At 71.8% G+C, this 115,343-nt stretch carries 95 protein-coding genes, 2 tRNA genes, 1 pseudogene and 1 riboswitch (2 of these 99 running past the window's edge); of the genes and pseudogenes, 55 read left to right on the top strand and 43 right to left on the bottom strand.

All coding sequences use genetic code 11. The features are described 5' to 3' along the window. The 3 genes from ACZ4IF_RS31990 to ACZ4IF_RS32000 form a co-directional block, all read left to right on the top strand. Positions 1–571, top strand: the 3' portion of a protein-coding gene (locus ACZ4IF_RS31990; protein ID WP_467569108.1) for an outer membrane protein assembly factor BamB family protein. It extends 1,223 nt beyond the left edge of the window; only the last 571 of its 1,794 coding nucleotides appear in the window; the start codon falls outside the window, past its left edge; it ends in the stop codon at positions 569–571. Positions 572–641: 70 nt separating this feature from the next. Further along, on the top strand, positions 642–2,480 hold the full coding sequence (locus ACZ4IF_RS31995) for an outer membrane protein assembly factor BamB family protein (protein ID WP_467569111.1): 1,839 nt from the start codon (positions 642–644) through the stop codon (positions 2,478–2,480). Between the two features lie 227 nt (positions 2,481–2,707). Continuing rightward, positions 2,708–3,409, top strand: a complete 702-nt coding sequence (locus ACZ4IF_RS32000) for a helix-turn-helix transcriptional regulator (RefSeq protein WP_467569114.1) — start codon at positions 2,708–2,710, stop codon at positions 3,407–3,409. Positions 3,410–3,419: 10 nt separating this feature from the next. Here the strand turns inward: ACZ4IF_RS32000 and ACZ4IF_RS32005 are convergent, their stop codons facing one another. From ACZ4IF_RS32005 to ACZ4IF_RS32015, 3 genes are all read right to left on the bottom strand, one after another. After that, positions 3,420–4,331, bottom strand: a complete 912-nt coding sequence (locus ACZ4IF_RS32005) for an NAD(P)-dependent oxidoreductase (RefSeq protein WP_467569117.1) — start codon at positions 4,329–4,331, stop codon at positions 3,420–3,422. 92 nt (positions 4,332–4,423) lie between these two features. Next, positions 4,424–4,753, bottom strand: coding sequence for a hypothetical protein (locus tag ACZ4IF_RS32010; protein ID WP_467569119.1), 330 nt, complete (start codon positions 4,751–4,753; stop codon positions 4,424–4,426). Positions 4,754–4,774: 21 nt separating this feature from the next. After that, positions 4,775–6,466, bottom strand: coding sequence for a sodium:solute symporter family protein (locus ACZ4IF_RS32015; protein ID WP_467569122.1), 1,692 nt, complete (start codon positions 6,464–6,466; stop codon positions 4,775–4,777). A gap of 177 nt (positions 6,467–6,643) precedes the next feature. Here ACZ4IF_RS32015 and galT point away from each other — a divergent pair, with 177 nt between their 5' ends. The 3 genes from galT to galK are packed head-to-tail and all read left to right on the top strand — an operon-like array spanning position 6,644 to position 9,816. After that, a complete protein-coding gene (galT, locus tag ACZ4IF_RS32020) occupies positions 6,644–7,708 on the top strand; it encodes a galactose-1-phosphate uridylyltransferase (RefSeq protein ID WP_467569125.1) in 1,065 nt (354 codons plus the stop codon). Then, a complete protein-coding gene (gene galE / locus ACZ4IF_RS32025; protein ID WP_467569127.1) occupies positions 7,705–8,673 on the top strand; it encodes a UDP-glucose 4-epimerase GalE in 969 nt (322 codons plus the stop codon). Before galT ends, galE begins: the two co-directional genes overlap by 4 nt. Continuing rightward, a complete protein-coding gene (gene galK, locus ACZ4IF_RS32030) occupies positions 8,674–9,816 on the top strand; it encodes a galactokinase (RefSeq protein ID WP_359496449.1) in 1,143 nt (380 codons plus the stop codon). A gap of 56 nt (positions 9,817–9,872) precedes the next feature. Here the strand turns inward: galK and ACZ4IF_RS32035 are convergent, their stop codons facing one another. After that, positions 9,873–10,328: a GNAT family N-acetyltransferase gene (locus ACZ4IF_RS32035; RefSeq protein ID WP_359496451.1), complete on the bottom strand. Its 456-nt coding sequence runs from the start codon at positions 10,326–10,328 to the stop codon at positions 9,873–9,875. 255 nt (positions 10,329–10,583) lie between these two features. Between ACZ4IF_RS32035 and ACZ4IF_RS32040 the strand changes: the two genes are divergently transcribed. Then, on the top strand, positions 10,584–11,351 hold the full coding sequence (locus ACZ4IF_RS32040; RefSeq protein WP_028804901.1) for a LuxR C-terminal-related transcriptional regulator: 768 nt from the start codon (positions 10,584–10,586) through the stop codon (positions 11,349–11,351). Here the strand turns inward: ACZ4IF_RS32040 and tamR are convergent. Continuing rightward, positions 11,310–11,807, bottom strand: coding sequence for a MarR family transcriptional regulator TamR (gene tamR, locus ACZ4IF_RS32045; protein ID WP_359496454.1), 498 nt, complete (start codon positions 11,805–11,807; stop codon positions 11,310–11,312). The two genes, ACZ4IF_RS32040 and tamR, sit on opposite strands and share 42 nt — an antisense overlap. 209 nt (positions 11,808–12,016) lie before the next feature. Here tamR and ACZ4IF_RS32050 point away from each other — a divergent pair, with 209 nt between their 5' ends. Further along, positions 12,017–12,835, top strand: coding sequence for a trans-aconitate 2-methyltransferase (locus ACZ4IF_RS32050; RefSeq protein WP_467569136.1), 819 nt, complete (start codon positions 12,017–12,019; stop codon positions 12,833–12,835). After that, the gene (locus ACZ4IF_RS32055) at positions 12,835–13,194 is read left to right on the top strand and encodes a VOC family protein (RefSeq protein WP_467569138.1); all 360 of its coding nucleotides are present in this window, start codon (positions 12,835–12,837) and stop codon (positions 13,192–13,194) included. Before ACZ4IF_RS32050 ends, ACZ4IF_RS32055 begins: the two co-directional genes overlap by 1 nt. 36 nt (positions 13,195–13,230) lie before the next feature. On the opposite strand, the gene ACZ4IF_RS32060 is transcribed toward ACZ4IF_RS32055, so the two are convergent. Both ACZ4IF_RS32060 and ACZ4IF_RS32065 read right to left on the bottom strand, forming a co-directional pair. Next, positions 13,231–13,908: a TetR/AcrR family transcriptional regulator gene (locus tag ACZ4IF_RS32060; RefSeq protein WP_028804905.1), complete on the bottom strand. Its 678-nt coding sequence runs from the start codon at positions 13,906–13,908 to the stop codon at positions 13,231–13,233. Beyond that, positions 13,905–14,912, bottom strand: a complete 1,008-nt coding sequence (locus ACZ4IF_RS32065; RefSeq protein ID WP_359496461.1) for an acyl-CoA desaturase — start codon at positions 14,910–14,912, stop codon at positions 13,905–13,907. Before ACZ4IF_RS32065 ends, ACZ4IF_RS32060 begins: the two co-directional genes overlap by 4 nt. A 339-nt stretch (positions 14,913–15,251) precedes the next feature. Between ACZ4IF_RS32065 and ppc the strand changes: the two genes are divergently transcribed. Beyond that, the gene (gene ppc, locus ACZ4IF_RS32070; RefSeq protein WP_467569141.1) at positions 15,252–17,984 is read left to right on the top strand and encodes a phosphoenolpyruvate carboxylase; all 2,733 of its coding nucleotides are present in this window, start codon (positions 15,252–15,254) and stop codon (positions 17,982–17,984) included. Between the two features lie 87 nt (positions 17,985–18,071). Here the strand turns inward: ppc and ACZ4IF_RS32075 are convergent, their stop codons facing one another. Next, positions 18,072–18,557: a hypothetical protein gene (locus ACZ4IF_RS32075; protein ID WP_467569144.1), complete on the bottom strand. Its 486-nt coding sequence runs from the start codon at positions 18,555–18,557 to the stop codon at positions 18,072–18,074. A gap of 132 nt (positions 18,558–18,689) precedes the next feature. Here ACZ4IF_RS32075 and ACZ4IF_RS32080 point away from each other — a divergent pair, with 132 nt between their 5' ends. Together ACZ4IF_RS32080 and ACZ4IF_RS32085 are read left to right on the top strand one after the other, a co-directional pair. Further along, entirely contained in the window at positions 18,690–19,916 is a 1,227-nt protein-coding gene (locus ACZ4IF_RS32080; RefSeq protein ID WP_467569147.1) for a lipase family protein, read from the top strand. Then, complete coding sequence (locus ACZ4IF_RS32085) at positions 19,913–24,385, top strand: hypothetical protein (RefSeq protein ID WP_467569150.1); 4,473 nt, start codon at positions 19,913–19,915, stop codon at positions 24,383–24,385. Before ACZ4IF_RS32080 ends, ACZ4IF_RS32085 begins: the two co-directional genes overlap by 4 nt. Before the next feature lie 33 nt (positions 24,386–24,418). Here ACZ4IF_RS32085 and pth read toward each other — a convergent pair whose 3' ends face one another. The 5 genes from pth to ACZ4IF_RS32110 form a co-directional block, all read right to left on the bottom strand. Beyond that, positions 24,419–25,030, bottom strand: coding sequence for an aminoacyl-tRNA hydrolase (pth, locus tag ACZ4IF_RS32090; protein ID WP_467569152.1), 612 nt, complete (start codon positions 25,028–25,030; stop codon positions 24,419–24,421). A 72-nt stretch (positions 25,031–25,102) separates the two neighbouring features. Next, positions 25,103–25,693, bottom strand: a complete 591-nt coding sequence (locus ACZ4IF_RS32095; protein ID WP_467569155.1) for a 50S ribosomal protein L25/general stress protein Ctc — start codon at positions 25,691–25,693, stop codon at positions 25,103–25,105. A gap of 217 nt (positions 25,694–25,910) precedes the next feature. Beyond that, positions 25,911–26,885 carry a ribose-phosphate diphosphokinase gene (locus tag ACZ4IF_RS32100; protein ID WP_345649643.1) on the bottom strand — a complete coding sequence of 325 codons (975 nt, stop codon included), beginning with the start codon at positions 26,883–26,885 and terminating at the stop codon, positions 25,911–25,913. Between the two features lie 122 nt (positions 26,886–27,007). Then, positions 27,008–28,456 (bottom strand): bifunctional UDP-N-acetylglucosamine diphosphorylase/glucosamine-1-phosphate N-acetyltransferase GlmU, encoded by a 1,449-nt coding sequence (glmU, locus tag ACZ4IF_RS32105; protein ID WP_467569158.1) that lies wholly within the window; start codon positions 28,454–28,456, stop codon positions 27,008–27,010. A 138-nt stretch (positions 28,457–28,594) separates the two neighbouring features. Then, positions 28,595–28,665: transfer RNA gene (locus ACZ4IF_RS32110), tRNA-Gln, on the bottom strand. 439 nt (positions 28,666–29,104) lie between these two features. Between ACZ4IF_RS32110 and ACZ4IF_RS32115 the strand changes: the two genes are divergently transcribed. Next, the gene (locus tag ACZ4IF_RS32115; RefSeq protein WP_467569161.1) at positions 29,105–30,433 is read left to right on the top strand and encodes a sensor histidine kinase; all 1,329 of its coding nucleotides are present in this window, start codon (positions 29,105–29,107) and stop codon (positions 30,431–30,433) included. 611 nt (positions 30,434–31,044) lie between these two features. Here ACZ4IF_RS32115 and ACZ4IF_RS32120 read toward each other — a convergent pair. Beyond that, on the bottom strand, positions 31,045–31,536 hold the full coding sequence (locus tag ACZ4IF_RS32120) for an SUKH-3 domain-containing protein (protein WP_028805926.1): 492 nt from the start codon (positions 31,534–31,536) through the stop codon (positions 31,045–31,047). 67 nt (positions 31,537–31,603) lie between these two features. Continuing rightward, positions 31,604–32,107, bottom strand: a complete 504-nt coding sequence (locus ACZ4IF_RS32125; RefSeq protein WP_467569163.1) for a YwqJ-related putative deaminase — start codon at positions 32,105–32,107, stop codon at positions 31,604–31,606. A 229-nt stretch (positions 32,108–32,336) separates the two neighbouring features. On the opposite strand from ACZ4IF_RS32125, the gene ACZ4IF_RS32130 reads away from it, so the two are divergent. The 3 genes from ACZ4IF_RS32130 to ACZ4IF_RS32140 all read left to right on the top strand — a co-directional run bounded on the left by ACZ4IF_RS32130 (position 32,337) and on the right by ACZ4IF_RS32140 (position 37,240). Then, complete coding sequence (locus ACZ4IF_RS32130; RefSeq protein ID WP_467569166.1) at positions 32,337–33,332, top strand: SMI1/KNR4 family protein; 996 nt, start codon at positions 32,337–32,339, stop codon at positions 33,330–33,332. Positions 33,333–33,339: 7 nt separating this feature from the next. Further along, positions 33,340–36,051: an SUKH-4 family immunity protein gene (locus tag ACZ4IF_RS32135; RefSeq protein ID WP_467569169.1), complete on the top strand. Its 2,712-nt coding sequence runs from the start codon at positions 33,340–33,342 to the stop codon at positions 36,049–36,051. Between the two features lie 301 nt (positions 36,052–36,352). After that, a complete protein-coding gene (locus ACZ4IF_RS32140; protein WP_467569172.1) occupies positions 36,353–37,240 on the top strand; it encodes a cellulose-binding protein in 888 nt (295 codons plus the stop codon). A 108-nt stretch (positions 37,241–37,348) separates the two neighbouring features. On the opposite strand, the gene ACZ4IF_RS32145 is transcribed toward ACZ4IF_RS32140, so the two are convergent. The 3 genes from ACZ4IF_RS32145 to ACZ4IF_RS32155 form a co-directional block, all read right to left on the bottom strand. Next, on the bottom strand, positions 37,349–38,983 hold the full coding sequence (locus ACZ4IF_RS32145; RefSeq protein WP_467569175.1) for a sodium/solute symporter: 1,635 nt from the start codon (positions 38,981–38,983) through the stop codon (positions 37,349–37,351). Further along, the gene (locus ACZ4IF_RS32150) at positions 38,980–39,561 is read right to left on the bottom strand and encodes a DUF485 domain-containing protein (protein ID WP_467569178.1); all 582 of its coding nucleotides are present in this window, start codon (positions 39,559–39,561) and stop codon (positions 38,980–38,982) included. Before ACZ4IF_RS32150 ends, ACZ4IF_RS32145 begins: the two co-directional genes overlap by 4 nt. Before the next feature lie 426 nt (positions 39,562–39,987). Continuing rightward, the gene (locus ACZ4IF_RS32155; RefSeq protein WP_467569387.1) at positions 39,988–41,499 is read right to left on the bottom strand and encodes an MFS transporter; all 1,512 of its coding nucleotides are present in this window, start codon (positions 41,497–41,499) and stop codon (positions 39,988–39,990) included. Between the two features lie 436 nt (positions 41,500–41,935). Between ACZ4IF_RS32155 and ACZ4IF_RS32160 the strand changes: the two genes are divergently transcribed. From ACZ4IF_RS32160 to mfd, 3 genes are all read left to right on the top strand, one after another. Further along, positions 41,936–42,724 (top strand): ABC transporter ATP-binding protein, encoded by a 789-nt coding sequence (locus ACZ4IF_RS32160; RefSeq protein WP_095934847.1) that lies wholly within the window; start codon positions 41,936–41,938, stop codon positions 42,722–42,724. Next, positions 42,721–45,288, top strand: a complete 2,568-nt coding sequence (locus ACZ4IF_RS32165; protein WP_467569182.1) for an ABC transporter permease — start codon at positions 42,721–42,723, stop codon at positions 45,286–45,288. Before ACZ4IF_RS32160 ends, ACZ4IF_RS32165 begins: the two co-directional genes overlap by 4 nt. A gap of 802 nt (positions 45,289–46,090) precedes the next feature. After that, positions 46,091–49,621, top strand: a complete 3,531-nt coding sequence (gene mfd / locus ACZ4IF_RS32170) for a transcription-repair coupling factor (RefSeq protein ID WP_467569185.1) — start codon at positions 46,091–46,093, stop codon at positions 49,619–49,621. Between the two features lie 224 nt (positions 49,622–49,845). On the opposite strand, the gene ACZ4IF_RS32175 is transcribed toward mfd, so the two are convergent. Then, on the bottom strand, positions 49,846–50,421 hold the full coding sequence (locus tag ACZ4IF_RS32175) for a TetR/AcrR family transcriptional regulator (RefSeq protein WP_467569390.1): 576 nt from the start codon (positions 50,419–50,421) through the stop codon (positions 49,846–49,848). 305 nt (positions 50,422–50,726) lie between these two features. On the opposite strand from ACZ4IF_RS32175, the gene ACZ4IF_RS32180 reads away from it, so the two are divergent. Then, on the top strand, positions 50,727–51,662 hold the full coding sequence (locus tag ACZ4IF_RS32180) for an SCO6745 family protein (RefSeq protein ID WP_467569187.1): 936 nt from the start codon (positions 50,727–50,729) through the stop codon (positions 51,660–51,662). Between the two features lie 260 nt (positions 51,663–51,922). On the opposite strand, the gene ACZ4IF_RS32185 is transcribed toward ACZ4IF_RS32180, so the two are convergent. Next, entirely contained in the window at positions 51,923–52,102 is a 180-nt protein-coding gene (locus ACZ4IF_RS32185; RefSeq protein ID WP_095934843.1) for an Rv0909 family putative TA system antitoxin, read from the bottom strand. A gap of 160 nt (positions 52,103–52,262) precedes the next feature. Here ACZ4IF_RS32185 and ACZ4IF_RS32190 point away from each other — a divergent pair, with 160 nt between their 5' ends. Together ACZ4IF_RS32190 and ACZ4IF_RS32195 are read left to right on the top strand one after the other, a co-directional pair. After that, positions 52,263–52,988 carry an HNH endonuclease family protein gene (locus ACZ4IF_RS32190; RefSeq protein WP_467569190.1) on the top strand — a complete coding sequence of 242 codons (726 nt, stop codon included), beginning with the start codon at positions 52,263–52,265 and terminating at the stop codon, positions 52,986–52,988. 187 nt (positions 52,989–53,175) lie between these two features. Next, on the top strand, positions 53,176–53,919 hold the full coding sequence (locus ACZ4IF_RS32195; RefSeq protein ID WP_467569192.1) for an N-acetyltransferase: 744 nt from the start codon (positions 53,176–53,178) through the stop codon (positions 53,917–53,919). Between the two features lie 30 nt (positions 53,920–53,949). On the opposite strand, the gene ACZ4IF_RS32200 is transcribed toward ACZ4IF_RS32195, so the two are convergent. After that, positions 53,950–54,699: a LolA-like protein gene (locus tag ACZ4IF_RS32200; protein WP_467569194.1), complete on the bottom strand. Its 750-nt coding sequence runs from the start codon at positions 54,697–54,699 to the stop codon at positions 53,950–53,952. Between the two features lie 69 nt (positions 54,700–54,768). Further along, positions 54,769–55,479, bottom strand: coding sequence for a hypothetical protein (locus tag ACZ4IF_RS32205; RefSeq protein ID WP_467569197.1), 711 nt, complete (start codon positions 55,477–55,479; stop codon positions 54,769–54,771). A gap of 302 nt (positions 55,480–55,781) precedes the next feature. Here ACZ4IF_RS32205 and ACZ4IF_RS32210 point away from each other — a divergent pair, with 302 nt between their 5' ends. From ACZ4IF_RS32210 to ACZ4IF_RS32235, 6 genes and pseudogenes are all read left to right on the top strand, one after another. Then, the gene (locus tag ACZ4IF_RS32210) at positions 55,782–57,812 is read left to right on the top strand and encodes an N-6 DNA methylase (RefSeq protein ID WP_467569200.1); all 2,031 of its coding nucleotides are present in this window, start codon (positions 55,782–55,784) and stop codon (positions 57,810–57,812) included. 394 nt (positions 57,813–58,206) lie between these two features. After that, complete coding sequence (locus ACZ4IF_RS32215) at positions 58,207–58,824, top strand: hypothetical protein (protein WP_467569202.1); 618 nt, start codon at positions 58,207–58,209, stop codon at positions 58,822–58,824. A 38-nt stretch (positions 58,825–58,862) separates the two neighbouring features. Then, positions 58,863–60,350, top strand: a complete 1,488-nt coding sequence (locus tag ACZ4IF_RS32220; protein WP_359496571.1) for a serine/threonine-protein kinase — start codon at positions 58,863–58,865, stop codon at positions 60,348–60,350. Positions 60,351–60,389: 39 nt separating this feature from the next. After that, positions 60,390–60,473 (top strand): annotated as a pseudogene (locus ACZ4IF_RS32225) (glycoside hydrolase domain-containing protein); the annotation flags it as partial. 156 nt (positions 60,474–60,629) lie between these two features. Continuing rightward, a complete protein-coding gene (locus ACZ4IF_RS32230; RefSeq protein WP_467569205.1) occupies positions 60,630–61,289 on the top strand; it encodes a SurA N-terminal domain-containing protein in 660 nt (219 codons plus the stop codon). Between the two features lie 202 nt (positions 61,290–61,491). Then, positions 61,492–62,553 (top strand): nucleoside triphosphate pyrophosphohydrolase, encoded by a 1,062-nt coding sequence (locus tag ACZ4IF_RS32235; protein ID WP_467569208.1) that lies wholly within the window; start codon positions 61,492–61,494, stop codon positions 62,551–62,553. 312 nt (positions 62,554–62,865) lie between these two features. Here the strand turns inward: ACZ4IF_RS32235 and ACZ4IF_RS32240 are convergent, their stop codons facing one another. Then, positions 62,866–64,071, bottom strand: a complete 1,206-nt coding sequence (locus ACZ4IF_RS32240; protein WP_467569211.1) for a globin domain-containing protein — start codon at positions 64,069–64,071, stop codon at positions 62,866–62,868. A 314-nt stretch (positions 64,072–64,385) separates the two neighbouring features. Between ACZ4IF_RS32240 and ACZ4IF_RS32245 the strand changes: the two genes are divergently transcribed. The 9 genes from ACZ4IF_RS32245 to ACZ4IF_RS32285 all read left to right on the top strand — a co-directional run bounded on the left by ACZ4IF_RS32245 (position 64,386) and on the right by ACZ4IF_RS32285 (position 75,370). Then, a complete protein-coding gene (locus ACZ4IF_RS32245) occupies positions 64,386–65,657 on the top strand; it encodes a cytochrome P450 family protein (protein WP_467569214.1) in 1,272 nt (423 codons plus the stop codon). Positions 65,658–65,841: 184 nt separating this feature from the next. After that, entirely contained in the window at positions 65,842–66,816 is a 975-nt protein-coding gene (locus ACZ4IF_RS32250; RefSeq protein ID WP_467569217.1) for a transglycosylase family protein, read from the top strand. Between the two features lie 183 nt (positions 66,817–66,999). Continuing rightward, positions 67,000–67,163, top strand: a riboswitch (cyclic di-AMP (ydaO/yuaA leader). Positions 67,164–67,166: 3 nt separating this feature from the next. Then, complete coding sequence (locus tag ACZ4IF_RS32255; protein WP_467569220.1) at positions 67,167–67,832, top strand: transglycosylase family protein; 666 nt, start codon at positions 67,167–67,169, stop codon at positions 67,830–67,832. A 497-nt stretch (positions 67,833–68,329) separates the two neighbouring features. Continuing rightward, a complete protein-coding gene (eno, locus tag ACZ4IF_RS32260; RefSeq protein ID WP_028803896.1) occupies positions 68,330–69,616 on the top strand; it encodes a phosphopyruvate hydratase in 1,287 nt (428 codons plus the stop codon). Between the two features lie 117 nt (positions 69,617–69,733). Further along, positions 69,734–70,210: an FtsB family cell division protein gene (locus ACZ4IF_RS32265; RefSeq protein ID WP_467569224.1), complete on the top strand. Its 477-nt coding sequence runs from the start codon at positions 69,734–69,736 to the stop codon at positions 70,208–70,210. Between the two features lie 29 nt (positions 70,211–70,239). Further along, a complete protein-coding gene (locus tag ACZ4IF_RS32270) occupies positions 70,240–70,770 on the top strand; it encodes a DUF501 domain-containing protein (RefSeq protein WP_095934827.1) in 531 nt (176 codons plus the stop codon). 174 nt (positions 70,771–70,944) lie between these two features. Beyond that, entirely contained in the window at positions 70,945–71,901 is a 957-nt protein-coding gene (locus ACZ4IF_RS32275; RefSeq protein ID WP_359496535.1) for a Ppx/GppA phosphatase family protein, read from the top strand. Between the two features lie 519 nt (positions 71,902–72,420). Continuing rightward, positions 72,421–73,812 carry an NAD(P)/FAD-dependent oxidoreductase gene (locus tag ACZ4IF_RS32280; RefSeq protein ID WP_467569229.1) on the top strand — a complete coding sequence of 464 codons (1,392 nt, stop codon included), beginning with the start codon at positions 72,421–72,423 and terminating at the stop codon, positions 73,810–73,812. Between the two features lie 268 nt (positions 73,813–74,080). After that, entirely contained in the window at positions 74,081–75,370 is a 1,290-nt protein-coding gene (locus ACZ4IF_RS32285) for a class I SAM-dependent methyltransferase (protein WP_467569232.1), read from the top strand. A gap of 72 nt (positions 75,371–75,442) precedes the next feature. Here ACZ4IF_RS32285 and ACZ4IF_RS32290 read toward each other — a convergent pair whose 3' ends face one another. Both ACZ4IF_RS32290 and ACZ4IF_RS32295 read right to left on the bottom strand, forming a co-directional pair. Further along, a complete protein-coding gene (locus ACZ4IF_RS32290) occupies positions 75,443–77,971 on the bottom strand; it encodes an ABC transporter permease (RefSeq protein WP_467569235.1) in 2,529 nt (842 codons plus the stop codon). A gap of 60 nt (positions 77,972–78,031) precedes the next feature. Continuing rightward, positions 78,032–78,802 carry an ABC transporter ATP-binding protein gene (locus tag ACZ4IF_RS32295; RefSeq protein ID WP_467569238.1) on the bottom strand — a complete coding sequence of 257 codons (771 nt, stop codon included), beginning with the start codon at positions 78,800–78,802 and terminating at the stop codon, positions 78,032–78,034. A gap of 387 nt (positions 78,803–79,189) precedes the next feature. On the opposite strand from ACZ4IF_RS32295, the gene ACZ4IF_RS32300 reads away from it, so the two are divergent. The 3 genes from ACZ4IF_RS32300 to ACZ4IF_RS32310 all read left to right on the top strand — a co-directional run bounded on the left by ACZ4IF_RS32300 (position 79,190) and on the right by ACZ4IF_RS32310 (position 81,829). Continuing rightward, positions 79,190–79,272 (top strand) — tRNA-Leu (locus ACZ4IF_RS32300). Positions 79,273–79,447: 175 nt separating this feature from the next. Beyond that, the gene (locus ACZ4IF_RS32305; protein WP_467569241.1) at positions 79,448–80,623 is read left to right on the top strand and encodes a 4-hydroxybenzoate 3-monooxygenase; all 1,176 of its coding nucleotides are present in this window, start codon (positions 79,448–79,450) and stop codon (positions 80,621–80,623) included. Positions 80,624–80,947: 324 nt separating this feature from the next. Beyond that, entirely contained in the window at positions 80,948–81,829 is an 882-nt protein-coding gene (locus ACZ4IF_RS32310) for a Bax inhibitor-1/YccA family protein (RefSeq protein WP_028803888.1), read from the top strand. A gap of 159 nt (positions 81,830–81,988) precedes the next feature. On the opposite strand, the gene ACZ4IF_RS32315 is transcribed toward ACZ4IF_RS32310, so the two are convergent. After that, positions 81,989–82,219 (bottom strand): DUF4287 domain-containing protein, encoded by a 231-nt coding sequence (locus ACZ4IF_RS32315; protein ID WP_359496549.1) that lies wholly within the window; start codon positions 82,217–82,219, stop codon positions 81,989–81,991. 104 nt (positions 82,220–82,323) lie between these two features. Between ACZ4IF_RS32315 and ACZ4IF_RS32320 the strand changes: the two genes are divergently transcribed. Further along, positions 82,324–82,635, top strand: coding sequence for a hypothetical protein (locus tag ACZ4IF_RS32320; RefSeq protein WP_345658272.1), 312 nt, complete (start codon positions 82,324–82,326; stop codon positions 82,633–82,635). A 50-nt stretch (positions 82,636–82,685) separates the two neighbouring features. On the opposite strand, the gene ACZ4IF_RS32325 is transcribed toward ACZ4IF_RS32320, so the two are convergent. From ACZ4IF_RS32325 to ACZ4IF_RS32335, 3 genes are all read right to left on the bottom strand, one after another. Next, positions 82,686–83,483 (bottom strand): hypothetical protein, encoded by a 798-nt coding sequence (locus ACZ4IF_RS32325; RefSeq protein ID WP_467569248.1) that lies wholly within the window; start codon positions 83,481–83,483, stop codon positions 82,686–82,688. 319 nt (positions 83,484–83,802) lie between these two features. Beyond that, a complete protein-coding gene (locus ACZ4IF_RS32330; RefSeq protein ID WP_467569251.1) occupies positions 83,803–85,023 on the bottom strand; it encodes an acetyl-CoA C-acetyltransferase in 1,221 nt (406 codons plus the stop codon). A 523-nt stretch (positions 85,024–85,546) separates the two neighbouring features. Continuing rightward, entirely contained in the window at positions 85,547–86,575 is a 1,029-nt protein-coding gene (locus ACZ4IF_RS32335; RefSeq protein WP_359496557.1) for an SGNH/GDSL hydrolase family protein, read from the bottom strand. A gap of 143 nt (positions 86,576–86,718) precedes the next feature. Here ACZ4IF_RS32335 and ACZ4IF_RS32340 point away from each other — a divergent pair, with 143 nt between their 5' ends. Next, positions 86,719–88,113 carry a cystathionine beta-synthase gene (locus ACZ4IF_RS32340; RefSeq protein WP_028803882.1) on the top strand — a complete coding sequence of 465 codons (1,395 nt, stop codon included), beginning with the start codon at positions 86,719–86,721 and terminating at the stop codon, positions 88,111–88,113. A gap of 447 nt (positions 88,114–88,560) precedes the next feature. On the opposite strand, the gene ACZ4IF_RS32345 is transcribed toward ACZ4IF_RS32340, so the two are convergent. From ACZ4IF_RS32345 to ACZ4IF_RS32375, 7 genes are all read right to left on the bottom strand, one after another. Further along, on the bottom strand, positions 88,561–88,995 hold the full coding sequence (locus tag ACZ4IF_RS32345) for a hypothetical protein (RefSeq protein WP_359496559.1): 435 nt from the start codon (positions 88,993–88,995) through the stop codon (positions 88,561–88,563). Positions 88,996–89,129: 134 nt separating this feature from the next. Beyond that, positions 89,130–89,795, bottom strand: coding sequence for a carbonic anhydrase (locus ACZ4IF_RS32350; protein ID WP_467569255.1), 666 nt, complete (start codon positions 89,793–89,795; stop codon positions 89,130–89,132). Positions 89,796–89,897: 102 nt separating this feature from the next. Then, positions 89,898–91,319 (bottom strand): purine-cytosine permease family protein, encoded by a 1,422-nt coding sequence (locus tag ACZ4IF_RS32355; protein ID WP_467569257.1) that lies wholly within the window; start codon positions 91,317–91,319, stop codon positions 89,898–89,900. Further along, positions 91,319–92,257, bottom strand: coding sequence for an ABC transporter substrate-binding protein (locus ACZ4IF_RS32360; RefSeq protein ID WP_467569260.1), 939 nt, complete (start codon positions 92,255–92,257; stop codon positions 91,319–91,321). Before ACZ4IF_RS32360 ends, ACZ4IF_RS32355 begins: the two co-directional genes overlap by 1 nt. A gap of 13 nt (positions 92,258–92,270) precedes the next feature. Continuing rightward, complete coding sequence (locus ACZ4IF_RS32365) at positions 92,271–92,933, bottom strand: ABC transporter permease (RefSeq protein ID WP_095934813.1); 663 nt, start codon at positions 92,931–92,933, stop codon at positions 92,271–92,273. Next, complete coding sequence (locus ACZ4IF_RS32370) at positions 92,933–93,574, bottom strand: ABC transporter permease (protein WP_359501270.1); 642 nt, start codon at positions 93,572–93,574, stop codon at positions 92,933–92,935. Before ACZ4IF_RS32370 ends, ACZ4IF_RS32365 begins: the two co-directional genes overlap by 1 nt. Then, positions 93,571–94,629 carry an ABC transporter ATP-binding protein gene (locus ACZ4IF_RS32375; protein WP_467569394.1) on the bottom strand — a complete coding sequence of 353 codons (1,059 nt, stop codon included), beginning with the start codon at positions 94,627–94,629 and terminating at the stop codon, positions 93,571–93,573. Before ACZ4IF_RS32375 ends, ACZ4IF_RS32370 begins: the two co-directional genes overlap by 4 nt. Before the next feature lie 142 nt (positions 94,630–94,771). Here ACZ4IF_RS32375 and ACZ4IF_RS32380 point away from each other — a divergent pair, with 142 nt between their 5' ends. From ACZ4IF_RS32380 to ACZ4IF_RS32390, 3 genes are all read left to right on the top strand, one after another. Continuing rightward, on the top strand, positions 94,772–96,292 hold the full coding sequence (locus tag ACZ4IF_RS32380; protein WP_467569262.1) for an aromatic amino acid ammonia-lyase: 1,521 nt from the start codon (positions 94,772–94,774) through the stop codon (positions 96,290–96,292). After that, complete coding sequence (locus ACZ4IF_RS32385) at positions 96,289–97,260, top strand: MurR/RpiR family transcriptional regulator (RefSeq protein WP_467569265.1); 972 nt, start codon at positions 96,289–96,291, stop codon at positions 97,258–97,260. The genes ACZ4IF_RS32380 and ACZ4IF_RS32385 overlap by 4 nt, the downstream gene beginning before the upstream one ends. A gap of 97 nt (positions 97,261–97,357) precedes the next feature. Next, positions 97,358–97,927 (top strand): hypothetical protein, encoded by a 570-nt coding sequence (locus ACZ4IF_RS32390; protein WP_467569267.1) that lies wholly within the window; start codon positions 97,358–97,360, stop codon positions 97,925–97,927. A 65-nt stretch (positions 97,928–97,992) separates the two neighbouring features. Here the strand turns inward: ACZ4IF_RS32390 and ACZ4IF_RS32395 are convergent, their stop codons facing one another. From ACZ4IF_RS32395 to ACZ4IF_RS32415, 5 genes are all read right to left on the bottom strand, one after another. After that, positions 97,993–98,367 (bottom strand): roadblock/LC7 domain-containing protein, encoded by a 375-nt coding sequence (locus tag ACZ4IF_RS32395; protein WP_095934808.1) that lies wholly within the window; start codon positions 98,365–98,367, stop codon positions 97,993–97,995. A gap of 16 nt (positions 98,368–98,383) precedes the next feature. Next, positions 98,384–98,899: a roadblock/LC7 domain-containing protein gene (locus ACZ4IF_RS32400; RefSeq protein WP_345658285.1), complete on the bottom strand. Its 516-nt coding sequence runs from the start codon at positions 98,897–98,899 to the stop codon at positions 98,384–98,386. 64 nt (positions 98,900–98,963) lie between these two features. Continuing rightward, the gene (locus tag ACZ4IF_RS32405; RefSeq protein ID WP_467569270.1) at positions 98,964–99,782 is read right to left on the bottom strand and encodes a transcriptional regulator; all 819 of its coding nucleotides are present in this window, start codon (positions 99,780–99,782) and stop codon (positions 98,964–98,966) included. Next, complete coding sequence (locus ACZ4IF_RS32410) at positions 99,779–100,177, bottom strand: hypothetical protein (protein WP_028803869.1); 399 nt, start codon at positions 100,175–100,177, stop codon at positions 99,779–99,781. Before ACZ4IF_RS32410 ends, ACZ4IF_RS32405 begins: the two co-directional genes overlap by 4 nt. A 226-nt stretch (positions 100,178–100,403) precedes the next feature. After that, a complete protein-coding gene (locus ACZ4IF_RS32415; protein ID WP_467569273.1) occupies positions 100,404–101,927 on the bottom strand; it encodes a type III PLP-dependent enzyme domain-containing protein in 1,524 nt (507 codons plus the stop codon). Between the two features lie 145 nt (positions 101,928–102,072). Here ACZ4IF_RS32415 and hutU point away from each other — a divergent pair, with 145 nt between their 5' ends. Genes hutU through hutI form a run of 4 tightly spaced genes read left to right on the top strand, consistent with a single transcriptional unit; the run spans position 102,073 to position 107,493 of the window. Beyond that, positions 102,073–103,737, top strand: coding sequence for a urocanate hydratase (gene hutU, locus ACZ4IF_RS32420; RefSeq protein ID WP_467569275.1), 1,665 nt, complete (start codon positions 102,073–102,075; stop codon positions 103,735–103,737). Next, complete coding sequence (locus ACZ4IF_RS32425) at positions 103,734–104,951, top strand: allantoate amidohydrolase (RefSeq protein WP_467569276.1); 1,218 nt, start codon at positions 103,734–103,736, stop codon at positions 104,949–104,951. Before hutU ends, ACZ4IF_RS32425 begins: the two co-directional genes overlap by 4 nt. Further along, complete coding sequence (locus tag ACZ4IF_RS32430) at positions 104,942–106,282, top strand: formimidoylglutamate deiminase (protein ID WP_467569397.1); 1,341 nt, start codon at positions 104,942–104,944, stop codon at positions 106,280–106,282. Before ACZ4IF_RS32425 ends, ACZ4IF_RS32430 begins: the two co-directional genes overlap by 10 nt. Next, entirely contained in the window at positions 106,282–107,493 is a 1,212-nt protein-coding gene (hutI, locus tag ACZ4IF_RS32435; RefSeq protein WP_467569277.1) for an imidazolonepropionase, read from the top strand. The genes ACZ4IF_RS32430 and hutI overlap by 1 nt, the downstream gene beginning before the upstream one ends. Here the strand turns inward: hutI and ACZ4IF_RS32440 are convergent. Continuing rightward, a complete protein-coding gene (locus ACZ4IF_RS32440) occupies positions 107,486–109,057 on the bottom strand; it encodes a ricin-type beta-trefoil lectin domain protein (RefSeq protein WP_467569279.1) in 1,572 nt (523 codons plus the stop codon). The genes hutI and ACZ4IF_RS32440 overlap by 8 nt on opposite strands. A 312-nt stretch (positions 109,058–109,369) precedes the next feature. Continuing rightward, a complete protein-coding gene (locus ACZ4IF_RS32445; protein WP_037765928.1) occupies positions 109,370–110,308 on the bottom strand; it encodes an RNA polymerase sigma factor SigF in 939 nt (312 codons plus the stop codon). A gap of 250 nt (positions 110,309–110,558) precedes the next feature. Between ACZ4IF_RS32445 and ACZ4IF_RS32450 the strand changes: the two genes are divergently transcribed. From ACZ4IF_RS32450 to ACZ4IF_RS32475, 6 genes are all read left to right on the top strand, one after another. Next, positions 110,559–110,927 carry an STAS domain-containing protein gene (locus ACZ4IF_RS32450; RefSeq protein ID WP_345658297.1) on the top strand — a complete coding sequence of 123 codons (369 nt, stop codon included), beginning with the start codon at positions 110,559–110,561 and terminating at the stop codon, positions 110,925–110,927. 296 nt (positions 110,928–111,223) lie between these two features. Further along, positions 111,224–111,769 (top strand): ATP-binding protein, encoded by a 546-nt coding sequence (locus ACZ4IF_RS32455; RefSeq protein ID WP_467569282.1) that lies wholly within the window; start codon positions 111,224–111,226, stop codon positions 111,767–111,769. Positions 111,770–112,087: 318 nt separating this feature from the next. Then, the gene (locus ACZ4IF_RS32460; RefSeq protein ID WP_467569284.1) at positions 112,088–112,792 is read left to right on the top strand and encodes an LPXTG cell wall anchor domain-containing protein; all 705 of its coding nucleotides are present in this window, start codon (positions 112,088–112,090) and stop codon (positions 112,790–112,792) included. Between the two features lie 34 nt (positions 112,793–112,826). After that, entirely contained in the window at positions 112,827–113,810 is a 984-nt protein-coding gene (locus ACZ4IF_RS32465; protein WP_467569286.1) for a hypothetical protein, read from the top strand. Between the two features lie 14 nt (positions 113,811–113,824). Then, positions 113,825–114,979 carry a hypothetical protein gene (locus tag ACZ4IF_RS32470; protein ID WP_467569400.1) on the top strand — a complete coding sequence of 385 codons (1,155 nt, stop codon included), beginning with the start codon at positions 113,825–113,827 and terminating at the stop codon, positions 114,977–114,979. 62 nt (positions 114,980–115,041) lie between these two features. Next, positions 115,042–115,343, top strand: partial view of a hypothetical protein gene (locus ACZ4IF_RS32475; protein ID WP_467569402.1) — the start only. 997 nt of this gene lie beyond the right edge of the window; the window shows 302 of its 1,299 coding nt (coding positions 1–302); it begins with the start codon at positions 115,042–115,044; the stop codon falls past the right edge of the window.

A 115,343-nucleotide genomic window follows, 5' to 3' on the forward strand; every position in this document is an offset into this window, starting at 1 on the left:
CGCCTACTCCGTCGCCCCCGTCGTCCTCTACATGACCAACGACGACAAGAAGCGGGTCAACGTCACCGCGCTGAAGAACAACGGCGGCCTGCGCTCGCAGCTGGAGAGCAAGGACTCCTTCGCTCCCGAGTGCGGATACGCCGTCCTCGACCGCGATCTGACGGGCTGCTTCGGCACCGCCGCCGACGCCAACACCCTCTACCTGCCCACCGAGGCGAAGACCGGCGCCAACGAGGTCGTCGCGTTCAGCCTGGAGACCGGCAAGGAGAAGTGGCGCGTCAAGTCCCCGGTGGACGAGACGATGCTGCCCATGAGGATGGAGGGCACCAACCTCATCGCGTACGTCGAGCCGTCGTACGACGGCGGCGGAAAGATCGTCTCGATCCCCACGACCGGGACCGGCCACCGGCCCACCACGCTGCTGCAGAACCCGCAGGGCACCGCGGACATCGAGAACGGCTTCTTCTCGAAGGCGGTCGACTACGTCGACGGGCGCTTCTACATCTCCACCACCCGGCTGACGGGCCAGGACGACGCGAAGGAGAAGTTGATGCTGGCGTACGGCAAGTGAGCCGCTCACCGCTCCCACCCGTCCGGGCCCACCACTCCTTCGTCCCCTTCGCATCCGAGGTACACACGTCATGAGCCAGCCGCCGCCCCCGCCGCCGAACCAGCCCCCTTCGAACGAGCCCCCGCAGGGCGGTTTCGGCGCGCCCCAGGACCCGCCCCCCGGCGGTTTCGGGGCACCTCAGGACCCGCCCCCCGGCGGCTTCGGCGCCCCGACGCCCCCGCCACCCGCGCAGGGCCCCGGCTACGGCTACCCGCAGACGCCCCCGCCGCCGCAGACGGCTCCGCCGGCCGCGCCGCAGCAGCCGTACGGCTATCCGCAGACGCCGCCCCCGGCGCAGCCCGGGTACGGCTACCCCGGACAGCAGCCGCAGTACGGCGCCCCGGGCCAGCAGGCCCCGTACGGCTACCCGCAGCCGCAGACCATGCCGATGCAGCCGCAGGCCCCGCAGGGCGGTGGCGGTGGCCGGAAGGTCAACAGCCAGCTGGTCATCATCGTGGCGGCCGTGGTCGCGGTCGCGCTGATCGTCGGCGGCGGTGTCTGGTACGCGTCGCTCTCCGGCAAGGACGACAAGAACACCGCGAGCACGTCCGGCGGCGGCAAGGGCGGCAAGGGCGACGGCACGTCCGGCGGTTCCACCGGCGGCAAGGAGAAGGTCCCCTCCGACACCAGCGCCGAGCTGCTGTTCCAGGTGCCCGCGCCCGCCGTCAAGAACGACAGCAGCGTCACCACCGTCGGCTCCTGGCTCACCGACAAGGTGTACGTCAAGACCGGCAACGCCGAGGTCGACGGCTACGACCCCAAGAGCGGCGCCAAGGTGTGGACGGTCAAGCTGCCCGGCCCGGTGTGCCAGGCCGGCCGCCACGCCACCGAGGCCAACCGCACGGCGATCGTCTACGAGCCCGCCATGCCGACCAAGGAGGACCCGTCGCACGGCTGCAGCCAGCTCGCCGCCCTCGACCTCGACGCCGGCAAGAAGCTGTGGACCAAGACGCTCAAGTCCGGTGACCAGCTGGTCAACATCGACAACGTCACGGTGAGCGGGAACACGGTCGCCGCGGGCAGCACCAGCGGCGGCGGCGCCTTCGACATCTCCACCGGCAAGGTGCTGTGGGCGCCCAAGCCGACCGACAGCTGCTACGACGCCGGCTACGGCGGTGGCGAGAAGCTGGTCGCGGTCCGCAAGTGCGGCGAGTACGGCAGCACCCGCCAGCTGCACATCCAGACCATCGACCCGAAGTCCGGGAAGGTGCTCTCGGAGTACAAGATGTCGCCCGGCATCGAGTACGCGAGCGTCGTCTCCACCGACCCGCTGGTCGTCGCCGCCGACGTCGGCGACTCCGCCGGGGACGGCAGCGGCATCTCGGACTTCTTCTCCATCGACAACAAGACCGGCAAGCTGCGCACGAAGATCTCCGCACCGGGCAAGACGTACGCGGCACGCTGCGACGGCATCAGCCGGATCGAGTACTGCTCCGGCCTCGCTGTCGGCAACGACAAGCTCTACATTCCGACCGAGGAACACGACGGCACCGGGGAGTACAGCCGCACCAACGAGATCGTCGCCTTCGACCTCTCCACCGGCAAGCAGACCGGCCAGCGCGGTGACGCCGGTGACGGCTACACCATCACCCCGCTGCGCATGGACGGCACCGACCTCCTCGCCTACAAGCGTCCGCCGTACGACAAGGGCGGGCAGGTCGTCTCCTTCGACGGAACCTCCTTCAAGGAGACCAAGCTCCTGGAGAACCCGGCGAGCGAATCGGTCCGCGACGCGGAGTCCAGCATGCTCCCGGAGTACGCCGAGTTCATCTACCGCGACGGCCGCCTGTACATGTCGCAGGTCTACGCCCACAAGCCGTCCTCCGCGGACGACAAGGAGTTCCTGGTGGTCGCCTTCGGCGCGCAGTAGCCGAGCCGGTCCCCGTCGTGCGGCCCCGTCCCTGCTCAGGGGCGGGGCCGCACGCGTACCCCTCATCACTCCCGAATGGGAGAGATTTCGATATTCCGGGGCACATCTCTCCGGTAGGGGAAGCGCAACGTCGAACAAGCGTGTAGCTTCCGGGGGATGGAGAGCCGGGGGGCTCCTAATCCACGGGGAACCAGTGGGGATGCTTGGGGGGACTGGGGGGTTGCCTGATGGGAGTGCGGCTCATGGTGGTCGACGACCACCGATTGCTCGCCGAGGCGTTGGCCTCGGCCTTGAAGCTGCGCGGGCACCGGGTGCTCGCCGCGGCGGCGCCGGCCGCGGGGGCGGCGGAGCTGGTGATCACACGGGCACCCGAGGTGTGCCTGCTCGGCACGGCCGCACCGGCCGAGCCGGGGATCTTCGACCCGGTGGTGAAGATCAAGCGGGAACGGCCGCAGGTGGCCGTCCTCGTCCTGGGCCCGGTGCCGAACCCGCGGGGCATCGCCGCCGCGTTCGCCGCCGGCGCGTCGGGCTACGTACGCCACGACGAACGCATAGAGGGCGTCGAGCGCGCGATCATGAAGGCGCGGGCGGGTGAGGCGGCCGTGGCCCCGCAACTGCTCCAGGGCGCCTTCAGCGAACTGCTCAACCCGGCCGCCCAGCCCGACGACGAGGGGCAGCGGCTGCTCCAGATGCTCACTCCGCGTGAGGTGGAGGTGCTCGTGCGGGTCGCGGACGGCGAGGACACCCGGCTCATCGCGGCCGGGATGGGCATAGCCCCGTCGACGGCCCGCACCCATGTGCAGCGGGTGCTGATGAAGCTGGGTGTGGGATCGCGCCTGGAGGCGGCGGCGCTGGCCGCCCGCACCGGTCTGCTGGACCGGGCGGGGCCGGTGCCGGCCCCGCCCGGCGGGGCGGAGGAGCCCCTGTGAGATCCGGGGGCTAGGGCCGCCGCTCGTCGAAGCTGGCGAAGTAGGCGGCGGCCATGTCCTCGTCGGCGTGGCCCTGGGCGGCGGCGCGGCCGAAGCGCTCCGCGGCCGCGGCGGCCACGTCGAGGCGGACGCCGTTGTGCTCTCCGGCCCGGACGATCAGACGGGCGTCCTTCTCGGCGGTGGCGACCGCGAAGCTCGCCGGCGTCAGCCGGTCCTCCAGGACCAGGTCGGCCTTGGCGCGCAGATAGACCATGTCGAGCGGGCCACCGGCGATCAGGTCGAAGAAGCCGTGCGGGTCCACGCCCAGGCCCTGCGCCAGGGCGAGGACCTCGCCGCTGGCGGCGGTGGCCGCGAGGACCCAGCTGTTGGCGACGAGCTTGAGGCGCGTCGCGCTGCCGGCGGCGCCGTCCTCGCCGGTCCACACGGTGCGTGAGCCGACGGCGTCGAAGACCGGCGTCACGGTGTCGCGGCTCCCGGCGGGGCCGGCCGCCAGTACGGTCAGCTGCCCCGCCTCGGCGGGCTGACGGGTCCCGAGGACCGGCGCGTCGAAGAAGACCAGTCCGTGCTCGCGGGCGAAGCCGGCCAGCTCGGGGACGGACTCGATGCCCGCGGTCGTCGACTGCACCCAGGCGGCTCCGGGGCGCAGGCCGGGCGCCGCCTGCCGCATGACGTCGAGGGCGGCGGCACCGTCGTACAGCACGGTGAGGACGACCTCGGCGTCGCGGACCGCCTCGGCGGGAGTGTCGGCGACGTGGATGCCGTCGGCGGCCAGCGGCTCGGCCTTGTCGCGGCTGCGGTTCCAGGCCCGGACGGTGTGTCCGGCTCGTGCGAGGCTGCGGGCCATCGCGGCTCCCATGATCCCGGTGCCGAGGACGCTCACGGTGAGCTTCACGGGCCGGTCGGTGGCGTTCGGCGTGGTCATGAGGGGTGCGCTCCTTCTCGGTGGACGGGGCAGGGGTGCCTACAGCGGTACGGGGCCGGAGTCCCGAAGAACTCCAGCCCCGTACCCGGACGCTACTCGCTGTCCTGCTCCTCGGGCAGGACGTGGGGTGTCGGCGGCGGCGTCGGACGCAGCTTCAGCCAGACGAGGAAGAACACGCCGAGGAGCAGCATGCCCAGGCCGGTCCACAGGTTGATGTTGACGCCCTGGGCCTTCTCGATGGCGGCGTCGGAGTCGGTGAGGCCGGTGATCCCGACGATGAGGCCGTAGAGCACGAACAGGAGTCCGATGATGCGGCGCAGGTCGAAGATGCGGGCGGCGGTGGCGGACTTGCCCTCCAGCTCGGTGACTTCCCGCTGGACGTCCTTCTCGGAGAACCCGGGGTGTCCGGAATGCTCGGTCATGGTTTCTCAATCCTCCCGCGATCAGAACGAGAACGGGATGTAGCAGGCTGCCGCGATGATCACTGCGCCCCAGCCCAGCAGGGCCGGCTTGCGGTACCAGGCGTCGTCCCCGGGGGCGGGCGGTTCCTCCATGCCGGGGGAGCGAGTGCCGTAGACCAGGCCCTGGAGCTCCTCCTCCGGCTTCGGGGCGGTGAACAGCGACACGACGACCATGACGACCGCACCGGCGACGAAGCCCGCGATCGCGGAGACGAAGTTGGCGCCCTGGTCGGTGGGGATGTCGATGATGCCGCGCTTGTAGAGGACGAAGTAGTTCACCATCGCGGTCACGGTGCCGGCGAGCAGGCCCCAGAAGCCGGACTTGGTGGAGGCGCGCTTCCAGAACATGCCGACGATGAAGACGACGAACATCGGCACGTTGAAGAAGGAGAAGAGCGTCTGGAGGTAGCTCATGATGTTCGAGAACGACGACGCCAGGAACGCCGTGCCGACCGAGGCGGCCACGCCGATCGCGGTGATGAGGCGGCCGAAGCGCACGTAGTACTCGTCCTCGCGGCCCCGGACCACGTACTTCGCCCAGATGTCGTTGGTGAACACCGTGTTGAAGGACGAGACGTTGGCGGCCATGCCGGCCATGAAGGCGGCGAGCAGACCGGTCACCGCGATGCCGAGCACGCCGTTGGGCAGCAGCTCCTGCATCAGGTAGGGGATGGCGTCGTTGTACTGGAGGTCGGAGCCGGGGGTGCCGATCTTGGGCACGAGGACGGCGGCGACCAGGCCCGGGATCATCACCAGGAAGACGATGAAGATCTTCGGGAACGCGGCGATCAGCGGGGTGCGCTGTGCGGCGGAGAGGTTCTTCGCGGACAGGGCACGCTGCACCTCGGCGAAGTTGGTGGTCCAGTAGCCGAAGGACAGGACGAAGCCGAGGCCGAGCACGATGGTCAGCCAGTTGGCGCCGAGCGGGTTGGCGCTGCCGATGCCGGTGCCGCCCCAGGCGGTGACGAAGTCGTGGCCGTGGGTCTTGGAGAGGGAGTCGGTCAGGCCGTCCCAGCCGCCGACCTTCTTCAGGCCGAGCACGACGATCGGGATGAGGGCCGCCAGGATCACGAAGAACTGGAGCACTTCGTTGTAGATCGCCGAGGACAGGCCGCCGAGCGTGATGTAGGCGAGCACGAAGAAGCCGGCGACCAGGATGGCCACCCACTGCGGCCAGCCGAGGAGTGCCTCGACGACGATCGCGAGGGCGTAGAGGTTCACACCGGCGATCAGGATGGCCGCGAAGGCGAACAGGATCGAACTCAGCAGGTGGGCCGACTTGTCGAAGCGGAGCAGCAGCATCTCCGGGACGGAGCGGACCTTGCTGCCGTAGTAGAAGGGCATCATCACCAGGCCGAGGAAGACCATGGCGGGGATGGCGCCGATCCAGTACCAGTGGACGGTGTAGGCGCCGTACTGGGCGCTGTTCGCGGCCATGCCGAGGATCTCGGTGGCGGCCAGGTTGGCCGAGATGAAGGCCAGGCCGGTGATCCAGGCGGGCAGTGACCGGCCCGACAGGAAGAAGTCCAGGGTCGTCTTCACCGAGCGGCGGGCGGCGAAGCCGATGCCGAGAACCACGGCGAAGTAGATCGCCATGATCGCGTAATCGAGCCCGTTGGTGGGGAGCCGTAGCCCCGCCGCCAGTTCTGTGGGGGTATGTGTGGGGGTTTGCATGCGTACTCGCTTCGTCGCGCGAACTGAACCTGAGCGGAACCTACGCCTCCGTGTTCAGTAATTGAACACTTCTGATGATGGTCTTTGTTTGATTGTGATGTTGACGGCTGTGGTGACTTGTGTTTTGGTATGTTGGGTTCTGTTTGAAGGTTCGGCGGCTCGACTGGGGAGTCCGAAGTGAAGAAGACCTCGACCCGACTGGCCGACGGTCGTGAGCTCATCTACTACGACCTGCGTGACGACACCGTGCGCGACGCGGTCGACCGGCGTCCTCTGGAGCGCACCGTCACGACCTCCGAGATCCGCCGCGACCCGCTGCTCGGCGACAGCGTCGCCGTCGCCTCGCACCGCCAGGGCCGCACCTACCACCCGCCGGCCGACGAATGCCCCCTGTGCCCCTCCCAGGGCGAGCGGCTGAGCGAGATCCCGGACTCCTCGTACGACGTCGTGGTCTTCGAGAACCGTTTCCCCTCCCTGGCCGGCGACTCCGGACGCTGCGAGGTCGTCTGCTTCACCTCCGACCACGACGCCTCGTTCGCCGATCTGACCGAGGAGCAGGCGGGGCTCGTCCTGGAGGCGTGGACGGACCGCACGGCCGAGCTGTCCCATCTCTCCTCCGTCGAACAGGTCTTCTGCTTCGAGAACCGCGGTGCCGAGATCGGCGTCACCCTCGGTCACCCGCACGGGCAGATCTACGGCTACCCCTTCACCACCCCGCGTACCGCCCTGATGCTGCGCTCGCTCGCCGCGCACAAGGAGGCGACCGGCGGCGAGAACCTCTTCGACGAGGTCGTCGCGCGTGAGCTCGCCGACGGCTCCCGGGTCGTCCTGTCGAGCGACCACTGGGTCGCCTTCGTGCCGTACGCGGCGCACTGGCCCTACGAGGTCCACCTGTATCCGCGCCGTCGCGTGCCCGACCTGCTCGGCCTCGACGCCGACGCGCGCAAAGAATTCCCCCAGGTCTATCTGGAACTCTTGAGGCGCTTCGACCGGATCTTCGGTGAAGGTGAGCCCCCGACGCCGTACATCGCCGCATGGCACCAGGCGCCGTTCGGCCCGCTGGAGGAGTTCGACGGCGTCAACCGGGACGACTTCGCGCTCCACCTCGAGCTTTTCACCATCCGCCGCACTTCCGGCAAGCTGAAGTTCCTCGCGGGTTCCGAATCCGGCATGAGCGTGTTCATCAACGACGTGCCGCCGGAGACCGCGGCCCAGCGACTGCGAGAGGTAGCGAGTTCATGAGTGGGAAGTACCTGGTCACCGGCGGCGCGGGCTATGTGGGCAGCGTGGTCGCGCAGCACCTGGTCGAGGCCGGGCACGAGGTCACCGTCCTCGACAACCTCTCGACCGGGTTCCGCGAGGGCGTGCCCGCCGGGGCCGCCTTCGTCGAGGGCGACATCCGCGACGCCGCCAAGTGGCTGGACTCCTCGTACGACGCCGTGCTGCACTTCGCCGCCTTCTCACAGGTCGGCGAGTCCGTCGTGAAGCCCGAGAAGTACTGGGACAACAACGTCGGCGGCACGATGGCGCTGCTCGCGGCGATGCGTGAGGCGGGCGTCCGCAAGCTGGTCTTCTCGTCCACCGCCGCCACCTACGGCGAGCCGGAGCGGACCCCGATCGTCGAGACGGCCCCCACGCGGCCGACCAACCCGTACGGCGCGTCGAAGCTCGCCGTCGACCACATGATCACCGGCGAGGCGGCGGCGCACGGACTCGGCGCGGTCTCCCTGCGCTACTTCAACGTGGCGGGCGCCTACGGCTCCTGCGGCGAGCGGCACGACCCCGAGTCGCACCTCATCCCGCTCGTCCTCCAGGTCGCCCAGGGCCGCCGCGACGCCATCTCGGTCTACGGCGACGACTACCCGACGCCGGACGGCACCTGCATCCGCGACTACATCCATGTCGCCGACCTCGCCGAGGCCCATCTGCTGGCGGTCGCCGCCGCCACCCCCGGCGAGCATCTGATCTGCAACCTCGGCAACGGCAACGGCTTCTCCGTCCGCGAGGTCATCGAGACGGTGCGCCAGGTCACCGGCCACCCCGTTCCCGAGGTCGTGGCGCCGCGCCGAGGCGGCGACCCGGCGGTGCTGGTGGCGTCGGCCGAGGCCGCCCGGGAGCACCTCGGCTGGAATCCGTCCCGCGCGGATCTCGCGGGGATCGTCGCGGACGCGTGGGAGTTCGCACAGAACAGGTCGAAGGAGCAGTAGGTGGGGGTTCGCGAGGGCTTCGAAGAGCTGTACGGCGCCGCACCCGAGGGTGTCTGGGCAGCGCCCGGCAGGGTCAACCTGATCGGCGAGTACACGGACTTCAACGAGGGGTTCGTCATGCCGCTCGCGCTGCCGCACACGGCCGTGGCGGCCGTGTCGCGGCGCGCGGACCGGGTGCTGCGGCTGCACTCCGCGGACATCGAGGGGCCGGTCGTCGAGCTGGACATCGACGCGCTGGTCCCGCTGTCCGACACGGGCTGGGCCGCGTATCCGGCCGGTGTGGTGTGGGCGCTCGGTCAGGCGGGGCACGCGGTCGGCGGTGCCGATCTGCATCTCGCCTCGACCGTGCCCACCGGGGCGGGCCTCTCCTCGTCCGCGGCGCTGGAGGTCGTGACGGCGCTCGCCCTCAACGACCTGTACGAACTCGGTCTCACCGGACCGGAGTTGGCGCGTCTCGCGCAGCGGGCCGAGAACGACTTCGTGGGCGTGCCCTGCGGGATCATGGACCAGACGGCGTCGGCCTGCTGCACCGAGGGGCACGCCCTGCACCTCGACTGCCGGGACCTGTCGATCCGCCAGGTCCCGTTCGACCTGGCCGCCCAGGGGCTCGAACTGCTGGTCGTCGACTCCCGGGTGAAGCACGCCCTGGGCGACGGGGCGTACGCCGAGCGGCGTGAAGGGTGCGAGGAGGGCGCGCGGCAACTGGGTGTCTCCCATCTGCGGGACGTGCCGTACACCGGCCTCGACGCGGCGCTGGCGCGGCTGTCGGACGAGCGGGTCCGCCGCTACGTCCGGCACGTCGTGTCCGACGACCACCGGGTGGAGCAGGTCATCGCCCTGCTGGACGCGGGTGACGTCCGGGCGATCGGGCCGGTCCTCACCGAAGGCCACGTCTCCCTGCGGGACGACCTGCGGATCTCCTGCCCGGAGCTGGACCTCGTGGTGGCGACGGCCAACGCGGCCGGGGCGCTGGGCGCCCGCATGACGGGAGGCGGCTTCGGCGGGTCGGCGGTCGTCCTGGTGGAGTCGGCCGACGTGGACACGGTCACCAAGGCGGTGGCCGAGGCCTTCGCCGCCGCGGGGTACACCGCCCCGCGTGTCTTCCCGGCGGTCCCGTCCGCGGGGGCGCGCCGCCTGGTCTGAGCGAGGACGCCGGGCGGGCCGCGCGAGGCGGTCCGCCCGGCCGGAACCCCCTGCCGTCAGGCCAGTTGCTTGGTCAGGGTGTACTCCGTGACGCCCGGCGGATAGTCCGGGATGACGCAGACCACGTCGTAGCCGTGGCGACGGTAGAAGCCGGGGGCCTGGAAGTCCCAGGTCTCCAGGCGGGCGGCGCGGCAGCCGCGTTCGTCGCCGGCCAGCCGCTCGGCCTCGGCGAGCAGGCGCGAGCCGAGTCCGGCGCCGCGGTGCCGGTCGTCGACCCACAGGTATGTCACGTGCAGCCATGTCGTCCAGGTGTGGCCGACGAGTCCGCCGGCGAGTGCGCCGTCGGCGTCCAAGGCCCAGACATGGAGCGGAACTTCCCGTTCACCAGGGGTTCCGCGCAGGGCGCGGAGGACGGGAGACGCCCGTGTGTTGGTGTCGAGCAGACGTCGGCGGAGCAGATCCCGCCGGTCTTTGTCGTCTCCTGTCTCGATACGAAACATAAGGCTCACCATAAACGCGCTGGCCAACCAGTTCTGCGATTTACCTTCCGCTCCGGGCCCTTCGCCTTACCCTGATGAACAGCGCCGGTGGGGGCCGGTGCTGATCAGGGGGCGAGACAGTCGGGTACGACGCCCGAAGTGGGGGTAGCACTTCCAGCACGGCGGCGGCCGTGCGGCTGAGGCACCCTGCTTTCCGGACCGGAAGCGGTCCGGGATCACTTCGGGCGCCGTACCCGCACCGGTCGTCCCCCGACAGTGGGGGTTTCAGTGGTTCGCATCCGAGTACTGGTCGTCGACGACCATCGCATCTTCGCCGAGTCGCTCGCTGCCGCACTCGCGGCCGAGCCCGACGTCGACGTGTCCGCAGCGGGCAGCGGCCCCGCCGCGCTGCGCTGCCTGGAACGCGCGGCGGCGGAGGGACGCCGGTTCGACGTGCTGCTCGTCGACGCGGACCTGGGCGGCAATCTGCCCGGGATGCGTCCGGCGGTTCAGGTCCAGGAGAGCAACGAGGACGGCATCGTCGACGGCATCTCGCTCGTGGCCGGCGTGCGGTCCGGGCAGCCGAGCGTCCGCACCGTCGTACTGGCGGAGAAGGACGATCCGCGCCGCGCCGCGCTCGCGCTCCAGGCGGGCGCCTCGGGGTGGGTCGCCAAGGACTGCTCCCTGTCGCGTCTGCTCACCGTCATCCGCGGAGTACTGCGCGACGAGACGCACCTGCCGCCCGCCCTGCTCACGGGCGTGCTGCGGGAGTTGACCGCGGCGCGCAAGCACCGGACGGAGAGCGAGCGGCTCGTCGAGTCGCTCACGCCCCGGGAGCGGGAGGTGCTGCGCTGCATGGTGGCCGGTCTGGGGCGCAAGGCCGTGGCCGAGCGGCTGTTCCTGTCGCCGCACACCGTCCGGACGCACATGCAGAACGTCCTGGGCAAGCTGGGCGTGCACTCGACGCTGGCCGCCGTGGCACTCGCCCGCCGAGCCGGCGTCGGGCCCGTCGACCTAGCCGGGGATGTTGTCGAACGGGGCGGTCAACTGGCGTAGCAGTCCCGCCAGTTCGCCGCGCTGGTTCCTGCTGAGCTCCGCCAGGATCGCGCGCTCCTGCTCCAGCAGGCCCGCCAGCGCCTGGTCCGCCCGGTCGCGGCCCTCGTCCGTCAGGCGTACCAGCACGCCCCTGCGGTCGCTCGGGTCGGGGAGGCGCTCCACCAGGCCCTTCTTCGTCAGCCGGTCGATGCGGTTGGTCATCGTGCCCGAGGTGACGAGGGTCTGGGTGAGCAGCTGTCCGGGGGAGAGCTGATAGGGCGATCCGGCGCGCCTGAGCGCGGTCAGGACGTCGAACTCCCAGGGCTCCAGGCTGTGCTCGGAGAACGCCAGGCGGCGTGCGCGGTCCAGGTGCCGGGCCAGTCTGCTCACCCGGCTGAGTACTTCCAGCGGCTCCACGTCGAGGTCCGGGCGCTCCCGGCGCCACGCTGCGACCAGCCGATCGACCTCGTCCTCCATGACGATCAGTGTAATGGTTGTGTCGACATGAAGTCTCTTGATGTGGAGTCTCTTGACGTCGAGATATCTTGGGTGTGAGGGTGGAGGCAGGCGGCCGGGCGTCCCGCGGTGCCGCACGGCCCCGCGGCCGCGGCGATCGGGGGTCCGCCGCGGGCCCGGCCGCCGGGTCCGGCCGCCGTTCTTGCGACCGTCGTTCCGAGGAGGCCCTCATGACTGCCGGCACCACCCCCACCTGGGACCCCAGCCAGTACCTGCGTCACGCCGAGCACCGCGCGCGGCCCTTCGCCGACCTCCTCGCCCGGATCCCGGCCCTCCCGCACGAACCGGCCCGCATCGCCGACCTCGGCTGCGGTCCCGGCAACGTCACCGTCCAGCTCGCCGAACGCTGGCCGGACGCGCACATCACCGGCTACGACAACTCCCCGGAGATGCTCGCCAGGACGAAGGAGCACGCGGGCGCCACGACCGGCGGCGGCCTGCTCGACTTCGCCCACGCGGATCTCACCGACTGGGCGCCGACGCAGACGTACGACCTGATCGTCTCGAACGCGGCGCTCCAGTGGGTGCCGGGCCACCTCGACGCGTTCTCCGGCTGGCTCGACGCCCTCGCCCCCGGAGGCGTCCTCGCCTTCCAGGTCCCGAACAACCTCGACGCGCCCCTGCACGCCCTGCTGCGGGAACTCGCCGGCACCGCCCGCTGGAAGGAGCACCTCGGCGGCCTCCTGCGCCCCGACGACTCCGTCCACGATCCGCTCGTCTACCTGGACCGGCTGGCCCGCCTCGGCTGCGCGGTGGACGTCTGGGAGACGACGTACATGCAGCAGCTGGCGGGCGAGGACCCGGTCCTGGACTGGGCGAAGGGCACCGCCCTGCGCCCCGTGCTCACCGCCCTCGCCGACGAACCCGAGGCGCGGGAGGCCTTCGTCGCCGAGTACCGGGAGCTGCTCCGCGACGCCTACCCGGCCGAGCCCTACGGCACGGTCCTGCCCTTCCGCCGCCTGTTCGCCGTCGCCCGGACGGCCCGCTGATGCTCGCCGCCGTCGACCACGTCCAGCTCGCCGCCCCGCCCGGCTCGGAGGACCGGCTGCGCGCGTACTACGTCGGTGTCCTCGGGATGACCGAGGTGCCCAAGCCGCCCGTCCTCGCCGCCCGCGGCGGCTGCTGGTTCGTGGCCGGGCCGGTGCAACTGCACCTCGGCATCGAGGACGGCTTCCGGCCCGCCCGCAAGGCCCACCCCGGACTCCGGGTCACCGGCATCACGGCGTACGCCGCGCGCCTGGAAGCCCTGGGAGCGGTCGTGACCTGGGACGACGACCTCCCCGGCCATCGGCGTTTCTACTCCGAGGACCCCGTCGGCAACCGTCTGGAGTTCCTCGAACCCCGCTGAGCGGGACCGGGGCGGGGGCCGCCGGCCCCTTCCCCTCTAGGACTTGCGGTGCCCGATCAGGCGGGGCTTCGGCTCCAGGCCGTCCAGACCGTGCCAGGCGAGGTTGACCAGATGCGCCGCGACCTCCGCCTTGCGGGGCTTGCGGACGTCCAGCCACCACTGGCCGGTCAGGGCGACCATGCCGACCAGCGCCTGCGCGTACAGCGGCGCGAGCTTCGGGTCGAAACCGCGGCTCTTGAACTCCCGGCCCAGGATGTCCTCCACCTGGGTGGCGATGTCCGAGATCAGGGACGCGAACGAGCCCGTCGACTGCGGGATCGGGGAGTCACGGACGAGGATGCGGAAGCCGTCCGTGTACTCCTCGATGTAGTCCAGCAGGGCGAAGGCGGCCTGCTCGCACAGCTCCCGCGGATGCCCGGCGGTCAGGGAACCGGTCACCATGTCCAGCAGCCGCCGCATCTCGCGGTCCACGACGACCGCGTACAGGCCCTCCTTGCCGCCGAAGTGCTCGTACACCACCGGCTTGGAGACGCCGGCCTTGGCCGCGATCTCCTCCACCGACGTGCCCTCGAAACCCTTGGCCGCGAACAGGGTGCGGCCGATCTCCAGCAGCTGCTGACGGCGCTCGGCACCGGTCATGCGGGTGCGGCGCGCACGCCGCGGCTTGTCGTTGCTGCTCGGAGTGCTGGAGTCGGTCGCCACGCCGTCAATCATGCCGCGTCGGCGGTTTCCGTCTTGCGCCGGGAGCCCGTCCCGTCCGTATTCCGGCGGGAATCGATACGGGAGCGTGACGGCCAGCGCACGTCGTACGCCCAGCCGAGCTGCTCGAACCAGCGGATGATCCGCGCCGAGGAGTCCAGCTGCCAGCGCTCGACGCCGTGCCGCGCGGACGTCGGGTCCGCGTGGTGGAGGTTGTGCCACGACTCGCCGCAGGAGAGCACGGCCAGCCACCACACGTTGCCCGAACGGTCACGCGACTTGAACGGGCGCTTGCCCACCGCGTGACAGATCGAGTTGATCGACCAGGTCACGTGGTGCAGCAGCGCCACCCGCACCAGCGAGCCCCAGAAGAAGCCCGTGAAGGCGCCCCACCACGACATCGTCACCAGACCGCCGATCAGCGCCGGCAGGGCCAGCGAGAGCGCCGTCCAGAAGACGAACTGCCGGGAGATCGCACGGATCGCCGGGTCCTTGATCAGATCCGGCGCGTACTTCTCCTGCGGGGTCTGCTCCTCGTCGAACATCCAGGCGATGTGGGCCCACCACAGGCCCTTCATCAGGGCCGGCACCGTCTCCCCGAAACGCCACGGCGAATGCGGGTCTCCCTCCGCGTCGGAGAACTTGTGGTGCTTGCGGTGGTCGGCGACCCAGCGCACCAGAGGCCCCTCGACCGCCAGTGAACCCATGATCGCCAGAGCGATCCTCAGGGGCCGCTTCGCCTTGAAGGAACCGTGCGTGAAGTAGCGGTGGAAGCCGATCGTGATGCCGTGGCAGCCGAGGTAGTAGAAGAACACCAGCAGACCGAGGTCCAGCCAGCTCACCCCCCAGCCCCAGGCCAGGGGCACCGCCGCGAGCAGCGCGAGGAACGGGACGGTGATGAAGAGAAGAAGCGTGATCTGTTCGAGTGACCGCTTCTGCTCGCCGCCCAGGGTGGCGGACGGGAGCGGGGAGTCGTTCGCCTCCGGGGCGTCGTCGATCACATCGGAGCTCGTGGTCATGGGCGTCCCCTGTGGGGTTCGAGGGTGAGGAGAAGAGCCGGGTCCGGCATCCGAGAGTCCCCCCGCCGTCTGACGGGATTTCCTACGGTTGCGTAACCTACGGCGTCGTAAGTATGGCAGCGCGTAGCCCGGCGGCAAGAGCCCGTGAGCCTGCGCGTCCGTATGGACACCTATCCTTGGAGTCGGTCGGACAGCGCGGTCCGTTCTGTCTTATTCCCGGATGCCACGTCCCTAAGCGGCACCCGCCGCGCGGTCGCCACCCGGGTTCCCTCCCAGACGAGCTTCGAACGAGATTCCCCACTCTTCAGACGAGCTTCAACACTGCAAGGAGCCGCACCTGTGAGCAGTGCCGACGACCAGACCACGACGACCAGCAGCGAGCTGCGCGCCGACATCCGCCGACTGGGTGACCTCCTCGGTGAGACGCTCGTCCGCCAGGAAGGCCCCGAGCTGCTGGAGCTGGTCGAAAAGGTCCGCCGACTGACCCGCGAGGACGGTGAGGCCGCCGCCGAGCTGCTGCGCGGCACCGAACTGGAGACCGCGGCCAAGCTGGTCCGCGCCTTCTCGACCTACTTCCACCTCGCCAACGTCACCGAGCAGGTCCACCGCGGGCGCGAGCTGGGTGCCAGGCGGGCCGCCGAGGGCGGCCTCCTCGCCCGCACGGCCGACCGGCTCAAGGACGCCGACCCCGAGCACCTGAGGCAGACCGTCAAGAACCTCAACGTGCGACCGGTCTTCACCGCCCACCCCACCGAGGCGGCACGCCGCTCCGTCCTGAACAAGCTGCGCCGCATCGCGGCCCTCCTGGAAACCCCGGTCATCGAGTCCGACCGCCGCCGTTACGACATCCGGCTGGCCGAGAACATCGACCTGGTGTGGCAGACCGACGAGCTGCGCGTGGTCCGCCCGGAACCCGCCGACGAGGCACGCAACGCGATCTACTACCTCGACGAGCTCCACGCGGGCGCCGTCGGCGACGTCCTGGAGGACCTCACCTCCGAGCTGGAGCGCGTCGGCGTCGTCCTCCCGGACGACACCCGGCCCCTCACCTTCGGCACCTGGATCGGCGGCGACCGCGACGGCAACCCGAACGTCACCCCCGCCGTCACCTGGGACGTCCTGATCCTCCAGCACGAGCACGGCATCAACGACGCCCTCGACCTCATCGACGAGCTGCGCGGCTTCCTGTCGAACTCGATCCGCTACACCGGCGCCACCGAGGAGCTCCTGGACTCCCTGCGGGCCGACCTCGAACTCCTCCCGGAGATCAGCCCCCGCTACAAGCGCCTCAACGCCGAGGAGCCCTACCGCCTCAAGGCCACCTGCATCCGGCAGAAGCTGGAGAACACCAAGCAGCGCCTCGCCAAGGGCACCGCGCACGAGCCGGGCCGCGACTACCTCGGCACCGCCGAGCTGCTGCGCGACCTCACGCTCATCCAGACCTCGCTGCGCGAGCACCGCGGCGGCCTGTTCGCCGACGGCCGGATGAACCGCACCATCCGCACCCTGGCCGCCTTTGGCCTCCAGCTCGCCACCATGGATGTGCGCGAGCACGCGGACGCCCACCACCACGCGCTCGGCCAGCTCTTCGACCGCCTCGGCGAGGAGTCCTGGCGCTACGCCGACATGCCGCGCGACTACCGCGCCAAGCTCCTCGCCAAGGAGCTCAGGTCCCGGCGCCCGCTCGCCCCGACCCCCGCGCCGCTCGACGCCGCCGGGCAGAAGACCCTCGGCGTCTTCGAGACGGTCAAGAAGGCCCTGGAGATCTTCGGCCCCGAGGTCATCGAGTCGTACATCATCTCGATGTGCCAGGGTGCCGACGACGTGTTCGCCGCCGCCGTCCTCGCCCGCGAGGCCGGACTGCTCGACCTGCACGCCGGCTGGGCGAAGATCGGCATCGTGCCGCTGCTGGAGACCACCGACGAGCTCAAGGCCGCCGACACCATCCTGGAGGACATGCTCTCCGACCCGTCCTACCGCCGTCTGGTGGCGCTGCGCGGGGACGTCCAGGAGGTCATGCTCGGCTACTCCGACTCCTCGAAGTTCGGCGGCATCACCACCTCGCAGTGGGAGATCCACCGTGCCCAGCGCCGACTGCGCGACGTCGCCCACCGCTACGGCGTACGGCTCCGGCTCTTCCACGGCCGCGGCGGCACCGTCGGCCGCGGCGGCGGCCCCTCGCACGACGCGATCCTCGCGCAGCCCTGGGGCACCCTGGAGGGCGAGATCAAGGTGACCGAGCAGGGCGAGGTCATCTCCGACAAGTACCTCGTGCCCTCGCTGGCCCGCGAGAACCTGGAACTCACGGTGGCCGCCACTCTCCAGGCGTCCGCCCTGCACACCGCGCCGCGCCAGTCCGACGAGGCGCTCGCCCGCTGGGACGCGGCGATGGACGTCGTCTCCGACGCCGCCCACTCCGCCTACCGCAGGCTTGTCGAGGACCCCGACCTGCCGACGTACTTCCTCGCCTCCACGCCGGTCGACCAGCTCGCCGACCTGCACCTGGGCTCGCGGCCCTCCCGCCGCCCCGGCTCGGGCGTCTCGCTCGACGGACTGCGCGCCATCCCGTGGGTCTTCGGCTGGACCCAGTCCCGGCAGATCGTGCCCGGTTGGTTCGGTGTGGGCTCCGGCCTCAAGGCACTGCGCGAAGCGGGCCTGGACACCGTGCTCGACGAGATGCACGAGCAGTGGCACTTCTTCCGCAACTTCCTCTCCAACGTCGAGATGACGCTGGCCAAGACGGACCTGCGGATCGCCCGTCACTACGTCGACACCCTCGTCCCGGACGAGCTCAAGCACGTGTTCGCCACCATCGAGGCGGAGCACGACCTGACGGTGCGCGAGGTGCTGCGGGTCACCGGCGGTGAGAAGCTGCTCGACACCAATCCGGTGCTCCAGCAGACCTTCTCCATCCGCGACGCCTACCTCGACCCGATCTCCTACCTCCAGGTCGCGCTGCTCAAGCGGCAGCGCGACGAGGCGGCGGCCGGCGCCGAGCCCGACCCGCTGCTGTCGCGGGCGCTGCTGCTCACCGTCAACGGTGTGGCGGCGGGGCTGCGCAACACCGGCTGACCGCACCTGTGCACGAAGGGCGTCCCCACGCGCGCGTGGGGACGCCCTTCGGCGTTCACCGGACCAGGACCGGGGACGGCCCCGCGTTCACAGGAGGAGGAAGGTGACCGTCAGCAGGGCGACGCCCGTGCCCGCCATCGCCCACGCCGCACGCGTCAGGCGCAGACCGCCCGCGACCACGACCGAGGCGAGCAGCAGCGCACCCGCGAGCGGCACCCAGGAGTAGAGGAGCCCGGCGGGGCCGCTGCGGACGACGTCGTCGCTGCCCGGCTTCACGGTGACCGTGTACGTCCGGCCCTTCTTCACCGCGACCGACTGGTCGATCGTCACGCGCGCGCGAGCCCTCGAACCCGTCGAGACCGGCGTGTACGGCCCCGAACAGCGCCCGTCCGAGCACGTCCTCACGATCATCGTGCCCTGCTCCCGGCCCTTGCCGAGCATCACGTGCTGAGCGGTGCCCCAGGAGGCCCACACGCCCGCGACGAGGATCAGCCCGGCGACCGCACCCATCGCCGCGAGCCGCCCGAACCGCAGCGCCGCGTACGCGCTCTGACTGGAGGTGACGGCAGGCATGGCGGCGATCCTTGGCCATGGGGTCACCGGAAGTCAATGTTGGTCCGAGCGGGAACTCCGGAGCCATCCGATAACTTCCTTAAAATGAACGGAAGATGGCGGTGAAGGCATGAGGGGCTTCGGGGGAGAGCGATGAGCGCGTTGCTGTTCATTCACGGTACGGGCGTACGGCAGCCGGCGTACGGAGAGACGCTGACACTGCTGCGCGACCGGCTCGGAGCCATCGTCCCGGACGCCCCGGTGTACGACTGCTACTGGGGCGAGGCGTTCGGAGTGCCGCCGAACGTGGGGGCCGCGGTGCTGCCCGGCGCTCCCGTACCCGCGCCCGAACCGGAACCGGTCGTGGTGGAGGAACTTGCCGAGGACGACCGGGACGCCGTGACCTGGGGTGTGCTCTACGAGGACCCGCTGGTGCCGCTCCGCCGCCGGAAAGGTGACGACGGCGGTCTCGACGACGCCGGGGGCCTGATGTTCGGCGACCGCTCGGGCCGGCGGGTCGAGGACCGCGCTCGTGCGCTCGCCGCCGACCCCCCGGCCCCGCTGCAGCGGCTCCTCCACATCGCCGGCGCCCGCGAGGAGTTCAAGGCCGCCCTGACCGCCGTCCTCGACAGCCCCGAGGGTCGCGACGCCCTCACGCACGGGCTGGGCCCGGACCAGCTGCCGCAGGCGGTCGCCACCGCGGCCGTGGCCCAGCTCGCCGGCAGTGCCCAGCGGCGCGGCGCACCCCTGCTGTGGACCACCAAGGAGCGCGACGAGGCCGTCCTGATCATCACCGGCGAACTCGGGGGCCAGACCCGCGGCCTCGGCCTCTACCTGGTCCTCGGCCACGGCTACCTCGCCCACAAACTCGGCGTGATGCGCGCCGTCGACAAGCGCCGCGCCTGGCTGATGACCCGCGCCCACCCCACCGCCGGCGACATCCTCAAGTACCTCGCACGCGGCCACGGCCTGCGCACCCTCATCAAGGACCGCGTCACCGAGATCGCCCGCACCCACGGCCCCGTGGTGCTGCTTGCGCACAGCCTCGGTGGCATCGCCGCCGTGGACCTGCTTGCCCAGGAGGAGCTGCCCGGCGTACGCCATCTGGTCACCGTCGGATCGCAGGCCGCGCACCTGCACGAGATCGGCGCGCTGCCCGGCCTGGAACCCGGCAGCCCGCTGCCCGAGCACTTCCCCGCCTGGACCAATGTGTACGACCGCCGTGACCTGCTCGGCTTCACCGCCGAACCCGTGTTCCCCGGGCGCGTCGAGGACGTCGAGCTGTCCAGCGGAGAGCCCTTCCCGGCCGCGCACAGCGGCTACTTCCCCAACCCGGAGGTCCACCGGCTGCTCGCGGGCATCCTGCAGAGCGGCACATGAGCACGCAGCCGCCCCAGCTCGATCCGGAACGGACCTTCGCGCTGCTCGTCGCCGTGGAGAAGTACACCCACGGGAAGATCACCGATCTCGACGGTCCCGCCCAGGACGCCCTCGGCCACGCCCAGTGGCTGCTCGACAACGGCGTACCCGCGCGGAACATCCGGCTGTGCGTCTCCGCGATGCCCCACAACGACACCGACGTCCGCACCAGGGCCCACGCCATGGGGATCCCCGTCCTGCCGGCCACCCACGACACGGTGTGGACGATCATCGACAAGGAGCTGCCCGAACGCCACGACGACCTGCTGTGGTTCGCCTGGAGCGGGCACGGAGCGCTCGATCCGCGCAGCGACGAACACCACCTGTTCTACGCCGACGCCGCGCCCAACCGGGAGTACACGCTCAACCTGGACAACCTCCAAAAGGCGCTCCAGCACAGCACCCGCTTCCAGAAGACCGGACGCAAGGCGCTTTTCGTCGACGCCTGCCGGGGCTTCATGGCCACGGTCGGAGGCTATGCCGGCAGTCGCCTCTCCCTGCCCGCACCCGGTGAGGGAGCCCGCTCACCGCTGCTGAACATGTACGCGGTCCAGGACGGTGACCTCGCCTACAGCGACCCGGACGGCGGGGCCTTCACCCGTGCCCTGCTCAAGGAGCTCGGCACAGTCTCCACGACGGCCACGGCCTGGCCACCCGACCTCACCCGGCTGATCGAACCGGTCCGCGACGGCACCGCCGACCTCGCCGGCCGGCAGACCCCCCGTATCGACGCCCGCGACTGGCACGGCACGCCCTACCGATGGGACGCGCCCACCCCGCGCGCCCCCGGACTCCTCGACCACCGCCAGGCCCTCTGCAGACTCGGCCCCAAGGGCACCTACCTCGACGGCGACACGCTTCCCTACGTCACCCCCGGTGACCCCGACGACCGCGCCCGCCCCGACAACCTGCTGGCCCGGCTCGCCGACCCGCCGACCACGTCCGGATACGGCGGGCCCCTGCGCGGTGTCCTGCTCACCGCCCCCGCGGGCGCCGGAAAGACCCGTACCTGCCTGGAAGTCGCCCGGCTCGCCCACGAGAAGAAGTGGCAGGTGCTGCACCTCGAACAGGACGCGGGACTGTCCGCCGCCGACCTGCTCGCCGAGGTCCAGGAAGAGATCAAAGCGCGACCCGACCGGCCCCTCCTGCTGATCTTCGACTACCTCGACCAGCACCAGGGCCTCGACCTCAATGCTCTCGTCCGCGACCTGTACACGGAGGACCAAGGCGGCGGACGCATCGCCTGCCTGGCCTCGGTGCGCCCCGGCGCCCTGCGAGACGTCCGCAAACGCGGCTCCCGGGACCTCTTCGCGGAGATCGGCCTCTCCCAGGAAGAGTCCTACCGTGAGGCCGTCGCCGCGCAGATCTTCGCGAAGGCCGCACCCCGCGCCCTCAAAGCCTGGGGTTATCCGAAGATGGCCGAGATCTGCGGAGAACGACCCGTCTTCGCGCTGCTGCACGCCCTCGCCGTGGAACAACAACTCGTCGACACCGACGGACCACCGGCCGCCCCACCCCGTCCCCGCGATCTCGTGAACTGGCTCGACCGACGCACGCCCGAGGGCCTCGGCTCCCAGCCCGACGGAACCCCGGACCGCACCGCCCTGCTCGCGGCCACCGTCGCCGCCCTCGTCTGCGCCCAGGAGCGGGAGGCCGTCGAAGCGGCCGTCGACCGGTTCCTGGACGCCCACGCCCGGGAACACGACGATGACGGCGAGACCGTCGTCAACCACCTCGAAGCGCTCGGCTGGCTCGTGCCCACCAAGGCCGACGGCCCCGACACCATGGACACCGTCCATGACATCGTCACCGACGCCTTCCTCCAGCAGAGCTGTCTGAAGGACGACGTATCCGTCCACTCCGCCACCCTGCGCAAACTGTTCGCCGCACTCCTCGGCGATCTGCGCTCGTTCCGCCGGGCCGCCGGACACCTCACCCGCTGGGCCGCCGATCTGGAGGAGCAGGCGCAGGAGCGGCTCGCGGCGTCCTGCTCCCGCTGGCTGCGCGAGCACGCGGAGGCCTTCGTGGCCATGCTGCTCAGCGGCCCCGAACACGGCATGCGGCTGCTCGTGGCGATGATCTCCACCACGCCCTGGCGGCAGGGGATCACCGAGAACTGGGACGCCGTCATCGCCCCCTGGACGCGAGACGTCCCGCAGCCCGCCCTGACCCGGGTCTTCCTCGCCAACGCCATCCGCAACTGCGACGACCAGCTGCCCGCCCCCCTCACGGCCGCCGCCCTGACCTGGCTGGACGAGAACGCGACAGCCGACCTCGACGCCGTCCACCTGATCAACAACCTGGCCCGCTCGGTGGCCGACGAGGACCGTGACCAGCTCGAGGCCCGCACCCGCGACTGGCTCCAGAAGTACGGGACCGCCCCCGAAGCCCGCATCCGCGTCGAAGCCCTGCTCCAGTGCGACGACCACCGCGCGGGCATGGCCGAAGAGATCACCCGCACCGCCATCGCACTGGCCGAGCGGCTCCCCCGCGACCTCGGCACCGAACGCCTGCTGATCCCCCTCCTGCGCTCCCACCACGTGGCCGAGGACGACTGGCGCCGTATCTCCACCACCACACAGCAGTGGCTCAAGGAGCACCAGACCCGCGAACGCGCCGCGTTCGTCCTCTCCGGGGCGCTGCGCCAACGCGAGATCCCCGCCTCCGGCGCCGAGTACATCGCCCGGCTCGGCTTCGGCTGGCTCGTCGTCCACAGCCCCAAACAACTCGCCAACTACGTACTCGCCGCCCTCGTCGGCCGCCGTGACCTCGCCAACGTCAAGCTGGTCAGGAAAGCCGCCGAATCCGCCCACACCTGGCTGCTCGAGCACGGCACACAACCGGCGGCCTCCTTCGTCCTCGCCCGGCTGCTCCACCGCGCCGGCACCGACACCGACCCGTACGACCCGGGAAAGACCGTCGACCGCGCCCTGAAGTGGCTCGACACCAACGTCGAGAGCAAACAGGCCGACTTCGTCCTGCGAGAACTCCTCTTCTGCCGGCACATCGCGACCGACGACCTGGACCCGCAGACCGTCGCCGACACCGCCTTCGAACACGCCCTGCGCTGGCTGAAGAAACACGGCACCACCGCGGACAACACCCTGCTCCTCAGCCGCCTGCTCGGCCGCGGCGCGGACATGACGCCGGATCAGCGCGTTCGGGGGGCGGCCATCGCGCTCGACCGGATGACCACGCCGGATCACGCCGGCCCCGGCGTACCCCGCCGCCCCGGCGGCACGGGCGTACCGCGCGAACCCGGCGACATCTCTACCGTGCGTGAACGCGGCGAGACCTATGTACTGCGCGAACTCCTGGAGCTGGAGGAACTCCCACCCGAGCAGCGGGATCCCATCATGGCGCGGGCGGAAGCCTGGATCCGCGCCCACGACACGGAGTGCGCCGACCTCTGCGAAACGACCTGCAACTCCTCCTTCGTCCTCGCCCCGTACGTGCACCGCTCCCGCGTCAGCGAGGCGCCGACCGCCCTGCGCTTCGGCGTCGGCCGCGCCCTGACCTGGTTGGAGACCTTCGGGCTCACCGACGGTGCCAGCTACGTGCTGCGTGTCCTGCTGCGCGTCCGGGACACCGCCACCGACGATCTGGAAGCCCCCGAGGTGGCGCGCCTCACCTTCCAGTACGCGCTGGACTGGCTGGCAGGGCCCCGCAACCCCGACGTGAGCATCCGTGTCCTCAATGGCCTGATACCGCGCACCGACGAGATGACGGACGAACAGACGGCGCATATCGGCGGTCTCCTGCTCGACCGACTCGAAGGGCAGCGCCGGTCGGGCCCCAGCGACCAGAACCACCTTCTGGAGTACACCCTCACCCTGCCGCCACTGCCCCCGTCGACGGAGGAACGCCTCATCCAGTACGCGATGGACTGGCTCGGACCCGACGGACAGAAGGCGGACCTGGCCGAGTCCTTCGTCCTCAACCGGCTCCTGCACCGGCTCAGGGCGACCGAAACCCCGCACGACCCCGCGATCCGGCGGGCACTGCGATGGCTCAGGGACTTCGGCCGCACGGCGGACGCCAGCTTCGTCCTGCGCCAACTGCTCAAGCTGCGGAACCTCCCCCAGAAGTACGCCGAACCCGCCATCGAGTACGGCGAGGACTGGATGAGGGAGAAGCACCGCACGACCCAGGACGCATCCTTCGTCATCGCCCCGCTGCTCTTCCAGAAACAGCGGCACAGCGCACCGGACCGGGGCACGGTCCAGCAGGCACTCGACTGGCTGGAGCAGCACGGGGACGGCGAAGAGACCTGGCGCGTCATCAGGCGCCTTGCCGAATATGCGCCGTCAGCACCCCATCACGCGGTACTCCACGACTACGCCGAGCGATGGATCGTGGCCTACCCCGAGGCCCTCGACGAGCACGCGTACCTCACCGAGGCGCTCCAGGCCACGGGCGTCACGAGCTGACGGACGTCACGGGAGCCGTGAAGAGGACGCGCGTCACGAGTTGTACGTCGACTGCGCCCGCTCCAGACCCTCGATCACCAGGCACTCCACGGCGTCCGCCGCGCGGTCCACGAAGTAGTCGAGCTCCTTGCGCTCCGCCGACGCGAAGTCCTTCAGTACGAAGTCCGCGACCTGCATACGGCCCGGCGGCCGGCCGATCCCGAACCGCACCCGGTGATAGTCCGGTCCCATCGCCTTCGTCATCGACTTCAGCCCGTTGTGGCCGTTGTCGCCGCCGCCCAGCTTGAGGCGCAGGACGCCGTAGTCGATGTCCAGCTCGTCGTGCACGGCGACGATGTTCGCCACCGGCACCTTGTAGAAGTCCCGCAGCGCGTTCACCGGGCCGCCGGACAGGTTCATGTACGACATCGGCTTGGCGAGGATCACCCGGCGGTTCGCCGGACCGGGCGGGCCGATGCGCCCCTCGATCACCTGTGCCTGCGCCTTCCCGGCCCGCTTGAACTTTCCGCCGATCCGCTCCGCCAGCAGGTCGGCGACCATGAAGCCCACGTTGTGCCGGTTCATGGCGTAGTCGGGCCCGGGGTTGCCGAGGCCCACGATCAGCCAGGGGGCGTTGGCGTCGGTCGTCACGTCCGTGTCTCCCATGTGTCCTTGATACGCGCCAGCCGCCGCTCCTGGTGGAAGCGGCGGCTGACACAGATGAAGATTCCGGGGAGATCAGGCCTCGGCGGCCTCTTCGCCCTCGCCCTCGCCCTCGGTGGGCTCCTCGGCCTGGGCGGCCAGGACCTGCAGGACGACCGCGTCCTCGTCGATCGCCAGCGTGGTGCCCTTCGGCAGGGTGATGTCCTTGGCCAGGACGGAGGCACCGGCCTCCAGGCCCTCGACGGAGACCGTGACCGACTCCGGGATGTGGGTGGCCTCGGCCTCGACCGGCAGGGTGTTCAGCACGTGCTCGAGCAGGTTGCCGCCCGCGGCCAGCTCGCCCTCGGCGTGGACCGGGATCTCGACGGTGACCTTCTCGCCGCGCTTCACGAGCAGCAGGTCGACGTGCTCGAGGAAGCCCTTGATGGCGTCGCGCTGGACGGCCTTCGGGATCGCGAGCTCGTTCTTGCCCTCGATGTCCAGGGACAGCAGGACGTTCGGGGTGCGCAGCGCGAGCAGCAGCTCGTGGCCCGGCAGCGTCACGTGGATGGGGTCGGTGCCGTGACCGTAGACGACGGCGGGAACCTTGTTCTCGCGGCGGACGCGGCGGGCGGCGCCCTTGCCGAACTCGGTACGGGTCTCGGCGGTGAGCTTGACCTCGGACATCTTCACTCCTCGTAGATCTCGGGGATGGGGTCACCCGGCCAAACCATCGGCCTGCTACGAAGAGCGCGTCGATAACGGACCGCCGTGTCCGCGTCCGAACGCGGAACGGCCTCCCTCGCCGAGCAACTGTGACAGCTTACGCGGCGGGGAGGCCGTTTCCGAAATCGATCTGGTCGGACCGGGGCCGGCCCGGTCCGTCGACCGGTGCGGGCGAGGCCTACTGCTCCTCGAACAGGCTCGTCACCGAGCCGTCCTCGAACACCTCACGCACCGCGTTCGCGATCGTCGGCGCGATCGAGAGGACCGTGATCTTGTCGAGCTCCAGCTCGCCCGGGGTGGGCAGGGTGTCCGTGAAGACGAACTCGCTGACCTTGGAGTTCTTCAGGCGGTCGGCCGCCGGACCGGACAGCACGCCGTGCGTGGCCGTCACGATGACGTCCTCGGCGCCGTGCGCGAACAGCGCGTCCGCGGCGGCGCAGATGGTGCCGCCGGTGTCGATCATGTCGTCGACCAGGACGCAGACGCGGCCCTTCACGTCACCGACGACCTCGTGCACGGTGACCTGGTTCGCGACGTCCTTGTCACGGCGCTTGTGCACGATCGCCAGCGGCGCGTCCAGACGGTCGCACCAGCGGTCGGCGACCCGCACCCGGCCGGCGTCCGGCGAGACGACCGTGAGCTTGGACCGGTCGACCTTGGCGCCCACGTAGTCCGCGAGGATCGGCAGCGCGAACAGGTGGTCCACCGGGCCGTCGAAGAAGCCCTGGATCTGGTCGGTGTGCAGGTCGACCGTGAGGATGCGGTCCGCGCCCGCCGTCTTCATCAGGTCCGCGATCAGACGCGCCGAGATGGGTTCACGTCCACGGTGCTTCTTGTCCTGGCGCGCGTAACCGTAGAACGGCACGATCACGGTGATGCTCCGCGCGGAGGCCCGCTTCAGAGCGTCGATCATGATCAGCTGTTCCATGATCCACTTGTTGATCGGAGCCGTGTGGCTCTGCATCAGGAAGCAGTCGGCGCCGCGGGCGGACTCCTGGTAGCGGATGTAGATCTCGCCGTTCGCGAAGTCGAAGGCCTTCGTCGGGACGACCCCGACACCCAGCTGGTGGGCGACCTCCTCGGCAAGCTCGGGGTGGGCGCGGCCGGAGAAGAACATCATCTTCTTCTCGCCGGTCGTCTTGATCCCGGTCACAGCACTGTCTCCTCAGAGGTGTCTCAGCTGGGTGATGAGAGGTGGTCTCAGCTGGGGATGCGGGTGCACGGTGCGGATGTGCACTTATCACGGTACGCCGTGTCAGACGTGCCTGTTTCCGGTCAGGCTTCGCCGTCCTGCTCCCGGGAGGCCGCCTCGGCCGCCTTCGCGGCCGCGCTTCCCGGACGCTTGCGGGCCACCCAACCCTCGATATTCCGCTGCTGGCCGCGGGCCACGGCCAGTGAACCGGGCGGCACGTCCTTCGTGATCACCGAGCCCGCCGCGGTGTACGCGCCGTCCCCGACCGTGACGGGAGCCACAAACATGTTGTCCGAACCGGTGCGGCAGTGCGAGCCCACCGTCGTGTGGTGTTTGTCCTTTCCGTCATAGTTCACGAAGACGCTGGCGGCGCCGATGTTCGAGTACTCGCCGATCGTCGCGTCTCCCACGTACGACAGGTGCGGCACCTTGGTGCCCTCGCCGATCGAGGAGTTCTTCGTCTCGACGTACGTGCCCACCTTGGCCTTCGGGCCCAGGCGCGTGCCCGGCCGGAGGTAGGCGAACGGACCGACCGAGGCCTGCGGGCCGACCTCCGCGCCGTTCGCCACCGTGGTGTCGACGCGTGCTCCCGCGCCCACCGTGGTGTCCGTCAGGCGGGAGTTGGGGCCGACCTCGGCGCCCTCGCCCAGGTGGGTCGCGCCCTGGAGCTGCGTGCCCGGGTGCACGATCGCGTCCTGCTCGAACGTGACCGTGACGTCCACCCACGTCGTCGCCGGGTCGACGACCGTCACCCCGGCGAGCATCGCCTCGGTGAGCAGCCGGTCGTTGAGGATCCGGCGCGCCTCGGCCAGCTGTACGCGGTTGTTGATGCCGGCGATCTCCCGGTGGTCGCCGGCCACGGACGCCCCCACGCGGTGCCCCGCCTCGCGCAGGATCCCGAGGACGTCGGTCAGGTACTCCTCGCCCTGGCTGTTGTCCGTGCGCACCTTGCCGAGCGCGTCCGCGAGGAGCTGGCCGTCGAACGCGAACACCCCGGAGTTGATCTCGCGGATCGCCCGCTGCGACTCGCTCGCGTCCTTGTGCTCCACGATCGCGGTGACCGCGCCGCTCGCGCCGTCCCGCACGATGCGGCCGTAGCCGGTGGCGTCCGGGACCTCCGCGGTCAGCACGGTGACCGCGTTGCCGTCGGCGCTGTGGGTGGCGGCGAGCTCGCGCAGCGTCCGGCCGCTCAGCAGCGGGGTGTCGCCGCAGACCACGACGACGGTGCCGTCCACCTGGCCGCCCAGCTCCTCCAGGCCCATCCGCACGGCGTGCCCGGTGCCGTTCTGCTCGGCCTGCACCGCCGTCCGTACGCCGGAGTCGGTCCCGGCGAGGTGCTCGGTGACCTTCTCGCGCGCGTGGCCCACCACGACGACCAGATTCTCGGGCTCCAACTCGCGGGCCGCGGCGAGCACATGACCCACCAGGGAACGGCCGCACAGTTCGTGCAGGACCTTGGGTGTGGCCGACTTCATACGGGTGCCCTCACCCGCTGCGAGGACGACGACGGCTGCCGGGCGATTGGCGCTCACGGGACTGCCCTTCGGCTTCGGATGACTGCGGGGTCTTCGGGGTCTTCGGGGGTGTGGACATCCGCAGGATACCGGGGCGTATCAGGAGCGACATGAGAGTGGGCCCTGACGATGCTGTCAGGGCCCACTCGGTGCCGGCTCCCGGGGAAGGAATCGAACCCTCATTCAATGGACCAAAACCATTTGTCCTGCCATTAGACGACCCGGGATGGATCGCGCGCCATGTCCGTATGGGGTGATCGGCGCAGTGCGCGGACAACACTATGCCGTACCGGGCGCCTTCGGTGCGACGGTGCGACTGCGCGCTTCGGCGAACTTCGGCGAACTTCTGTGAACTTCGGTGGGCGAGCGAGCGAGCGGGCGGGCGGTCCGGCTCCGGCGGGCGGGCGGTCCGGCTCGGGTGGGCGGGCGGTCCGGCTCGGGTGGGCCGGCGGTCCGGCCTGGGGGCTGATGGTCCGGTCTGTGCGGGAGGGAACGCCCGGGACGTACCGGCCGGGCGGAATGTGGCGTTCCGCGGTCGAACGGTGATCGATTCAGCAGTTCGAGGGATAACGGGGAGTTTCGCTTCTGTTCGATTTCACCGTGTGGTGTAGGCCAGTAGCCGAAACTCACCGGAAAAGGGGCGGGGCGCGCCCGTAGGCTGGAGACATGACCACGACGGGGGAAGAGCACACCACGGCCGGGACCGGGCCGTGGTGGTGGGTCAGGTGGCGCAGTGCGGTGCTCGACGGAGGCCTCGCGCTGGCGTCGGCGGCCGAGTGCGCGGGAGAAGGAGTCCGGTTCGCGAACGACGCGGGACTGCCCGTTCCGGTGGGAGTCGCGTTCGGGGCGATCGCCGGGTCGGTGCTGCTGCTGCGGCGGAAGTGGCCCATCGCCGTCGTCCTCGTGTCCATCGCCATCACACCCGCCCAGATGGGGTTCCTGATGGGACTCGTCGGGCTGTACACGCTCGCCGCGTCCGAGCTGCCGCGGCGCATCATCGGGGCGCTGGCGGGGATGTCCTTCGCGGGCATGCTCATCGTCACGTTCGTGCGCGCCCACCAGGGGGTGGTGCGCGGCGACGTGACCATGGGGGACTGGTTCGTCCCCTTCATCTCCATCACGACCGCCATCGGCATGACCGCTCCGCCCGTGCTCCTCGGGCTCTACGTGGGGGCGCGGCGCAGGCTCATGGAGAGCCTGCGGGAGCGGGCGGACTCGCTGGAGCGGGAGCTCCAGCTGCTCGCCGAGCGGGCCGAGGAGCGGGCCGAGTGGGCCCGCAACGAGGAGCGGACGCGGATCGCGCGGGACATGCACGACGTGGTCGCACACCGGGTGTCCCTGATGGTCGTGCACGCCGCCGCCCTCCAGGCCGTGGCCCGCAAGGATCCGGAGAAGGCCGTGAAGAACGCGGCGCTCGTCGGGGACATGGGGCGGCAGGCGCTGACCGAGCTGCGCGAGATGCTCGGCGTGCTGCGGACCGGGGAGGGGACGGACACGCGGGCCTCGTCCGCGGCGGTGCCCCCCGCGCGCCCCGTGCCGCTCGCGGCGGTGGGGGCGGCGGCCGCGGCGGCGGCGTCGCGGGCCGCCGACGACTCCGTGGAGGGGCCCTGTCTCGCCGAGCTGGACGAGCTCGTGGGGCAGTCGGCCGCGGCGGGGATGGTGGTCGAGCTGTCGGTGCACGGGGACGTACGGGACTACGCGCCCGCGGTGGAGCAGACCGCTTATCGCGTGGTGCAGGAGGCACTGACGAACGTGCACAAGCACGCGGCGGGCGCGAAGACGCACGTCCGGCTCGCCCACCGGGTCTCGGAGATCGCCATGCAGGTGGAGAACGAGTGCCCGCCGGAGCCGGGGGACGTGTCGTCCGTGCGGCTGCCCAGCGGGGGGAACGGGCTGTTGGGGATGAAGGAGCGGGTGGCCGCTCTGGGGGGTGTGTTCGTGTCGGGGCCCACGGATGCGGGCGGGTTCCGGGTGTCGGCCGTCATCCCGGCCTAGGCGTCGGGTCCGCCGGGCCGGGCCGATTCGCTGCCTGTCCGGTGGCCGCTTCGCCGCCCGTCCGGTGGGTGGGTCGGGTCCGTGCCGGTGATCCGCCCGTTGCAGCCCTTGTGCGGGGCGGTGCTGGTAGGACCTCGGTGGGCGGGTGGCGCCGTCCGCAACGGGCATGTGATTCACCGGCACGGCCCCTTCGGTGAGTGGGCGACTGCGGGTGCGTTCATCGCGGGTTCCCGCACGCCTCTGGGGCAGGGCACCCCTGAGCCCGTCCGGTCCCCTCTCCAGTCCGTCCGGCGACAGCTCCCGGGCGGTCGTCCGAGGCTGGCTCCCGTCCGGCTCCCTCTCCAGCCTGTCCGGCGGCGGCTCCCGGGCCGTCCGGCGCTAGCTCTTGTCCCGTCCCGCTTTGAGGGCAGAGAGCCACCTTTCAGCCCGTCCGGCGATTGAGGACGAGGCCGTCCAGGCCGATCTGGCCCGGTGCCGGGTGGCTTACGAGTGCCGGTGGGCCCCACCCCGCCCGTCCCGCCCGGGAGCGGAGGGCGCAGCTTCCAGCCCGTCCGGCGTTTGAGGACGAGGCCGTTCAGGCCGATCGGGGGTGTGGGGGCGGAGCCCGGGGGCTACACGGCTGTCAGGCGGGTGGGCTCCGTGCCGGAGAGCAGGGTGGTGAGGGCGGTGTCGATGTCGGGGCCGAGGTACCAGTCCCCGGTGTGGTCCAGGGTGTAGACACGGCCCTCCGCGTCGATGGCGAGGAGGGCACGCGAGTCGGCCTCCTCGCCCAGCGGGCACACCTCGGTGTCCAGGGCACGCCCGAGATCACCGAGCGTGCGCGCCATGTGGAGCCCGTGCAGCGGGTCGAGATGCAGCGCGGCAGGGGCGAGCTGCCGGCCCGGCCCCGACGCGGCGACCCGCAGGCCCCCGAACTCCGCCCAAGCCTCCACCGCGGCCGGGAACACGGTGTGCCGGTGCCCGGCGGGCGACTCGTGCCCGCGCAGCGCGTCGGCCCAGTACTCGGCCTGCTTTATGTCCCAGCGTCCGGGCTGCCACCCCGCGGAGCGGAGCGCGGCGTCCACGGGGACGGAGAAGCGTGTGGAGGAGCGGTCGGCGTGCATCTGCCCTTCGTTCGTCGAGGGTCGGGACATCGGCGTGGGGGGACGCCGTCGTACGGGGTGACGGAGTTCACTCGTCCGGCGTCGTCGGGTCGACGATGCGGACGCCGAAGTGGTCGCTGAGCGCTGTGCAGGAACGGCACGGTTCGGCGAAGCTGCCGTGCAGCGGGTCGCCGTCCTCCCGGATGCGCCGGGCGGTGAGCTTGGCCTGCTTGAGCGCCTTGCGTGCCTCGCCGTTGGTCATCGGCTTACGTGCCGCGCGTTTGCTGCGGGTGGCGTCGACGGACGCGATGTGCCGGGAGATGAGGATCGCCTCGGCGCAGCGGCCGGTGTAACGGTCGCGTTGGGTGCTGGTGAGGGTGTCGAGGAAGTCCTGGACGAGGGGATGCAGCGCGGGTGGCTGGTCGCCGCGGGCCGCCGTCCCGGTGAGCGTGGCGCCGCGCACGGAGAGCGCGGCGGCGACGGTGGGGAGTATTCCGTCGCGGCGGTGCAGGAGGGCGGGGGCCTGAGGCGCCTCGGCGCTGCTCCAGCCGACCCGAGGGTCCCCGGACGTGCCCGTATGCGTCGCGTTCATGATCGTTCTTCCCTCCCATGCATCCCCCGGTGCGGAGACAGACTGCCAAATGGCGTGGCGGGTGCGGAAGCTGGGGCGGTGCGACACGCCCGGGCTTCGTCGTACGGTCACGGCGGGGTGACGGCAGGTCACGGAACCGGAGGCCCGGTGACCGGTGTCGTACAACCGCATAGGCTGTCGACATCCGCGATCCATCCAGCTACTGAGAACGCCGCAGGGGGCAACCGCCATGACGACAGGTCGGCTCGGGCAGCAAGCCGCGCCGCCGAACGCGGCCTACGCCGGGCAGGTCGTGCATTTCCCGGACCCGGTCCGGGCCGCTCGCCACCCCAGAGGCGTTCGGGTCGACGCGCACGGCTACCCCGACTTCTCGCTCTACGCGCGTGCCGCGGCGGAGATCGCCGAGCCCCCGGAGGGCTTCGGCGTCGACGAGTTGCGGCTGACGGACTACGTGTCCGCGAACGCCGCGCTGGCCGCGACCGGCCATGAACTGTGGGACACGATCCCGGCGGTGGCCACCCCGCACGGCTGGACCTGGCACCACGTGGTCGGCACCCGGCGGCTCGAACTCGTACCGGTCGAGGTCAAGGCGCTGCTGCGGCACCACGGCGGCATCGCGACCGCCATGGTCGACCACGACAAGCGGGGCACGCGGCCGTTGCAGGAGACCCGTCCCGCGCACTTCGGGCTGCCGAAGTCGTCGGTCGCGGTGACCGAACAGCAGGTGCTGGGCGTCGAGGAGGACCTCGGGTACCGGCTGCCGGGCGCGTACCGGTCGTTCCTGAAGGCGGCGGGCGGCTGCGCTCCGGTGGGTGCCGCGCTCGACGCGGAGCTCGGACTGCTGGTGGACCAGCCGTTCTTCACGGTGCGCGACGAGGCCGCCGTCAACGACCTCGTCTACGTCAACAAGTGCCTGCGCGACCATCTGACCAAGGATTACCTGGGCGTCGGTTTCGTGCAGGGCGGTCTGCTGGCGGTGAAGGTGAAGGGCGAGGGGATCGGCTCGGTCTGGTTCTGCGCGTACGACGACGCCCGTGACCAGGACGCCTGGCCGCCGGCCGAGCGGGTGCAGCGTCTGCTGCTGCCGTGCGGCGCGGACTTCGACCAGTTCCTGTCCCGGCTCGCCGGCAATCCGCCGGAGCTCCAGACGGTGGCGAACCTGATGGTGGACGGCGGTTTCGCACGCGCCGTGCCCGTCTCTTCAGTGTCTTCGGTGGGGGAGTGAACGTCCGATGGTGACCTTCGCGCAGGCGCAGGAGCGCGCGGAAGAGTGGATCAACGGGGACGTGGCCGCGTACCAGCACCGTGAGGTGCGGGTGCGGGAGTTCGAACTCGGTTTCGTGGTGTGGGGCGAGGACCGCGCCGACGGCCCCCGCTCCGACGGGGGCGCCCAGCGGCTGGTCATCGCGCGTGACAGCGGTGAGGCGACGCTGTGGCCCGCGCTGCCGGTGGGCGAGGTCATCCGCCGGTTCGAGGAGGAGTACGGGGTGGCGGACGCCTCCCCGGAACCGGCACCGGCGCCTTTGGCCCGGGTCGACCTGAACCAGACGTCGTTCCTGCTGAGCCCGCCGGAGTGGCTGCAGGAAGCCGCGGACAAGCTGGGTATTCCGGACCGGCGTTCGGGGTCCGTCGGGTCCGGTGGCCCCGAGGGGTCGGACGGGGCGGGGGGCCGGCCGGCCGCCGCTTCCGCGCCCGGTGCGCCGTCGACGCCGGGTGCGGGGACGCCGTGGCCCGCCGCGGCGGCCGACGAGCCTGCCCCGCCGCGGGACGCCGTGCCGGCGGGTGCGCCGGCCGACGCGACACCGTGGGCCGGGACCGACACCAACGCCGATGCCGGGGACGACCGTTCCGTACCGCTGCCGGCGACCGTGTTCGCGCCGCCGCTGACCGACGTCGACGCTCCCGACACCCCGCCGCCCGGGGCGACTTCGGACGCCAAGACCGCCCTGATGTCCGGGGGCAGCCAACTCCCGCGTACCGCTGTGTCACCCGCGGTCGGCGACCCCGACTCGCCCGCGCCGTCCGGTGCTTCGCAGGGCGGCCAGGGTGCACCGCAGGGCACGCCTCCGCCGGCCGCGCCCTCCTACGGTCATCCGCAGGGGGCGGGGACTCCGCCGCCGGGCGCGCCGCAGGGAGCGGCCGTTCCCGGTACGCCGCCGCCCGGCGCGCCGCAGGCCGCGGGTGTCCCGCCCACGCCTCCGCCCGCCGCGCCGTCGCGACCCCTGCCGCCCAACGCCGGTGACATCGCGGACGCCGCCACCAGCAAGGCGTCGCCGCCGGCCCGCGGAGCACGGGGCGGTGGCGCGAGCGCGCCGCATCCGCCGAGCGCCCCCGGTGTGCCGGGTGCGCGGCCGGGTGCCACACCGCCGCCGTCCGGGCCGGGTGCCCCGGGGACCCCGGCGGGCGGGTACGTGCCGACACAGCTCGTGTCGCAGCTCGGTCCCCAGGGCCCCGAGGGACCCGCCGGTCCTGTGGGGGCACCCGCCGTTCCTGGTGCTCCAGGGCAGCCGGGTGGTACGCCTCCGGGCGGTGTGCATCACGCGGCGACGATGCTTGCCGGTCCTTCTGTGGGTGGTCCGGGTGCGCCGCAGCCGCCTGGTGCGCCTGGTGTTCCGGGTGCTCCGGGGCAGCCGGGCGTTCCGGGTGCGCCGCAGGCGCCGGGTGGTACGCCTCCGGGCGGTGTGCACCATGCGGCGACGATGCTTGCCGGTCCTTCTGTGGGTGGTCCGGGTGCGCCGCAGCCGCCTGGTGCGCCTGGTGTTCCCGGGCAGCCCGCCGCTCCGGGTGCTCCGGGGCAGCCGGGTGGTACGCCTCCGGGCGGTGTGCATCACGCGGCGACCATGCTCGCGGGTCCTCCCGTCGGCGGCCCCGGTGCGCCGCAGCCCCCGCAGGCCCCCGGCATGCCCCCGGGCGCCCCGCAGCCCCTGCCCGGCCAGCAGCCCCCGGCGTACGGCTACCCCCAGGCGGGGCAGCCGACCGTCGGTCCCGGCTACCAGGCCGTGCTGCGCTACCGCGCGCAGGACGGCTCCGAGCAGCAGCTGATCAGGCGTTCCGCGCCGGGTACGCCGCACCCGGAGTGGCAGATCCTGCACGAGCTGCGCGCGATGAACGTGCCGCCGCAGCAAGTGCTCGAACTGCACACGGAGTTGGAGTCGTGCGAGCTGCCGGGCGCGTACTGCGCGCGGATGATCCGGGAGAGCTGGCCGCAGGCACGGATCACGAGCATCGCGCCGTACGGCACCGATCACGCGAGCCGGCAGCAGGGCATGCAGCAACTCCTCGCGCACCAGGGTGAGTTGCACCAGGTCGCGGACGGTCCCGCGCGCCCGGCGCCGGTGCGGGCGCCGATCCCGCCGGTGCAGCCCGCGCCGCCGGTCCCACCGGAGGCGATCGGGCAGGAGCTGGCGGCGGCGTTCGGGCCGGGCGTGTTCCGGTTCGACCAGGCCGCCGTGTCGCGGCAGGGCGTGCCGAACATCGTCGCGCACACCCTCGTCGTGGCCGGACTCCCGGTCGACATGGGCCCGTTCTTCTGGGCGCAGGCCCAGCCGGGCCGCCCGGTGCCCACGCTCGCCGAGCTGGCGCAGGAGCGCGGGGTGCAGCCGGCCGCGGACGCGGGCTCGTACCTCGTCATGGGCAGCGACTTCGGCAAGGCGATCTGTGTGCAGTACGGCACGGCGAACATCGTCGCGGTGCCGGTGGAGGCCGGGCCGGGTGGCGCTCCCGTGCCGCCGCAGTTCGTGAACAGCGGGCTGCCCGAGTTCGCGCGCTGCCTCGCCCTGCTCGGCCGGATGTGGCGGCTGCGCTTCGGCCTCAACCAGGAGCAGGCGGGCCGCTGGACCGTGGACTTCCAGGCCCAGCTCGCCTCGCTCGACCCGGCGGCCCTCGGTTCGCCGGAGAGCTGGTGGTCGGTCCTGCTGGAGCAGATGTGGGACGGCCTGTTGTAGCCCGTCGGGGGTACGGGCGCGTACGCGCCCGCCCTGCGTGATCGAGGCGTCCGACCCGTTCGACGGGTCGGACGCCTTCGTCGTTCCCGGCCGAACAGGGCTTGCGCGGGGCGCCCGATGACAGCGGAGCTTCTGTTTTTGACCTCGAAGAGCTCATCTCCGACCGAATGGGTGGGCGGAGTGTCGCGTTATGAACACTTCCGTGCGATCCATCAAGATGTCCGCAAAATCAATGATTTGCGCGAAATCTGCATTCCGGGACCGTCGTCCCGGGTGCTCCGGGCGGAGAAGGGGTCCAAGGATGAGCAGCGCATCGGGGTCGCCGTACGGCTTCAAGGCCGTACGGGGGCGTGGTTACCGTCCCGACCAGGTCGACGCCTATGCGGCGGCCCTCTCCCGCGACCGCGACACCGCCTGGGAACGGGCCGCCCGGCTGACCGTGCTGGCCAAGGAGATGGACGCGGAGGTCCGACGGCTGCGGCAGACCGTGGCAGGGCTGGCCCCGCAGACGTACGAGACGCTCGGCGAGGGCGCGCGCCGGATCTTCGAACTCGGCACCGCGGAAGCCGGGACGGTGCGGGAGAACGCGCTCGGCGAGGCCCGGCTGCTCGTCGACGACGCGGAGGCGACGGGCCGTGAGCTGCGCGAGGCCGCGCAGGCGTATGCCTACGAGGTGCGTGGCGTGGCCGAGGAACAGGCCCAGGAGCGGCTCCTCGCCGCCCGTGCCGAGGCCGACGAGGCGCGGATCTCCGCGCGGCGCGACATCAAGGAGCGCCGCAGCGCGGCGCTGGCCGCGCTGCGCGAGGTGCGGCAGCGCACGCAGGAACTGCTCGCCGAGCAGGAGAAGGTGCACGCCGAGCGCTGGGCAGAGGCCGAACGGGAGGCCGTCGAGCAGGAGGCCGAGCTCGACGCGCGGTACGTCGCACTCGTCGTGCGCGCCGAGGCCGCGCTGTCCGAGGCGGTGCGGGAGTTCGCCGAGGCCGAGGAGTGCGCACGGCGTCGGCAGGAGGACGCCGCGGGACGGGCCGCGGAGGTGCTCGCCGAGGCGCGGGTGAGTGAGGAGCAGGTCGCCCGGGAGACCGAGCGGGTGCTGCGGGAGCACCGGGAGCGGTGGGAGGACGTGCGGGCGCAGATGGACCAGGTGCAGACGAGTCTGACGTCTCTGACGGGGCGGGCCCCGGCGGAGTAGCCCCCGAGAGGGGCCGCTGTCCACCGGGTTGCCCGCTCCGCGGCGGGGTTTCCCACCCACCCACCCGTCTCGGTCGGGACGTCCGGCCGGTTAGTCGGCGGGGCGGTGTCAGGTTCGCCTGCGTACCGCTCCTGCCAGGATCCAGCCCTCCACCGCTTCGTACTGGCGGCGTTGTTCGTCGGACTGCTTCCGGCCGGAGGCCACCGTGCCGAGCCAGCCGTAGGCGAAGCCCAGGGGGATGGAGGCGATGCCCGTCGTGGTGAACGGGAACCAGTTGAAGTCGACGTCGGGGAACGCGGAGGTGGGGGAGCCGGAGACGAGGTTGGTGCCCGGCATGAGGACGAGGACGGTGAGGGTGCCGCCGATGAGGGTGGCCAGCAGGCCCGCTCGGGTGTAGCGGCGCCAGAACAGGCTGTAGACCAGGGCGGGCGCGATCGCGGAGGCGCCGAGGCAGAACGACAGCGTGATCAGGGGTTGCAGGCTGTGGTGCTGGACGAGCGTGGCGAGCAGGATGGCCCCCGCGCCGACCGCGAGGGCGGACAGGCGGGCCAGGAGCATCTCGTGACGTGGTGACATCTCGTCGTCGTGGCGGCGGGTGCGGAAGAGCCCGCCGCGTGCGAACACGTCGTGGGCGAGCGAGTTGGCGCAGGCCAGGATCATTCCGGCGACGGAGGCCAGCAGGGTCAGGAAGATCGCCGCGGTGACCGTGGTGAACAGGAGGGTCTCCGCCGTCGACACATCGGGGCCGAACGCGGCGCGGGAGCCGAGGAGATAGGCCGTGTTGCCCTGCGGGTCGGCGGCGGCGATCACCTTGCGGCCGATCAGGGCGGTGGCACCGAAGCCGATGACGCTGATGACGACGACGAACAGGGCGACGCAGGGCACGGCCCAGGACATCGAGCGGCGTACCTGCCGGGCGCTGTTCGCGGTGTACATCCGCATGGTGATGTGGGGCAGGCAGGCTCCGCCGAGGACGACGGTCAGCTCCGAGGTGATCATGTCCAGGCGGGGGCTGGTGCCGCCCGCGAACTCCAGGCCGGAGCGCAGGAACGCGGAGCCGACGCCGCTGTTGTGGCCGGCCGCGGCCAGCAGGGCTCCGGGATTCCAGTCGAAGCGGTGCAGGATGAGGGCGGCGACGACGGTGCCGGATCCGAGCAGCATCACGATCTTCATGATCTGGATGAGGGCGGTGCCCTTCATCCCGCCGATCGCCGCGTAGCTGATCATCAGTGCGCCGAGTCCGATGACGCAGCCGGTCTTCAGGGAGTCGTTGGAGAAGCCGAGGATGAAGGCGAGCAGGTCGCCGGCCCCGGCGAGCTGGACCAGCATCAGGGGGAGCAGCGCGATCAGGGTCACCGCGCACGCGGTCATGCGGACCGCGCGGCCGGGCATGCGGCGCGCGAGCGCGTCGCCCATGGTGAACCGGCCCGCGTTGCGCAGGGGTTCGGCCAGCAGGAACATCAGCAGCATCAGGGAGAGCGCGGTGCTCAGGGCGAGGACGACACCGTCGTAGCCGGTGAGCGCGATGATGCCGCTGGTGCCGAGGACGGTGGCGGCGGAGATGTAGTCACCGGCGATGGCGAGTCCGTTGCGCATCGGCGACATCGACCCGTATCCGGTGTAGAACTCGTCGAGGTCGTCGCGGTCGGGTCCGGTCATCACGCACAGCAGGAGCGTGATGGTGGCCACCGAGGTGAACGCGACGAGCGACATGGCCTGTGCGGAACTGCTGAAGCCGGTCATCGGGCCGCCTCCCGCCGCGCGTCCAGTTCGGTCTGCTTGCGGATCCGGTCGGCGATCGGGTCGACGGTCCGGCGGGCCGTGTACTCGTACAGTCCGATGGCCAGGCAGGTGACGGGGACCTGGAGCAGCCCGAGCAGCAGTCCGGTCGACAGTCCGCCGGAGACCGTGTTCGTCATCAGGGACGGGGCGAACGCGGACAGGATGAGGAAGAGGACGAAATAGCCGAGCGCGGTCAGGGTCGCCACGCGCCGCTGCCAGCGGTAGGCGCCGCGCAGCAGTCTGATGTCGCTGTGGTGTCCCAGAGCCTGACGGCGCGGCATGCGCCGGGGTTCGGGTGCGGGTCTGGCCGGCGGTGGCTGCCAGGGGTAGGTGACGTGGGCGGGGGAGACGCTGTTCGGGTGCGGTGTGTGCTGCGGGTGCGGCGGGTACTGCGGCTGCTGCGGGGACGTCGGCTGGGTGGTGGGCGGCTGGGCGGACCGGGGCCGTTGGTGGCGGGGCTGGTACGGGGGCTCGGCCGGTGTGGGGAACGGCCGTGGGTGAGGCGGCTGGTACTCGGGGGACGAGAACGCGTCTGGCATCCCGTTTCTCCTTGCGTGGCTCGGGTCCGGTGCGGACCGCAGGGAGCTGGGGGGTGAGCAGCGCACGCTACTCGTAGGTATGCCGGATGCGCTGCACTTTCACCAAACTGAGCGGTCGGTATGCGCTTGCTTCGGTGACCTGGGGTGTTACCCGCGTTCACAGGGGTGTGAGTGCCTGGACTCGGGGTACACGAAGGCACCGCTGATGCCCGTGTTGCCGCTGGTGGGAGCGGATGCGGGCCCGTCCGGCCGGGCCGGGGAGCCAGGTCGCCCGCGCCGTGCCGATGGTGTGGGCGCCGTGCCGGTGTTGTGTGCGTCGGTCCGCCGGTCGGTCGGTCCGCCGTGCCGTGTGGACCGGCTGCCGTCCGCGCGGCGGATCGCGGCCCGTGCGCACCGGCCGTCCGCGGGAGCGGATCGCGGCGGCCCTCACTCCGTGGGGGGCTTCAGCACCGGGAAGCGGCGCGGCGCGACGAACAGCACGACCAGGAAGGCGAGGGCGGCGGCGCAGGCCGCGCCCAGGTAGACGGCGTGCACGGCGTCGGCGACCGCATGCCGCAGGTGTTCGGCGGGCGCGCCCGAGTCCAGCGCGCGGGTCACCGAGTCGAGGTCGCCCGCGCCGCCGAGCCGCGCGGCGAGCACCCCGTTGGCGACGGCGCCGAACAGGGCGGCGCCCACGGTCTGTCCGGTCTGCCGGCAGAAAAGGACGGAGGCGGTCGTCGTGCCGCGTTCGGCCCAGCCGACGGTGGACTGGACGCCGATGAGCAGCGGCAGCTGGAACAGGCCCAGGGCGCCGCCGAGAAGCAGCATGAGGAGCGCGGGCTGCCACGGCTCGCCCGGACAGGGCAGGAAGGGGAAGGCGAGCAGCAGGAGGGTCGCCGTGCCGATGCCGAGCATCGCGGTGTTGCGGAACCCGATGCGCCGGTAGACGTGCTGGCTGAGCGCCGCGGACACCGGCCAGCTCAGCGTCCACACCGAGAGCACGAAGCCCGCGGCGATCGGGGCGAGCCCGAGGACGGCCTGCGCGTAGGTGGGCAGGAAGACGGTGGGCGCGACCATGAGCAGGCCCAGCGCGCCGAGGGCCAGGTTCACCGCGGCGATGGTGCGCCGGCGCCACACCCAGCCCGGGATGATCGGTTCGGCGGCGCGCCGCTCGACGGCGACGACGACGGCGATCAGGGCGAGGCCGGCGGTGAACAGGGCCAGGGAGGGCGCGGACAGCCAGTCCCAGGCGACGCCGCCCTGCACCAGCGCGGTGAGCAGGACACCGCCGCAGGCGAAGACGGCGAGGGCACCCGCCCAGTCGATGCGGGGGCGTCGCGCGGTGTCCCGTTCGCGTACGGGTTCGTGCAGGTGACGGACGATCAGCCACAGGGCGAGCGCGCCGATCGGCAGGTTGACGAGGAAGATCCACCGCCAGTCGGCGTAGGCCGCGAGGACTCCGCCCAGCGCGGGCCCGGCGACCGCCGAGGTCGCCCACACGGTGGACAGCTTCGCCTGGATCCTGGGACGTTCCTGGAGCGGGTAGAGGTCGGCGGCGAGCGTCTGCACGGTGCCCTGCAGGGCACCGCCGCCCAGGCCCTGCACGATGCGGAAGGCGATGAGCGCGCCCATGTTCCAGGCGGTGGCGCACAGCAGGGAGCCCGCCAGGAAGAGGACGGAGCCCGCGACCAGGACGGGTTTGCGGCCGAAGGTGTCGGAGAGCTTGCCGTAGACGGGCAGCGTGACCGTCACCGCGAGCAGGTAGCCGGAGAACAGCCAGGAGAACACGGAGAAGCCGCCGAGGTCGGCGACGATCTGCGGGACCGCCGTGGAGATGATGGTGGAGTCGAGCGCGGCCAGCGCCATCGCCAGCATCAGGGCGGCGACCACGGCGCGGCGCCCGCGCGTTCCGTTTCCCGGTGCGCCGGCCGGCGTGCCCGCGGGCCGTGCGGCCGGTATCTGCGTCTCTCCCTGGCCCACCCGGATTCCTTTCCCCCTGCATCCATCCGCCCCGGACAGCTTCCCACTTGACCCTCACGTCGCGGGAGGGTGGACGCTGACTGGGCCCGAGGGTGGATCTGACCCCGAGAAACAGTCCACCGAAGGGTGGAGAGCCCCTAGGGGTACCTCCGTACCAGGGGTCGGGGAGGGTTCGTACCGGCGGAGGACGAGACAGGCGGGGATGCGTCCTTAACCTGGCTTTACGCCGCTGGGGAGCGCGTCCGGTCGTACGGACCGCACCCACGGGGGTGGGGTTTTCCCCAGCAGAAGACTGGGCCGGGCACCAGAGCGCCGGGGCCCTCGCCACCACCAGACTTACCGACGTAGCCGGACGCACTTCGTCCAGCACCCAGATCCGGCAGACACCACTGCTGACCGACATAGGAGACATACCGTGACTTCGGCTGTGACCATTCCCAGGCACGGGGGCACTGGAGGGCGTACGGCCGTTGCCGCGCGGGCGCGGCAGGTCGTGAAGGCGTACGGGTCCGGGGAGACCCGTGTCGTCGCCCTCGACCACATCGACGTGGACATCGCACGCGGTCAGTTCACCGCCATCATGGGCCCCTCCGGGTCCGGCAAGTCCACGCTGATGCACTGCCTCGCCGGACTCGACACCGTCACCTCCGGCCAGATCCACCTCGACGAGACCGAGATCACCGGCCTGAAGGACAAGAAGCTCACCCAGCTGCGCCGCGACCGCATCGGCTTCATCTTCCAGGCGTTCAACCTGCTGCCCACGCTGAGCGCGCTGGAGAACATCACGTTGCCGATGGACATCGCGGGCCGCAAGCCCGACAAGGCCTGGCTGGCCCAGGTCGTGGAGACCGTCGGGCTCGCCGGCCGCCTCAAGCACCGGCCCAACCAGCTCTCCGGCGGCCAGCAGCAGCGCGTCGCGGTGGCCCGCGCCCTGGCCGCCCGGCCCGAGATCATCTTCGGTGACGAGCCGACCGGAAACCTCGACTCCCGGGCCGGCGCCGAGGTACTGGGCTTCCTGCGCCGCTCGGTCGACGAGCTCGGCCAGACCATCGTGATGGTCACGCACGACCCGGTGGCCGCCTCGTACGCGGACCGGGTGCTCTACCTCGCCGACGGCCGCATCGTCGACGAGATGTACCAGCCGACCGCCGACCAGGTCCTGGACCGCATGAAGGACTTCGACGCCCGGGGGCGCACGTCATGACCGTCCTGAAGACCTCGATGCGCAACTTCTTCGCGCACAAGGGACGCATGGCGCTCTCCGCCGTGGCGGTCCTGCTGTCGGTGGCCTTCGTCTGCGGCACGCTCGTGTTCACGGACACGATGAACACGACGTTCGACAAGCTGTTCGCGGCCACCTCCTCCGACGTGACGGTGTCGCCGAAGGACGCCAAGTCCGACGACACCCCGCAGAACGGCAAGCCCGACTCGATGCCGGCCTCGGTGCTCGCGCAGGCGAAGAAGGCGGACGGCGTCAAGTCCGCCGAGGGCGCCGTCAGTTCGATGAACGTCACCGTCGTCGACAGCGACAACAAGAACATGGGCTCCAGCAACGGCGCCCCGACGATCGCGGGCAACTGGACCCGTAACGACCTCCGTTCGATGGAGATCACCGAGGGACGTGCCCCGCGCGGACCGACCGAGGTGATGGTCGACGCCGACACCGCCGACAAGCATCACCTGAAGAGGGGCGACGAACTGCGCACCATCGCCGTCACCGGCGACTTCAGGGCGAAGATCGTCGGCATCGCCTCCTTCAAGGTGACCAACCCCGGTGCCGCCGTCGTCTACTTCGACACTGCCACCGCACAGCGTGAACTGCTCGGCTCCACCGGCCGGTTCACCCACATCAACGTCACCGCCGCGGCGGGCGTCACCGACGCGCGCCTCAAGCAGAACGTGACCGCGACGCTCGGCGCCGGCACCTACAAGGTGCAGACGCAGAAGGAGACCGCGGACGAGAACCGCAGCGACGTCGGCTCCTTCATGGACGTCATCAAGTACGCCATGCTCGGCTTCGCCGGTATCGCCTTCCTCGTCGGCATCTTCCTGATCATCAACACCTTCTCGATGCTGGTCGCCCAGCGCACCCGCGAGATCGGCCTGATGCGGGCGATCGGCTCGTCCCGCAAGCAGATCAACCGCTCCGTCCTCGTCGAGGCGACCCTGCTCGGCGTGTTCGGCTCGATCCTCGGCGTCGGCGCGGGCGTCGGCCTCGCCGTCGGCCTCATGAAGATCATGTCGTCGATGGGCATGGAACTGTCCACCCGCGACCTCACCGTCAAGGCGACCACCCCGGTCGTCGGCCTCCTCCTCGGCATCGTCGTCACCGTCCTCGCCGCCTACCTCCCCGCCCGCCGCGCCGGCAAGGTCTCCCCGATGGCCGCGCTGCGCGACGCCGGCACTCCCGCCGACGGCAAGGCCGGCCTCGTACGCGGCCTGATCGGCCTGGTCCTCACCGGCGCCGGAGCCGCCGCCCTCTACGCGGCGGCCACCGCGGACAAGGCGAGCGACGGCTCCCTCGTCCTGGGCGCCGGCGTGGTCCTCACCCTCATCGGGTTCGTCATCGTCGGCCCGCTGCTCGCCGGCGGAGTGGTCCGGGTGATCAGCGCAGTCCTGCTGCGCGCCTTCGGCCCCGTCGGACGCATGGCCGAGCGCAACGCGCTGCGCAACCCGCGCCGTACCGGCGCCACCGGCGCCGCCCTGATGATCGGCCTGGCCCTCGTCGCCTGTCTCTCCGTCGTCGGCTCCTCCATGGTGGCCTCGGCGACCAGCGAGCTCGACAAGTCGGTCGGCGCGGACTTCATCGTCCAGGGCAACCAGCGGATCGTCCCCCAGGCCGAGAAGGCCATGCAGACGACACCCGGCCTCGCCCACGTCACCCGCTACAAGGACGTCAAGGCCACGCTGACCTCCCCGGACGGCAAGACCGACGACAGCGGCATCACCGCCGCCGACCCGTCCTACGCGGACGACCTGCGCCGCGAGACCACCGCCGGCGAGCTGAGGGCCGCCTACGGCAAGGACGCCCTGTCCGTCGGCTCCGACTACGCCACCAAGCACCACGTCAAGGTCGGGGACACCCTCACCGTCGCCTTCGACCACGGCTCCACCGCGAAGCTCGAGGTCGCCGCGATCACGGACGACGACACGTCCATCGACCAGGGGGCCCGCTACACCAGCATCGCAACGATGAAGAAGTACCTGCCCGCGGACCGCATCCCGCCGAACGAGATCATGTTCGCCAAGGCCAAGGACGGCCAGGAGAAGGAGGCGTACGCGGCTCTGAAGAAGGCCATGGAGCCGTACCCGCAGTACCAGGTGCGCGACCAGACGGACTTCAAGCAGGAACTGAAGGACCAGGTCGGCCAGCTCCTCAACATGGTCTACGGCCTGCTGGCCCTCGCGATCATCGTCGCCGTCCTCGGCGTGGTGAACACCCTCGCCCTGTCCGTGGTGGAGCGCACCCGGGAGATCGGCCTCATGCGGGCCATCGGCCTCTCCCGCCGCCAGCTGCGCCGCATGATCCGCCTGGAGTCCGTGGTCATCGCCCTCTTCGGCGCACTCCTGGGCCTGGGCCTGGGCATGGGCTGGGGCGCCACCGCCCAGAAGCTCCTCGCCCTCGAAGGCCTGAACGTTCTCGACATTCCCTGGCCGACCATCATCGGGGTCTTCATCGGCTCCGCGTTCGTGGGCCTGTTCGCCGCGCTGATCCCGGCGTTCCGCGCGGGCCGGATGAACGTCCTGAACGCGATCGCCACCGACTGACCCGACAACCACCGTGCACGGGGGTCACGGGGGATGAGGCCGAGCCCGGTCCGGAGAACACCACTCTCCTGACCGGGCTCGGCCCTTTCCCGAACGGGGGGTTTCGGCTGGTCCGGTGGTCCGGGGCGCGAACGGGGAATCTCAGCCCGTCCGGCGTTCGAGGACGAGGCCGTCCAGGCCGATCCGGGGGTCCGGGGACGGAGCCCCCGGGTGCGGGACGGGAAGGGGCGGAGGGAGCGGAGGGGGCGAGAACCACTCGGGCCGGCACGAGCACTGGACCGGCACGAGCACGGGCCCGTCACGGGCACCGGAGCGGTACGAGCACGGGCCCGGCACGAGCACGGGCCCGGCACGAGCACCGGCCCGTCACGGGCACCGGAGCGGTACGAGCACGGAGCCGGCACGAGCACGGGCCCGGCACGAGCACGGGCCCGGCACGGGCACCGGAGCGGTACGAGCACGGGCCCGGCACGAGCACGGGCCCGGCACGGGCACCGGCCACGCCGAAGCGCCCCGAGCTGCTCGGAACGGCCCCCGTCCGGGGCCCGGAAACCGGCGTCGTCCACAGCCCGGCAGGCCACTGCCGGACCCGTCGTCCACAGCCCGGCCGCCACTACGGCACCGGCGTCAACCGCGCGGCCGCCGCTGCGGCAGGCCCCGCCGTCCCGGCGGAGCCGGGCCGCCGCCGGGGCCGTTGCCCACAGCCCCGGCACAGCCCAGCCCGGCGACGTACGCTGGAGACCCCCGGCCCGTCCCACGTGTCGGGCCCTTCGCGTTGCCCACCCTGGGATGGAAGCCCTTCATGAGCCTGCACGGTCTGCTCGACGCCGTCGTCAAGGACACCGCCCTCGCGGAAGCGGTGAAGGCCGCCACCGACGGCAACCGCATGCACGTCGACCTGGTCGGCCCGCCCGCGGCCCGCCCCTTCGCGATCGCGGCCCTCGCCCGCGACGCCGCCCGCCCCGTCCTGGCGGTGACCGCGACGGGCCGGGAGGCCGAGGACCTCGCCGCCGCCCTGCGCTCCCTCCTGCCGTCCGAGACAGTCGTGGAGTACCCCTCGTGGGAGACCCTCCCGCACGAGCGCCTCTCCCCGCGCAGCGACACCGTGGGCCGCCGCCTCGCCGTCCTGCGCCGCCTGGCGCACCCCCGCACCGACGACCCCGACACCGGCCCCGTCTCCGTCGTCGTCGCCCCCGTGCGCTCCGTGCTCCAGCCCCAGGTCAAGGGCCTCGGCGACCTGGAGCCCGTCGCCCTGCGCACCGGCTCGACCGCGGACCTCGGCGACATCGTCGAGGCGCTCGCGGCAGCCGCGTACTCTCGGGTCGAGCTCGTCGAGAAGCGCGGCGAGTTCGCCGTCCGCGGCGGCATCCTCGACGTCTTCCCGCCCACCGAGGAACACCCGCTGCGCGTGGAGTTCTGGGGCGACGACGTCGAGGAGATCCGCTACTTCAAGGTCGCCGACCAGCGGTCCCTCGAAGTCGCCGAACACGGCCTGTGGGCGCCGCCCTGCCGCGAACTGCTCCTCACCGACGACGTACGGCAGCGCGCCGCGGCCCTCGCCGAGGCGCACCCCGAGCTCGCCGAACTCCTCGGCAAGATCGCCGAGGGCATCGCGGTGGAGGGCATGGAATCCCTCGCCCCCGTCCTCGTCGACGACATGGAGCTCCTCCTCGACGTGCTGCCCGAGGGCTCCATGGCCGTCGTCTGCGACCCGGAGCGCGTCCGGACCCGGGCCGCCGACCTCGTGGCCACGTCCCAGGAGTTCCTCCAGGCGTCCTGGGCGGCGACGGCCGGCGGCGGCGAGGCCCCCATCGACGTCGGCGCCGCATCCCTGTGGTCCATCGCCGACGTACGGGACCGCGCCCGTGAACTGGACATGATGTGGTGGTCGGTGTCCCCGTTCGCCGCCGACGAGGAACTCGACGCGGACACCCTCAAGCTGGGCATGCACGCCCCCGAGACCTACCGCGGCGACACCGCCCGCGCCCTCGCCGACACCAAGGGCTGGCTCGCCGACGGCTGGCGCACCGTGTTCGTCACCGAGGCCCACGGCCCCGCCGCCCGCACCGTCGAGGTCCTCGGCGGCGAAGGCATCGCCGCCCGCCTCGACACCGAGCTGACCGACATCAGCCCGTCCCTGGTCCACGTCTCCTGCGGTTCCATCGACTACGGCTTCGTCGACCCCGCGCTCAGACTCGCCGTCCTCACCGAGACCGACCTCTCCGGACAGAAGGCGGCCGGCAAGGACGGCGCGCGCATGCCCGCCCGCCGCCGCAAGACCATCGACCCACTCACCCTCGAAGCCGGCGACTACATCGTCCACGAGCAGCACGGCGTCGGCCGCTACATCGAGATGGTGCAGCGCACCGTCCAGGGCGCCACCCGCGAGTACCTCGTCGTCGAGTACGCCCCCGCCAAGCGCGGCCAGCCCGGCGACCGCCTCTACATCCCCACCGACCAGCTCGAACAGATCACCAAGTACGTCGGCGGCGAAGCACCCACCCTGCACCGCCTGGGCGGCGCCGACTGGACCAAGACCAAGGCCCGCGCCAAGAAGGCCGTCAAGGAGATCGCCGCCGACCTCATCAAGCTCTACAGCGCCCGCATGGCGGCCCCGGGACACGCCTTCGGCACCGACACCCCGTGGCAGCGCGAACTGGAGGACGCCTTCCCGTACGCGGAGACCCCCGACCAGCTGACCACGATCGCCGAGGTCAAGGACGACATGGAGAAGACGGTCCCCATGGACCGCCTGATCTGCGGCGACGTCGGCTACGGCAAGACGGAGATCGCCGTGCGCGCCGCCTTCAAGGCGGTCCAGGACGGCAAGCAGGTCGCCGTCCTCGTGCCCACGACGCTCCTGGTGCAGCAGCACTTCGGCACGTTCTCCGAGCGCTACTCGCAGTTCCCCGTCAACGTGCGGGCACTCAGCCGCTTCCAGACCGACTCGGAGGCCAAGGCCGTCCTCGAAGGCCTGCGGGAGGGCTCCGTCGACGTCGTCATCGGCACCCACCGCCTGTTCTCGTCGGAGACCAAGTTCAAGGACCTCGGCCTCGTCGTCGTCGACGAGGAGCAGCGCTTCGGCGTCGAGCACAAGGAACAGCTCAAGAAGCTCCGCGCGAACGTGGACGTACTGACCATGTCCGCGACCCCCATCCCCAGGACCCTGGAGATGGCGGTCACCGGCATCCGCGAGATGTCCACGATCACCACCCCGCCCGAGGAACGCCACCCCGTCCTCACCTTCGTCGGCCCCTACGAGGAGAAGCAGATCGGCGCCGCCGTCCGCCGCGAACTGCTGCGCGAGGGCCAGGTCTTCTACATCCACAACCGCGTCGAGTCGATCGACCGCGCCGCCGCCCGGCTGCGCGAGATCATCCCCGAGGCGCGCATCGCGACCGCCCACGGCCAGATGTCCGAACAGACCCTGGAACAGGTCGTCGTCGACTTCTGGGAGAAGAAGTACGACGTGCTCGTCTCCACGACGATCGTCGAGTCCGGCATCGACATCTCGAACGCCAACACGCTGATCGTGGAGCGCGGCGACAACTTCGGCCTCTCCCAGCTGCACCAGCTGCGCGGCCGCGTCGGCCGTGGCAGGGAACGCGGCTACGCCTACTTCCTCTACCCGCCGGAGAAGCCGCTCACCGAGACCGCCCACGAGCGCCTCGCCACCATCGCCCAGCACACCGAGATGGGCGCCGGCATGTATGTGGCGATGAAGGACCTGGAGATCCGCGGCGCGGGCAACCTCCTCGGCGGCGAGCAGTCCGGCCACATCGCCGGCGTCGGCTTCGACCTGTACGTCCGCATGGTCGGCGAGGCCGTCGCCGACTACCGGGCCTCCCTGGAAGGCGGTGTCGAGGAGGAGCCGCCCCTGGAGGTCAAGATCGAGCTCCCCGTCGACGCGCACGTCCCCCACGACTACGCGCCCGGTGAGCGGCTGCGCCTCCAGGCGTACCGCTCCATCGCCTCCGCCAACTCGGAGGAGGACATCAAGGCCGTCCGCGAGGAACTCGTCGACCGCTACGGCAAGCTGCCCGAGCCCGTCGAGAACCTGCTCCTCGTGGCCGGCCTGCGCATGCTCGCGCGGGCGTGCGAGGTCGGCGAGATCGTCCTGCAGGGCAACAACATCCGTTTCGCCCCGGTGGAGTTGCGCGAGTCGCAGGAACTGCGGCTGAAGCGGCTCTATCCCGGGACGGTCATCAAGCCGGCCGTCCACCAGATCCTGGTGCCCCGCCCCAAGACCGCGAAGGTCGGCGGCAAGCCGCTGGTCGGACGCGAACTCCTCGGGTGGACGGGCGAGTTCCTGGCGTCGGTCCTCGGGTCGTAGGGGGCCGCGGGAGCGTACGGGCCCGGTGGCGTACGGGCCGCGGGCGCCACGGCCGGGCGGGACCGCCGGTCCGGGGTGCCTGCGGCCGTGACACCTGCGGCGGGCCGACTCGGACGTGGCTCGGCAGGCACCCCTGTGGCGGCGCCGGGTCTGCGGCGGGCGCGCCCGGACCCGTGGGCGTACGGTCGGTGCGCCTGGCCCCGGTGCCTCTGGGCCCGGGGCTCCTACGGCCGGGGCCGCTGTGGTGAAGCCGGCCCGTCCTCGCGCGGTCGTGACTGGAACAGCATCCCGGTGAGCGCGCGGAACACCTCGTCCGGGTCCTGCTCGCCCACCGGCCCGTCCAGGTTGTGACTGAGGAGCAGCGTCGCGAAGCCGTGGGCCAGTGACCAGGCCGCGACCCCGGCGAGGCGACTGTCGGGGCCCCGGCCCTCCTGCGGCACGGCGGAGACGGCACTGCGCAGCCGCTCGCCCGCGAGGGTCCTGGCCGTCGTCAGCTCCAGGTCGTTCGCCCGCAGCAGCTCCGGGGAGAACATGACCTGGAAGCAGGCCGGGTGCTCCCGCGCGAAGCGCACGTAGCGGACGCCGGCGTCCCGCAGGTCGTCGGCGTCGGCGAGCGCGGCCGCGAGCAGCTCGTACCCCTCCGCGGCGATCGCCGTCAGCAGGCCCGTGCGGTCCTTGAAGTGGTGGGCAGGGGCCGCGTGCGAGACACCCGCCCTGCGGGCCAGGTCGCGCAGGCTCAGTGCGGACGGCCCGTCGGCGGCGATGGCGTCGAGCGCCGCCCGCAGGATCGCGCGGCGCAGATCGCCGTGATGGTACGGGCGTTGGGGCCCGGTGTCCCCGGAGTCCCCCGTGGTCTCGGCGGTCCTGGTGGTCTTGGCGGCCCTGGTGGTCGGCGCGGTACCGGCGGCCCCGGTCGCCCCTGCCGCCGTGTCGGCTCCGTCGGCTCCGTCGGGGCCGACGGTCCTGCTCGTCCCGCTGTTCTTCCTGGTCTCGGCCATGCTCAAGAGCCTACGCGGAATCTAGGCATTGACAAGTTCCCCCTCCTCCGGCAATCTAGCCAGTGTCAAGTTACGCATCGAGCCGGACCGTGACGAGGGGATGAGTCATGTCGGAGAGCGTCAGCACGACCAGCGGAACCAGTAGGACCGAAGGAACCGCCCAGGCGGGCGCCGGCACGGACGTCGAGCTCGGACGGGTGCGCCAGCTCTGGCACCTCCTCGAACCCCTCCACGCCGTCTTCTACTACGCACCGGAGACCTTCGAGGAAGCCGCGACCCTCGGCTACGACACCAAGGAACGCTGGCCGAGCTACTTCCCCTACCGCGCAGCCCCGTTGGGCGCCGCCGGCAGCGAACGCGTCACCTCCGCCTTCTACAGCTTCAGCCCACGCATGGTCGCCGAACACATGAAGTCCGCCTGGCGGACCGCGAGTCCGCAGCAGGTCCTGGACGCCCGAGAGCGCGCCGTCGACCGCACCTACCGCGCGATATTCGGAGACCGCATCACCTCCCCCGAACTCGCCGAGGCGGCCGCACTCGCCCGCCGCGCCGCGGAAGCCGCGAACACCGCGGGCCGCCCACTCGCCGCGGCCAACGCCGAATCCGCCTGGCCCGAGGCCCCCCACCTCCAGTTGTGGCACGCGGCGACGATCCTGCGCGAACACCGGGGCGACGGCCACCTCGCGGCACTCCTCGTCGCCGGCCTCGACCCCGTCGAAGCCCTCGTCTCCTTCGCGGCGATAGGCGCGGCCTCCGTGGAACGCTTCGAGAGCCGCGGCTGGAGCCAGGAGGAATGGACCGACGCCCGCGAACGCCTCACCGCCCGGGGCCTGGTGGACGAAGACGGCACCGCCACACCCGCAGGCCGCGAACTGCGGCGCCAGGTCGAACAGCACACCGACGAACTCGCCGCCGCACCCTGGCGCGCGCTCGGCCCGGACGGCGCCGCCCATCTCGCCGACCTGCTCGGCGAGTTCTGGGTCGCGGCACTCGGCTCGGGCCTGCTCCCGTCGGAGACGACCCTGGGCATCGGCAAGGTGTGACCTTCTCCGGGCACGCCCGTCAGGCACTCAGCAACACAGGGGGGAGGGGGAGGGGAGGGGGAGGGGAGGGGGAGGGGAGGGGAGGGGCCCCGATGGGCAGAGAAAAGGGCGCCGGACGACCCCTCCCGCGGCGCCGGACACCCCCTCCCGCACCGAAAGCCGCCCGCCGACCTCATGTGTCGGTCTCGGCGGACGGCTCTGGTTGCGGGGGTTCAGTCGATGCGGCCGGCGCTGGGCTTCTTGAGTCCTCGGCGTTGGCGTTACGGCTGGTCGGGGCGGTCACGCTTCAGGCCTGCCGCGCCTTCGATCCTCTGCTGCGCGTCGTCGACCTGGTCCGTGTACTTGTCGCCCGTCTTCTCGTTGACCTTCTTCTCCGCCACGTCGGACATTTCCTTGGCCTTGTCCTGTCCGTGGCCCCTGAACCTGTCGAAGATGCCCATCCAGAGCTCCTTCCCGAGGTGACTCACCACCGACGATACGCCCGGCGTGCACCGATTGCCCGTTGGGGGCAGGTATGGGAGAGGAGCATCGGCGGCTACGGTGGGCACTGGGAGAACGCGCCCGTCAGGGGTGGATCCGGGGAGCTCGGGGAGGGGTGTCGTGGTGCGTCTGAGGGGTGGGGCGGTCGCGGCCGCACTGATGATGTTCGCCGTGGGGACCGGTGTCGCCGGCTGCCGTACGGGGGCCGAGGACTCGCCGGGGGCGAAGGGGACGGCGGCCGGTGGTCCGGCTCTCGCCGCCGTGGACTCGCTGACGGTCAAAGGGCGAGCACCCAAGACGGGATACAGCCGGGAGCGGTTCGGCACGGCCTGGGCCGACACGGACTCCAACCGGTGCGACACCCGGGACGACATCCTCAAGCGGGATCTGAAGGACGTGAAGTTCAGCGACGGCACGTGCAAGGTGTCGTCCGGGCTCCTCACCCCCGACCCGTACGGCGGGCAGGACGTGAAGTTCGCCCGCGGCCGCAGCCTGGTCGACATAGATCACTTGGTCGCGCTCTCGGACGCCTGGCAGAAGGGCGCCAAGTACTGGGACGCGAGCAAGCGGATCGCGCTGGCCAACGACCCGCTGAATCTGCGTGCCGTGGGCGCGAGTGCCAACCGCAGCAAGGGCGACGGTGACACCGCGACCTGGCTGCCGCCCGACAAGGCGTACCGGTGTACGTATGTCGCCGCGCAGGTCGCGGTGAAGAAGAAGTACCAGCTGTGGGTGACGAGTGCCGAGAAGGCGGCGATGAAGAAGGTCCTCTCCGGCTGCCCCGGTCAGAAGCTTCCTTCGGGCGGCAACCCGACGAGCGCACCGGCACGCTTCCACGCGAACTGACGTCCCAGGCGCCGGTCCGTATCTGCCCGTCGCGCCCGGGAACGCCCTGCCCTGCCCCTCCAGGGCACGCCCTGCCCTGCCGCCGCCGGGAGCGCTCAGCCCCCCGGAACACCCCACACCCCCGGGTGCCCGATGTCAGGCGTGAAATCCGTTTCGCCGCGTCGGACCGACGCCTACGGTGACGGGCATGGAGCTGAAGGTGTCGAGTCTTGCCGAACGTCCCGAGATGCTCGGGCAGGTGGTGAGGATGGCCAACAGTTGGCCGGAGTTCCTGCTGCACGACCCGGTGGGCAACTCGCACTACGGGCGGATCGCCACCGAGCTGCCGCAGTACGTGCTGTTCGCCGAGGACGAGCACGGACGTGTGGTGGCGCACGCGTACAGCGTGCCGTTCGCTCTCGCGGACGAGGAGCGGGGCGAACTGCCCGCGCGCGGCTGGGACGAGATGTTGTCCTGGGCGTTCGCGGATCTGCGGCGTGGTACACCGCCGGACACGGTCGGGGCTGTCTCGATCGTCGTCGCCCCGCAGGCGCAGGGTGGCGGGCTGTCGGCGCGGATGCTCTCCGCGATGCGGGACAACGCCCGGGCGCACGGTTTCGGTGAGGTCGTCGCGCCCGTGCGTCCAAGTGCCAAGCATCTGGAGCCGCGTGCGCCGATGGAGGAGTACGCGTTCCGGGAGCGTGCCGACGGGCTGCCGCACGATCCGTGGCTGCGTGTCCATGTCCGGGCGGGCGGTGTCGTCGAGGCGGTGGCGCCGGCGTCGATGACGGTGGCGGCGTCGCTGCAGGAGTGGCGTGGCTGGACGGGGCTGCCTCTCGACTCGGCGGGCCTCGTCGAGGTGCCGGGCGCGCTGGTGCCGGTGCACTGTGAACCAGCGCGCGGATACGCCGTGTACGTCGAGCCCAATGTGTGGGTGCGGCACACCCTGTGAGCTCGACGTACGGCGTGGTTCCGGGGTGGGTCAGCCGGACAGCTTGTCCAGGTCGAGGATCCTGCCGGCGGGCTTCTGCGCGGGGACGGGCTTGTCGTAGTCGCTGAAGGTGATCGTGCCCGGGTCCTTGGCGGAGGTGCTGTCGACGCGCAGCAGGTACGGCTTGCCCTCGGTGGCGACGTAGAGGGTGTAGCGGTCCTTGCCGTCCTTCTCGTGGAGGATGATCGCCGGGGTGCCGTCGACGGTGGTGGTCTTGCCGCGGGTGGCGTCGGAGTTCACGTCCTCCGCGCCGGCGAGGACGCTGTCGAGGTCGCAGAAGCCGGCCATGTCCTTGGCGTCGGAGCCGGTGGCGGCCATCTTGGTCCACTTGTCGGCGAGCAGTTCCACCACTCCGTCGGTCTCGGACTTGGGCTGGCCCTCGTCCTGGGCGCGCAGGAACTTCTCGTCGTACTTCATGTAGATGGTGTCGCCGGTCTTGATGAGGTCGGCCTTGCCCTGGCCGTTCATGCTCATGGTGCCGGCGCACCGGCCCTTCTTGTCGAGGGCCATGTCGATGCGGATCGTGCCGCCGTCCTCGTCGTCGGGGATGTCACCCTTCATGCGGAGCGAGGTGGCGCCTGTGGTGGCCTTGACGGCCCGGTCGGCGATCTCGCCGCCGGTGAGGCCGGCGAAGGGGCCTTTCGGCTTGCTGTCCGCCTTCGTCTCTCCGGGCAGGCAGCCGGTGAGGCCCGCGGTGGCCGCGGCGGCGAGGCAGAGTGCGGCAAGTGCGGTGCGACGCATGAGCGTTCCTTGGTGTGAGGTGGTGAAGAGGTGTGGGGGGAGGGCGAGGACGGCGGCGGGCGGCTGGTGTCAGCCCGTCTTCTTCCAGTCCCCGCAGCCGGTGGTCTTGAAGTAGCTGTCGTTGGCGCTGATGGTGACGACGGCCGTGCCGGTGACGTTGTTGTTGGCCACGATGGAGTTCATGGAGTGCGTGGCGTCCTTGTCGCGCTCCCAGTAGCAGCCGTCGTCCTCGTTGCCGGTGGACTTGTAGGTGCCGGGGGCGATGTCCGCGCCGATGCGGAACATGCCGCCGTCGCCCTTGATCTGGGTGGCGGGTGAGCCGGACGGCTTGGCGGCGACGGCTTCCCAGTCGTTGCAGCTGCTGGTCTTGAAGAGCTTGTCGCCGGCCTTGATGGTGACGTAGCTGGTTCCGGTGACGTTGTCGTTGGCGATGAGGGAGTCCATTTCGCCCGAGGCGTCCTTGGCGCGCTCCCAGTAGCACATGCCGTCGTCGTTGCCGGTGGTGCGGTAGGTGCCGGGCTTGATGTCGGAGCCGACCTGGAAGTCTCCGTCGCCGTCGAAGGCGGCCTTCTTCTCGGCCGTCTTGTCGGTCTTCTTCGTCTTGTCGCTCGTTCTGCTGTCGGCCTTCTTGCCGGACTCGCGGTCGGCGGAGGCGGAGGTGTCCTTGCCCTTGTTGCTGGATTCGTTGTCGTTGTCGCTGTTGCCGGCGTTCGCCGACACGGCACCGATGACGACGATGCCGACCACGGCCCCCAGACCCACCTTGACCTTGATGCCCATGACTGCGCCCTCCCCTGGCTGTGAACAGATCTTCCGAACGCACGGAGTTGCCGGTGCGTTCCGGCGGCCCGTCCGTTCGATGGGTCAATAACAACAGACTGTGTGAACCGAGTCAACACGGTTCACGAGAAAGGTTGTGTACACGCCTGTGAAGGGATAGATCTTGCGCACGCCGGTATGCTCGGCGTCACAGGCGAGGACGCTTCACGGACCAGAGCCGCGAAGACCGGGGCCGCAGGGGTGCACAGGGCGAGGGGCCGCGTGGCCCGGGCGCGACAGACCAGAACGAGGGGAGCCGGCGGGTGCAGGACAACGCGACAGAGGTGACCGCTGCCGGGATCGCGCGGCTCGCCGGGGTCGGCCGCGCCGCCGTCAGCAACTGGCGGCGGCGCCACGCCGACTTCCCCAAGCCCGTCGGCGGCACCGAGACCAGCCCCTCCTTCGCGCTCGCCGAGGTCGAGGCGTGGCTGCGCGAGCAGGGCAAGCTCGCCGAGGTCCCGCTGCGCGAACGCGTCTGGCAGCAGCTCGCCGGACACCCGCAGGGCCCGGTCACCGCCCTCGTGCACGCCGGCTGCGTCCTGCTGCTCATCCACGACCGGCCCACCGACTGGCTGGAGCTGAGCGCGGGCTCCGACGAGCGCCTCGCCGCACTGCTGCCCGCCGCGCTCGAACAGGTCGTCACCCCCCGCTTCGGCGCGCCCCGCGACCGCGCCGTGCACACCCCGACCGGTCCCGAACTGCTGCCCTCGGCCCCGCTCCTGCGCGGTGCCGCCGAGCTCGCCGCCGAGCTGGGCGCGCGGCAGACGTACGAGTTCCTGCTGGGGCGGCACCTGGACGCCAACCCGCGCCAGTACACGCTCACTCCGGGCGACCTCGCCTCGCTGATGGCGGAGCTCGCGGGACCGGCCCGTACGGCGTTCGATCCCGCGTGCGGCACCGGCGCGCTGCTGCGGGCCATGGCGCCGAGGCCGGACCAGGAGCTGTACGGGCAGGACAGCGCGCCCGAACTGGCGGCGCTGTCCGCGCTGAGGCTCGCCCTCCAGGGGAAGGCCACCGTCCGCACCACCTCGGGGGACAGCCTGCGTGCCGACGCGCACCCCGCGCTCGGGGCCGACGCCGTCCTGTGCCACCCGCCGTTCAACGAGCGCAACTGGGGGCACGACGAACTCGCCTACGACGCCCGCTGGGAGTACGGCTTCCCCGCCCGTACGGAGTCGGAGCTGGCCTGGGTGCAGCACGCGCTGGCCCACCTCAAGGACGGCGGCAGCGCGGTGCTGCTGATGCCCCCGGCCGCGGCCTCCCGCCGGTCGGGCCGCCGTATCCGCGCCGACCTGCTGCGCCGCGGGGCGCTGCGCGCGGTGATCGCCCTGCCGGTCGGCGCGGCGCCCCCGTACAACATCCCGCTCCACGTGTGGGTGCTGCGCCGTCCCGAGAAGGCGCCCGCGCAGCCCGAGTTGCTGCTGGTGGACGCCGGTGCGCCGGCCGGCGACGGGCGGGCCGGCGTGGACTGGCGGGCCGTGCGGACGGCGGTGCTCGACGCGTGGCGGCCCTTCGAGCGCACCGGCACTGTGCGGGAGGAGCCGGGGTTCAGCCGTGCGGTACCCGTCATCGAACTCCTCGACGACGACGTCGACCTGGCGCCGGCCCGCCATCTGCCGCCGGCCGCATCGGGCGGCGGCAGCGAGCAGCTGGTCGACGTGCGGGAACGGCTCGGCGAGACCCTGCGGCTCACCGCCGACCTGACGCCCCCGGAGGCCCAGGGTGCCCAGCCCGCACGCTGGCCCCTCATCACCGTCGGCGAACTCGCCCGCGGAGGTGCGCTGGTGCTGCGTACGGGAGGTAACGGCGCGCCCGCGCGCGTGCCGGTGCTCACCGACCATGACGTGCTCGCCGGAACCGACCCGTCCGGGACGCTGCCGGAGGGCGAGGAGGAAGCCGTGCTGGTCGAGGCGGGGGACGTCGTCGTGCCCGTGCTCGGCGGAGGGTCCGTCGCGCGCGTGGTGGACGAACGCACGGCGGGCGCCGCCCTGGGGCGCAACCTCACGCTGCTGCGGCCCGACCCGGCCGCGCTCGACCCGTGGTTCCTGGCCGGCTTCCTGCGCGGCACGGCCAACAACCGGCAGGCCAGCAGCTACGCGTCCACCGCGACCCGGCTGGACGTGCGCCGCCTCCAGGTGCCCCGGCTGCCGCTCGACGAGCAGCGCCGCTACGGGGAACGCTTCCGCGCGCTGGCCGAGTTCGAGGACGCGCTGCGGCGCGCGGGCCGGCTCGGCGAGCAACTGGTGCGCGGCATGTACGACGGCCTGACGGACGGGACGGTCGCGCCGGGCTGACGGGCTGACGGCCTGACGGACGGCCCGACGGACGGCCCGACGGCCCGACGGCCTGACGGCGCGACGGATTCCGGCACGGGGAGGGGCGGGCCGGCGCACGCGGTGGGGCCGCTCCGCACAAGGGGTTTCATCGGCTCCGCTCGCGGGCCGGCCTCCGCGGACGGGCGGTTCGGGTACATCCGATGGCCGGTCCGGGCAGGCGGACGGGCGGTCCGGGCACGGCGGGCCGACGGAACGGGGACTTCCGTCGTGGCCTGCGCGGGTGCCGCGGGACGGCGCGAAGTGATCAGCACGACAACGGTTCGGCGCAACCCGTAACCGGTTGTCCTTGTCGGCCTATACGCTCGGACTCCGAACTCGTACGTCCGTCCTCATCAGGCCTCCAGGAGCAGCCATGCAAGGCCACGGCCAGGCGCAGCCGGTGAAATCACCACCCCCCACCGGGTGGCTGGTCTTCCTGCGCGTGTTCTTCGTGGTGATCTCCGTGTTCACCCTCGGCCTGCTGGCCTGGACGATGATGCTGCGCCTGGCGATCGTGACGCGGAAGTCGGTCGACTGGGGGCTGTTCGTCGCCTCGATCGCGGCTCTGGTCCTCAGCCTCGTCCTGCTGGGCACCGAGCCCGGCGAGGAGGTCCACACGCCGGGCGGCTGGACGGGCATGGCGGTGCTCCTCGGCTCGCTGGTCGCCGAGATCGCGTACTACCTGGCGGCGGACATACGCCACTTCCACCAGCTCCGCTTCCCGGGCTTCGTACCGCACCAGCCCCCGCCGCAGGCGTACGGATATCCACAGTCTCCGTACACCGCCACGACGGTTCCGCAGAACCAGGGCCCGCACACGCGGCCGCCGATGCCCGCGACGACGCCGCCGCCCGCGACGACGGCGCCGCCCCAGCGGCACGCGCCCGCGCGGATCGACCAGGTGCGGGCCGAGCTCGACGAGCTCAGTGACTATCTGCGCAAGCACGACGGACATCAGGACGACGGCAGGGACGGCAGGGACCGCGGGTGAGCGTGGCGACAGGACGTGTGGTCGCGGACCGGTACGAGCTGTCCACGCTGATCGGACAGGGCGGCATGGGCCAGGTGTGGACGGCCTACGACCAGCGTCTGGACCGGCGGGTGGCGGTGAAGCTCCTGCGGCCTGACAAGGTCGCGGGCCAGGAGGCCGACGAGCTGCGCCGCCGCTTCGTGCGCGAGTGCCGGGTCACGGCGCAGGTCGACCACCCCGGTCTGGTCACGGTCCACGACGCGGGCAGCGAGGGCGAGGAGCTGTTCCTCGTCATGCAGTACGTCGACGGGGCCGACCTCTCCGACCACCTCGCCGAGCACGACCCCTACCCGTGGCAGTGGGCCGTCGCGGTCGCGGCGCAGCTGTGCGCCGTGCTGTCCGCGGTGCACGCCGTCCCGATCGTGCACCGCGACCTGAAACCGCGGAACGTGATGGTCAAGCAGGACGGCACGGTCACCGTCCTCGACCTGGGCGTCGCGTCCGTCATGGACACCGACACCACGCGGCTGACGCACACCGGCTCGCCCATCGGCAGCCCCGCCTACATGGCCCCCGAGCAGGCGATGGGCGGCGCCGTCGGCCCGTACACGGACCTGTACGCGCTGGGGGTGCTGCTGCACGAACTGCTCAGCGGGGACGTGCCGTTCTCGGGTTCGACGGCGCTCGGCGTGCTGCACCGGCACCTCTACGAGCCGCCGCTCCCGGTGCGCCGGCTGCGCCCCGAGGTGCCGCCCGCCCTGGAGAGCCTCGTGCTGCGGCTGCTGTCCAAGGACCCGCAGCACAGGCCGGGTTCGGCGCAGGAGACGTACGAGCAGCTGCTGCCGTTGCTGCCCGCGCGCGGTATGCCCACCGGCGCCCCGCTCGACCCCACCCGCCCCTTCCTGCGCCCGCACGCGCCGTGGCCGGACCGGGCGCGCATCCCGGCACCGCAGCCGCAGCCGCAGGCCCCGCCCGCCGTGGAGCGGGCCGATGTCGCGGGTGCCGTGGACGAGGTGAAGCGGCTGCTGGGCGAGGGGCGGATCACGCAGGCCGTGGACATCCTCGGGTCGATCCTTCCTGCCGCCGCAGCCGAGCACGGGGAGCACTCGCCCGTCGTGCGGACCCTGCGCAAGCAGTACGCGGCCACGCTGATGGACGACGGCCAGTACCGGCGGGCCCTGCCCGAGCTGCGCCGTCTCGCCGACGAGCGGGCCGCCGAGGCCGGCCAGGCCGACCCGCAGTCGCTGCGCTTCCGCTACGAGGCCGCGCAGTGCCTGGAGCAGCTCGGTGAACCCGCCGCCGCGCTCGCGGAGTACCGCGCCCTGCTGCCGTACTACGAGAACCAGTACGTCGCCGGCGACCCGGAGATCTCCCTGGAGGTGCGCCGCCGCATCGGCCACCTGCTGCTCGCCCTCGGCGACCGGGGTGCCGCCCACGACACGCTGGCGCGGCTGCTGCACGACGTGGAGCGGCTGCGCGGGTCCGGGCATCCGATGGTGGCGGAGATCCGCCGCACCTTGCAGTGGCTGGGCCAGGTCCGGGGCTGAAACCGCATCGCACTCTTTGCGCCGCCTCGGCCGAAGTTTGTGAACAGCGCCGAGTCCCGGGGCGGTTGCACGATCACCGTGGACCGGGACGTGTGGGACGCGCCGGTGGCGATCACCGGCTGACAACCGTGTGACGCGTGATGCCCGTGTGAGAGTGCGACGGTGCCCGAAGGCCGGGCGAATCGTTGGTCGAAAGGGTGGCCGAGAGCTGGGCCACTGCCTACCATCGATCACCGCAAGACTTTGTGCACCGTCGCACAATCTCCTCGGGAGGCTTCCTTGCACCGCCGCCGTCGCACCGCGCTCGTCCTCTCCGCCGCGATCGTCGCCGCGGCACCCCTGCTCACCGCGTGCGGTGGCGACGCCCATCCGGGCGCGGCCGCCGTCGTCGGCGGCCAGCGGATCACCGTCGCGCAGCTGGAGAGCCGGGTGAACGAGGTGCGCGACGCGCAGCGGGCCGCCACCCAGGACGACGCCCAGTACGAGCAGGCCGTCGCGAAGACCGGCAGCCTCACCCGCGACACCCTGCACAGCATGGTCCTCGACCGGGTCCTCGACCGTGCCGCGAAGAACGCAGGCGTGACCGTGACCCGCAAGGACACCCAGCAGATGCGCACGGCCCTCGAACAGCAGGCGGGCGGCGCGAAGGCCCTGGAGACGGCCTGGCTCCAGCAGTACGGGGTGGCCCCGCAGCGCCTGGAGGACAGCCTGCGCACCGAGATCGAGGCCCAGAAGCTGGCCTCCGCCCTCGGTGCCGACATGAACACCGCCGAGGGCAAGGCCGCGTTCTGGAAGGCGATGTCGGCCGCCTCCAAGCAGCTCGACGTCGACCTGAACCCGCGCTACGGCGCCTGGGACGTCCAGAAGAGCAGCCGCGTCGACGCGAAGACGCCCTGGCTGCGCGAGGTCACCGCGGCGGGCACCCAGCAGACCGCGTAGCGGCCCGCCGGCCCGGACGCGCCGGCGCCGGGCCGCGCCGGTGCCGGGCCGCGCCGGTGCCGGGCCGCGCCGCGGGCCCGGAGGCGGTGGCGCCGGGCACCCGGGCGGCTCGGCCGTACGGCTCGCGAACGCCTGCCGTACGGCCGCCCACAGCCTGTGGACAACCGTCCGGGCCGTCGGAGGCGTGGGTTACGTTCGAGGGGTGAACGCAACCAGCAGCTTCGACGGCGCCCCGACCGCTCCCGACCCCGAAGGCGACCCGGCCGCCGCCGACGGCACGGCCGCCCCCGACCCGGGCCGTGTCGTCCTGCTCACCACCAGCCACCGGGTGGCGCCCGGCCTGCTGTCCTGGCCCGCCTGGCAGGTGCTGCGCGACGCCGACCAGGTCGTCTGCGCCGACGGCACGCATCCCCAGCTGCCGTATCTGCGCGACGCCGGCGTCACCGTCGACGAAGGAGCCCCGACCGCGCAGGACCTCGTCGACGCCTGCGCCGGCGGCCGCACCGTGGTCGTCGTCGCCACCGGCGAGGGGGAGCCGCGGCTCACCGACGGCCTCGCCCGGCTGGCCGGCTCCGGCCGCATACGGATGCCGGACCTGGAGCTGCTGCCCGCCTCGTACGACCTGCCGGGCGCGCGACTGCTCGACCTCGTCCAGGTCATGGACCGCATTCGTGCCGAGTGCCCCTGGTCGTCCCGGCAGACCCACGAGGGCCTCGCCAAGTACGGCATCGAGGAGGCGTACGAACTCGTCGAGGCGATCGAGGCGGGTGACCGCGACGAGCTGCGCGAGGAGCTCGGCGACGTCCTCCTCCAGGTCGTCTTCCACGCCCGTATCGCGCAGGAGGGCCGGCCGGAGGACGGCTCCGAGCCCTTCTCCATCGACGACGTGGCCGGCGGCATCGTCGCCAAGCTGATCCACCGTCATCCGCACGTGTTCGGCGAGGAGACGGCCACGACGCCGGAGGAGGTCAAGGAGCACTGGCTGCGCACCAAGGCGGTGGAGAAGCAGCGGTCGTCCGTGACCGAGGGGGTGCCCCTGGGACAGCCGGGACTGGCGCTCGCCACGAAGCTGGTCTCCAGGGTGCGCACGGCGGGCCTCGACGTCGAGCTGCCGCGCGGCGAGGGCGTGGGGTACGAGCTGCTGGCCGTCGCCGCGCGCGCCGAGGCCGAGGGAGTCGACCCGGAGGCGGCGCTGCGGGCGGCGGCACGCGCCTACCGCGACGCGATCCGCACGGCCGAGGGCTCCGCCCCGGACGCCGACTGACCCACCGGCCCGCACCGGGCCACGGTCCCATCCGGGCCCCGGCTACGTCTGGGCCGGGACACGTCCGGATCGAAGTCACGTGCCGGCGTGGGCACGCCCGGATCGAAGTCGCGTGCCGGCTTGGGCACGTAAGGATCCGCGCCGCGTGCCGGCTTGGGCACGTAAGGATCCGCGCCGCGTCCCGGCTGGGGCACGTCCGGATCGGAGTCACATGCCGGCTTGGGCACGTCCGGATCGAAGTCACGTGCCACGTCCCGGCGGGGCACGCCCGGGCCCCGGTCGTGTCCCGGCCGCGGCGCCGCCCGGCCGCAGTCACGTCCGGGCCGTGCGGCCCGACGGGTTGTGCCAGCTCGGCCGTGGGCGGCCGAGCAGCCACTCCGCGGCCCCCAGCGGCCGGGGCTGCCCGGCCGGTCCCGGCACGTCGTGGAAGATCCGCTCCAGTGGTGTGCCGAGGGCGGGAAGCGTCTCGCAGACCTCCTCGACGAGCTCGGGAGGACCGGCCAGATAGACGTCGTGCCGGGCCCACCCGGCCCGGTTGCCCAGCGCGGTCAGGAGGCGTTCGGTCGCCTGCGTCCGCGGGCGGCCGGGCGCGGGCGTGATGAAGGTGACGGCGAGCTCGGGCAGCCGGTGCCGTAACCGCTCCACGGCTTCACGGCCGTACAGGTGCTCGATGTCGCGGGCGACCAGGAACAGCCGGGCCTCGTGCGACGTGTCGAGCTGCTCCAGCAGCGCCTTCACGGGAGCCCAGCCCGTGCCGGCCGCGATGAGGGTGACGGGCCGCTCCACGGAGCTGCGCAGGGTCAGCTCGCCGCCGGGCGCGCTCAGCCGCAGGACGTCGCCCTCCCGGGTCCGCCGGACGAGAGCGGTGGACAGCACCCCGTCCTCGACGCGGCTGACGTGCAGATCCACCGTGTGATCGGGGCGGGGCGCGTTGGCCAGCGAGTAGGGCCGCCAGACGCCGGGCAGATGAGGGACGTTGACGCCGACGTACTGGCCGGGGGAGTAGGGCAGCGGCCGCCGCGGCCGCAGGGTGAGGACGACGAGGTCGTCGCCGTGCCGCGTCCTCCCGGTCACCTCGGCGTCCCACCAGGGCGGTTCACCGCGGTGCTGCGCCTCCCACGCGCCCTGGAGCATCAGGTCCGAGATCGCCTCGTACGCCTCGCACCAGGCCTTCTCGACCTCCGCGTTCCACGCCGAGCCCGCGACGGCGGCGAACGCGGCGACCAGGCTCGCCCCGACGGCCGCGTAATGCTCGGGCTCGGCGAGGTACTTGCGGTGGTCACGGCCGAGTTCGCGCAGATAGTCGGGCAGTCCCGGGTCCTCCAGCCGCTCCGTCACATGGGTGAGCGCCGCGAACAGCCGGTCCCGCTGCCGCTCCATGTCCTGCGGGAGATCCAGCGGGAACAGCGCGCGAAGGTCCGGATGGTGGCGGAACAGATGGGAGTAGAAGTACTTGACCGCGAACTCGGCGCGCCTCTCGACGACCGCGAAGCTGGATCGGAGTATCTCGGGGTCCACGGCGCGAATGTATGGACTCGTCGAGCCGCGTGGTCAAGCAGCGGGCGATTTACGGACAGTCCGGATGAAGGGAACGCGGCGCCCCGTCGGCCCGGTGCGAACGGCTCCCCGTCGGGTGCGCGCGGCACCCGAGCCCGGCGCACGCGGGCCCCGGCCGACGGCCCCGGCCGGGCCGCGGCGGCGGACCCGGGCCGTGCGCGGACGCGAGCCGTCCGCCGTCGAGGGAGCGTGCACGCGGCAGGTGCGCGCCGTGCCGGCCACCCCGGCCGCCGGTCGGTCCCGGCACCTCCGGGCGCTGCGGATACCGTCGGGGAGTGACCGAGCCCCACGCCTCCGCCAGCCCCGCCCCCGAACTCTTCACCTGGGAGTTCGCGACCGACCCCTACCCGGCGTACGCCTGGCTCCGGGAGCACTCCCCGGTGCACCGGACCCGGCTGCCCAGCGGGGTGGAGGCCTGGCTCGTCACCCGGTACGCGGACGCCCGGCAGGCGCTCGCCGACCAGCGGCTGTCCAAGAACCCCGCCCATCACGACGAACCCACCCACGCCAAGGGGAAGACGGGCATCCCGGGTGAGCGCAAGGCCGAGCTGATGACCCATCTGCTGAACATCGACCCGCCGGACCACACCCGGCTGCGGCGGCTGGTCAGCAAGGCGTTCACCCCGCGCAGGGTGGCCGAGTTCGCGCCGCGCGTGCAGGAACTGACCGACCGGCTGATCGACCGGTTCGCGGGCGAGGGCTCCGCGGACCTCATCCACGACTTCGCGTTCCCGCTGCCCATCTACGCCATCTGCGATCTGCTCGGCGTCCCCCGCGAGGACCAGGACGACTTCCGGGACTGGGCGGGCATGATGATCCGGCACGGCGGGGGTCCGAGGGGCGGGGTGGCGCGGTCCGTCAAGAAGATGCGTGGCTATCTGGCCGACCTCATCCACCGCAAGCGGGAGGCGCTGCCCGAGCACCCCGCACCCGGCGAGGACCTCATCTCCGGGCTCATCCGCGCCTCCGACCACGGCGAGCACCTCACCGAGAACGAGGCCGCGGCGATGGCGTTCATCCTGCTCTTCGCGGGATTCGAGACGACGGTCAACCTCATCGGCAACGGCACCTACGCCCTCCTCACCCACCCCGGGCAGCGGGCCCGCCTCCAGACCTCCCTCGCCGCGGGGGAGCGGGGACTGCTGGAGACCGGGGTCGAGGAACTCCTGCGCTACGACGGGCCGGTCGAGCTCGCCACCTGGCGGTTCGCCACGGAGCCCGTGCGGATCGGCGGGCAGGACATCGCGCCCGGCGATCCCGTCCTCGTCGTCCTGGCGGCTGCGGACCGTGACCCCGCACGGTTCGAACAGCCGGACACGCTCGACCTGTCCCGGCGTGACAACCAACACCTCGGGTACGGCCACGGCCTTCACTACTGTCTCGGCGCGCCGCTCGCCCGTCTGGAGGGGCAGACCGCGCTCGCCACGCTCCTCACCCGCCTGCCCGATCTGCAACTCGCGGGGGATCCGGCCGATTTGCGCTGGCGCGGTGGCCTCATTATGCGTGGATTGCGCACACTTCCGGTGGAGTTCACGCCGATCAGGTAGGCATGCCGCGGAACGACGTCCCGATGGGTGTCGGGTGACGGTCCGTCACATCTGTGATCTTCACGTGATCTGCGCTGCATCGACTTGTGACAAGCGTTCGAGTGCGGATACGTTCACCCAGCAACGCGGCCCATCTGTCGCTGTAGCCGCTGTAGTCACCTGCTGTCACGCGAAAGGCTTCCGCATGCTCTCCGGGAACGGCCGTCACCGTCGCCCCCGTCAGGCCCCGGCTCTCATCGTCGCCGCTGGAGTGACCGGTTCGGCCATCGCGATCCCGCTGCTCGGCGCCACCAGCGCGAGCGCCGCCGACGGCACCACGTGGGACCGGGTCGCGGAGTGCGAGAGCGGCGGCGCCTGGAGCGCCGACAACGGCAACGGCTACTACGGCGGCCTGCAGTTGACCCAGGACAACTGGGAGAGGTACGGCGGTCTCGCCTACGCCGCGAGCGCCGACCAGGCCAGCCGCTCGCAGCAGATAGCGGTCGCCGAGAAGGTCCTCGACGGCGAGGGGCTCACCGCCTGGCCGACCTGCGGGCCGCTCTCCGGGCTCAGCAGGAACTCCGCTGACGTCGAGGTCGACACGGGCCTGGGCAACGGCTCCTCGAACGAGGGCGGCTCTTCGGACTCGTCCGATTCGTCCTCTTCAACTGATTCTTCCGACTCCTCTCTCTCGTCCGGTTCGTCCTCCCTGACCGACACCTCGCGCGAGGGCGGGAACTCCACCAAGTCCGACACCTCGTCGGACGGGGACTCCCAGGACTCGGACCGCTCGGACCAGGCGACGCCGAAGAGCGATGAATCGGACAAGTCTGGCCGGAATGACGAGTCTTCGGAGGTGTCCGAGGGCGGCACGGCCGGAGCCGGCCGCCATCGCGGCGACAGCGCCGACGAGGATGCGACGCAGGGCGCGGGTGACGCCCGCGAGGACGGCACTCCGGGGCGGCACGCCTCCCGCGGCTCGGGCCCCTCGCGTGAATCCGCCGACGGTTCCTACACCGTGCGCAACGGCGACAGCCTCTCGACGATCGCCGACGCCCTCGACCTGCCGGGCGGATGGTCCGGGCTGTACGACGCGAACAAGAAGACGGTCGGCGCCGACCCTGACCTCATCCTCCCCGGTCAGAGCCTTGCAGTTGATGCCGAATCGGGCGAAAAGTAGCGGGAGTTCGCGTCACGGTTCGCCGTGGAATGTCCGGTTTGGTGCGAGTGAGAGATGAGTCTCAGAGGCCCTGATCGTCTTTGGAATTCCGTCGACCGCATGCCTACGGTCGTGATCGCTCGCCACAGCGGGCCCCGACGGTCGCAACGCCGAATCCTGCCGACGGCCGTACGGGAACAGCCGACGCGTCAAGCGCCGTGGGCAGGAGCGGGGGACCCAAGGTAAGTGCCGCGACCGGTTGTTGGACCGGGAGCGGCTAGGGGTGGAGCCGAGCGCTGGAGCGCACGGCCGGGCACTCACCCGCCCGAACCCGACAGCTCACCTCGCAGGCGTCGGTGAGGGGATCCTCCATGCTGTTTTCCGACAAGGGCAAGCACCGTCGTCCGTCCAAGGCCGCACGTGTCGCCGCCCTCGCCGGTGTCACCGGTGTCGCCATCGCCGCTCCGCTGATGGCCGCCGGCAACGCCTCCGCCGCCACCGCGTCCGAGTGGGACGCCGTCGCCCAGTGCGAGGCCGGCGGCAACTGGGCCATCAACACCGGCAACGGCTACTACGGCGGCCTGCAGTTCGCGGCCTCCACCTGGGCCGCGTACGGCGGCACCGCCTACGCCTCCACCGCCGACAAGGCCTCCAAGGCCCAGCAGATAGCCATCGGCGAGAAGGTCCTCGCCGCGCAGGGCAAGGGCGCCTGGCCGACCTGCGGTACGGGCCTGTCGAGCGCCACGTACAACGGCGGCACCGCGGACTCCGCGTCGAGCACCACCACCCGTACGACGGAGCAGCCCGCCTCGCGTTCGGCCGAGCGCCCGGCCGCCGAGAAGACCGTCACCACCCCGACCGGCGAGAGGGTCAAGAAGGGTGACGGCGAGTACAAGGTCGTCAAGGGCGACACCCTCAGCTCCATCGCCGAGAAGAAGCACGTCAAGGGTGGCTGGCAGCAGCTGTTCAAGCTGAACAAGGACATCGTCGACGACGCCGACTTCATCTTCCCGGGCCAGCAGCTGCACCTCGGCTGACCGGCCCTCGCGCGGCGGCCGCGCCCCCCCACCGTCCTCCGTGCGTCCGTCCGCGTCCGCAGCCCCCACCTGCGTCCGCGCCCCCACCGGCCGTGTGCGGTCCGGACCGGCGTCCACGCCGTCCGGTCCGGCCCCACACCGCCGGCCGCGGCCCGGCAGCGGTCCTCGAAAGGCCTCAGCCGGTTCATGGCTCTCCCCTGGAGAAGGTCTCCACACTGGAGGCCTGGTGAGGGTCACCCCCGTCCCCACGGGCTCCCCGCCCCGGCACGTGTTCCCCCGCACGCGCCGGGGCGGGGCTTTTCGTGCGGGGCGGTATTCATGTACGGGGCAGGTTTTTGTTCCGTTCGGAAACAATTTACGCTCGGTTCTGCTCAAGGGGTGGTCGTCAGGCTGGCCGATCCCCCCGAGGCGGTTAGGCTCATGTCGCGAAGCCGTCCCAGGCTCCGCGCCGTGCCGGGCCCGGTGTCCGGCGTACCCGCGTCACATCCCAGAAGGAGATGCTCGTGCCGTCCATCGACGTCGTCGTAGCCCGGGAAATCCTGGACTCCCGAGGCAACCCCACGGTCGAGGTCGAGGTCGGCCTCGACGACGGCAGCACCGGTCGTGCCGCCGTCCCGTCCGGCGCCTCCACCGGTGCCTTCGAGGCCATCGAGCTCCGCGACGGTGACCCCAACCGCTACCAGGGCAAGGGTGTCGAGAAGGCCGTCCTCGCCGTCATCGAGCAGATCGGCCCGGAGCTCGTCGGCTACGACGCCACCGAGCAGCGCCTGATCGACCAGGCGATGTTCGACCTGGACGCCACCGACAACAAGGGCTCGCTCGGCGCCAACGCCATCCTCGGCGTCTCGCTCGCCGTCGCGCACGCCGCCTCCGAGGCGTCCGACCTCCCCCTCTTCCGCTACCTGGGCGGCCCGAACGCGCACCTGCTGCCCGTTCCGATGATGAACATCCTGAACGGCGGCTCGCACGCCGACTCCAACGTGGACATCCAGGAGTTCATGATCGCCCCGATCGGCGCGGAGTCCTTCTCCGAGGCCCTGCGCTGGGGTGCCGAGGTCTACCACACCCTCAAGAAGGTGCTGAAGACCAAGGGCCTGTCCACCGGCCTCGGCGACGAGGGCGGCTTCGCCCCGAACCTGGAGTCGAACCGTGCCGCGCTCGACCTCATCCTCGAGGCCATCAAGCAGGCCGGTTACATCCCCGGCGAGCAGATCGCGCTCGCGCTCGACGTCGCCGCGTCCGAGTTCTACAAGGACGGCAAGTACGAGTTCGAGGGCAAGTCCCGCTCGGCCGCCGAGATGACCGAGTACTACGAGGAGCTCGTCTCCGCGTACCCGCTGGTCTCCATCGAGGACCCGCTGTACGAGGACGACTGGGCCGGCTGGAACGTCATCACCGAGAAGCTGGGCGACAAGGTCCAGATCGTCGGCGACGACCTCTTCGTCACCAACCCGGAGCGCCTGGCCCGCGGCATCGAGGAGGGCTCCGCCAACGCCCTGCTCGTCAAGGTCAACCAGATCGGCTCGCTGACCGAGACCCTGGACGCCGTCGAGATGGCCCAGCGCAACGGCTTCAAGTGCATGATGTCCCACCGCTCCGGCGAGACCGAGGACGTCACGATCGCCGACCTCGCGGTCGCCGTGAACTGCGGTCAGATCAAGACCGGTGCCCCGGCCCGCTCGGACCGCGTCGCCAAGTACAACCAGCTGCTGCGCATCGAGGAGATCCTCGACGACGCCGCGGTGTACGCCGGCCGCAGCGCCTTCCCCCGCTTCAAGGGCTGAGTCGCACTGGCTTAGGAAGCGTCGTACGTACGTCCCCGTACTCGGTCCCGTACCGTGTGCGGGGACGTACGCACGTGACGGGCCGGCGGACGCGCAAGCACCGGGGAGGCGGGATACATGGCCGTGAAGGACCGGGACCGGTTCTCCACCGCGACCAGGCTGCGGCTGCTCGGCGAGCAGACGGCGGCCCGGGTGTACCGCTCGCAGACGAAGCGGCAGGCCCGTCGTTCCCGGCTGACCGGCCGCGCCGCGCTGCTCGCCCTCGTCCTGTGCTCCCTGATCGTCGCGCTCGCGTACCCGATGAGGCAGTACGTCTCCCAGCGCGCCGAGATCGCCGACGTGGAGCGCCGGCGGGAGCAGGCCCGCCAGCGGGTCGAGCAGCTGCGTGACCTCAAGGCGCGCTGGCAGGACGACGCGTACGCCGAACAGCGGATCCGGGACCGGCTGCACTACGTGATGCCCGGCGAGACCGGCTACATCGTCGTCGACCCGGACGCGGCGAAGCAGTCCCGCGCCGACCGGAGGGCTGCACCGCGCCCCTGGTACGCCAACGTCTGGGACGGCGTGGACAAGTCCGACGCCGCCGACAAGTGAACTGACCAGAAAGACATGTGACACACGGCATGGAAACGCCACCGCCGCCCACCCCGCGCACCGAACCGACCGACGCGGACGTCGAGGCCTTCAAGCAGCAGCTCGGCCGGCCGCCGCGCGGACTGCGCGCGATCGCGCACCGGTGCCCGTGCGGGCAGCCGGACGTCGTCGAGACGGCGCCGCGTCTTCCCGACGGGACACCGTTCCCCACGACGTACTACCTCACGTGCCCGCGGGCCGCGTCCGCCATCGGGACGCTGGAGGCCAACGGGGTCATGAAGGAGATGACCGAACGGCTGGCGACCGACCCGGAGCTGGCCGCCGCGTACCGTGCCGCGCACGAGGACTACATCGCGCGCCGCGACTCCATCGAGGTGCTGGAGGGCTTCCCCAGTGCGGGCGGCATGCCCGACCGGGTGAAGTGCCTCCACGTGCTGGTGGCGCACTCGCTGGCCGCCGGGCCGGGTGTGAACCCCCTCGGGGACGAAGCGATCGCCATGCTCCCGGAGTGGTGGAGCAAGGGGGCCTGTGTGGTCCTGCCGGACGGGGACCAGGACTGACTTGCCGCGAGTGACGGGAGCGGCCGCCTTCGGGCCGCCGCTCCGCGTCCGCGCACCTTTCGCCCCGGGACCCTGCCCCGGGCCCGCCCCCGCGCACCGGGGGACCGCCCCTCGGGGAGGAGCCGGGCCGGGACGGCCGGCGGCGGGGACGATCACGACAGGAGACCAGAGACCATGACCAGGGTCGCCGCCATCGACTGCGGCACCAACTCCATCAGGCTGCTCGTCGCCGACGCGGACCCGCGGACCGGTGAACTCGTCGAGCTGGACCGCCGGATGACGATCGTGCGGCTCGGACAAGGCGTCGACCGCACCGGACGGCTCGCCCCGGAGGCGCTGGAGCGGACCTTCGCGGCCTGCCGGGACTACGCGGCGCTCATCAAGGAGCTCGGCGCGCAGCGCCTGCGCTTCGTGGCGACCTCGGCCTCCCGGGACGCCGAGAACCGGGACGAGTTCGTACGCGGGGTGCTGGACATCCTCGGGGTCGAGCCGGAGGTCATCAGCGGGGACCAGGAGGCGGAGTTCTCCTTCACCGGGGCGACCAAGGAGCTGACGGGACGCGACGACCTCGCCCGGCCCTTCCTCGTCGTGGACATCGGCGGCGGCTCCACCGAGCTGGTGGTGGGCGAGGAGCACGTGCGCGCGGCCCGCTCGGTGGACATCGGCTGCGTACGCATGACGGAGCGGCACCTCGTGCACGAGGGCGCCGTCAGCGATCCGCCGACGCCCGCCCAGGTCGAGGCGATCCGCGCCGACATCGAGGCCGCGCTGGACCTCGCGGAGCGCACGGTGCCCCTGCGCGAGGCGCACACGCTCGTCGGGCTGGCCGGATCGGTGACCACGGTGTCGGCGATCGCCCAGAACCTCCCCGAGTACGACTCCGCGGCGATCCACCACTCCCGGGTCTCCTACGACAAGGTCCGCGAGATCACCGAGTGGCTGCTCGCCTCCACCCACGCCGAGCGGGCCGCGATCCCCTCGATGCACCCGGGCCGTGTGGACGTCATCGCCTCGGGGGCCCTCGTCCTGCTCTCGATCATGGAGCGGATCGGCGCCCGGGAGGTCGTGGTGAGCGAGCACGACATCCTCGACGGCATTGCCTGGAGTGTGGCCGGGGACTCCGGCGAGTAGCGGCCCGGCCTGCGGTGTCCGCCGGGGTTGCGCCCTCGGCGGCGCCGGCCCGGTGGTGACGCGGGCCACGGCCACGCCGTGGTCTGGCTCTCCTTTTACTACCAATCGGTAGCCTCGGCTGAGCAGGTCGAATAACGTATGAGCGCCCCCAGGCCGGCTGGAACGGCGCCGGGCGACATGCCGTCGGAAAACTTCGTGAAGTTCTTCACAAGGAAAAGGGCCCTGCTGGGCGAGGATCAGGCCCAGAGGGCCCCTTACGAGGGCTCACACGGCCCGGGAGCGTGCTCACCGGAGCGTCTCCGGGGCGGTCCGGGAGGGTCCCGCGGGGCAGTGGTCCGGTCGGCCGGTGGGGCCGGAGCGGCAGCTCACGCGGTGTTGACAACGGCCTTGGTGGCACAGTGGTTCCCCCGCGGCGACATGACCTGGGTCACGTGGGCGGCGCAGTGTAGCAGAGCCCCTGTCAAAGCTTGTGAAGGGGCGCACGAGCGACCCCCCGGGGGCGGGTGGATACTCGATGGCATGAGCACCACGGAGCGTCCCAGGATCCTCGTAGTAGGCGGTGGGTACGTAGGCCTGTACGCAGCTCGGCGCATTCTCAAGAAGATGCGCTACGGAGAGGCGACCGTCACGGTCGTCGACCCCCGGTCGTACATGACCTACCAGCCCTTCCTCCCCGAAGCCGCCGCCGGCAGCATCTCCCCTCGGCATGTCGTCGTCCCGCTGCGACGCGTGCTCCCGAAGGCGGAGGTCCTCACCGGCCGGGTCACCACCATCGACCAGGACCGCAAGGTCGCTACGATCGCCCCCCTCGTGGGTGAGGCGTACGAGCTGCCTTTCGACTACCTCGTCATCGCGATGGGCGCGGTCTCCCGCACCTTCCCGATCCCCGGCCTCGCCGAGCAGGGCATCGGCATGAAGGGCATCGAGGAGTCCATCGGCCTGCGCAACCACGTCCTCGAGCAGCTGGACAAGGCCGACTCGACCACGGACGAGGAGGTGCGGCGCAAGGCGCTCACCTTCGTCTTCGTCGGGGGTGGCTTCGCCGGTGCGGAGACCATCGGTGAGGTCGAGGACATGGCCCGCGACGCGGCCAAGTACTACACCAGCGTGTCCCGTGAGGACATGCGCTTCATCCTCGTCGACGCCGCGGACAAGATCCTTCCCGAGGTCGGCCCGAAGCTCGGCCAGTACGGCAAGGAGCACCTGGAGAGCCGCGGTGTGGAGATCTACCTCTCCACCTCCATGGACTCCTGCGTCGACGGTCACGTGGTGCTGAAGAACGGCCTGGAGGTCGACTCCAACACCATCGTGTGGACGGCCGGCGTCAAGCCGAACCCGGTCCTGTCCCGCTTCGGTCTGCCGCTCGGCCCGCGCGGCCACGTGGACACCCAGACCACCCTCCAGGTGCAGGGCACGGACTACATCTGGGCCGCCGGCGACAACGCGCAGGTGCCGGACGTCGCCGCCCGCAAGGCCGGTGTCGAGAACGCCTGGTGCCCGCCGAACGCCCAGCACGCGCTGCGTCAGGCCAAGGTCCTCGGCGACAACGTGATCTCCGGCATGCGGGGCTTCCCGCAGAAGGAGTACTCGCACTCCAACAAGGGTGCGGTGGCGGGTCTCGGCCTCCACAAGGGCGTCGCGATGATCGTCATGGGCAAGATGAAGATCAAGCTCAAGGGCCGTCTCGCCTGGTACATGCACCGCGGCTACCACGGTATGGCCATGCCGACCTGGAACCGGAAGATCCGCGTGTTCGCCGACTGGACGCTCGCGATGTTCCTCAAGCGCGAGGTCGTCTCCCTCGGCGCCATGGAGACTCCGCGCGAGGAGTTCTACGAGGCCGCCAAGCCGGCGCCCGCGGCGGCGGCCCCGGCGCCCGCCGCGAAGACCGTGAAGGCCAAGGCCTCCTGACCTCCGGTCACCGAACGCCCTGAAGGGGCCGCCCGCCATCCGTGGTGCGGGCGGCCCCTTCGGCGTTCCGCCGGACGGGTCAAGGAAGCGGCGGCCCGCACCGACGAAAAGCATGGCCGCTACACCTGTTTTGTGAAGCCGTAACGCGTAAGGGGGACTGCGCGCGGGGCGCGATGGTGTTTACGTGGTGTCGGAGCGTTCGGGAGTGTCCGACCCCGAACCCTCGGCTTCGTTCGAGTGGGGGAGACCCCCGTCGGAGGTGTGCGCCATGCAGGACGCCGCGCTGCGGCTGAAGAGCCTTGTCGAGCAGATGCTGGGAACCCCCCTCCCCGTGCGCATCCGCGCCTGGGACGGTTCGGAGGCGGGGCCCCCGGGCGCTCCCGTCCTTGTCGTACGCAATCGGCGGGCCCTGCGCCGACTGCTGTGGAAGCCGGGCGAGTTGGGGCTGGCCCGCGGCTGGGTCTCCGGTGACCTCGGCGTCGAGGGCGACCTGTACGCCGCCCTGGACCTGATGTCCGGGCTGGTGTGGGAGCGCGGGGAGGACGCCCGGGGGCTCGTCGAGTCGCTGCGCGACCCCCAGGTGCGGGCCGCCGTCCGCGGCCTGGTGGCCATGGCGGGCCCGCCGCTGCCGCCCGCCCCGCCGCGCGAGGAGACGCGCAGACACCGTCACCTGCACACCCGCCGCACCGACAAGCGGGCCATCAGCCACCACTACGACGTGGGCAACGACTTCTACGAGATCGTCCTCGGTCCCTCCATGGTGTACTCCTGCGCCTACTGGGAGGACGGCGGGACCCTGGAGGACGCCCAGCGCGACAAGCTCGAACTGATCTGCCGCAAGCTCGGCCTGAAGCCCGGTCTGCGGCTGCTGGACGTCGGCTGCGGCTGGGGATCGATGGCCATCCACGCCGCCCGCGAGCACGGCGTCGGCGTCGTCGGGGTCACGCTGTCGCAGGAGCAGGCCGCCTACGCCCGCAAGCGGGTCGCCGACGAGGGCCTGACCGACCGGGTCGAGATCCGGGTTCAGGACTATCGCGACGTCACCGACGGCCCCTACGACGCGATCTCCTCCATCGGGATGGCCGAACACGTCGGCGCCGAACGCTACCTGGAGTACGCACAGGTGCTGCACGGGCTGCTCAGGCCCGGCGGCCGGCTGCTCAACCACCAGATCGCCCGCCGCCCGCAGTGGGACGAGACGACGTACTCCGTGGACGAGTTCATCGACGCGTACGTCTTCCCGGACGGCGAGCTCGCGCCGGTCGGGACCACGGTGACACAGCTGGAGCGCGCCGGGTTCGAGGTGCGCGACGTCGAGTCCCTGCGCGAGCACTACGCGCTCACCCTGCGCCGCTGGGTCACCAACCTGGAGGCGCAGTGGGCACGGGCCGTCAAGCTCTCCAGCCCTCCGCGTGCCCGTGTCTGGCGCCTGTACATGGCGGCCAGCGCGCTCGCCTTCGAACACAACCGCATCGGGGTGAACCAGGTCCTGGCGGTCAGGGCACCCGAACCGTCCGGTGCCTCCGGGCTGCCGCTGCGGGCGCGGACCTGGAACTGACCCGCACACGCCGGGGCCCGTCCCGAATCCGTACGGGAGGGGCCCCGGCCTTGCGGTCCGTGCCGGCCGGCGTCACTCCGACTTGATCGCCGTCAGCATGTTCAGGCGGGCCGCCCGGCGCGCCGGCCACAGCGCCGCCAGGACGCCGACCGTCGCCGCGAGGAGCAGGAAGACGGCCATCCGGCCCCAGGGCAGGACCAGTTCGTACGTCGACATCCTGCTGCCCAGCAGCTCACCGGCCGCCCAGCCGAAGAACACGCCCAGGCCGATGCCGAGGACACCGCCGAAGAGCGAGATGACCAGGGACTCCAGGCGGACCATGCGCTTGATGCCCTTGCGGTCGAGGCCGATCGCGCGCAGCATCCCGATCTCCTGCGAGCGCTCGAAGACCGACATGGCGAGGGTGTTGATGACGCCGAGGACGGCGACGACGACCGCCATCGCGAGCAGCCCGTACATCATGTTCAGGATCAGGGTGAACATCTGCGCGATGCCGTCGGAGAGGTCCTGCTTGTCCTGCACCTTGATGGCCGGGTTGTCGCCGAGGGCCTTCTCCAGCCGGTCCTTGGTCGCGTCCGACGCGCCGTGCGACGTCTTCAGCATGACCTGCATGTCGGAGGCGTCGCTCTGGTGGGGCGAGAGGGTGGCGTTGTCCAGGATGATGCCCTGGATCATCTCGTTGCCCTCGTAGACGCCGGCGACCGTGAGGCGCTGCTTCTTCCCGTCCTCGTACGAGACGGTGAACTCCGCGCCGGCCTTCCAGTGGTGGGAGGCGGCGGTGTCCTTGTCGACGACGACCCGGGTGCCGCCGACCGCGAAGGAGCCGTCGGTGACGTCGAGATCGGTCAGCTTGCCGATGGCCGGGCCGTTGACGCCGGTCAGGAACTCGGTCTGCCGGTCGATGCGGGAGGGCGCGTTGCGCAGGGAGCTGGTGTCGGTGACCCCGTCGACCCCGGCGAGCTTCTTCTCGACGTCGGGGGAGAGCGAGTTGCCGTTCGCCATCGAGACGACGTAGTCCGCCCGGATGGCCGAACTGGCCATCTTGTCGATGGACTTCTGCAGGCTGCCCGCCATCACCGTCATGCCGGTGATCAGGGTGAGACCGATCATCAGGGCGGAGGCGGTCGCGGCCGTACGGCGCGGGTTGCGGACCGAGTTCTGCCGGGCCAGCTTGCCGGAGATGCCGAAGACGCGCAGCACCGGGGCCGCTGCTGCGATCAGCGGCCGGGACAGCAGCGGGGTGAGGACGAAGACGCCGATGATGAGCAGGACCGCGCCGAAGCCCATCGGGGCCTGGCCGTCCGAGCCGTCCATGGTGGTCGCGTACAGGACCACGGCGATGCCGGCGGCGGCGAGCAGGGCGCCGAGCGTGTTCCGCAGCACCAGCGACTTCGTGGTCGCCTTCGCGTGCACGCTGCTCATCGCGGCGACCGGCGGGATCTTCGCGGCGCGGCGGCCCGGCAGCCAGGCGGCGAGCATGGTGATGAGGACGCCGACGAGCAGCGCCGTGCCGACGGTGCCGGGCGACACGACCAGCGGGCCGTCGGGCACGGTGGCGCCGAAGCTGCCCATCAGGGAACGCATCCCCGCGCCGATGGCGATGCCCGCGGCCAGGCCCGCGACGGCGGCGACCGCGCCCACCACGAACGCCTCGACCAGTACCGACCGGGTGACCTGGCGGCGCGAGGCGCCGACCGCGCGCAGCAGGGCCAGCTCCTTGGTGCGCTGCGCGACCAGCATGGTGAAGGTGTTGGCGATGATGAAGGTGCCGACGAACAGCGAGATCCCTGCGAAGACCAGCAGACCCGTCTTCATGCCGCTCATCGCCGAGGCGATCTGGGCGGCCTGGTCGTCGGCGAGCTGCCGGCCGGTGGTGGTGGAGGCGACGTCCTCGGGCACGACCCGGTCGATCGCTTCCCGCAGCGCGGTCTGGCTGGTGCCCGCGGCGGCCTTCACGTCGATCTCGTCGTAGGAGCCGACCGAGTGGAACAGCCGCTGCGCGGTGGCCGTGTCGAACAGGGCGAGGCTGCCGCCCGCGGCGACGTTGCCGTCGTCCGTGGTGAAGATGCCGGTCACCGTGGGGGTCAGGACAGGCCCGTCGACGGAGATCCGCACGGTGTCGCCGACCTTGTAGCCGGCCCGCCGGGCGGTCGCGGAGTCGATGGCCACCTCGTCCTCGCCGTGCGGCGCGTGACCCTTCGTCAGCGGGTACCGGGGGTCGTCGCTGCCCCAGTAGTTCCCGCCCTGCGACTGGAAGCCGCCGCCGATGAGCTTGCCGTCCTTGCCGGCGATGGCGGTGAAGCAGTTCACGACACCGACGGTGGTGCCGGCGCCGGGGGCGGCGGCGACCTTGTCGAGCAGCGGCCGGGTGAGCTTGTGCTCCTTGCCGACCGTGTCGCCCTTGTCCTCCTGACTCTCGGGGCGGACGGCGACGTCGACCTGGTCGAAGCCCTTGGCGGAGCTCTTCTGGTAGGCGTCCGAGATCGTGTTGGTGAAGACCAGGGTCCCGGACACGAACGCCACGCCGAGCATCACGGCGAGCACGGTCATCAGGAGCCTGGCCTTGTGCGCGAGCACGTTGCGCAGGGCGGTACGGAACATGGGTCTTTTCTCAGTCCAGGGAAGGTGCGGCGGCGGGGTGGTCGGTGGTCGGACGGGGCGTCAGCTCGTGCGGCCCTTGCCGTCGAACTGCTTCATCCGGTCGAGCACGGACTCGGCGGTCGGCCCGTACACCTCGTCGACGATGCGGCCGTCCGCCAGGAAGACCACGCGGTCCGCGTACGCGGCGGCCACCGGGTCGTGGGTGACCATGACGACGGTCTGCCCCAGCTCCCGTACGGAGTTGCGCAGGAAGCCCAGCACCTCCGCGCCCGAGCGCGAGTCGAGGTTTCCGGTCGGCTCGTCGCCGAAGATGATGTCCGGCCGCGAGGCCAGGGCGCGGGCGACGGCGACGCGCTGCTGCTGGCCGCCGGAGAGCTGGGAGGGCCGGTGCCCGAGGCGGTCGGACAGCCCGATCATCGTGATGACGGTGTCCAGCCACTGCTTGTCGGGCTTGCGGCCGGCGATGTCCATGGGGAGCGTGATGTTCTCCAGGGCCGTCAGCGTCGGCAGCAGGTTGAAGGCCTGGAAGATGAACCCGATCTTGTCCCGGCGCAGCTTGGTCAGCTGCTTGTCCTTCAGGGAGCCCAGCTCGGTCTCACCGATGCGCACGGAGCCGCTGCTGAAGGTGTCGAGGCCCGCCACGCAGTGCATGAGCGTGGACTTGCCGGAGCCGGAGGGACCCATGATCGCGGTGAACTCGGCCTGCCGGAAGTCGACCGAGACCCGGTCGAGGGCGACCACCTGGGTCTCGCCCTGTCCGTAGACCTTCGACAGTTCCGTGGCGCGGGCGGCCACGGCGGTGGTGGTGCCGGCGAGGGGCGTGGTGGTCACGGGAGGGTGCTCCTGTCGGGACGACGTTCGGGGATGTCTCCCATCCTCGGTCCCGATCCGCGCGCTGTAGTCAGCCGCTGTTCCGGTTCCGGGGACAGACTGCGGTCGGACCGGCGGCGGCCGAGTCATACCTGGGGATGACGGCACCCCCTGAGAGGACCCCCGGGTGCGACGTCACGCAGTGCGCTCGTTCGGACGGTGAAATTCCGTCATTCCGCATGCGATGTCGTGGGGCGTCCGAAAGGCTATTGGCAAGTGCGGATGGCCCGTACCGAGTGCTGATGCACCCTCAGACGTCAATAAAATAAGACAACATCGGGTCGCCCGACCGCTGCTCGGGGGATGCGCCCCGATAGGCTCGGAACCTCGATGCGGAGCCCATGGCCTGCCCGGATGGTGGAATGCAGACACGGCGAGCTTAAACCTCGCTGCCCCTCGCGGGCGTACCGGTTCAAGTCCGGTTCCGGGCACCTCCGACCCTCTCGTTCATTCGTCGCGCACCGCGGAACGCGGCCGTGCGCGGGATCCCGCGGGAGCTTCGTCCCTCACCGTTGACAGCGGGCCGGTGCGGTCGGAGACTCACACCGGAGAAAATAGTGAAGTAAATTTCACTGGACGAACACGGGAACGCGAAGGGGCGTGCCGATGCGTACCACCGTCGGGATCGTCGGGGCCGGGCCGGCCGGGTTGCTGCTGGCGCGGCTGCTGCACAACGCGGGGATCGACTCCGTCGTGCTGGAGAGCCGGGACCGTGCGTACGTGGAGCGACGCCAGCGGGCCGGGATCCTGGAACAGGGCACCGTGGACGTGCTGCGGGCCGCCGGGGCCGGCGAGCGCATGGACCGGGAGGGTCTGCGGCACGACGGGATCGAGCTGCGGTTCGACGGCCGGCGCCACCGCGTCGACTTCCCCGCCCTCACCGGTGGACGCTCCGTGACGGTGTACGCCCAGACGGAGGTCTGCAAGGACCTCATAGCGCTCCAGCTCAAGGAGGGCGGTCCGCTGCTCTTCGGCGCCGAGGCGCTCGCCGTCGAGGGCGCCGGGACCGACCGGCCGCGCGTCCGGTTCAGGTACGAGGGCCGCGAGGACGTCCTCGACTGCGACTACGTGGTCGGATGCGACGGTTTCTGGGGAGTCGCGCGACAGGCCGTGCCCGCCGGGATCTCCCGCGTCTTCGAGAGGACCTACCCCTTCGGCTGGCTCGGCGTCCTCGCCGACGTGCCGCCCTCCCACGACGAACTCGTCTACGCCCGCCACGAGCGCGGCTTCGCCCTGCTCAGCATGCGCTCCCCGGAGATCTCCCGCCTCTACCTCCAGGTGCCGCAGGGCACCACCGCCGAGGAATGGGAGGACGAGGCGATCTGGGACGAGCTGGAGCGGCGCCTGGAGACCCGCGACGACTGGCGGCTGCGCCGGGGCCGCATCACCTCCAAGTCCGTCACCCCGATGCGCAGCCACGTCCACGAGCCCATGCGGCACGGGCGGCTCTTCCTCGCCGGGGACGCCGCGCACATCGTGCCGCCGACCGGCGCGAAGGGCCTCAACCTCGCCGTCGGCGACGTCGTCACCTTCGCGCGGGCGCTCACGCACGAGAAGGAGACCGGCTCGGCCGCCCTGCTCGACGCGTACTCGGCGACCTGCCTGCGCCGCGTCTGGCAGGCCGAGCGCTTCTCGTACGACATGACGACGCTGCTGCACAGCGACCCCGGGGCCTCGCCCTTCGACGGGCGCATCCAGCTCGCCCGCCTGGAGCGGATCGCGGGCACCAGGGCCGCCGAGACCGACCTGGCCGAGGGGTACACAGGCTTCCCGCTGGGCTAGGGGGCTTCGTTCGGATCGGCTCGGGTCCGCGACGAAACCCCCTGGGCCGTCCGCGCGCACGGTCCCGCGGACGGAGCAGCGCCCGCGGGGCGGAGGGGGGTACGACAGGCCGCGAAGGGCCGGGCCGGGCACCCGGCGCGACAGCGGGCATAAAGAGGAGGCCACGGGCGCTGTCACGGCTTGGTACCAGTGCGGGCGGCCTCGAGACCGCACGCGTACCGTGGCAGCACGAGGGAAAGATCCTCCCCAAGCACTAGGGTCAATCCTTTGCCTACCCATTACCCTTGAGGCCAAGGCCACGCAGGGTGGCCATGGAGGAGTGAAATGAGGAGCAGTAACCCGGTCTTCTCGCGACGGGGGTTCAGCCGCGACAACGGTTACGCGGGGTTCAACGCGGCGCCGCAGGCCGGGGGACCCGCTGCCGGAACCCAGGGCAACCCGTACGCCCAGCAGGGCGGCAACCCCTACGCGCAGAACCCGTACGCACAGCAGGACCTCCAGTACGGCGCTCCGCCGCAGGCCCCGGCCACCACCGGCCGCATGACCATGGACGACGTCGTCATGCGCTCGGCCATGACGCTCGGCACGGTCGCCGTCGGCGCCATCCTCGCCTGGGCCCTGCTGCCGGTGTCGTCCACCAGCTACGGCCTGGCGATCGGCGCCGCACTGGTCGCCTTCGTGCTGGCCATGGTCCAGTCCTTCAAGCGCACCGCCTCGCCCGCGCTGATCCTCGGTTACGCCGCCTTCGAAGGCGTCTTCCTCGGGGTCATCAGCGAGATGTACAACAGCCAGTGGTCCGGCGCGCCCTTCCAGGCCGTGCTCGGCACCATGGCGGTCACCGGCGCGACCCTCCTCGTCTACAAGGCGGGCTGGATCCGTGTGACCGCGCGGTACGCGCGCATCGGCATGACCATCGCCATCGCGTTCGTCGTGGTCATGGCGGTCAACCTGCTGCTGGTCGTCTTCGGCGTCGCCGAGGACGGCGGACTGCGCAGCATGGGCCCGCTCGGCGCGATCGTCGGCATCCTCGCGATCCTGATCGGCGCGTTCTTCCTGACCCTCGACTTCAAGCAGATCGAGGACGGCATCGCCTACGGCGCGCCGAAGGAGGAGGCCTGGCTGGCCGCGTTCGGCCTGACCCTCACCCTCGTGTGGATCTACGTCGAGATGCTGCGCCTGGTCGCCATCTTCAGCGGCGACGACTAGTCGGCCGCCGGCGGTGCGGCGACAGCGGTCGCCGCACCCCCGGCCACCTGGCCGGACGACCCGGCCACCGGCACTTGAAGGGCCCGCGAACCACCGGTTCGCGGGCCCTTCGTCGTGGGATGCCTGTCGTCGGATGCCTGATGTCACTGCGGTGCGCGCTCAGAGCAGTTTGCGCGCGGCCCTCCTCAGGTCGTACTCGTGAATGATCGCTTTGGCGTGGCCGTACGCGAGGTTGTGCTCGGCGCGGAGCCAGCTGACCTTCTCCTCGAAGCGGAAGAGGGCGGGGCCTTCCTCGACGGTGCGAAGCCAGTCGGAGATCTCACGACCGGTGCAGTGGGGGATTCGGGCGAGCAGATTGCGATGGGTCTCCTCGTAGAAGACTTGGGACATCGGCGCCTCCGGACGCAATGGGGATGTAAGCCGGTCCTTCACGCCACCGTGCCTGAGGGTTGGGTTGTTGGCAACAGTCCCGTCGCGGCGCGTAGTCTCGCGACGTGCTTGATACGACGCCGCTGACCCGAGCCGTGGATCACTTCGCCGACCGGTTGCGGGCCGCGCCGCAGAGCCGCCTGCAACGCAGCGCGGCAGCCGAGGCACTGGGTCTGGCCAGGGAGTTGGCACTGCGTGCCCAGCATCTGGAGGACCCCTCCGCGGCCCCCCGCGAGATGCCGGACGCGGGCATGTTCGCCGCCGCCGACCAAATCACCGTCGCGGCGCACGACTTGGCTCTCGTACTGACGACCGAGGAGGAGCTGGCGCAGGCGGTGGCCCTGGTGGAGGAGGCACAGAAACGCGCCGGAGTCTGATCGGCTGACCGACTCCGGCGCGGGGTGATGCCTCTGGGCGGCGCGCGCTCCTACAGCGACGCGATGACGCGGTCCGCCAGGATGTAGACGTTCTCGTCGCCGCAGGCGAACGTCAGCGTGTACGCGCCCGACACGCCCGAGCCGCCGAGCAGGACCGGGGTCTCCCCCTCGCTCAGCGCGGTGGCGAGCCGCTCCGCCGTCTCACGGTGACCCGGCGTCATGCACAGCGTCGTACCGTCCGCGAAGACGTAGACGTCGAGGGTGCCGAGCGGGCCGGGGCGGACGTCCGCCAGCTCGGTGCCGGACACGGCGAGTTCCTCCAGGCACGCCACCGTGCGCTCATGGTCGTTCACCACGGGCGACTGGACCGGCATGAAGTCCGGGTGCGAGGGGTGGCGGCGGCGGGCCGCGGCCAGTTCCGGCGACTCGCCGTGGGCGCCGGCGGAGCCCTCCTCGGCGTCCCCGGCGGCCTCGGTGACCGGCTCCAGGGGCTCCAGGCCGACGAAGTCCGACTGGCGCGGCAGGAACATCTCGCTGTCCGTCAGGCCGAGCAGGGAGGGGGCCTCGGAGGCGTCACGCGCTTCCTGCGCGGCCCAGAAGGCCCGCGCCTCGGCGAGCTCCCGCTCCCGCTCCTCGGCGAGCGCCTCGGCGACCGCGGCCCGTATCTCGTCCGTGTCGGCGGCCGGGCGGGCGGCGGGCACGAGCCCCCGCGCGGTGGCCGTCGCCCGGCTCTCGACGAGCTCGGTGTGCAGAGCCGCGACCTGTCGACGCAGTCCCCGCACGGTGCGCAGTACGGCGATGCCCACGGCCGCGGTGGCACCCGTGGTGAGGAGCAAAGCAATCGGCATGGCGCTCACTGACGTACTCCCGGTTCAAGGTCGGCCCCCGACTTCCTACATCAGCTTGAAGGGCGGACCATCCGGCTGTCAGTGCGTAACGTCACGAAAGGGACAGGACTTTGTGCCTGAGGTTTAGTCGTGCAAGCGCTCTGACCTGCGAAAATCGCTCTCCAGGGGGAGATAGGTCACATCTTGGGCGGGATTGGATCACAAATCGGCCCAGAGCCCCGGTGGTTGCGGGGTTCTGGGCCGATCCGGTCACGTTCGGTTCAACAACGGTCACCCGTACGGGATCTGCCGCCCGTTCGGATCCGCGTGCGCGACCGTGTCAGCTGAGGCGCTCGATGACCATCGCCATGCCCTGGCCGCCGCCGACGCACATCGTCTCCAGGCCGAACTGCTTGTCGTGGAACTGGAGGCTGTTGATGAGCGTGCCGGTGATGCGGGCGCCGGTCATGCCGAAGGGGTGGCCGACGGCGATCGCGCCGCCGTTCACGTTCAGCTTGTCCAGCGGGATGTTCAGGTCGCGGTAGCTCGGGATCACCTGGGCGGCGAACGCCTCGTTGATCTCGAACAGGTCGATGTCGTCGACGGTCAGCCCCGCGCGCCTCAGGGCCTGCTTGCTGGCCTCCACCGGGCCCAGGCCCATGATCTCGGGGGACAGGCCGGTGACACCGGTCGACACGATGCGGGCGAGCGGGGTGAGGCCGAGCTCGCGGGCCTTCGTGTCGGACATGATCACGAGGGCGGCGGCGCCGTCGTTCAGCGGGCAGCAGTTGGCGGCCGTGACGAGACCGTCGGGGCGGAAGACGGGCTTCAGGCCCTGCACGCCCTCCAGGGTCACGCCCGCGCGCGGGCCGTCGTCCTTGGCGACGACCGTGCCGTCGGGCGTCGTGATCGGGGTGATCTCGCGCTCCCAGAAACCGTTCTTGATGGCTTCCTCGGCGAGGTTCTGTGAGCGGACGCCGAACTCGTCCATGTCCTGGCGGGTGACGCCCTTGAGGCGCGCCAGGTTCTCGGCGGTCTGGCCCATCGCGATGTACGCGTCCGGGATCAGGCCGTCCTCGCGCGGGTCGTGCCAGGTCGAACCCTCCGTCTGCGCGACGGCGGCGGTGCGGGCCTCCGCCTCGGCGAAGAGGGGGTTGTGGGTGTCCGGCAGACCGTCGCTGGTGCCCTTCACGCTGCGCGACACCATCTCGACGCCCGCGGAGATGAAGACGTCGCCCTCGCCCGCCTTGATGGCGTGCAGCGCCATGCGGGAGGTCTGCAGCGAGGAGGAGCAGTAGCGGGTGATGGTGCAGCCGGGGAGGTGGTCCATCCCCATCTGCACGGCGACGATGCGGCCGAGGTTGTGGCCCTGCTCGCCGCCGGGGAGGCCACAGCCGAGCATGAGGTCGTCGATGTCCTTCGGGTCCAGCTCGGGGACCTTGGCGAGGGCGGCCTCGATGATCGTGGCGGTCAGGTCGTCGGGGCGCACGTCCTTCAGGGAGCCCTTGAAGGCGCGGCCGATGGGGGAGCGGGCGGCTGAGACGATCACGGCTTCGGGCATCACGGCTCCATTGGCATACGGGGATGAACCTTCGGGCAGGGCTGGTTGGGAAGTTACCCGTACGTATGGGCGAGGTCACGGGTGTGGGGGTGTGACTCGGGCCGCACTTTTCTAAGCGCTTGCTTTTCTCTGGCGGGGGCGCCTTGAGGGGGCCGGGGGGTCTGAGGTGGGGGTTCCTTCTCCAGCCTGGACCCCGGACCTGTTTCCCGCCCCCTCCGCCCCTGCCCGTCCCACACCTGGGGCTCCGCCCCGGACCCCGCTCCTCAGACGCCGGAGGCGCTGAAGTTCGGTGCTCCGCCCCGGACCCCGCTCCTCAGACGCCGGAGGCGCTGAAGCCGAGCCGGCGAGTTCCGGCCGAGGGCGGGAGACCTCAGCCCGTCCGGCGTTCGAGGACGAGGCCGTCCAGGCCGATGCCCAGGCGCGGCCGAGCCCACCGCCAGGGCCGAGGCACAGGAGCCTGCCCTGGCTCCGGCAACAGGACCCGGCTGGGCTGCGGCACCGCAGGGGCGGTGGGCCCCGGGGGCTACGGGGACGGCGCCGGTGCCGGGTCCGTGGCGGGGAGCCTCCGGCGGCGACGACGCTTGAGAAGTGCCCAGGGCCCCCGCGGCCCCGTGGGCATGGCGGCAGTGACCTCCGTGCCGGGCTCGGACACGGCCTCCGCCGCCGCCCGGGCCACCGGCAGGAACCCCTCGTGCCGCGAGGCGTCCGGCCGCTCCTCGTCGGCCGGCCACAGGCCGAGCGCGGCGCACACCGTGGGCAGCACCGCCATCGCGGCCGTCGCGTACCCCTCCGCGGACGGGTGGTAGTTGTCGGGCCCGAACAGCTCCCGCGGATTCGCCTCGAACTCGGGGCCCAGCAGGTCGCCCAGCGACACCGTCCGGCCGCCCTGCTCGACCGTGCCGATGGTCTGCGCGGCGGCGAGCTGGCGCGACGCCCGCCGGGCCAGCCAGCGCAGCGGCTGCTGGACCTGCTCGACGGTGCCCAGGTCGGGGCAGGTGCCGACGATGACCTCCGCACCCGCGGTGCGCAGCCGCCGCACCGCCGAGGACAGGTGGCGCACCGACCGGGTCGGCGGCATCCGGTGCGTCACGTCGTTGGCGCCGATCATGATCACGCAGACGTCGGGCACCCGGGCGGGATCGGCGAGGGCGAGCACCACCTGGCGGTCCAGGTCGTCGGACTGGGCACCGGGCAGCGCCACGTTGCACAGTTCCACCGGCCGCTCGGCCACCGCGGCGAGCCCGGAGGCCAGCAGCGCGCCCGGTGTCTGCCGGGCGCGGTGCACGCCCTGGCCCGCGGCCGTGGAGTCGCCGAGCATCGTCAGACGGAGCGGGGCCTCGCCGGGGGCGGCGCCGGCGTAGTCGTATCCGTACAGGCCGTCGGCGCGCGGCGCGTACGGCGCGTTCCCGTTGCCCACCTGGCGCTTCGCCAGCTGTACCTCGGCCAGCACCAGGCCGACGGCGGCCGCGCCCACCAGGCCGATCCCACCACCGCCGTACGCCGCGCCCGCCGCGATGCGTCGCGCCACCCTCGCCCTCGACAAGCTCGACATCCTTGGCCGCCACCTCCTCGTAGCCGTACAAACACTGCTTGCCCCGTGCAGAGGGTCAGCCAATCTCAACGGCGCGTGAACGGTCCCCCAGGGCCTTAGGCTGACGGGACCATCCCTTTTAGAACGCAGCTCCGGAGACAACGGTGCAATTCCACGACTCGATGATCAGCCTCGTCGGCAACACCCCGCTGGTGAGGCTCAACAGCGTGACCGCGGGCATCCAGGCGACCGTCCTCGCGAAGGTCGAGTACTTCAACCCCGGCGGGTCCGTGAAGGACCGCATCGCCCTGCGGATGATCGAGGCCGCGGAGGAGAGCGGCGCCCTCAAGCCGGGCGGCACCATCGTCGAGCCGACCAGCGGCAACACCGGCGTCGGTCTGGCGATCGTCGCTCAGCAGAAGGGGTACAAGTGCATCTTCGTGTGCCCCGACAAGGTGAGCACCGACAAGATCAACGTGCTGCGCGCCTACGGGGCCGAGGTGGTCGTCTGCCCGACCGCCGTGGACCCGGAGCACCCCGACTCGTACTACAACGTCTCCGACCGGCTCGTGCGCGAGACGCCCGGCGCCTGGAAGCCGGACCAGTACTCCAACCCGAACAACCCGCTCTCGCACTATCACTCCACCGGCCCCGAGCTGTGGGAGCAGACGGAGGGCAGGATCACCCACTTCGTGGCGGGCGTCGGCACCGGAGGCACCATCTCCGGCACCGGCCGCTACCTGAAGGACGCCAGTGACGGCAAGGTCCAGGTCATCGGCGCCGACCCGGAGGGTTCCGTGTACTCCGGCGGCTCCGGGCGCCCGTACCTCGTCGAGGGTGTCGGCGAGGACTTCTGGCCGACGGCGTACGACCGGACCGTCGCCGACGAGATCGTCGCCGTGTCCGACAAGGACTCCTTCCAGATGACGCGCCGGCTCGCCAAGGAGGAGGGTCTGCTGGTCGGCGGCTCCTGCGGGATGGCCGTGGTCGCCGCGCTGCGGGTCGCCGAACGTCTCGGGCCCGACGACGTCGTCGTGGTGCTGCTGCCCGACAGCGGCCGCGGCTACCTCAGCAAGATCTTCAACGACGAGTGGATGGCCGACTACGGCTTCCTCGACGACTCCGGCCCGAGCGCGCGCGTCGGTGACGTGCTGAACGACAAGGCCGGCGGCTCCATCCCCTCCCTCGTCCACATGCACCCGGACGAGACCGTCGGCGAGGCCATCGAGGTGCTGCGCGAGTACGGCGTCTCGCAGATGCCGATCGTCAAGCCGGGCGCCGGCCACCCGGACGTGATGGCCGCCGAGGTCGTCGGTTCGGTCGTCGAGCGCGAGCTGCTCGACGCGCTCTTCACCCAGCGCGCCTCCCTCCAGGACCCGCTGGAGAAGCACATGTCGGCGCCGCTGCCGCAGGTCGGCTCCGGTGAGCCGGTCGGCGACCTGATGTCGGTGCTCGGCTCCGCCGACGCGGCGATCGTGCTCGTCGAGGGCAAGCCGACCGGCGTGGTCAGCCGCCAGGACCTGCTGTCCTTCCTCGCCAAGGGCGGCGCCAAGCAGTGACGCGCCGCGCCGCCTTACGTCCGGTGAGGGCGGGCGGCAGCCGACCGGCGCACGAGGTGTCCGTCGGGTGACGGATCCTCCGGCGGCGCCGGCCGGGACTTCGCGGAAGTGGTACGAGCGTGTCACGTCCGCGCAGCACCCGCTTAACACGCGTCCGGCACATTGGTGGATGTCGGCAGGGCGGGAGCGGCTCCCCGCCCGGGCCGGCACCGAAACGGCGCCAAGGACCTCCGGAGCGGCTCCCGGACCTCCATGGACGCCACGGACGCGCAAGCCCGGTCCTGACCCGGCCCGCGTCCCTCGCGGGGACCGCCGTCGTCCCGCCCCCCGGTGACGGGGGTGCGGCGGTCCCCGCGCAACACGTCACGGGGGCCCGGCACCTCTCACAGGTGCCGGGCCCTCGCGTGTCGTCCGTGACGCCTGCCGCCGGGCCCTCGCGCCGTGCGCTCACTCCTCCCAGTCGGACTCCGGCCGGTCCTTGCGGCGGCCGAAGAAGTGGGGGGACAGGCGCGCGGCCTGGACCACGTTGACCCCGACGATGCCGCCCCAGGCGACGAGCAGGCCGGGCAGGTGCGCGACGCCGCCGCCGATCGCGGACAGCGGGATCGCGAGGACGAGCGAGACGATCCCGAACCCGAAGCGCTCGCCCCAGGAGTCGGTCGACTGCGGTGAGCGCGAGCCGCGGGCCACCACCATCTGCTGTTCGGCGAGCTGGCGCCGCACCCGGCGGTCGACCGCCCCGTCGAGGCGCTGCTCGACCTTCTCCAGGAACGAGTCGACCAGCGCGGACTCGTACTCGTCACCTAGTTCCCTGCGCGCGTGCAGAGTGGCGTCGAGTTCCTTCTTCAATTCGGCGTCGCCGCGGGCTTCCCTACCGGTCATACCACTCACGGTAGGGAGCCGGGGCCGCCGTGGCACTGGGGTTAGCCCCCCTGTTCGGGCTGTGCCGCACCCCCGTACGCGCGGCAGCGGGCCCGGACGCCCGCGGCCTCGGGGCGGCGGGCGTCGGGTTCCGGTCAGGGCAGCAGGTGAACCCGCCCGCTGTCGAGGTCGAAGCGGGCGGCGGTCACCTCGGCCGTGTCGAAGGCCGGGTCGGCCCTGATCGCGTCCCGGACCCATGAGGTGTGCGCCCGCACGGTGTGGTCGGCCCAGTCCCCGGGGACCGGCCGGGTCCGCCGTGCCGCGGGCAGGATCTCGTCCACGAGCACCCGCAGGTGTCCCGGCACGGGCGTCCCGTCGCGCAGGTGTGCGAGGGCCGCCGCGATCGCCCCGCACCGCTCGTGCCCGAGGACCAGCACCAGCGGGATCCCGAGTTCGGCCACGCCGTACTGGACGGACGCGAGCCCCGCCTCGTCCAGCACCTGTGCCGCCGTGCGTATGCAGAGCAGGTCCCCGAGCCCCTGGTCGAAGACGAGTTCGGGCGGGACGCGCGAGTCGATGCAGCCGACGACCACCGCGAAGGGCTGCTGCCCGGCGGCCAGCAGCTGCCTCCGGTCGCGGCCCTGGTGCGGATGGCGGGGCGTGCCGGCGGCGTACCGCCGGTTGCCCGCGAGGAGTTCGGCGAGGGCCGCGCGGGCGGACGCCGGGTGGGGATGCGGTGCGGCGGCGGCCGGGGCCGCCGCCGCTGCCGCGGTGAGCGCGGCGCCGGCCGCCGCGAGAAAGACCCTGCGGTTCGAGGGCATGACGCTCCCTCAGGAGGAGTGCTGGTGACGCTCACTCACCGTAGCCGCGCATCCGCCTCCTCGGCTGCCCGTTTCACCGCATCCGGTGATTCGGAGGCGGACTCATCGTTCCCGGTGCGCCGGTCGGGGAACGGGGGCCGGTTCGTGCGCCGTCGGCTCCGGGAGGTGCGCCGTGTTGCGCCGCGCGACCAGCCAGTACAGGAGCGCCGGTACCGCGAGCCCCACGATCCAGGAGATGTCCGCACCGCCCAGCGGCGCCACGAACGGGCCCGTGAAGAAGCTCGTCGCGAGGAACGGCAGCTGGGCGAGCAGTCCTGCCGCGTACACCCCGAGCGCGTCCCAGCGCCACGCTCCGTAGCGGCCGTTCGGGTCCGACAGGGCGGGGATGTCGTACCGCTCCTTGGAGATCAGGTAGTAGTCGACCAGGTTGATCGCCGACCACGGGGTGAAGAAGGTCAGCAGGAACAGCAGGAAGTCCTTGAAGGAGGACAGGAAGCTGTCCTTGCCGAGCAGCGCGACCGCCGTGCCGGCCACCATGATCAGGCCGATGTACGCCGCCCGGCCGGCCCGCGACAGCACCCGCTGGCCGCGGAAACCGCTGACGCTCGTCACCATCGACATGAAGCCGCCGTAGGTGTTGAGCACGTTGATGGTCAGCTTGCCGAGCGCGATCACGAAGTAGAAGAAGGACGCGACGAGTCCGGTGCCGCCGAGCGCGACGACGTAACCGACCTGGCTCGCCAGGAACTTCTCGCCCGCCGTGGCCGCGACCAGGACTCCGAAGGTCATGGACCACTGGGAGCCGAGGGCCGAGCCTGCGAGGGTCCACCAGAAGGTGGCGCGCGCCGACGTCGTACGGGGCAGATAGCGCGAGTAGTCGGCGACGTAGGGGCCGAAGGCCAGCTGCCAGGACGCCGACAGGGACATCGCCAGCAGGAACACGGGGAGGTCGAAGCGGGCGTCCCCGAACAGGGCCCCGACGTCCACCCGGTCCAGCAGCCTGATCCCGAGGTACACGAACGCGAGGGCGCAGATCACGCTCGCGACCCGGCCGAGCGCGTGGATGACCTTGTAGCCGACCGCCGCCGTCGCGGCCGTGACCACGGCGAAGACGACGATGCCGGTGGTGTCGTCGGTGTGCGTGAGTTCGCCGACGGCCTGACCGGCCAGGACGCTGCCGCTGGCGAAGAAGCCGACGTACATCAGGACGACGAGGAGGAGGGGGATCACCGCGCCGCGCACCCCGAACTGCGCCCGGGACTGGATCATCTGCGGCAGGCCCAGCTTCGGGCCCTGCGCCGAGTGCAGCGCCATCACCGCGCCGCCCAGCAGATTGCCGAGCAGCAGGCCGACGATCGACCAGACCACGTCGCCGCCGAAGACGACGGCGAGTGCGCCGGTGACGACGGCGGTGATCTGGAGGTTGGCGCCGAGCCAGAGGGTGAACTGGGAGAACGCCGTGCCGTGGCGTTCCTCGTCGGGGACCACGTCGATGGAGCGCAGCTCCACGATGCCGCCCGCCATCACTTGGCCAGCCCGTGCTGCCGGGCGTACGTGTTCGCCACGTCCTCGGGGTCCTTCTTGTCCTTGTCCACCTGGCGGTTGAGCTCGGTGAGCTGGGCGGTGGTGAGCACGTTGCCGAGCTCGGCGAGCGCCTTGCGGACCGTGGAGTCGGCCTTGCGGTCGGCGACGAGCGGCACGATGTGCTGGCCGGGGATGAGGTTCTTGGGGTCGGACAGCACCACCCAGTCGTTGGCCTGGATGTCGGTGTCGGTGGTGAAGAGGTTCGCCACGTCGACGTCGCCCTTCTTCAGGGCGCCCTTCACCAGCGGGCCGGAGGAGTCGAGGGACTTGAACTCCTTGAACTCCACCCCGTACACGTCCTTCAGGCCGACCACGCCGACCTCGCGCTTCTTGACCTCGGGGGCGGCGCCGACGACGAGCCTGCCGTTCTGCTTCGCGAGATCGGCGAGCGTGGACAGGCCGTACTTCCGTGCTGTCTCCCGGGTGACCACGAAGGCGTCCGAGTCCTCCGCCATGCCGTACGGGAGGACCTGGAGGCCGGCCGGGAGCGCCATCGCGAGGGCGTTCTGCATCGCGCCCTCCTCGGTGGCCCTGGACTTCGGGGCCAGGTAGTGGAGCAGGGCGCCCTGGTACTCGGGGAGCAGATCGATGTCCCCGCCCTTGAGCGCGGGGATGAGGATCTCGCGGGTGCCGAGGTTGGGGCGGACGGTCGTCTTCACACCGGCGGCCTCCAGGACGGCGGCGTACAGGTATCCGAGGACCTGGTTCTCGGTGAAGTTGGCGGTGCCGATGGTGACACCGCCCTTGCTGGAGCCGCTGCCGCCGCTGCCGGCGGAGCCCCCGCCGTCGAGCGAGGTGATGCCGCTGCCGCAGGCGGTCAGGACGGGGACGGTGACGGCCGCGCCGGCGAGCGCGCCGAGGAGGGTGCGACGGTTCATGACTGGGGTGCTCCTAGGCGGGACGGTGGCGGAACAGGACGCGCTGGAGCGCGGAGAGGGCGAGGTCGAGGACGACGGCGACCACGGCGACGAGCACCGCCCCGCCGAGGACCTGCACCAGATCGCGTTGGGCGAGGCCGTCGAAGACGTAGCGGCCGAGGCCGCCGAAGGAGACGTACGCGGCGATGGTGGCCGTCGCCACGACCTGGATCAGCGCGAGCCGCAGGCCCGTCATGATCAGAGGGAGCGCGAGGGGCAGCTCGACCTGGAGGAGCACCTGGTGGCCGCGCATGCCCTGGCCGCGTGCCGCGTCCTTCACGTCCGCGTCGACGGCGTTCATGCCGGCGTAGGTGTTCGTCACGATCGACGGGACGGCGAGCGCGACGAGCGCGATGTACACCGGCCACATCGACAGACCGCTCGCCAGGAAGACGAGGACGACCAGGCCGACCGTCGGCAGCGCGCGGCCGAAGGAGGCGAGGTTGATCGCGAGGAAGGCGCCGCGGCCGGTGTGCCCGATCAGCAGGCCGACGGGGAGCGCGATCGCGGCGGCGACGAGCGTGGCGAGCAGGGAGTACTGGAGGTGTTCGGCCAGGCGGTGGGCGATCCCGTCCGTGCCGGACCACTGGTCGCCGCTGACCAGCCAGCTGCCGAGGTTCTCGAAGAGTTCGTACATCAGGCGCGCCGCCTCGTCCAAGGGGTGAGTGCGTACTGGACCGCGACCAGCAGCGCGTCCGCGACCAGGGCCAGCAGCAGGGTCAGGACGACGCCGACGATCACCGGCGTCGGGAAGTTGCGCTGGAAGCCGTCGGTGAACAGCTGGCCGAGCCCGCCGTCGCCGATGTACGTCGCGACGGAGACCAGCGAGATCGACATGACCGTGGCGATCCGCACGCCGGCCATGATCACCGGCAGGGCCAGCGGGAGTTCGACGGTGAGCAGGGTCCGCAGCGGGCGGGTGCCCATGGCCTTCGCGGCCTCCTTCGTCCTCGCCGGGACCGAGTCGAGGCCCTCGACGGTGTTCCGCAGGAGGACGACCAGGGTGTAGATCGTCAGGCCGATGACGGTGGTGGTGCGGGTGAGCCCGCTGACCGGCAGCAGCAGGACGAAGACCGCGATCGACGGGATCGTGAACAGCACGTTCGAGAGCCCGAGGAGGAGACCGCGCAGCGGGCGCACGCGGTGGGCGAGCACGGCCAGCGGCAGCGAGATCAGCAGGCCGAGGAGCACGGCGGTGAGCGCGGCTTCGAGGTGGGAGACGGTGAGCGAGGTCAGGTCGTCGGTGTGGTCGCCTATCCACGACCAGTCGACGGTCATGCGGCCACGTCCGCGGCGGTCGCGGCACCGGCCGCGCTGTGCGCCCGGCCCGCGTGCTCGTGGATGTCCTCGCGGGAGGTCACGCCGGTGAGCAGGCCGTCACCGTCGACGCGGGCGACCAGGCCGGCCGGGGAGGCGACCGACTCGTTGAGCGCGGACAGCAGGGAGTCGCCGTCCTTCAGCGGTCGCAGGGGCACCTCGGCGTCCTTGGACCGGGAGCGCCAGGCCAGCGGCCTGCGCGCCTCGTCGAGCACGAGGGTCCAGGGGCCGTCCTGCGGGGCCGCGGCCTGCGGGACGTCGGCGAGGGTCGTCAGCGAGAGGAGCTTCAGACCGCGCTCCGCGCCGAGGAAGTCCGCGACGAAGTCGTCCGCCGGGCGGGCGAGCAGCTCCGCGGGCGCCGCGCACTGCACCAGGTGGCCGCCGGTGCGGAAGACCGCGATCTGGTCGCCGAGCCGTACCGCCTCGTCGATGTCGTGGGTGACGAAGACGATGGTCTTGCTCAGCTCCTTCTGCAGGCGCAGCAGTTCGTCCTGGAGCTGGGTGCGCACGACCGGGTCGACGGCGCCGAAGGGCTCGTCCATGAGGAGGACCGGCGGGTCGGCGGCGAGGGCGCGGGCGACGCCGACGCGCTGCTGCTGGCCGCCGGAGAGCTGGTGCGGGTACCGCTTGCCGGCGTCGGCGTTCAGGCCGACGGTCTCCAGCAGTTCGGCCGCGCGGGCGCGGGCCTTCCTGCGGCCCCAGCCCAGCAGGAGCGGCACGGTGGCGATGTTGTCGAGCACGGTGCGGTGCGGGAAGAGCCCGGACTGCTGGATGACGTAGCCGATGGAGCGGCGCAGTTCCGCGGCGTCCTGCTCCAGGACGTCCTTGCCGCCGACGCGGATGGTCCCGGAGGTCGGCTCGACCATCCGGTTGATCATCCGGAGGGTGGTCGTCTTGCCGCAACCGGAAGACCCGACGAGTACGGTCACGCCGCCTTCCGGCATCTCCAGGGAGAGGTCGTGGACTGCTGTCGTGCCATTGGGGAAGCGCTTGTGGACCGTGTCGAACTGGATCATGAGGTGTCCCTTGCCCGGTCTGTATATCGTCATGCAGAGTTCTCTGTATCTGAATAGGTTGTCAACGGTCCAGCGTTAATCGCCGGCCACCAATGACCGCCAGGCAAGATTGAATGTCCAGGTTGAGGGGAGTATGGGCGTAATGGCGTCTCGGATTGTGGACACGTCGAGTACGGCGACACCCCTGTCGGTGACCGATCTCGTGGTCCTGGACGGGCGCGGCACCGGTGTCGAGGACGTCGTGCGCCTCGCCGACGGGACCGCGCGGCCGGTGCCGGCCACCGATGCGATGAAGCGGGTCGAGGAGTCCTGGGACGCCGCCCGGCAGATCGCCGCGACCGGACGCGTCTACGGCCGCTCCACCGGCGTCGGCGCGAACCGGAACGAGGACGTGCCCACCGAGGCCGCCGCAGACCACGGACTGCGCCTGCTGCGCAGCCATGCCGGAGCCATCGGTGATGAGCTTCCCGCCCGCCAGGTCCGCGCCATGCTCGCCGTCCGCGCCAACCAGCTCCTCGCGGGCGGCGCCGGCCTGCGGCCCACCGTCGTCACGGCCCTGTGTGAAGCGCTGGAGAGCGGCGCGTACCCCGCGGTCAACGAATTCGGCTCGGTGGGTACGGGTGACATCGCCGCACTCGCCCAGGTGGGCCTGGCGCTGGCGGGGGAGCACCCCTGGCGCGGAACGGGCGCCCCCGAAGCGCAGCCCCTGGACAACAACGACGCCCTGGCGCTCATCAGCAGCAACGCGCTCACCCTCGGCCAGTCCGCCCTCGCGCTGCACGAGCTGCGTGCCCTGATCGAGGCCACCCAGGTGGTGGCCGCACTGTCGCTGCTGGCCGTCGACGGGTCCCACGAGGCGTACGCGGAGCCCGTGCACGCCGCCCGCCCGCACCGGGGATCGGCCGAAGTGGCCCGGCGGATGCGGGCGTTGATAGGCGCTGCGGACCGGCCCACCCCTCCGCTCGGCCGCATCCAGGACCCGTACGGCTTCCGGTGCCTGCCGCAGATCCACGGCCCCGCGCACGACGCGGCGGACGCACTGGACGGCGTCCTCGCGGTGGAGATCAACGCCGCCGCCGAGAACCCGCTGATCTCGCCCGAGGACATGGCCGCCTACCATCACGGCGGCTTCTACCAGGCTCAACTCGCACTCGCCCTGGACCACTTCAGGCTGGCCGTCACCCAGGTGGCGCGGCTGTCCACGTCCCGGCTCTCCACCCTCAACGAACCGGCCTACACGCGTCTGCGTCCCTTCCTCGCCGACCCGGAGCCCGCCTCCTCCGGGGTGATGATCCTGGAGTACGCCGCCGGTGCCGCGCTCGGTGACCTGCGGGCCTTCTCCGCGCCCGCCTCGCTGGGACACGCTGTACTCTCCCGGGGCGTCGAGGAGCAGGCGAGCTTCGCCTCGCTCGCCGCGCGCCAGACACTGCGGGCGTGCGGCGCGTACCGTCTCGTCGTCGGCTGTGAACTGGTCGCCGCCGTACGGGCGCTGCGCCAGCGCGACCTGCGGCCCGAGCCGGACCTTCCGGTGGGCCGAGCGCTGGAGCTGGCCGAGTCGGTGCTCGACCCGGAGCAGGCCGACCGGCCGCTGACCGACGACGTGACGGCGGCGGCCGCGCTGCTGGACCGGTTCACGGACATCTGGAGGGGGAGCACGTCATGAGCGCGGGCAAGAGCGTGGACAGGAACGCGGGCAGGAACGCGGGCATGGGCACCGGCACGGCCGCGGACGGGGACGGCGTGAGCAGGAACGCGGGAACCGTCCCGGACACGGGGGACGACCCGGGCGCCGTCGTGTCCGACAGCCCCGCCGCACGGCTGCAGGCCCTCTTCGAGGGGCACCGCCTCACACCGACCCAGCGGCGCATCGCGCACAGCATGGTGCGGCGCGCCGCCGACGTGCCGTTCCTGTCCAGCGTCGAACTCGCCGAGCTCGCCGGGGTCAGCCAGCCCTCCGTGACCCGCTTCGCGGTCGCCCTCGGCTTCGACGGCTACCCGGCGCTGCGCAAGCATCTGCGCGAGGTCGCCCCCGCGGAACCGGCCGCGGACACCGCCTCGTACAACGAGTACCAGCAGGCCGTCGAGGCCGAGATCGAGAACCTGAGGCACCTCGCGGAGGCGCTCGCCGATCCCCGTCCGGTGGCCAGGGCGGGCCGGCTCCTTGCCGCCTCCCGCCCGCTGCCCGTCCTCGGACTGCGGGCCGCCGCCTCCCAGGCGTACGGCTTCGCGTACTTCGCCGCCAAGGTCCACCCGGACGTACGGCTGCTGCACGAGGGCGGCACCATGCTCCACGACCGCATCGACGCCGCGGTGCGGGCCGGCGCCACGGCTCTGCTGTGCTTCGCGCTGCCCCGCCACCCGCGCGAAGTCGTCGACTCGCTGGCCTACGCGAAGCAGGCCGGGCTGACCGTCGTCACCGTCGCGGACTCCGCCTTCGCGCCGGTGGCGAAAGTGTCGGACCTCCTGCTGCCCGCCGCCGTCGGCACCGGCCTCGCCTTCGACACGGCGTGCTCCCCGATGCTGCTGGGGCGCGTCCTGCTGGAGGCCATGTGCGACGACCTGCCCGACGCGCAGGCGCGGTTGGAGGAGTTCGACACGCGGGCCGCCGCCCGGGGCCTGTTCACCGAGTAGCCGTCGCGGCACGCCGCTCCGCCTCTCAGACTCGTCTCACCTTCCTCGGCTACCGTGCCCGCCCGACAGAGCGAACGGTGAGCTGAGGAGGCGGAGCGTGGCGCGCGGAGGGCAGGGACTGGCCCGGGTGGCCGTCGTGGTGCGGGCCGGTGCCGCACCACTGTGGTGGTGCGGGGTGTTCGCGGCCGGGATCGGGATGCTGGTCCCCGGACTGACCGGCCGCCGGATCGGAGTGCCGGCCGGGGCTGCGCTGTTCCTCGTGGCGGCCGCCGTCACGGCGTGCGTGCGCCGCAAGCGGTACGTGGCCCTGGTCCGTTCCGCGGCCCGCGCCGGCAAGCAGGACGTGCTCCAGGACCGTGCCGTGACGGTGCGCAACTGGCGCCGGAGCCACCGCTGGTGGCTCGTCGTGGCCTTCCTGGCCGCGCTCGGCAGCTCCTTCGCGGTGCCCGCCGCGGGAGGCATGCTGATGGCGGGCGTGGGGACCGGGCTGTGGCTCAAGGCCGGCTGGCTCGGGCGCCGCGAGCGCGCCGGGGAGACGCTGATCTGGGTGCGGGTCGACTGGCTCGGCCGCCGCGCGGGCGCACCGGCGGGCAAGCCAGTCAAGGCCTGCCGTGCCACCGGCGTCGCGGCCGGCGACGCCGCGCCCGGAGGGGCGCGGCGCCGCTGACCGCGAGATGGCGGGTGCCGGTGACGTGACGGGGCGCTGGGCCCTGTCGGACCATTCCCGCCTGCCTAGACCTCCAGGTCGGCTTCGATCCTGCGCAGTTGGTGCCGGGCCATCGCCAGGTTGGCCCGTTTGCCGTCGAGCACCAGGTACAGGAAGAGGCCGTTCCCGCCCCGCCCCTTGAGCAGCCGGATCAGGTGGTACTGGTCGGACAGCGTGATCAGGATGTCCTCGATCTCGCCCTTGAGCCCGAGGTGTTCCATGGTGCGGATCTTCGCGCGGACGACGTCCGTGTTGCCGGCCGCCGCGACGTTGAGGTCGAAGCCCTTGCTGCCGCCGATCGTGCCCAGCGCCATTCCGCTGGTGTAGTCGACGAGAGCCGCTCCGGTCGCGCCCTCGATGGACGCCATAGCCTCTTTCAGCGTGGTTTCGGTGTTCGCCATGGTGGATTGCTTCCTTTCAGCTTTCCGATGTGGTCGGGGTGTTGGGTGCGGTGGTGGTGCGCGCGTTCCCCGGGCCGCGCGCCGTGCGGGTACGTGTGGTCGGGGCCCCGGACGGGGCCTTCCCGGCGGCCCTGGCCGGGCCGAGCGGTTCGCCGCGGGCGGTGGCGGCGTCCACGAGCTCCCCGATCCGGGTCCCGGAACGGCGCCCCTCCAGGTGGAGCCGGCCGACGTTGACCCGGTCCTGGGCCAGCAGCGTCAGCACGGCGGAGGTGCCCGCGGCGTACGTGGCGACATAGCCGTGCACGCCGCGGACCAGCAGCTCGCGGAAGTCGCCCTGTTCGGTCGCGTCCGTCATCCGTGCGGCGACCCCCAGCGCCGCCGCGGTGAGCGCGGCCAGCCCGTCCGGCTCCACACCGGGGGTGTCGTGAGCGAGGACGAGACCGTCCGCGCTGGCCGCGAGCGCCCCGGTCAGCTGGGGCACCCGGGCCCTCAACCGGTGGAGTTCGTCCAGGACTTCGGGCTCCGCCGCCATCAGCAGTCTCCTCTCGGCACGCTGTCGTAGCGCGCGGATCACAAGGCCTCCCCCGGGTTGGGACTCACAGGGCCTCCAGCGCGTCTCGGAGCCGCCGCAGCAGCGCGACGTCGGGATCGGCGGAGGGCTGGGTGAGCACGCCGGGCAGGGGAGGCGGCTGCGGTGCGGGCACGGCCCCCACCAGCCCGGCGGCGGCCAGCCGGCGCAGGTCGACCAGGGTGTGGAAGGCCGGCCGCCCGAGCGCGACGGAGACGTCGGCCGCGGTCCGTACGCCGTCGACCCGGCCGAGTACGGCTTCCTGGCGCAGCGGCACGGACGGCCCGGCGGGCAGCCCGGAGCGCAGCAGCGGAGCGGTGTCCGTCGCCGGGTCGGGCCAGATGCGGTGCAGCAGTTCTCGGCGGCGCACCGTCTCGCGCTCCAGCGCGGCCACGGGCACGGGGTGGACGGGGCCCAGCCAGTGCGCGGCCCCGTAGCGGAAGCGGGTCGGGGAGCTGCTCGGGCCGAGCACGAAGTACGCCGCGTCGTACAGCGCGCCGAGGTGGCACAGCTCCAGCGCACCCTCGGCGATCCGGCCGTGGTCGACGAGGAACCGGCCGACCCGGCGGCGGGCGCCCGCCGCCGCGACGGCCTCCCGCCACGCCTCGGCGTCCAGCACTCCGCGGGCGGCCAGCAGCACGTCGAGTCCTGGGGAGGAGGGACTCTCGGCGTGCACCACCTCGCCGTCGGCGAGGTAGAGGGTGCCGCGTTCGCGGATGAGGACGCCGGTGGCCCGTTCGTCGGCGAGGCGGCTGAGCATCGGCGAGACGCCGCCGTTGCCGCTGGTGCCCGCCGCCCTGTCCCGTACGGGGAGGCGGGGCGGGGGAGGTGTTCTGACCGTCGTCATCCCAGCACCAGCCGTCCGGCCATCTCGCCGAGCCGTATCCGGGCCAGCGCGAGATTCCCGTCGGAGCGGGCCAGCCACAGGTGCAGGAACACGCTGCTGTCGAAGGTCGTCCGTACGAACCGCAGCAGGTGGTAGCTGTCGCGGTTGCTGATGATCAGGTCCTCGACCGGCGTCTCCTGCTCCGACCAGTCGGAGCCGTCCGACGGGGCGAAGGCGCTGTGTTCCGCGGCGAGCCGGGCGAGTTCGGCGGCCTCCGCCGCCGTCGTCTCGTGGTCACCGCCCGGCGCGTCTCCCACGGTGCCCAGGGCCAGGCCGCTGGTCCAGTCGACCACCGCTGCACCCCGCGCACCGGGCAGTGTCATGGCTTCCAGTAGGCACTCGTCGATTCCGGGCACCGTCTCTCCCCTCCCGCCAAGGGTTCGGCCGAGTGACGCCGAAGTTACGCAACGTGTGCGTGACGGGTGAGGGATCCGGCATTTTCCTGTGGAACATGCCCGCGGTGACTAAGGTGGGTCAACTGGCCACATTCTGTGTCCGGTAAGTGTCGTCGCGCAGGGGTGGCCTGGGGCGCCCAGGAGTGCGGGGAGGCGTGCGTTCCCGTGAGCGCCCCCGCCCGTGCCCCTAGAGCCCCGTGAGGGCGGACCGCTGCGCCCCGCCGGACTCCGCGACGATCTCGTCGACGGTCTGCGGCTCGCGGACGACCGCGAAGCGCACTCCGCCCCCCGCGTCCCGGGCGAACCCGAAGATCCCGGGACGGGCCAGGGAGTTGTACGCGTAGTGGTGGGCGAAGTAGTACGCCCCCGTGTCCAGCGCGGCCGCGTGGTCGCCCTGTTCGAGCAGCGGCAGCGCGCGCCCCTCGGCGAGCAGGTCGCCGGCGAAGCAGGCGGGGCCCGCGACGTCCTGGACGACGTCCGGGCCCGTCTTGGGCCGGCCCTTCGCGTCGTACGCGGCGATCCGCAGCGGCCATGACGCCGGCGCGTACACCGTGCGGGCCGCCACCTGGACCCCGGCGTGCGTGACCGCGACCTTCCGCCCTCCGGCGGATTTCGCGTACTCGACCCGTGCGAGCACCGTCCCGTGCTTGGCGAGCAGCGACCGCCCGAACTCGGTGACCAGGCCGTACCGCCCGTCGAACAGCCCCGGCACCGCCTCCGACAGCAGCCGCGCGTACTGCGCGTACGTCGGTGTCGTCGCGTCGGAACCGAAGTTGACCGGCAGCCCGCCGCCGATGTCGATCGTGTCGACCTGCCGCCGTCCGACGCGCCGGTTGATCTCCTCGGCCAGTGCGTACACCTCCGCCACCCCTCGCGCCATCAGCGACAGCGGGACGCCCTGGGATCCGGAGTGCAGGTGCAGCCGGGTCAGCCACGGACGGCCGGCGAACGCCTCGACGAGCCAATGGCGCGCGCCCTCGTCGCGCAGTGCGACCCCGAACTTGGAGGTCGCCGTGGCGGTGGACAGCGCCTCGATGGAACCCCCGCCGACCTGCGGGTTCACCCGGATCCCGAGGGGGGCGCGGGTGGGCGCGGACCGGACGGCCGCGTCCAGTCGGTCCAGCTCCTGCGCATTGTCCGCGTTGACCGCGATCCCCAGCGCCAGCGCCTCGCGCAGCTCGGCCTTCGTCTTGGCGGGGGAGTCGAGGACGGTGCGCGCGGGGGGAACTCCGGCCGCGCGCGCCAGCGCGAGCTCCCCGCGGCTCGCCACCTCCGCGCCGATGCCCTCCTCGTGCAGCAGCCGCAGGACGGGCACGAGCGGGGTCGCCTTCACCGCGAAGGCGTGCAGCACCGGCGTGCCGGGGGCGGTCACCGCCGCGAAGGCGGCCCGCAGGTCCGCCGCCGACGCCCTGATGCCGTGCACGTCGAGGAGCGCGACGACGGGCGTTCCCGGCCCGGTCAGGCCCTGCTCGACCGCGGCCCGGACCGCCTCGTCGCGTCGCGCGACCCGGTCGGCGTCCGCTTCGGGCGAGCCGCTCCCGCCGGTCCCGCTGCGCCCCGCCGGGGCCCGCGGCGGGACGGTCCCGCCCGCGCCCCGGGCGCCCGTCCCCCCACCGCCGGGCGGGGCCCCGTGCGCGCCGCTCCGGCCCGTCCCGTTCCCGCCCTCCGCGTGCTCCACCGGATCCCCCGTCCTGTCCCTGTCTGCACCCATACATCCCAGCCAAACATCCACGGCTCGGCGGCGCTGGCGCACGTCGCTATTGACTAGCTCTATTCAAGAAGTCAGGATGTGAATATCCATAGCAACAGTCGCTGAACAGTCCGGACACCGGACCCGTCCGCACAGGAGGCAGCCCATGTCAGGACCCCGCCCCGTCCGAGCGCCGCGCGGTACGGAACTGAGCGCCCTGGGATGGCAGCAGGAAGCCGCCCTGCGGATGCTGCAGAACAACCTCGACCCCGAGGTCGCCGAGCACCCCGACAAGCTCGTCGTCTACGGCGGCACCGGCAAGGCCGCCCGGGACTGGCGCTCCTTCGACGCCATGGTCCGCACGCTGCGGACCCTGAAGCAGGACGAGACGATGCTCGTCCAGTCCGGCCGCCCCGTCGGCGTCATGCAGACCCACGAGTGGGCCCCGCGCGTCCTTATCGCCAACTCCAACCTGGTCGGCGACTGGGCGAACTGGGAGGAGTTCCGGCGCCTGGAGGCCCTCGGTCTCACCATGTACGGCCAGATGACGGCCGGCTCCTGGATCTACATCGGCACCCAGGGCATCCTCCAGGGCACCTACGAGACCTTCGCCGCCGTCGCCGCGAAGAAGTTCAACGGCACGCTCGCGGGCACCATCACCCTGACCGCCGGCCTCGGCGGCATGGGCGGCGCCCAGCCGCTGGCCGTGACGATGAACGACGGCGTCGCGATCTGCATCGACGTCGACCCCCGTGCCATCGAGCGCCGCATCGAGCACCGCTACCTGGACGTGCGGGCCGACTCGCTGGAGCACGCCCTCCAGCTCGCCGTCGAGGCCCGTGACCAGCGCAAGCCGCTCTCCATCGGCCTGCTCGGCAACGCGGCGGAGCTGCTGCCCCGCATGCTCGCCGAGGGCGCCCCCGTCGACATCGTGACCGACCAGACCTCGGCCCACGACCCGCTCGCCTACCTCCCCGTCGGCGTCGACTTCGACGACATGGCCGACGCGGCCGCCAAGGACCCGGCCGGCTTCACCACCCGGGCCCGCGAGTCGATGGCCAAGCACGTGGAGGCGATGGTCGGCTTCATGGACGCCGGCGCCGAGGTCTTCGACTACGGCAACTCGATCCGCGGCGAGGCCCAGCTCGCCGGGTACGACCGGGCGTTCGCCTTCCCCGGCTTCGTCCCCGCCTACATCCGCCCCCTCTTCTGCGAGGGCAAGGGCCCCTTCCGCTGGGCGGCCCTGTCCGGCGAGGCCTCGGACATCCACAAGACGGACAAGGCGATCCTCGACCTCTTCCCGGAGAACGAGTCGCTGCACCGCTGGATCAAGATGGCCGGCGAGCGCGTCCACTTCCAGGGCCTGCCCGCCCGCATCTGCTGGCTCGGCTACGGCGAGCGCGACAAGGCCGGCGAGCGGTTCAACGACATGGTCGCGAGCGGCGAGCTCCAGGCACCGCTGGCCATCGGCCGCGACCACCTCGACTGCGGTTCCGTCGCCTCCCCCTACCGTGAGACGGAGGCCATGCTCGACGGCTCCGACGCGATCGCCGACTGGCCGCTGCTGAACGCCATGGTGAACGTCGCCTCCGGCGCCTCCTGGGTCTCCCTCCACCACGGCGGCGGCGTCGGCATGGGCCGGTCCATCCACGCGGGCCAGGTCTCCGTCGCCGACGGCACGAAGCTGGCCGGCGAGAAGATCCGCCGGGTCCTGACGAACGACCCCGGCATGGGCGTCATCCGGCACGTCGACGCCGGTTACGACATCGCCGAGTCGGTCGCCGACGAGCGCGGCGTGCGCGTGCCGATGCGCGAGGGCGGCGAGGCGTGAGCTTCCGGAGCATGTGGGCGGAGCTGCTGCCGGTCGGCCGCAGCTCCGCCTCCGGCGGATACCGCCGGTTCGCCTGGACCGGTGCCGACGCCGACTGCCGGGCCTGGTTCAAGGACCAGGCCGAGGCCCGCGGCCTCACCTACGAGCTCGACCGGAACGGCAACCAGTGGGCCTGGCTCGGCGACCCCACCGGGCAGGACGCCGTGGTCACCGGATCGCACCTGGACTCGGTCCCCGACGGAGGCGCCTTCGACGGGCCCCTCGGTGTCGTGTCCTCCTTCGCCGCGCTCGACGAACTCCGTGCGCGGGGAGTCCGGTTCACCAAGCCCGTGGCCGTCGTCAACTTCGGCGACGAGGAGGGCGCCCGGTTCGGGCTCGCCTGCGTCGGCTCCCGGCTCGCGGCCGGACAGCTGACCGTCGAACAGGCCCACCGGCTCACCGACGCGGACGGCGTGACCCTGCCGCAGGCCATGGAACGGGCCGGGTACGACCCCGCCACGATCGGGCCCGACCCCGAGCGGCTCGCCCGGATCGGCGCCTTCGTCGAGCTGCACGTCGAACAGGGCCGCGCCCTCGACCTCAGCGGCGACCGGGTCGGCATCGCCAGCGCCATCTGGCCGCACGGGCGGTGGCGGTTCGACTTCCGCGGCGAGGCCAATCACGCGGGCACGACCCGGCTCGTGGACCGCCGCGACCCGATGCTGTCCTACGCCGAGACCGTGCTCGCCGCCCGGCGCGAGGCGGAACTCGCCGGTGCCGTCGCCACGTTCGGGAAGATCTCCGTCGAGCCGAACGGCGTGAACGCGATCCCCTCCCTCGTCCGCGGCTGGCTCGACTCCCGGGCCGCCGACCAGCCGACCCTCGACACCGTCGTCACCGGCGTCGAGAAGGCGGCCCGCGAGTACGCCGAGGCGCACGGCATCGAACTCGACGTCGTCCGCGAGTCGTTCACCCCCGTCGTGGAGTTCGAGCACGCGCTGCGCGACGAACTCGCGCGCATCCTGGGCAAGGAGGCGGACCTCACCGTCCCCGTTCTGGGTACGGGTGCCGGACACGACGCCGGAATCCTCTCCGGCACCGTCCCGACCGCCATGCTGTTCGTACGCAACCCCACGGGCGTCTCGCACTCCCCGGCCGAGCACGCCGCCGAGGACGACTGCGTGGCCGGGGTGACCGCACTCGCCGACGTACTCGAAGGGCTGGCCTGCAGGTGACGCAGACGTACTGGCTGGAACACGCCTGGCTCGACACCCACGTCGAGCCGGGCGTCGCCCTGGACGTACGGGACGGCCGCATCACCGCGGTCCGCACCGGAGCCGAGACCCCGCCGCCGGGCGCCGAGATCCTGCGCGGACTCACCCTCCCGGGACTCGCCAACGCCCACTCGCACGCCTTCCACCGGGCCCTGCGCGGCACCGTCCAGGTCGGCTCCGGGACCTTCTGGACCTGGCGCGAGGTCATGTACTCCTTCGCCGACCGGCTGACCCCGGACACCTACCGCGCGCTCGCCCGCGCGGTGTACGCGGAGATGGCGCTCGCGGGCGTCACCGCGGTCGGCGAGTTCCACTACGTGCACCACGCCCCCGGCGGCACCCCGTACGCCGACCCGAACGCGATGGGCGAAGCGCTGATCGAGGCCGCGCGGGAGGCCGGGATCCGCATCACCCTCCTCGACACGGCCTACCTCTCCTCCGGTTTCGGACAGCCGCCCAACGCGCACCAGCGGCGCTTCTCGGACGGCACGGCCGACGCCTGGGCGCAGCGCGCCGCGCTGCTCAAGGACCGGGAGCACGCACGGATCGGTGCCGCCGTCCACTCGGTACGGGCGGTGCCCGCGGACCAGCTGTCGACCGTGGCGCGCTGGGCCGAGGAACGGCGGGCCCCGCTGCACGTCCACCTGTCCGAGCAGACGGCGGAGAACGAGGCCTGCCTGCAGGCGCACGGCTGCACACCCACCCGGCTCCTCGCCGACCACGGAGTCCTCGGCCCGCGTACGACCGGCGTCCACAACACGCACCTCACGGACGAGGACATCGCCCTGATCGGCGGTTCGGGCACCGGCACCTGCATGTGCCCGACCACCGAACGCGACCTGGCGGACGGCATCGGGCCGGCCGTCGCCCTCCAGCGGGCCGGCTCGCCGCTGTCCCTGGGCTCCGACAGCCACGCCGTCATCGACCTGCTCGAAGAGGCCCGCGCGATGGAGCTGAACGAGCGCCTGCGCACCCGCACCCGCGGTCACTGGACGGCGGCCTCCCTGCTGCGCGCCGCCTCCGCGGACGGCCACGCGGCCCTCGGCTGGGACGACGCCGGCCTCCTCGAAGCGGGCGCGCCCGCCGACTTCACCACGATCGCCCTCGACACGGTCAGAACAGCGGGACCCCTGCCGCGCCTCGGCGCCGAGACGGCTGTGTTCGCCGCGACGGGTGCCGACGTACGCCATACGGTCGTGGCCGGCCGGCACGTCGTACGGGACGGGGCGCACACGCTCGTGCCGGACGTGCCCACCGCGCTCGCGGACGCCGTCGAAGCCCTGCGCGCCTGATGCCCACCCGCAGTCCCGCCACCCCTGAGGACGCCATGAGCAGCACCACCGTCATCACGAACATCGCAAGCCTGGTCACCAACGACCCCTCGCTCGGTGACGGGTCGCCCCTCGGCCTGATCCGGGACGCGGCCGTCGTCATCGACGGCGACCGCATCGCCTGGACCGGTGCGTCGGACAAGGCACCCGCCGCCGACCACCGGGTCGACGCCGGGGGCCGGGCCGTGATCCCCGGCTTCGTCGACTCCCACTCGCATCTCGTCTTCGCGGGCGACCGCACCGAGGAGTTCAACGCCCGCATGTCGGGCCGCGGTTACACGGCGGGCGGCATCCGCACCACCGTCGCCGCGACCCGCGCCGCGGACGACGCGGCCCTGGAGCGCAACCTCACGCACTACCTGGCCGAGGCCCTGCGCCAGGGCACGACCACGTTCGAGACGAAGTCGGGCTACGGCCTGACCGTGGAGGACGAGGCGCGGGCCCTGCGCATCGCGGCGGCGCACACCGACGAGGTCACCTATCTCGGCGCGCACATCGTCCCGCCGGATTACGCGGACGATCCGGCCGGGTACGTGGCCCTGGTCACCGGCGAGATGCTCGACGCCTGTGCCCCGCACGCCCGTTGGGTCGACGTGTTCTGCGAGAAGGGCGCCTTCGACGGCGACCAGGCGCGCGCGATCCTCACGGCGGGCAAGGCGAAGGGCCTGCACCCGCGTGTGCACGCCAACCAGCTCTCCTACGGCCCCGGCGTCCAGCTCGCCGTGGAACTGGACGCGGCGAGCGCGGACCACTGCACGCATCTGACGGACGCCGACGTGGACGCCCTGGCCAACAGCCGGACCGTGGCCACGCTGCTGCCCGGCGCCGAGTTCTCCACCCGCGCGGAATGGCCCGACGCCCGCCGCATCCTGGACGCGGGCGTCACCGTCGCCCTGTCCACGGACTGCAACCCGGGCTCGTCCTTCACGTCGTCCGTGCCGTTCTGCATCGCCCTGGCCGTGCGCGACATGCGGATGACCCCGGACGAGGCGCTCTGGTCGGCGACGGCGGGCGGGGCGGCGGCCCTGCGCCGTGACGACGTCGGCCGTCTCACCCCGGGGGCCTTCGCGGACCTGGCCCTGCTCGACGCCCCGAGCCATGTGCACCTGGCCTACCGGCCGGGCGTCCCGCTGGTGTCGCGCGTGTGGCGGCGCGGGGTCCCGGTCACGTAGCCGTCGCCCCGGCGCGCCAGCGCTGGTCGTCGCCTCCCCCGGCGGTGAAGAGCGCGACGCCGTAGCCGTCCGGGGTGACCGCGTGGTCCGGTGCGATGGCGGGCCGGATCACGCCGTCGCCGTCCACGGTGAAGCGCAGGTTCTGGCCGTGGGAGCCGTAGACCGAGTCGCACTCCCAGATGCCCACGCCCCGGTCGGTGTCGCCGCGGCTGTCGAGGCAGTAGTCCGGATCGGCGTACGACTGGAGGACGTCGCGGTCGGTGTCGACGCGCCACATCTGGGTGGGCGACGAGGTGCAGCGGGCCGTGATCACGTCCGTGCCGCGGTCCAGGTCGCCGTCGCGGATGTCCAGGCACCGGCCCGAGTCGACGTTCACCACCTGGGCGAAGGTGCCGTCCGGCGGACGGGAGGCGCTGCGTGTCGGCGACGGCTTCGGCGTCTTCGCGGGCGTCCTCGACGGCTTCGCGGTCGGCGAGGGGGTCGGCGGCCGGCCGGGGCGCCGGGCGGTGGCGGAGGGTGACGGCGACGCGGACGTGGACACGGTCGCGGTGACCGTCACGGGGGGCGGCGCCTCGGGGGTGCGGACCGTTCCGGCCGTGGGCGCGGGGTCCGAGCCGCCTGACGTCAGCAGGAAAAGCAGCAGCGGGGCCACCGCGACACCGAGCGCGGCGGAGACCAGCACGAAGCGTCGCGAGGGCAGTCCGGCCCAGCCGCCCCGCGCGGCGGGCGTGGTCCGGGGCTCGCCGTCGCGGCGTCCCACGAGAGCCGCACCGCCCCACGGCAGCAGCCCCTCCGCCAGGGCCTCGCGCGGGGTGTCCCGCAGCGCGCCCAGCTCCTCGTACGCGGCGGCGCAGTGCCCGCAGTGCGCCATGTGGGCGTGCAGGTCGGCGCTGTAGCGGGGGCTCTCGGGGTGCGCGGCCTCCTCGATCAGCCGCCGGAAGTCCTGGCAGCGCGGGTTGCCGGAGCGGGCGAGGCGGGTCTTCAGACACGCCTGGCGCAGGGCCTGGAAGGCCGGGCCGCGCCCGTAGGTCACGTCCTGCGGGGTGATGCCGAGGAGCGTCGCGGTCCGCTCGTCGGGTTCCTCGTCGACGACGCCGTACCAGACGAGGCCCTGGACGCGGGTCGGCAGCGACTCGAAGGCGTCGAGCATCGGCGGGACGGGGCCGTCGGGACCGGCGTGCAGGAGCCGCCCGAGCAGGTCGGGGTCGAGGCGGCTCGCCCGTTCCCCGGTGGCCCAGGAGGCGGCCACCTGTCCCACGAGGAGCAGGAGTTGATGGCGCCATGGTCCGCGCGGGTCGCTGCCGAGCGCGGTGTCGCGGGCGGCGAGCGCGAAGGCCTGCGCGGTCAGTTGGCGGGCGGCGGCCTCGCCCGCCGTGCACATGCGGGCGTAGGCGTGGACCGCGGGCCGGTGGCGCAGGCGCAGTTCGCGCAGCGCCGGATACGCGGTCGGGGTGTCGGCGCGCAGCAGTTCGGTGAGCTGCGCGTCGGAGACGGTGGCGAACATGCCCTCGCCCCCGGCCTCGTCCCCGGGGTCCTCAGCGTCGGTCCGGCCGGCCCCAGCCATTCCCGTGCCTCCTCGCATCCCCTCGGCCCGCCCGCCGGAGCCCTGACCTACCGGCGGGTATGGGGGGCCCATAGTGGTGGAGGCGATCCGGCTGGAAAAGGGGTTTCCGGGGGTAACTCGGCTTGATGCCAAGCCGTGACCGCGGCGGTCGCCGGCGGGGCGGTGGGCATGTCGGCCTCGCGGCGGGCGGGCCCGGAACCGGCTGTGTCCGGTACCCGGGCGATCGGGTACCGGACACAGCCGGCCGGACGGACACCGCTCGGCCGGGCGCCGACCGGTGGGGAAGCGGTCGGCCCGGCGACGGCGGGGAGGTCATTCCTCGACGGTCAGCCCCTTGCGCAGCCGCACCAGCGTGCGGGACAGCAGCCGGGAGACGTGCATCTGGGAGATGCCGAGTTCGTCGCCGATCTCGGACTGGGTCATGTTGGCGACGAAGCGCAGCGAGAGGATCTTCCGGTCGCGCGGCGGGAGTTCGGCGATCAGGGGCTTCAGGGACTCGACGTACTCGATGCCTTCGAGTCCGTGGTCCTCGTAGCCGATGCGGTCCGCGAGCGCGCCCTCGGAGTCGTCCTCCTCGGGCTGCGCGTCCAGCGAACTGGCCGTGTACGCGTTCGAGGCGGCCATGCCCTCGACGACCTCGTCGTTGCTGATGCCGAGGCGCCCGGCGAGTTCACCCACGGTCGGGGCGCGGTCCAGCTGCTGGGCGAGTTCGTCGCCCGCCTTGGCGAGGTCCAGGCGGAGTTCCTGGAGCCTGCGCGGCACTCGCACGGACCACGACGTGTCCCGGAAGAAGCGCTTGATCTCGCCGATGATCGTCGGCATGGCGAAGGTGGGGAACTCGACGCCGCGGCTCAGCTCGAAGCGGTCGATCGCCTTGATGAGGCCGATGGTGCCGACCTGGATGATGTCCTCCATCGGCTCGCTGCGCGAGCGGAAGCGGGAGGCGGCGAATTTCACCAGCGCGAGGTTCAGTTCGACGAGCGTGTTGCGTACGTAGGCGTGCTCGTGGGTGCCCTCTTCGAGGGACTCGAGTCGTTGGAAGAGCGTCTTGGACAGAGCCCGTGCGTCCACCGGCCCCACCTCGTCGTACGGGGGGATCTCAGGAAGTCCGGCGAGGGCGTCGAAACCGTCGAACTCGTGGGTTTCGGCGGCCGAATCGGGGCCACCGGTCCTTTCGAGGCGCTCCGGAAGGTCCAGAGAAGGTGTCGACGTCGCCGTCTGGGTCTGCGATGCGTCGAGCCGGGGTGACATGATGTCCTCCATCGTTCTCGGCATATGGCCGCCGAAGCCAATACGTGCACTGCGGTGTGCGGCGCCTCCAAAGCCGGCCGTGTCGAATACGTGTCTCTACTAGCCCTACCCGCTTTCACAAGGTCACCGCAAGTATGATTCGCGGCGAAATGTCCATTTTCGGGGGGTTGTTCGGGTGTCGGAGGTCGTAGGGAAGGCGTAGTGTTCGAGTGCAGATTTCAGCAGTCACGACACCCGGGAGAGAGACGGCATGGACCGCGGGACGGTCGGCAGCGCACAGTCGGGCCGGCTTCTTGTCGAGGTGCGGGAAGAGGGCTCAAGCGCCGTCGTGACTCCCGCGGGTGAGTTGGATCACCACACGGCCGAATTGTTGCGTGAGCCACTCGAGAAGTGCCTCGAAAAGGGGTACTCACGGTTGGTCGTCGACTGCTCACGCCTTGAGTTCTGTGATTCGACCGGACTCAATGTGCTGCTCGGTGCCCGGCTGAAGGCCGAGGCCGCGGGCGGTGGGGTTCATCTGGCGGCGATGCAGCCCGTGGTCGCCCGGGTCTTCGAGATCACCGGGGCCGAGGCCGTCTTCACCGTCCACGAGACGCTCGAAGCCGCCCTCGGCGGCTGATCACCCTGTTCCGCAGGCCCTCCCGCCTCGAGGTTGTGCCCCAGTTGCCCCTGAGTGACCGATGCGTTACCCGCGTCACACGTTCCGTGCCGAATAAGTGGGTGTTCGGACGGTTCGGTCGGGCAGGAGACATCCTGAACGTGTCGGCAGCACATGTGCCGGCGGCGGGAGCGGAGCGGCGGTGCACACGCCGTCGGTCCGCACGTTTGATCCACAAGTTCGATCCGCACGTACTGAGACCTGAAACGTACCGAGTCTTGAATTGTGAACCGGTGAATCGGTGAGGTGAAGCGCTGATGAGCACCACCCGGCCTTACCCGCCGGGCGACCGCGGCCCGGAGTCGGGCGACGGCGGCGCTTCCGGGGCGTCCGTGGGCGGCTTGGCGCCCGGAGACGGCGCGCCCCCGGTCGTCGCGGCCGTCCCCTCCACCGACCGCCAGGCCCGCAGGCTGAACTTCGACGGCGCGAGCGGCGTGGTGCCGCTCGCCCGCGACTTCGCCCGCCAGGCGCTGTACGCGTGGGGCTGGCTGCCCGCCTCGGGCGCCGACCAGCGGGCCGCCGCCGAGGACGTCCTGCTGGTCGTCTCCGAACTCGTCACCAACGCCTGCCTGCACGCCGAGGGCCCGGACGAACTCAGGATCAGCTGCGACAACAAGGTGCTGCGCATCGAGGTGTCCGACCGGGGCAACGGGCAGCCCGCGCCGCGCACCCCGCACCGCGCCGGCCGTCCCGGCGGCCACGGCATGTTCATCGTGCAGCGGCTGTGCCTCGACTGGGGGGTCGTGCGGACCCCGGGTGTCGCGGGCAAGACCGTGTGGGCGGAGCTCGGGGCCCCCGCGTAGCCCTCGCGGAGCCGCCGCACTCTCTCGTGCGGCGCGCGCCCGGCGTGCGCACACCCGCCGCGCCACGCCCCGCCCGGCACGCGCCGACCCGCCGCCCACGGCGCGCCGCACCCCCGCGGACCCGCCGTCCCGTGTCCGTCCCGCCCCGGCAACTGGGGTTACCGGCGGTTCGAACCCTTCTTCGTACGTCGCCGCATGCGCGCCGGATCTCCTCAGATCCGGCGCGCACTTTGTCTTCCCTCCGCAAGACCCCGGGCGTACTTTGAGCGCCCGATCTGATGTGCCGTCAGGAAATCTCGGCGACGGAGGGACTTCGAGGTGTCGTACCGGACGTACCAGAAACGAACCGCCGCGCTCGCGTCCGCCGCGGCCCTGGCCGGCTCGGCGGTGCTGATGGCCGCCCCCGCAGCCCAGGCCGCCGTGGTGAACGTCAACTACCAGTGCAAGACGCCGATCGGCGACAAGAGCGCCGTCTCGCCCATCGACATCAAGAGCGTCAAGAGCGGCAGCGGCTACAAGCTCACGATGTCCTGGCAGAAGGGCGTCTCCTCCAGTCCCGTGGAGCTGGGCAAGGGCGCGATGAGCCCGAGCGCCGTCGTCAAGGTGGGCGGCGCGGACAGCGGAACGGTGGCGGTGAGCGGGCCCGCCAACGCGGCGGCGATCCCCGCCAACACCCCCATAAAGATCAGCGACTTGAGCGGCACGTACACGCCGAAGAAGTCCGGCAAGGTCACCTTCACCGCCGGCGTGCTCACCATCAAGGCCCTCGGCACGACCACCACGTGCACCCCCTCGAACGACCCCAAGCCCTCCCTGACCCTCGACGTCACGGCCGCGGGCGGCGGCTCGGGCTCGTCGGGTTCGAGCCAGAGCCAGGCCGGTTCGGACTCCGGCGGCGAGCTCCCGCAGACCGGCCCCGAGGACTCGGCGATCGCCCTCGGCACCCTCGGCGGCACGGTGCTGCTCGCGGGCGCGGCCGGCGTCCTGTGGCTCACGCGCAGGCATCAGGCGGTACGCCGCTGACGCCTCGCACGCCCGAAGCCCCAGGGAGCCGCCGATGCCGTACGCACTCTTCGCCGCCCGTGCGCTGGGCCTGACCCTGGCGCTGTCGGTCGCGGCACCCGCGACCGCGGCCCTCGGGGCCGACGGCTGGTCCGTGGTGCCGTCCACGAGCACGGCGGACCCGGCCGGCGCCCGCCCCTACGTCTACGCGGAGGGAGCCGCCGGCGCGGTGCTCCAGGACTCCGTGTCCGTGCTGAACCCGGGCCCGGAGCCGCTCACCGTCCGGCTGCGCGGCGCGGACGCCGACAACGCCGCGGACGGCGCCTTCACCGTGCGGAGCAGGTCGTCGGACACGGGTGCGTGGATCGGCTTCGCGCGGGAGACCGAAACCGGCGACCGCCCCGCCGCGGGCCGACGGGTCGGCGTGCGCACGGTCGCGGTGCGGGTCCCGGCCCGCACCCGCGCCGACGTGCCGTTCACCGTGAGCGTCCCGGCGGGGGCCACGCCCGGCGATCACCCCGGCGCGATCGTCGCGAGCGCCGGCGGACGGTCCTCGGCGGTCCGCGTCCACCTGCGCGTCGGCGGACCGACGCTGTCGGCGCTCACCGTCGAGCACGTCACCGTGCGCCACGACCGGATCTCGTACGAGCTGGTCAACCGCGGCACCACCGTCCTCGCCCCGAGACTGGCGGTCCACGCCGAAGGCGTCCTCGGCGAGCTCCTCGACCGTGCTCCGCGCGCCCTGCCCCTCGAACTGCTGCCGGGCCGCCGCGTCAGGCTCAGCGAGCCGTGGCACGATCCGCCGGCCCTGGACGCGGTCGACGTCCGGCTGACCGTGACGGCCGCGGGCGGCGCACGCGACACCTCGACCACGTCGGTGAGGTTCGTACCGTGGGGCCCGGTGGCCGGGGTGGCGGGCGCCCTCGCGGCGGTGGGCGCCCTCGTCGTCGTACGGCGCCGCGCCCGTCGCGGAACGGGCCGCGGCGGGGCGAGTGATGAGCCGTGTGCGGAAGTCGAACTGACGGGAGCGGTGTCGTGAGCGTCAAGGTGCGGATGGCGGCGCTGGGCGCGGCGCTCGCGCTCGTCCTGGTCCCGGCGGTGGGAACGGACGCGGTGGCCGCCGACGGGAAGCCGGGCGTGCGGCTGTCCGCCTCGCAGGCGGGGACCGGCGGTTCGATCACCGTGACCGGCAGCGGGTGGCGCCCCAAGGCATTGCTGATGATGCTGATCTGCGGTCAGTCCGTGCCGTCCCGAGGGGTGATCGGCGGCACCAACTCCTGCGCCAACGCCGACGGGCGGGCCGTCACCACCGACGCGAAGGGCGATTTCAGCAAGCGGCTGCCGGTCGCCGAGCCGCCGAAACCGTGCCCGTGCGTGGTGCACGTCGCCACCGTCACCGGCGAGAAGGCGGAGGCGGACGCGATCTTCATGGTGGCCGGGCACTCGGTCGAGCCGTTGCCGAAGGAGGAGAGCGGCGGGCGCCTGTCGGTGCTCACGGACACCCGGCTCGACGGGTCCGACGGCCTGCTCACCTGGTTCGGCTCACCGCCCTCGCGCACCCTCGTCTTCACCGTCGGCAACGTCGGCACCGCCCCCGTGAAGAACCCCCTCTTCCAGGTCGGCACCTCCCACGGCGTGTTCGCGCCGCAGTGGGAGGAGCAGCAGTGGCGCGGCACGATCGCGCCCGGCCGGAAGGCACAGATCAAGCTCCCGGTCGAACTGTCGGCCGGGGCGCACGGCGACTACAGCGTCTCGCTCAAGTACGGCGGCAAGGTGCTCGCCGAGCAGCCGTGGGGCGTGGGCCGCCCCTGGGGCGTGACCGTCTTCTGGATCCTGCTCTGCCTCGTCGTCCCGGCCGCCGTGTTCCGTGCCGGGATGGCCGTGGTGGACCGGGTGCGGCCGCGCAGGTCGACCGGGCGGGCCCGCCGCCGGGTCTTGAGGCTTCCCGGCCTCGCCCTGCGCCTGCCGCGGCCGGCGTTGTCCCCGGCCTCCGACGACACGGCCCCCGGGCGGCCGGCGGCACCGAAGACCCGCAAGGCACCGAAGCGGCGCACGGCGCCGCCGGCGTCCTCGAACTCCACGAACCCGACCCTGCCGTGGTTCACCCCGGACAACGGTCCGGGAACCGCGGCGAACGGTCAGCTCTCCGCACCGCAGGACAACAGCCCGACGACTCGGACGAGTCAGACGAGGAAGGGACATACGTGAGCGAGCAACGGAGAGTGGCACCGGGACCAGGGCGGAGAGTGAGCGCGGCCGGGGTCGCGCTGATGCTCGGTGGCGCGGGCATCCTGCTGGGTGCGGCCGCGGCCCCGGCACAGGCCGCCGAGGTGTCGTACAAGACCGAGTGCATCCCGCCCTCGATCTCCGGGCTGCCCCCGGTCGAGGGCACCACGAAGGTCGAGATCACCGCGCCCGCCGAGGCGAAGGTCGGCGACGAGGTCACCATCACCTGGAAGTTCGTCCAGGCGGCCTCCAAGAACCCCGACGTCCTCGACCTCGACAAGGACACGGTCAAGCCGACCGGCACGCTGAAGGCGGCCGGCGCGCAGACCGCCGACATCGCGATGGA

The sequence above is a fragment of the Streptomyces sp. NPDC025784 genome (assembly GCF_055558435.1).

Coding starts and splice junctions, on each gene's coding strand:
- ACZ4IF_RS31995 (WP_467569111.1), top strand. CDS start 642: ATGAGCCAGCCGCCGCCCCCGCCGCCGAACCAGCCCCCTTCGAACGAG.
- ACZ4IF_RS32000 (WP_467569114.1), top strand. CDS start 2,708: ATGGGAGTGCGGCTCATGGTGGTCGACGACCACCGATTGCTCGCCGAG.
- ACZ4IF_RS32005 (WP_467569117.1), bottom strand. CDS start 4,331: ATGACCACGCCGAACGCCACCGACCGGCCCGTGAAGCTCACCGTGAGC.
- ACZ4IF_RS32010 (WP_467569119.1), bottom strand. CDS start 4,753: ATGACCGAGCATTCCGGACACCCCGGGTTCTCCGAGAAGGACGTCCAG.
- ACZ4IF_RS32015 (WP_467569122.1), bottom strand. CDS start 6,466: ATGCAAACCCCCACACATACCCCCACAGAACTGGCGGCGGGGCTACGG.
- galE (WP_467569127.1), top strand. CDS start 7,705: ATGAGTGGGAAGTACCTGGTCACCGGCGGCGCGGGCTATGTGGGCAGC.
- ACZ4IF_RS32035 (WP_359496451.1), bottom strand. CDS start 10,328: ATGGTGAGCCTTATGTTTCGTATCGAGACAGGAGACGACAAAGACCGG.
- tamR (WP_359496454.1), bottom strand. CDS start 11,807: ATGGAGGACGAGGTCGATCGGCTGGTCGCAGCGTGGCGCCGGGAGCGC.
- ACZ4IF_RS32050 (WP_467569136.1), top strand. CDS start 12,017: ATGACTGCCGGCACCACCCCCACCTGGGACCCCAGCCAGTACCTGCGT.
- ACZ4IF_RS32055 (WP_467569138.1), top strand. CDS start 12,835: ATGCTCGCCGCCGTCGACCACGTCCAGCTCGCCGCCCCGCCCGGCTCG.
- ACZ4IF_RS32060 (WP_028804905.1), bottom strand. CDS start 13,908: ATGATTGACGGCGTGGCGACCGACTCCAGCACTCCGAGCAGCAACGAC.
- ACZ4IF_RS32065 (WP_359496461.1), bottom strand. CDS start 14,912: ATGACCACGAGCTCCGATGTGATCGACGACGCCCCGGAGGCGAACGAC.
- ACZ4IF_RS32075 (WP_467569144.1), bottom strand. CDS start 18,557: ATGCCTGCCGTCACCTCCAGTCAGAGCGCGTACGCGGCGCTGCGGTTC.
- ACZ4IF_RS32080 (WP_467569147.1), top strand. CDS start 18,690: ATGAGCGCGTTGCTGTTCATTCACGGTACGGGCGTACGGCAGCCGGCG.
- ACZ4IF_RS32085 (WP_467569150.1), top strand. CDS start 19,913: ATGAGCACGCAGCCGCCCCAGCTCGATCCGGAACGGACCTTCGCGCTG.
- pth (WP_467569152.1), bottom strand. CDS start 25,030: ATGGGAGACACGGACGTGACGACCGACGCCAACGCCCCCTGGCTGATC.
- ACZ4IF_RS32095 (WP_467569155.1), bottom strand. CDS start 25,693: ATGTCCGAGGTCAAGCTCACCGCCGAGACCCGTACCGAGTTCGGCAAG.
- ACZ4IF_RS32115 (WP_467569161.1), top strand. CDS start 29,105: ATGACCACGACGGGGGAAGAGCACACCACGGCCGGGACCGGGCCGTGG.
- ACZ4IF_RS32120 (WP_028805926.1), bottom strand. CDS start 31,536: ATGCACGCCGACCGCTCCTCCACACGCTTCTCCGTCCCCGTGGACGCC.
- ACZ4IF_RS32125 (WP_467569163.1), bottom strand. CDS start 32,107: ATGAACGCGACGCATACGGGCACGTCCGGGGACCCTCGGGTCGGCTGG.
- ACZ4IF_RS32130 (WP_467569166.1), top strand. CDS start 32,337: ATGACGACAGGTCGGCTCGGGCAGCAAGCCGCGCCGCCGAACGCGGCC.
- ACZ4IF_RS32135 (WP_467569169.1), top strand. CDS start 33,340: ATGGTGACCTTCGCGCAGGCGCAGGAGCGCGCGGAAGAGTGGATCAAC.
- ACZ4IF_RS32140 (WP_467569172.1), top strand. CDS start 36,353: ATGAGCAGCGCATCGGGGTCGCCGTACGGCTTCAAGGCCGTACGGGGG.
- ACZ4IF_RS32145 (WP_467569175.1), bottom strand. CDS start 38,983: ATGACCGGCTTCAGCAGTTCCGCACAGGCCATGTCGCTCGTCGCGTTC.
- ACZ4IF_RS32150 (WP_467569178.1), bottom strand. CDS start 39,561: ATGCCAGACGCGTTCTCGTCCCCCGAGTACCAGCCGCCTCACCCACGG.
- ACZ4IF_RS32165 (WP_467569182.1), top strand. CDS start 42,721: ATGACCGTCCTGAAGACCTCGATGCGCAACTTCTTCGCGCACAAGGGA.
- mfd (WP_467569185.1), top strand. CDS start 46,091: ATGAGCCTGCACGGTCTGCTCGACGCCGTCGTCAAGGACACCGCCCTC.
- ACZ4IF_RS32180 (WP_467569187.1), top strand. CDS start 50,727: ATGTCGGAGAGCGTCAGCACGACCAGCGGAACCAGTAGGACCGAAGGA.
- ACZ4IF_RS32185 (WP_095934843.1), bottom strand. CDS start 52,102: ATGGGCATCTTCGACAGGTTCAGGGGCCACGGACAGGACAAGGCCAAG.
- ACZ4IF_RS32195 (WP_467569192.1), top strand. CDS start 53,176: ATGGAGCTGAAGGTGTCGAGTCTTGCCGAACGTCCCGAGATGCTCGGG.
- ACZ4IF_RS32200 (WP_467569194.1), bottom strand. CDS start 54,699: ATGCGTCGCACCGCACTTGCCGCACTCTGCCTCGCCGCCGCGGCCACC.
- ACZ4IF_RS32205 (WP_467569197.1), bottom strand. CDS start 55,479: ATGGGCATCAAGGTCAAGGTGGGTCTGGGGGCCGTGGTCGGCATCGTC.
- ACZ4IF_RS32215 (WP_467569202.1), top strand. CDS start 58,207: ATGCAAGGCCACGGCCAGGCGCAGCCGGTGAAATCACCACCCCCCACC.
- ACZ4IF_RS32250 (WP_467569217.1), top strand. CDS start 65,842: ATGCTCTCCGGGAACGGCCGTCACCGTCGCCCCCGTCAGGCCCCGGCT.
- ACZ4IF_RS32255 (WP_467569220.1), top strand. CDS start 67,167: ATGCTGTTTTCCGACAAGGGCAAGCACCGTCGTCCGTCCAAGGCCGCA.
- eno (WP_028803896.1), top strand. CDS start 68,330: ATGCTCGTGCCGTCCATCGACGTCGTCGTAGCCCGGGAAATCCTGGAC.
- ACZ4IF_RS32265 (WP_467569224.1), top strand. CDS start 69,734: ATGGCCGTGAAGGACCGGGACCGGTTCTCCACCGCGACCAGGCTGCGG.
- ACZ4IF_RS32270 (WP_095934827.1), top strand. CDS start 70,240: ATGGAAACGCCACCGCCGCCCACCCCGCGCACCGAACCGACCGACGCG.
- ACZ4IF_RS32275 (WP_359496535.1), top strand. CDS start 70,945: ATGACCAGGGTCGCCGCCATCGACTGCGGCACCAACTCCATCAGGCTG.
- ACZ4IF_RS32280 (WP_467569229.1), top strand. CDS start 72,421: ATGAGCACCACGGAGCGTCCCAGGATCCTCGTAGTAGGCGGTGGGTAC.
- ACZ4IF_RS32285 (WP_467569232.1), top strand. CDS start 74,081: ATGCAGGACGCCGCGCTGCGGCTGAAGAGCCTTGTCGAGCAGATGCTG.
- ACZ4IF_RS32290 (WP_467569235.1), bottom strand. CDS start 77,971: ATGTTCCGTACCGCCCTGCGCAACGTGCTCGCGCACAAGGCCAGGCTC.
- ACZ4IF_RS32305 (WP_467569241.1), top strand. CDS start 79,448: ATGCGTACCACCGTCGGGATCGTCGGGGCCGGGCCGGCCGGGTTGCTG.
- ACZ4IF_RS32310 (WP_028803888.1), top strand. CDS start 80,948: ATGAGGAGCAGTAACCCGGTCTTCTCGCGACGGGGGTTCAGCCGCGAC.
- ACZ4IF_RS32315 (WP_359496549.1), bottom strand. CDS start 82,219: ATGTCCCAAGTCTTCTACGAGGAGACCCATCGCAATCTGCTCGCCCGA.
- ACZ4IF_RS32325 (WP_467569248.1), bottom strand. CDS start 83,483: ATGCCGATTGCTTTGCTCCTCACCACGGGTGCCACCGCGGCCGTGGGC.
- ACZ4IF_RS32330 (WP_467569251.1), bottom strand. CDS start 85,023: ATGCCCGAAGCCGTGATCGTCTCAGCCGCCCGCTCCCCCATCGGCCGC.
- ACZ4IF_RS32335 (WP_359496557.1), bottom strand. CDS start 86,575: ATGTCGAGCTTGTCGAGGGCGAGGGTGGCGCGACGCATCGCGGCGGGC.
- ACZ4IF_RS32345 (WP_359496559.1), bottom strand. CDS start 88,995: ATGACCGGTAGGGAAGCCCGCGGCGACGCCGAATTGAAGAAGGAACTC.
- ACZ4IF_RS32350 (WP_467569255.1), bottom strand. CDS start 89,795: ATGCCCTCGAACCGCAGGGTCTTTCTCGCGGCGGCCGGCGCCGCGCTC.
- ACZ4IF_RS32355 (WP_467569257.1), bottom strand. CDS start 91,319: ATGGCGGGCGGCATCGTGGAGCTGCGCTCCATCGACGTGGTCCCCGAC.
- ACZ4IF_RS32360 (WP_467569260.1), bottom strand. CDS start 92,257: ATGAACCGTCGCACCCTCCTCGGCGCGCTCGCCGGCGCGGCCGTCACC.
- ACZ4IF_RS32365 (WP_095934813.1), bottom strand. CDS start 92,933: ATGTACGAACTCTTCGAGAACCTCGGCAGCTGGCTGGTCAGCGGCGAC.
- ACZ4IF_RS32370 (WP_359501270.1), bottom strand. CDS start 93,574: ATGACCGTCGACTGGTCGTGGATAGGCGACCACACCGACGACCTGACC.
- ACZ4IF_RS32375 (WP_467569394.1), bottom strand. CDS start 94,629: ATGATCCAGTTCGACACGGTCCACAAGCGCTTCCCCAATGGCACGACA.
- ACZ4IF_RS32380 (WP_467569262.1), top strand. CDS start 94,772: ATGGCGTCTCGGATTGTGGACACGTCGAGTACGGCGACACCCCTGTCG.
- ACZ4IF_RS32385 (WP_467569265.1), top strand. CDS start 96,289: ATGAGCGCGGGCAAGAGCGTGGACAGGAACGCGGGCAGGAACGCGGGC.
- ACZ4IF_RS32395 (WP_095934808.1), bottom strand. CDS start 98,367: ATGGCGAACACCGAAACCACGCTGAAAGAGGCTATGGCGTCCATCGAG.
- ACZ4IF_RS32400 (WP_345658285.1), bottom strand. CDS start 98,899: ATGGCGGCGGAGCCCGAAGTCCTGGACGAACTCCACCGGTTGAGGGCC.
- ACZ4IF_RS32405 (WP_467569270.1), bottom strand. CDS start 99,782: ATGACGACGGTCAGAACACCTCCCCCGCCCCGCCTCCCCGTACGGGAC.
- ACZ4IF_RS32415 (WP_467569273.1), bottom strand. CDS start 101,927: ATGGGTGCAGACAGGGACAGGACGGGGGATCCGGTGGAGCACGCGGAG.
- hutU (WP_467569275.1), top strand. CDS start 102,073: ATGTCAGGACCCCGCCCCGTCCGAGCGCCGCGCGGTACGGAACTGAGC.
- hutI (WP_467569277.1), top strand. CDS start 106,282: ATGCCCACCCGCAGTCCCGCCACCCCTGAGGACGCCATGAGCAGCACC.
- ACZ4IF_RS32440 (WP_467569279.1), bottom strand. CDS start 109,057: ATGGCTGGGGCCGGCCGGACCGACGCTGAGGACCCCGGGGACGAGGCC.
- ACZ4IF_RS32445 (WP_037765928.1), bottom strand. CDS start 110,308: ATGTCACCCCGGCTCGACGCATCGCAGACCCAGACGGCGACGTCGACA.
- ACZ4IF_RS32450 (WP_345658297.1), top strand. CDS start 110,559: ATGGACCGCGGGACGGTCGGCAGCGCACAGTCGGGCCGGCTTCTTGTC.
- ACZ4IF_RS32455 (WP_467569282.1), top strand. CDS start 111,224: ATGAGCACCACCCGGCCTTACCCGCCGGGCGACCGCGGCCCGGAGTCG.
- ACZ4IF_RS32465 (WP_467569286.1), top strand. CDS start 112,827: ATGCCGTACGCACTCTTCGCCGCCCGTGCGCTGGGCCTGACCCTGGCG.
- ACZ4IF_RS32470 (WP_467569400.1), top strand. CDS start 113,825: ATGGCGGCGCTGGGCGCGGCGCTCGCGCTCGTCCTGGTCCCGGCGGTG.